Source organism: Pedococcus bigeumensis (assembly GCF_006438965.1).
GTDB lineage: Bacteria > Actinomycetota > Actinomycetes > Actinomycetales > Dermatophilaceae > Pedococcus > Pedococcus bigeumensis_A.
Genome location: NZ_RCZM01000004.1, coordinates 1 through 112,014 on the forward strand (window position 1 = coordinate 1; position 112,014 = coordinate 112,014).

The window sequence follows — 112,014 nt, forward strand, 5'->3', positions numbered from 1 at the left end:
CATCCCGGCCACCCCTTCGTCGCGGTACCTGGCCGCCCATTTCGCTGCCGTCTTCCAGGACACGTCATAGCGTTCGGCCGCTCGTGCCGGTGGCCAACCATGGTCAACGATCAAGCGGGCCAGCCGCAACCGGGCACGTGGAGTCAGAGCAGCGTTCGAGTGGGTAGCGTGGGACATGAAGACCTCCTGGGTGAAGCGGTTTCTTAGACAGCTCCACTTCACACCGGGAGGTCTTCACCCATCCACCACCTCAGACCGTGTCGTCACACAATCTCGACCAACGTGCCTGGACATCACAGCTAGCCGCCCGCGCAGGGAGCTGCCGAGGGAGGAGCCCACCAGCAGGCCGAGAGAGATGGCGATGACGACCCCGAGCACGCCCAGGGCGACGTCGGTGGCCGACTCGCGACCCGCCGCGAGTTCGGTCACACCCACGAGGCCTAGGCTTCCGGGCACGAGCAGCCAGAACGCCGGCAGGAAGAGCACAAGGCGTGCCAGCTGCGGTCGTCGGAGCTCTACCACGCTCGCCCCGAGGCTGGCCGCGATCGCCCCGAGGAAGCCGCCAAGGCCGATCGAGCCGAGCTGTTGCCCGGCGACCTGGGCGCCGAAGGCCAGGCTCAGCACGAGCAGGACCCAGCCCTGCATCCGCAGCGGCACGCCCTCCATCAGGCAGATGCTTAACCCGATGAGCAGCAGGCCGACAGGCGCACCGCTCCACCCGATCTCGTCGACCCGCAGGTTGGTCAGGGTCGCGGCTGGCACCCGCAGCAGGGCGGTAGCCATGAGCAGTCCCAGCGCGAACAACCCAAGCTGTACCAGGCCGTAGGTGAGCCTGGCCGACCCAGCCTGCATGTGTCCGGCGGCGAGCTCTGACATGCCGTTGACGACCAGCGCGCCGGGGAGCAGGACCGCCAGTGGCGGCAGGACGGTGCGCAAGGGACCCTCCAGCAGTCCTGCGTTGGCGGCGCCGAAGACGGCCAGGGAGACCACGAAGGCGGCAAGTGTCGGCAGCAGCGCCTTCACCAATTGGTACCGCTCCGCTAGCTGGACGAGCATGAACACGATGACTGCCCCCACCGCGGCCGCGGCGATGTTGGCCCAGCCGGGTTGCAGGATCAGTGCAATACCGACGGCGAGCACTGGCCAGGCCAGGGCGACCAACCACTGCGGGTGCCCGACACCGCGACGCGCAACCGCCGCGAGCTGCTCGCGGGCGGCGCCGGGCGCGAGCTCGCCCCGGATCAGTTGGTAGCGGATTCGGCGTACGCTCGCGGACTGGTGGAGGCGCATACCGGGTGGAGCCGACCGATACGTTGAGGGACCCCCTTCGGTGAGGGTGACGATTAGGCCCGTGGGACCGACTGCTGTCTGAATGTCGGGGTAGCCCAGTTGGAGGCCGACCTCGGCGAGCTCCTCTTCGATCTCCTGCGCCGGTTGTCCGGTCGCGATCATGGCGGTGCCGAGGTGGGCCAGCAGCGCGCGGGTCTCGGTTGCGTGGGCGTCGTCAGCGGTACTGGATGGGGGCATCACGGCTCAGCGCGCGCGGACAGGCGTGACTGGGACAGGCCTGCCGGTCCTGGTAATACCCGCGCGGTTCGATACCCGGAGTCGGCCGCTTCTGCATGTGCTTGCGTCTGCGCCTTTCCATGCGAGTCCTCATAGCTATCCGCTGCCAGGTGTCCCGTCATGCTCGTCATCATGTCAAGGCAGACGACCACCCAGCATCAACGCGGTGCAAGCGGCGAAAAGGGGTCACGCACCAATTCGCGCAGCCGGCATTCGAACATGCCCGGCGGCTGCTAAATCGAGATTCACAGAGGACGGCCATCTCCGGTATGTGAGCTGGGAGGCTCAGCCCCGCACGGCGGTGACCACGACGAAGCGGCCAGTGCTCATGAAGGCGTCTGGGGATTCGTTGCCGTCTTCGAGGATCTTCAGCATCCGGGCGCGGGCCAACTCGCCCTGGCCTAATCGATGAAGAACCCCGATCCCCATCACGGCCATGGGGTGCGTGCTGGCGCTCTCCATGTAGGCCTCTGGCGACGGCGCTGTGAACGCGAGCTCGTGCGGTTCGGTCGTGACGGTCATGTCGTGGGTCGCGAAGAGCGTCGCGAGCGCCGTGCTGTCGTGCCACGCGAAGGGCGGCGGCGGTGCCGGGGCGCCCAACGCCGCGCGGACCATCGCCCCCGCGGCCTGGTTCATCTGGCCGATCGCTCCGCCCGGCAGCCACGCAGTGAAGGTGATTCGCCCTTCTGGCGCCAGCACCCGGACCATCTCCTTGGCCGCGGCAACGGGATCGGGACAGAAGATCACACCGAAGTTCGACAGCACGGCGTTGACGGCACCTTCGGGTAACGGCAGCGACGCGGCCTCCCCGGAAAGGAACTCGATGTCCAGCCGCTCGTCCGCAGCTTGAGTGCGGGCGACCTGAAGGAGGCGGGCCGCCGGGTCCACCGCTAGCGTGACCGCGCCAGCGCGGGCCGCCATCAGCGCCACGGTTCCAGTCCCACAGCCTAGGTCGAGGACGCGCTCTCCCGGTACGAGATGGGCCGCTGCGACCAAGGCCTTCGCGGCCGGCACAAGCGCTGAGGCCGACCGCTCGTACTCGCCCAAGCCCCAGTCGATGGCACCGGGTGTGGACATGGGGCCGATGGTTCCCGCTGGGACGACGTCGGACATCTGTGCTCCCTAAGAGTTACCTCGCAACCTAACACTGGTGCGAGCCCTCAAACGGCCGGTAAAGGGAAGAGCCGCACGGCAGGCGGCGCAGCCAATCTGAGCCGAATCAGCGGCTCCGCGGACGCGCCCTTTCTGGGCGGTATGCAGCACCTTCGGCGTATCAGCCGTCACAAGTGTCAGCGACGGGTGAAGACTGATCACTTATCGACGGGGTGGGTTCTAGTCAACGTCGCAACATGGACTGGCCCTGGGAGGCTAGCAGCGGAGCGAAAAGGTCAGCCGGTGCGCAGTTGTTCAGGACGAGTCTGGGCCGATGGTTGAGCTCGTTCTCGACGGCCAGCAGATGGTTCGGGGAGTGCGTGCTCAGGTCGGTTCCCTTCGGGAAATAGTCGCGCAGCAGCCCGTTCGTGTTCTCGTTGGAGCCCCGCTGCCAGGGCGAGTGGCTGTCGCAGAAGTAGACCGGCGCACCGAGAGATTTGGCGATGGTGAGGTGACGGGCCATCTCCGTGCCCTGGTCCCAGGTGATCGACTGCAGTAGGTGAGCCGGCAGATCACCCATTCGGTGCTTCAACGCATCGTGGAGGCTGTCGCCGTCGCGCTGGGGCAGATGCAGCAACCGGACGAGGCGCGTCTTTCGCTCCACGAGCGTGCCGATCGCCGAGCGCTGGTCCTTGCCAATGATGAGGTCGCCCTCCCAGTGCCCGGCCTCGGAACGGTCCTCGGGCAGGAACGGGCGCTGATGGATCGTGAGCATTGGCTGCTCGAACCTCGGGCGACGCCGCTCGACCCGTTGATGCGCACGCCGGTGATCGCGGCCGGTGCGCAGGGGCGAACGGTGATGCGGGGCCAACCGTGATGGGCGGAACAGCACTGATCCGGGCTGGTAGACGGCCTGATAGATGCTCTCGTGGCACAACCGCATCGACGAGTCGTGTGGAAATCGGCCCCTCAGGTACCGGCTGATCTGCTGCGGGCTCCACCGCTGCGCCAGCAGGTGGGCCACGACATCTCGCAGCTCCTGGTTGAGTGGCGTCCGCGAGAGTGGTGTACGGATCCCGGTGGCGTGTCGCTGCGGAAGTAGGTGACGGTCATCGGGTGATCCTTCGAGTGATCTCTCACAACCGACTCGAAGAAGGACACCACGATGACCGTCCCGCCAAGTATCGACCCATCCCGGCTCCTCGAAGAGCAGCTCGCCCAGGCGTCGCCGGACCTGTTGCGTGAGCTGTTGACCACGTTCGTGAACACGCTGATGTCGGCCGAGGCCGACGCCGTGTGCGGCGCCGCGTACGGGCAGGTCAGCCCGGAGCGGACCAACCGGCGCAACGGGTACCGGGCTCGGGAGTTCGATACCCGGACCGGCACCCTGGACCTGGCCGTGCCGAAACTGCGGACCGGAACGTACTTCCCGGAGTGGCTGCTGGAGCGGCGCAAGCGTGCCGAACGGGCCCTGACATCGGTGGTGGCGACCTGCTACCTGCTCGGGGTCTCCACCCGGCGGATGGACAAGCTGGTCCAGTCGTTGGGAATCACGACGCTGTCCAAGTCGCAGGTGTCGGAGATGGCCAAGGACCTCGACGGCCACGTCGAGCAGTTCCGCACCCGTCGGCTGGAGGACGCCGGATCGTTCACCTTCCTGGCGGCCGACGCGTTGGTGCTCAAGGTCCGCGAAGGCGGCCGCGTCGTCGGGGTGCACGCCCTGGTGGCCACCGGCGTCAACGCCGACGGGCACCGCGAGATCCTGGGCCTGCACGTCACCACGGCCGAGGACGGAGCCGGCTGGCTGGGCTTCTTCCGCGACCTGGTCGCCCGCGGCCTGGGTGGGGTCAAGCTGGTCACCTCCGACGCCCACGCAGGGCTCGTCGCGGCGATCACGGCGACGCTGCCAGGAGCTGGGTGGCAACGGTGCAGGACTCACTACGCGGCGAACCTGATGTCGACCACCCCGAAGAGCTCCTGGGGATGGGTCAAGGCGCTGCTGCACTCGATCTACGACCAGCCCGACACCGACGCGGTGCACGCCCAGTTCGACCGCGTCGTCGACGCCCTGAGCGGCAAGCTTCCCGCGGTCGCCGAGCACCTCCAGGCGGCCCGCGCCGACATCCTGGCGTTCACCGCGTTTCCCAAGGAGATCTGGCGCCAGATCTGGTCCAACAACCCGAACGAGCGGCTCAATCGAGAGATTCGTCGCCGCACCGACGTCGTTGGCATCTTCCCCGACCGCAACGCGATCATCCGCCTGGTCGGCGCCGTCCTGGCCGAACAACACGACGAATGGGCCGAAGGCCGCCGCTACCTCGGACTCGACGTCCTCGCCCGGTCGCAAGCCGTCACCCACCCCAGCGAGCAGGAGGTGACCGACCAACTGACCCTGCAGGCCATCACGGCCTGAACAACAACGACGAGGGATCAAACCTCGTACACCACCTCAGCGGACTTGACCCCTGGTTGGTCTCCAGGCGGCGCCGGTGATGGCGGGCACGCCGGGCGGTCGCCCTACGGTGAGCCTCGAACGGCCGGTAACCACCGCGGCCGGTCGCGTTGCGGCGCAGCTCGCGCGAGATCGTCGAGGGCGCCCGACCGAGCCGGTGCGCGATCTGACGGATGCTCAGCCCTGCACGTCGCAGGTCGGCGATCTCGATCCGCTCATCCTCGGACAAGAAACGCGCACTGACCTCGCGAACAGCGAGCCGGTCCAGCGCGGGCACGAACCCAACGAGAACACCGTTGCGGTACGTCTTGTAGCCACGCGCCCAGTTGTTGCCCGCAGTGCGCGAAGCGCCAACCTCCCGAGCCGCCGCCCGGATGCTCCACCCGCGCGCCCGGAGTTCCATGAACGGCTGCCGCTTGGCCGACTGTGGGCGCCGCCCCGGCCCCTTCTTCACACGACGCATAGATGTCAACACGACCTCCAAGAATGTCGGAAGTGTTGCGACCGTCGCTGGAAACCACCCCGTCGCGAAAGGGTCCGATTTCAGCCGTCGTTGACAACAAGTGAGTCGAGCCGGGTTGTGCCTTTCAAGACAGGTCGGGGCGGAGGAACGCTCTGCCCTCAATCTGCCCTCACCAGCACCGGAATCAACCGGGATCGTCCACAGTGGACTCGAGGCCGATCGGCACTGTTTGTGCAGGTCAGAGCCCATGTACGCCGAAGGACCGCAATGCTTCGAAGAGCGCGTCAACGTTCCGCTTCAACGTCTGACACACGCCTAGCGGCGAAGCCACCGCTTCTTGGTGGGCGGGGCATCGGTCGTGACGGGAGGTGGGGTCTCGTAGTCTGCGGCACTGTTCTCGAAATCTTCGGCGCTGCCTTCAGTCGCGACCAAGTGCAGGCTGATGAAGTAGCCGGACGACTGGTCTCCGGTGACGGACTCGAGCTCGACGTGACCGTCCTCGGCGAGGAAGTTGAACACATCCAGACCGGGGAGACGCAGCTCCGAGATCCACACCGCCTCGAGGAAGCTGGACACCTGACGCTCGGGGGTGCCGGGACGGTAGCGGACCAAGGCGATCAGCAGCCGCTCGGGGTCCTCCGTGACCTCCACCTCGACCTGGGCGAACATGACGCTCGACACCAGTCGTTGACGGAGCCTGGACGCAGCAGCGTCGATGAGTGCGCCGGACGCCGGCGGCAGGTTGGTCGTCAGCCCGGCCCTGAGTCGCACGAATTCGGGGCGGTCCACGCAGGTGAGACTGCCCGACGAAGATCGAATCGGCAACCGGCCACGCCCAGCTTGTTGATCGGGGCGTGCCTGCCTCCGCCACGAGCGGCAGTCTCGCGCGTACGCTGATGGAACGACAGCCGGCCAGACTTGGCCGGCCGGCGTGAGACGAGCAGCTCGGGAGAGGGCGACGATGAAGGTTCTCGTTGTCGAGGACGATCTGGATATCCAAGAGCTTGTCGTCAGCCTCCTGAGTCGCGCCGGCTACGGCGTAGTGGCCGAGAACAACGGCGAGTCAGGACTGGCCGCCGCGCTGACACAGCAACCGGATCTGGTGGTCCTGGACTGGATGATGCCCGGGCTGACCGGCCTCGAGGTCTGCCGGGCCATGCGTGCGGACCCTCGGGGGAAGACCATCGCGGTGTTGATGCTCACGTCCAAAGCCCAGGAGGCCGACATCGACCAGGCATTCACGGTGGGCGCCGACGACTACATGGTCAAGCCGTTTCGGGGGCGCGAGCTGGTCAGTCGTGTCAATGCGCTGACAGCCAAGGCCAGGCGCTTCGAGACGCCGAGTGCTGAGGAGCACTGAACGTCGCGCGACCTCGTAGTGCGCCCCCTCGACCAGGGGGATGGGGAGGGGACGCACGTGGCACGAATCGTCCCACTACTTCTGGATGGCGTACATGCCTAGTAGTGGTCATTGCCGGCTGGTCGGGAGGGGGGCATCCTTGGCGGTGGGTAGAGGCGCCCCACGCCGGAGGGGATCGGGGGAAGGCGTGGGCGCCTCGCCGTAGGCAGGCACCTCAGACGTCCCCCGGTCGGCCGATGGGCGGCCATCATCGCTGGTCAGCAGCGTCGCGGGTCGACATCTCGCCCGGATGCTTTCGGTGTGGCAGCCGGTGCTCGGCGGGTTTGGGCAGTAGACCAAGCAGGTGAGCACACAGATCCACCGCAAGCAGCACCCCGGGGAGGTCCGTCTCCCGGCGGCGCTGGCAGTCCTCGTAGCCATCAGCCTCTACGCAGCTTTGCCTGCGGGACTGGTGCTCGGCCCACGCCTTGCCGTGCCCTTTCTCGAGGCGGTCCTGTTCATCCCTCTGGTGGCGGCCAACCCCCGCCGGATGACTCGGGACAACCGCTGGCTGCGGAGGGTGTCGATCTCGCTGGTGCTGCTGATCGCCGTGGCGAACGCAGCCTCCTTGGTCCTGCTCGTCCGAGCCCTGGTGAGCGGTGGCGCCGAGGACGGACCTGGCCTGCTGCTCGCCGCCGGCCAGGTGTGGCTGACCAACGTCCTGGTGTTCGCCCTCGCCTTCTGGGAGCTCGACCGCGGTGGTCCGGTCAAGCGCACGCAGACCGCACGCCCCGGCCTCCCGGTCGCCGACTTCCGCTTCCCCCAGGACGAGGATCACGACGCGATCTTCGAGGTGGCCGCCCGCTCAGCGGCCAAGTCGGGGTGGGTGCCGGGGTTCGTCGACTACCTCTACGTCTCGGTGACGAACTCGTCGGCCTTCAGCCCGACCGACACCATGCCACTCTCGCCGCGCGCCAAGATGCTGATGGCGCTCGAGTCCATCTCAGCGCTGATGCTGTCGGTCCTGGTCATCTCGCGCGGGGTCAGCCTGCTCAAGTAGCAGGCGCATCCGAGGCGCTCAACACGCCGGGAGAGCCGCCTGCGCGGGACGGGCGAGCCCGGGGTCGTCTGTTTGGGCGGGGTTGTCCGGTTCGGTGAACACCGAGCCGATGCCGCCCTAGCGTGGCCGCGTCGCCGAGTGAAAGTGCCTGTCCCGCCTCATGATCCGCTGTCCCGACCTCCACTGGCCCGCTGTCGCCGGGTCCTTGCTGGTGGTCATGACCGTGGCGGGCTGCGTCCCGGCGAACGCCGACCCTGTCGACCACGCGTCACCCACGACCTCCACCGCGACGTCCACCGCCGGCGCGAAAGCCCCGGAGTCCCCCTCGCACTCGGCAACCTCCGGCCCGTCGACCACTCTGGTGCCAAGCCCCGGCGCGACCGCCACCACGAGGCAACCGGCGCCCACGCCCAACCCCACCCCGCCGATCCGCCCCGGCACCGCAGTCACCACCTTGGCGACGCTCACCATCAAGGGTCGTGCGCCCAAGACGGGCTACGACCGCGCCCTCTTCGGCCAGGCCTGGGCCGACGTCGACCGCAACGGCTGCGACACCCGCAACGACATCCTGCGGCGCGACCTGACCCGCTACACCCTCAAGTCAGGCACGCACGGCTGCCTCGTCCTCAAGGGGACCCTCGACGACCCCTACACGGGCACCAGGATCAGCTTCGTCCGCGGGCCGGCCACGTCGAACGCCGTCCAGATCGACCACGTCGTGGCCCTCTCCGACGCGTGGCAGAAGGGCGCCCAGCGGATGTCGCAGACCCAGCGGACCGCGTTCGCCAACGACCCGCTCAACCTGCTGGCGGTCGACGGGCCCACCAACCTGCGCAAGGGCGACGGAGACGCAGCCACCTGGCTGCCGCCGCGCAAGGCGGGTCGCTGTGCCTACGTCGCCAGGCAGATCGCCGTGAAGCACCGCTACGGGCTGTCGGTCACTGCCGCCGAGCGGGACGCGATGGTGCGGGTGCTCACCGCATGCCCGGGTCAGGCACTTCCCAAAGCCGGCGTGATCGCCCTCGGTGGGGGTCGCGAGCAGGCCGCCACGACCCCCACCCAGCCAGCGCCCACGACCCCCAAGCCCTCCACCTCGAGCGGCACCGACCCCCGGTTCGGTACCTGCCGCGAGGCCAACGCCGCCGGCTACGGCCCCTACCGACGCGGCGCAGATCCCGAGTACGACTGGTACCAGGACCGCGACCACGACGGGCTCGCCTGCGAACGGTAGGCAGGAAAAGGCGGCCGGCCTCGCGGCGGGTTCTGGCAGATTGGGGCCATGACCGTCTCGGTGCCCCCGGGTTGTCGCGTGTGGGTCCTGCTCGAGGGAGCCAGCGACGTCGCGGCGCTGCGCGTGGTGGCTACCCGCGCCGGAGTCAGCCTGGCTGCGCAGGGAGTCCACCTGGTCGACATGCATGGCGCCACGAACATCCGCCGCCACCTGCTCGCGTCGGCCGAGGCCGATGCCAGCCCCCGCGTGCTGGGCATGTGCGACGCGCCTGAAGCGCCCTACTTCGTCCGCGCCCTGCGCCGAGTCGGGTGCGCCGTCGAGTCGGCCGACGAGCTGCGGTGGTGGGGCTTCCAGGTCTGCGAGCGCGACCTCGAGGACGAGCTGATGCGAGACCTGGGCGAGCAGGGGATCCGCGACGTGCTGGAGGGGCTCGGCCTGACCCAGCGGTTCTCGATGCTCACCCAGCAACCGGCCTGGGTGTCGGGGACCTTCCACGAACAGGTCCACCGGTTCGCCGGCGCCGCGTCGGGTCGCAAGGAGCTGATGGCGGCCGCGATGGCGCAGGCCCTCGACCTGGATGCCCTCCCGAAGCCGCTCGCGGGCCTGCTCGACGCCATCTCCCGACCCGGGCCCACCTTCGAGGAGCTCCGAAGAGGCACACCCGACCCCTGAGGTTCACGTCCACAGCATCCCCACAGCGGCGGCATGCCGACGGTTGAGCGCCCACCGCCACGGTGGAGTCATGACCACCACCGCCGCCGCCCTCCGCCCCTTGTCCGCCTCGTTCGCCGCTCCGGGCGCCCCGTCGCGAGGTCAGCGCGGCCACCGGCTCGCCGCCGCCGCCCTTGTCCTGGCCGCCCTGTCCATCCCCGTCACCGGTGCGGGCAGCGCCCTCGGCGCGACGCACGCGCCGGCCCAGGCCAAGGTCGCCGCGGTCGCCGATGCGGTCATCGGTGCGGTCGCGACGGGCAAGCACCACGTGTGACTGCCGAGGTATGCCGCGTGCTCACCCCGTGGTTGACGGCCGAACGTGCACCTCGGTCACCGCGTGGCGCGCGACGGCCGCGACCTCGATCGTCCAGCTGCCCACCTCCACGACGTCGCCGGGCCGCTCTGGCACCCGACCGAGCACCTTGAGCACCAGGCCCGCGACCGTCGAGTAGTCGGCGGAGGCGGACAGGCCTAGGTCGACGTCGAGGTCGGTGAGGTCGTGGACGGGGAAGGTGCCCGGAAGGGTCAGGGTGCCGTCGGCCGTCCGCTTCGCCGCGGCAAGGTCGGGGTCGGTCTCGTCCCAGATCTCGCCCACGATCTCCTCGAGTAGGTCCTCCAGCGTCACGATCCCGTCGACCGAGCCGTGCTCGTCGACGACGATGGCCATCTGTTGGCGCTCCTCACGGAACCGTCGCAAGGCCTCGGACAACCGCACCGTGTCGGGCAGCATGAGGGCGGGCTGGACCCGGGTGCCGACCAGCTCGTCGTCACCGTCGACCACCGTCCCCCAGTGCACGACCCCGAGGACGCGGTCGAGGTGGTGCCCCACGGTGACGGGCACCCGGGAGTGGCCGGCTGAGGCCATCGCCGCTCGCGCCTGCGCGACGGGCAGGTCGCTGGGCAGCGAGAACACCGACCCTCGTGGCACGAGGACGTGGCGTACCAGGCGCTCGTGCAGGTCGAGGGCACCGCTGATGATGTCCCGCTGCTCGGCGTCCAGACCGGGGTTGCTGGTGACGAGGTCGCGCAGCTCCTCGGCCGAGATGTCCTCCGGGGTCGTCTCGGACCGTCCGCCGAGCAGCCGCACGACCAGGTCGGTGGACGCGCTCAGCACCGCCACGGCCGGCCGGGAGAGGGTCGAGAGGAGGTCGAGAGGCCGCGCGACGGCCAGCGCCCAGGGCAGCGCCAGCTGCATCGCGAGCCGCTTTGGTGCGAGCTCACCGAGCACGAGGGTGAAGAAGGCCAGCACGAGGGTCACTGCGGCAACGACCACCGGCTCGGCTGCGGACCCGAGGAACGCCAGTCGTGGCACGAGAGGTTCGGCCAGCGACACGGCTGCGGTCGCGGACGCGAGGAACCCCGCAAGCGTGATGCCGATCTGGATCGTCGCGAGGAAGCGGTTGGGGTCGCGGGCGAGCCGCACCAGCCGCTGGCCGCGCGCGCCGCCGGCACGATCGAGCTGGCGCAGCTGCCCTTCGCGGAGGGAGACCAAGGCCATCTCGCTTCCCGCGAAGACGGCGTTGAGGAGCACGAGTGCTCCGACGAGGGCAATGTCGAGCCAATAGCCGGACATGGCTGGGTGGATCACCGGTCCTTGGGGAGGGGCATGAGTCGTGGCAACGTCCCGGCCACCACCCAAGTTCCGGTGCGGTCAGACCTGGGTGCCCACCAGCGCGCCGATGCCGTACGTCACCAGCATCGCCAGCACCCCGCCTGCCACGTTGCGAAGCACCGCGGGTCGCACCGGAGCCTTGCCGAGCCGAGCGCTGCCCCACCCCGTGAACGCCAAGGCCATGACCACGGACGCAGCAGTGACCCAGATGCGCGCGCTGGCCGGGGGCAGCAGGATCGCCAGCAGGGGCAGCAGCGCCCCGAGGGTGAAGGCCGACATCGAGGCCCACGCCGCGTGCCACGGGTTGGTCAGCTGGTCGGGGTCGATGCCCAGCTCGGCCTCGGCGTGCGCGCCCAGGGCGTCGTGGGCGGTGAGCTGGCGGGCCACCTCTGCGGCGAGGTCGGCGGTGAGTCCCTTGTCCTGGTAGATCTGGGTCAACTCGTCGAGCTCGGCCTCGGGCATGTCCCGCAGCTCGCCTCGCTCCTTGTCCAGCAGCGCCTGCTCGGTGTCGCGCTGCGTGCTGACCGAGACGTACTCACCCGCGGCCATGCTCATCGCGCCGGCGGCGAGACCGGCGATGCCTGCAGTGGCGATGGTGGAGCGTTCGACGGTCGCGGCCGCGACCCCGATGACGATCCCAGCCGTGGAGACGATGCCGTCGTTGGCTCCGAGGACACCGGCCCGCAGCCAGTTGAGCCTCGCGCCGATGCCTTGCCCATGGACCTCACCTTCGTGCGGCTCCACCTCGGCCGGGCGCACCTCAGCCACCGGTGGTCGCCCCGAACCGTGTCGAGGCCTGCGCCACCCGGTGGGCCAGCTCGACGTCCAGCTGGGTCAGCCCACCCTCGGAGTGGGTGGACAGCACGAACTTCACTGTCCGCCAACGGATGTCGATGTCCGGGTGGTGCCCCATGTCCTCGGCCTCGATGGCGACCTCGTCCACCAGCCGGATCGCGGTGGGGAAGTCGGGAGCCTCGTAGCTCGCCGAGATCTCGTCACCGTCGCGCGTCCACCCGGGCAGGTCGCCCAGCTGGCGCTCGATCTCCTCGTCGGTCAGCAGTCGGCTCATGCGTCCCACTCTGGCAAGGAAGTCCGGCGATGTCACCGAAGCCCAACCTCACCTCACCACCCACGACGCCACACAGGTATGCCGCGTGCGCAGCTGCGCACGCGGCATACCGAGTCCTTGTGGTGCAGCAGGCGTCAGAAGCCGCCGCCCGAGTTACCCTGCGTCGGGTGACTCATGGCCTCTGTCACGGTGGCCGGGCCCATGAAGTCGGTGTCGCCACCGCGGTCGCTCTGGCTGGTGAGCTGGGCCTTGACCGCGTGCATCTTCAGCTCGCCTGAGGCGATCTGCTCGGCGAAGTGGCAGGCCACCCGGTGGCTGGCCGGGACACCGTCGACGGTGAGGACCCGCAGCTCGGGGCGCTCGGTGTCGCACTTCGTCTCCTGCTTCCAGGGGCAGCGGGTGTGGAAGCGGCAGCCCTTGGGCGGGTTGGCGGGTGAGGGCAGGTCGCCGGTCAGCAGGATGCGTTCGCGGCGGTCCTCGATGATCGGGTCGGGCACCGGCACCGCCGACATCAGTGCGCGGGTGTAGGGGTGCAGCGGCTTGGTGTAGAGGTCCTCTGCGTCCGACTCCTCGACGAGGGCGCCGAGGTACATGACCCCGATCCGGTCGCTGATGTGCCGCACCACGGCGAGGTCGTGCGCCACCACGAGGTAGGTCAGCCCGAACTCGTTCTGCAGCTCCTCGAGCAGGTTGATGACCTGCGCCTGGACCGACACGTCGAGGGCCGAGACCGGTTCGTCGGCGACGATGAGCTTGGGGTTGACAGACAGGGCCCGGGCGATGCCGATGCGCTGTCGCTGGCCACCGGAGAACTCGTGCGGGTACTTCTTCAGCGCGGCCACCGGGAGTCCGACGGCCTTGAGCAGGTCGCGCAACCGGGTGGCCGCCTGCTTGGCGTCCTTCGTGAGCCCATGCGCCTTCATGCCCTCGAGCAGCAAGGACTCGACGGTCTGCCGGGGGTCCAGGCTGCCCATCGGGTCCTGGAACACCATCTGGATGTCCTGGCGCTTGTGCCGCAGCTCCTCGCCCTTGAGCGAGGCGATGTCGACCCCGTCGAACTCCACGGATCCTGCGGTGGGTGGCTCGAGGTTGAGGATCGCGCGACCCAGGGTGGACTTGCCGCAGCCGGACTCGCCGACCAGGCCGTAGGTCTCGCCCTTGCGGATCTGCATGTCGACGCCGTCGACGGCGTAGACGTGTCCGACGGTCTTGTCGAAGATCACGCCCTTGCGGATGGGGAAGTGGACCTTCACTCCCTTGACGTCCACCAGGATCTCGTCGCTGACGGTCATCGGGTCACCTCCACGGGGTTGTGGCAGCGGAGGGCACGTGAGCCGTCCTCCACGAACTCGGGCGTCCGGGTCACGCAGACGTCGATCGGTTGCGAGCACCGGGGGGCGAACGCACACGCGTTGGCCCACGGCAGGTTGTCGGACACCGAACCCGGGATGGGGGTGAGGCGCTCTCCCCGTGCCCCGTCCAGGCGGGGGATCGAGGCGAGCAGTCCGTGCGTGTACGGATGGCGGGGTTCGGCGAAGAGCGGGTGGCGGTCGCCGCGCTCGACGATGCGACCGGCATAGAGCACGTTGACCCGGTCCACGAGCCCGGCGACGACACCGAGGTCGTGGGTGATCATGACGAGCGCGGTGCCGGTGTCCTCGACGAGCTCCTTGAGCAGCGCCAGGATCTGCGCCTGGATCGTCACGTCGAGGGCGGTCGTCGGCTCGTCGGCGATGAGCAGGCGAGGTGCGCAAGCCAGCGCCATGGCGATCAGGGCACGCTGGCGCATGCCTCCGGACAGCTGGTGGGGGTAGTCCTTGAGGCGGCGGGTCGGGTCGGGGATGCCGACCTTCTCCAGCATCTCGCGAGCCAGTGGCGTGGCCGCCTTGCGCGACAACCCCTTGTGGCGCTCGAGGACCTCGGTCACCTGCAGGCCGATCGGCACGACTGGGTTCAGCGAGGACAGCGGGTCCTGGAAGATCATGCCCAGGTCGCGGCCACGCCGGTCCCGCATCTGCTCCTTGGTCTGGGTGAGCAGGTTGGCGCCGCCGTAGAGGACCTCGCCCTCGACGCGGACACCGCGATCGGGAAGCAGCCCCATGATGGCGAGCGAGGTCACCGACTTGCCGCAGCCGGACTCGCCGACCAGGCCCACGGTCTGGCCCGGACGGACGTCGAAGCTGACTCCGTCGACGGCCACGAACGGCTCCTCACCCTGTCGGGTGAAGGTGACCGTCAGGTCGCGCACGGACAGGAGGGGTTCCTCGCTGTGACCGCGGGTCTGGACGTTCTCGATGGTCTCGGTCATGTCGCCCTATCTCCTGCTCTTGGGGTCGAGGGCCTCGCGCAGCGACTCACCCATCAGGGTGAAGCCGAGCGCCACGGTGATGATGCACAGGGCCGGCCAGACCGCGAGAGCAGGGTTGTCGAAGATGTTGTTCTGCGCCTTGCCCAGCATCTGTCCCCACTCCGGCTTGCGGTCGTCGGGGTTGCCCAGGCCGAGGAAGGACAGCGCCGCTGCATCGATGATGGCGCCGGCGATGACCAGGGTGGCCTGCACGATGACCGGGCCGAGCGAGTTCGGCAGCATGTGCCGGAACACGATGGCTGACTTCTTGACGCCCAGGGCCCTGGCTGCCAGGACGTGGTCGCTGGACCGCTGCGCCAGCATGGAGCCGCGCAGCAACCGGGCGAAGATCGGCACCTGCACGGTGGCGATGGCGATGATGACGGTCCACTGGCTGGGCCGCGACGCCAGGGCGGCGATGGAGACGGCCAGCAGCAGCGACGGGATCGAGAGCATCACGTCGACGATGCGCATCACCAGGGAGTCCACCCAGCCGCTGAAGGCACCGGCGAGGATGCCGAGCGACAGCCCGCCGGCGAGGCCGAACAGGGTGGCGAAGACGCCGACGATGAGGGTCTGGCGGCTGCCCACGATGAGCCGGGACAGCACGTCCCGGCCGGAGGTGTCCGCTCCGAGGGGGTAGCCGGGCTGCGCTCCCGGAACCGGGTTGGACTGCGGACGCACCTGGTCGAGCAGCAGTCCCTTGCTGGGGTCGTGCGGGGCGATGAGCGGGGCGAAGATGGCCAGCAGGATGAACAGGAGCGTGATGCCGGCGCCGAGCAGGAAGACCGGGTTGCGCCGCAGCCGCCGCCAGGCGCTCGCGATGAGCGAGACACCGGTGCTCTCCTCGATGTGGCCGGCGTCATCGACGGTGAGCACAGCCGCGCCGCCACCTGCCTGGGCAGCCAGGTCGTCGATTCGCTGCTTCTTGGCGTTGGGGTTCAAGGGGTTGGGCACCGGGGTCACCTCGTCCGCACTCGGGGGTCGATCACGGCATACGCGATGTCGACGAGAAGGTTGACGATCACGAAGGTGATCGCCGCCATGAGGATGCACACCTGGAGCACCGCATAGTCACGGCGTGTGAACGCGACGGCCACGGCTTCGCCGATGCCGCCCCACGAGAACACCCGCTCGGTCAGCACGGCGCCGACGAGCAGGCCACCGGTCTGGAGGCCGATCGTCGTGACCACCGGGAGGAGGGCGTTGCGCAGGATGTGTCGGCCGCGGATCACCTTGTTGGTCAGGCCTTTGGACTCGGCCGTGCGCACGTAGTCCTCGTCCATCACGTCCAGGACCGAGGCCCTGGTGATGCGGAAGATCACCGCGAACGGGATCGTGGCCAGGGCCAGGCTCGGGAGCAGCAGGTGCTTGAGCGCATCCCAGGCCGCATCCCACTCGCGGGTCAGGATGCCGTCGAGCACGAAGAAGTCCGTGACGCGGGTGGCGTCGATGCTCGAGTCCTGGCGTCCGGACACCGGCAGCCAGTGCAGGTTGATGGCGAAGAAGTACTTGAGCAGGAAGGCCAGGAAGAAGACGGGCACGGCCACCCCGATGAGGGAGCCGACCACCGAGAGGTTGTCGAACCACGACGCGCGCCGCCGGGCGGCCATGTAGCCCAGCGGGATGCCGAGCGCGATCGCAAACAGGAGTGCGAAGAAGCTCAGCTCCAGCGTCGCGGGGAAGCGCTGGATGAAGACCTGCATGGCGTCGACGCCCGGCTGGACGCCGGTGCTCGAGCCGAACTGGCCTGTCGCCGCACGCTTGGCGAACTCCCAGTACTGCACGTAGAGGGGCTGGTCGAGGCCCAGCGCCTTCTCGAGGGCGGCTCGCCGCGCAGGGGTGGCCTTCTCGCCGAGGATGGCGGACACGGTGCCGCCGGGGAGTGACCGCAGCCACAGGAAGACAAGCAGCGACAGGACGAACACCACCCCCACCATCTGCAGCAGCCTTCGCAGGATGAATCTCAGCACGGGGGCTCAATCTCCTTCACTGGCGACTGTCGTCACTGACAGTCGATCATGCACGGCGGTCGTTCGGGTTCGACGGACCTTCATACACGACTGTGGCCGTCCCAGCGATTCTGCTGGGACGGCCACAGTCTTAGGAAGTGCTGTCCGAGGTCAGCCTCAGATCACTTGCTCACCGTCACCGAGGAGAACGTCTCGGCAGTCAGCGGGCTGGCCACGAGACCCTTGAGCTTCTTGCTCACGACCAGGGCCGGCGGGGAGTGGCTGATCGCCAGACCCGGCAGGTCCTGCTCCATGATCTCCTGGTTGAGCTTCTCGTACGCAGCCTTGCGCTGGCCCTCGTCCACGATCGCGTCAGCGGCCGCGAGGTCAGCTGAGAGCTTCGCACCGTACGACGTCGCACTGGTGTGGAAGTCGTTGGTCTTGAGGCCACCGAAGAAGGTGCCGATGAAGTTGTCGGGCGAGTTGTAGTCACCGGTCCAGCCGAGCAACCACGCGTCGAAACCACCGGTGTCGACGGTGTCGAGGTAGCCACCGTTCCACGGCTTGGTGACCACGTTGACCTTGATGCCGACCGCCTCGAGGTCACTGCGGAGCGCCTCGTAGATCTTCTGCGGGTCCGGCATGTACGGACGGGACACCTCGGACGGGTAGGCGAACGTCAGGGTCATGCCCGTGGCGCCGGCCTCCGCAAGCAGCGACTTGGCCTTGGCCGGGTCGTAGGCGTACGGCTTGAGGTCCTTGTTGTAGCCAGCGATGGTGTCCGGCACGAACTGGGTCGCGACCGTTGCGCCCTCGGGCAGCTGGGTCTTGACCAGCTGGTCCCGGTTGAGGGCGTAGTAGAGAGCCTGACGGACCTTGAGGTCCTTCAGCTTCGGGTTCTTGGCCGGGTTGAGGCCCATGTAGAGGATGTTGAACGCGGGACGCACGAGGACGTCGTTGCCCGAGTCCTTCAGGCCCTTCCAGTCGGCCGGGTTCGGGAGGTCGTAGCCGTCGATGCTGCCGGCCTCGAGCTCCTGGCGACGGGTGCTCTCGTCAGGGATGATCTTGAAGACGAGCTTGGCCGTCTTGGCCTTCTCGCCCCAGTAGGCGTCGTTGCGCACGAGCGTGACCGTCTTGTTGGCCTCGTCGTACTTCTCGAGCTTGTAGGGGCCGGTGCCGACCGGGTTCTTCGAGTAGGCCGGGTAACCGAAGCCCTCGCCCTGCTTGGTGACGTTGTTGGCGTCGCCAGCCTTGAGTGCCTTGGGCGACTGCATCGAGAACGAGTCCAGCGACAGAGCGGTCGGGAACTTCGACGTGGGGCGGCTGATCTTGATGACCGCGGTCATGTCGTCCTTGGCCGTGCAGCCCTGGTACAGCGCGTTGGCGGCGTCCGACTTGAACGACCCCATCACGTCTGCCCAGTAACCAGCGGGGCCACCAGCGGCGGTCTCGTTCTGGTCGAACATGCGCTCGAAGTTGTAGCAGACGGCTGCGGCGTTGAACGCCTCGCCGTCCCAGAACTTGACGCCGTCGCGGAGCTTGAAGGTCCACTCCTTGCCGTCGGCCGAGGCTTCCCAGCTGAGGGCCAGCTCCGGCTCGATGTCGGCCGTGCCGGCCTTGATGCCGACGAGGCCTTCCATCATCTGGCGGGTGACCCGGAAGGTCTCACCGTCAGTGGCGTAGAAGGGGTCGAAGAGCTCCGGTGCACCAGCGGCACCGAAGGTGATGGTGTCCTTCACGTCACCGCCGCCGCTTGACGGGTTGTCGGTGGATCGGTCGGACTGGGCACAGGCCGCCAGCGTGAGAGCCAGCGTCGTCGCCAAGGCGATCGGGGCCGCCTTCCGCGTGAGCTTCATGTATTACCTCGCTTGATGTGCGATCTTTGGTCGACCCGGTCGGGCGCCAAGGGTGGTGCTGGTGGTGCTGGTGGTGCAGGGTGGTGCAGTCGCAGAAAGCAGGCGTGCGCAAACCTTCGGCGGTTGTCGGCAGACCCTAGCGAGAACTGCGGTCGCTGCACCGGCACGCCGCGGAAATTAACAAAAGTGAGACACATGCCCGAAAGACCACACGATGTCCTGCGAGAGGTCGTCGGCGCCGCCCTGGTCGACGACCTGACGCACCCGACCGTCCTGCTCGCGGCCCGACGCACGGAACCACCGGCGCTCGCGGGTGGCTGGGAGTTCCCCGGCGGGAAGGTCGACCCGGGTGAGACTCACGAGCAGGCCCTGCACCGTGAGGTGCGTGAGGAGCTCGGTGTCGAGGTGGAGCTGGGGGAGAAGGTGCCTGGACCGCTACCTGGGGGGCGGTGGGCCCTCGGGGACACCTTCGCGATGACCGTCTGGCTGGCCAGGGTGACCGCCGGCGAGCCGGCGCCGATCGAGGACCACGACCAGCTGCGCTGGCTTCGCCGCGACGAGCTGCACGAGATCCCGTGGCTGCCCGCAGACCTGCCCATCGTCGACCTGATCGCGCCGATGCTGCGCTGAGCGGAGGTATGCCGCGTGGCCGGCCACGCGGCATACCTCACCTGGGCCCGCCCGTGTGGGGGTGCTCACGCGCGCAGGCTCGCATGGTCAGCGCGTGCTCAAAAGCCTGAGACAATGGTGCTCATGCCCATGAAGACCCGCGATGACATCCGCAATGTCGCCATCGTTGCCCACGTTGACCACGGAAAGACCACTCTGGTCGACAAGATGCTCTGGCAGGCCGGTGCGTTCGGCGAGCACCAGCACGTCGACGAGCGGGCGATGGACTCCGGTGACCTGGAGCGCGAGAAGGGCATCACGATCCTCGCGAAGAACACCGCGATCCACTACGCCGGCAAGGCGGCCGCCGAGGCGGGCCTGCCCGACGGCGCCACGATCAACATCATCGACACCCCCGGCCACGCCGACTTCGGTGGCGAGGTCGAGCGCGGCCTGAGCATGGTCGACGGCGTCGTCCTGCTCGTCGACGCGTCCGAGGGCCCGCTCCCGCAGACCCGGTTCGTGCTGCGCAAGGCGCTCGCCGCCAAGATGCCCGTCGTACTGTGCATCAACAAGGTGGACCGCCCCGACAGCCGCATCGCCGAGGTCGTCGACGAGGTCTACGAGCTGTTCATGGACCTCGACGCCGATGAGCACCAGATCGAGTTCCCCATCGTCTACGCCTCGGCCAAGAACGGCCGCGCCTCGATGAACCGCCCGGAGAACGGCGGCCTGCCGGACGCCGAGGACCTCGAGGCCCTCTTCGAGACGATCCTGTCCACCATCCCTGCGCCGGTCTACGACGACGAGGCGCCGCTGCAGGCCCACGTCACCAACCTGGACGCATCCAACTTCCTCGGCCGCCTCGCCCTGCTGCGCGTGCACAACGGCACCATCCGCAAGGGTCAGTTCGTCGCCTGGTGCAAGGTCGACGGAACCGTCGAGCGGGTCAAGATCACCGAGCTGCTGATGACCGAGGCGCTGGAGCGCAAGCCCGCCGAGTCGGCCGGCCCCGGCGACATCATCGCCATCGCGGGCATCCCCGAGATCATGATCGGCGAGACCCTCGCGGACGCCGAGAACCCGATCCCGCTGCCCGTCATCACGGTCGACGAGCCCGCCATCTCCATGACGATCGGCACCAACACCGGCCCGATGGTCGGCCGGGTCCGCGGCTCCAAGGTCACCGCCCGCATGGTCAAGGACCGCCTCGACAAGGAGCTCGTGGGCAACGTCTCGCTGCGCGTGCTCAACACCGAGCGCCCCGACACCTGGGAGGTCCAGGGCCGTGGAGAGCTCGCCCTGGCCATCCTCGTCGAGCAGATGCGCCGCGAGGGCTACGAGCTGACCGTCGGCAAGCCGCAGGTGGTCACCCGCGACGTCGACGGCAAGACCCACGAGCCGGTCGAGCGCCTCACGATCGACACCCCCGAGGAGTTCCTCGGCCCGATCACCCAGATCCTGGCCACCCGCAAGGGCCGCATGGAGCAGATGACCAACCACGGCACCGGCTGGGTCCGGATGGAGTTCCTGGTGCCGTCGCGTGGGCTGATCGGCTTCCGGACGCTGTTCCTGACCGAGACCCGCGGCACCGGCATCGCGCACCACGTGTTCGAGGACTACGAGCCGTGGTTCGGCCCGATCACGACGCGCACCAGTGGCTCGCTCGTCTCCGACCGCACTGGTGTCGTCACGGCCTACGCCATGGTCAACCTGCAGGAGCGCGGGACGTTGTTCGTCGACCCGACCACCGAGGTCTACGAGGGCATGATCATCGGCGAGAACTCCCGCGCAGACGACATGGACGTCAACATCACCAAGGAGAAGAAGCTCACCAACGTGCGCGCCTCCTCCTCGGACAACTTCGAGAAGATCGTGCCGCCGCGCAAGCTGAGCCTCGAGCAGTCGCTCGAGTTCTGCCGCGAGGACGAGTGCGTCGAGGTGACGCCCGAGGCCGTCCGCATCCGCAAGGTCGAGCTCGACCAGACCGTCCGCGCCCGCAGCGCCGCCCGGGCCCGCAACACCTGAGCGTGCCGGGAGCGATGCAGGCACGGCGACTCCCGAGGACCCGGTTCCTCGCCGCGAGCGCAGCAGCAGCTGCGCTCGCGGTGTCGGGCTGCACGGGCATCACCTCGGACGATCGGACCGGTGCCGCCGAGTCGGGCGAGCTGACGGTCCTGTCGCTCGGGCCGGTCGCCACCTGGGACCCGCAACGGCTGTCGACGGCGCAGGACATCGCGTTTGCCGGCCGCGTGTTCGCCCGCACGCTGACCGCGTTTCCGGCGGGTGCCTCCGGCGGCGCGCAGAACGTCGAGGGTGACCTCGCCACCACCGCCGGGACGGTGGACCGCACGCTCAAGACGTGGTCCTTCACGCTCCGCAGTGGCGTGGCCTGGCAGGACGGGTCACCGGTCACCTGCGAGGACGTCCGCTACGGCGTCTCCCGGTCGTTCGCGCAGCCGTTCGCCACAGAGGGCCTGACCTACCCCCTGGCCTACCTGGACATCCCGCGGAAGGCCGACGGGTCATCCACCTATCCCGGCCCCTACGCCAAGGACGCCAAGGGTCAGGCGGCCTTCGACAAGGCAGTGTCGTGCGAGGGCCAGACGGTGACCTTCCGACTGAGCACGCCGATGGCCGACTTCAACCAGGTCGTCGCGCTGCCCGTCTTCGCGCCGGTCAAGCAGGCGCAGGACAAGGCAGGGGACGGCACGTATGCCGTGTTCTCCAACGGCCCCTACCAGCTCAGGTCGGAGTGGGACCCGAGCGCCGGCGGCACCTTCGAGCGAAACCCCAACTGGGACAAGGGATCTGACCCGATCCGGCAGGCCAAGCCGGTGTCGATCCACTACATCGAGGGCACCGAGTCGCAGACGGCGGTGCAACAGGTCATCAACGACGACGAGGCGCACCAGCGGTCGGTGACCCTGGACTCGGCACCGCCGGCCATGCAGCAGCACATCCTCTCCGACAACGCCCTCAAGGCCAGGTCGGTCAACCCGTCGGCCCAGTTCGTCGACTACCTGGCCCCGAACGTGAGCAAGGGCGTGATGCGCAACCCGAAGGCGCGCGAGGCCTTTGCGCTCGCCACGAACCGCGAGGGCTACGTCACCGCGCTCGGCGGCGCGAGTGCCGCCAGCGCGGCATACACGCTCATCGGCCCGTCGCTCCCCGGCCACAACGACGCGGACCCGATCGGCTCTGGGCCGGCCGGCGACGCGGCCAGGGCACGAGCCGCGCTCCAGGAGTCGGGCCTGACCCTGCCGGTGAAGGTCCGGGTCGCCTACCGGTCCACGCCGACTGCCGACAAGGCGATGGCAGCCCTGTCCAACGGCTGGGAGGACGCAGGGTTCGCCGTCCAGCTCCAGCCGATCGCGAAGGACTACTTCGCCGAGGTGTCGGCCCCCGGCCGTGCAGACCAGACGGACGTGTTCTGGGCCAACTGGGCACCGGCGTGGCCGTCGGCGTCCACGGTGATCCCGCCCCTGTTCGACAGCCGGATCAACGTGACCAAGAGCGGCAACGGTCGCGACATCGGCGGGTTCACCGACGAGGCGGTCAACCGGGAGATCACCAGGATCGGGGCCCTCCCTGACCTCGCGAGCCAGGCCAGCGCATGGGGTGCGCTCGATGCATCGTTGGCCAAGCGCGCGATCTTCGTCGCGTTGGCGCAGCGCAAGGCGCTCTACGTCGCCGGGAGCTCGGTGACCGGCCTTCGCGCCAACGAGGCACTGGGCGGGTTCGTCGACCTCGCCACCGTGGGTGTGAAATAGCGCCGTGACCCACCACGCCGAGCCGCTGCTGTTCGTCCACGCCCACCCGGACGACGAGACGCTGACGGCTGGCCTGACGATGGCGCACTACGTGCAGGCCGGCCACCCGGTGCACGTCCTCACCTGCACGCTGGGCGAGGAGGGTGAGGTGATCCCGCCCGAGCTGGTGCACCTGGACGTGGCGCACGACGATGCCCTCGGCCCGCACCGCCTCGAGGAGCTGCGGGCCGCCATGGACACGCTCGGCGTCAGCCACGAGGTGCTGGGGGAGGACGCCCCCAGCGGGGTGCTGTCCCGCTACCGCGACTCCGGCATGGCCGGAACCCCCAGCGCCAGCAACCCCGCCGCCTTCGTCAACGCCGACGTCGAGGAGGCCGCGACGCTGCTGGCCGACGTCGTGCGACGGCTCCGCCCGGCCGTCGTCGTCACCTATGACGAGCAGGGCGGCTACGGCCACCCCGACCACGTCCAGACCCACCGGGTGACCTGCGCGGCCGTCCTCACCCTGCCCGAGGACGAGCGACCCCCGGTGTATGCCGTGCTGACGCCCGCGTCGTGGGCCCGGGAGGACCGCACGTGGCTGGGCGACCACCCGCCCGTCGGGACCGCCTGGTCGCTGCCCGACCCCGACGGTCAGTACCCGCCGTCGGTCGTCGCGGACGACCTGGTGACGCACGAGGTGGTCGACCCGAGCCTCGTGCCGGTGCAGGCCGCTGCCCTGCGCCAGCACGTCACCCAGGTCACGGTGGCGGACTCCGGCGACACCTACGCGTTGTCCAACGACATCGCCGCACGGATCCCCGGCCGCGAGGGTTTCGCCCTGCTCGACCCGGCGACAGGACGGCTCCTGCGGTCCGAGCCGTCATCCGGGCCGACATCCGAGCCGACATCCGGGGTGCCGGGCGGTGGCGTCGCGACGACGCGGCATACCGGGCTGCTGGGCGCGCCATGAGCACGCTGGAACCCGTCGGCTCCGGGGACACGACGCTCCCCGCGGGGCTCGAGGCAGCCGTGGACGCCGACCAGTTCCGTCTGGCGATGGGGCGGTTCGCCACGGGGGTCACCGTCCTGACGACCTTCAGCGGCGGCCACGACCACGCCATGACCGCGAACGCCATCACCTCCGTGTCGATGGAGCCGATGTTGGTCCTCGTGTGCGTCGAGGTGGACGCACGGTTCCATGACGCGATCCTGGACTCCGGCGTGTGGGGAGTCAGCGTGCTGGGAGCGGCACAGCGTCCCGTCGCCGAGTGGCTGTCCACCCAGGGCCGACCGCTGCACGGCCAGCTGGACCGGATCGCGCACCGCCGCGGGCCTGCGACCGGGGTGGCGCTGCTCGACGACGCCCTGGCCACGATGGAGCTGCGGACCACTGCCGTGCACCCGGCCGGCGACCACAGCATCGTCATCGGCGAAGTAGTCTCGCTGTCGAGCAACGAGCACCCCGCAGACGCGCTGGTGTACTACCGCAGTCGCTACCAAGCGCTGAAGTGATGGGAGCCCACGCGTGAAGGACAGCGGTTCGTCTGCGCTGCGGTTGACGATCGCGGTGGCGGTCCTGGCGGCCGCCTACCTGGGCATGGCCTGGTTCCTCGGCAGGCACATCCCTGCCAACTCCACCGTTGCCGGTGTGCCCGTGGGGGGCATGTCTCCTGCCTCGGCCGAGAGCACCCTGCGCCGGGCGCTCGCCGCCAAGGAGGGCGCGAAGGTGACCCTCAAGGCCGGGGACAAGACCTTCGAGATCGACCCCAAGAGCGCCGGGCTGGCCATCGACTACGACGGCACCATCGCGGACCTGTCCGGCTTCAGCGCCAACCCGGCCGACCTCTGGGACAAGCTCACAGGTGGCTCCGACGAACAGCTCGCGACCACCATCGACCGGGCGCGGCTCGAGGCTGCGGTGAAGGCGGCCGAGGCGACCCTGGACACCCCGGTGGTGCAGGGCGGCGTGACGTTCCCGGGTGGCAAGGTCGCCGTCGTCAAGCCCCGGGCGGGGGCCATGCTCTCGGTCGCCAAGACCTCCGACGAGGTGGCAGACCGGTGGCCCACCACGGCGACCATCGCGCCACGCCTGGACACCGTTGCTCCCGCGGTGTCCGCGGAGGAGGTCGACCGGGCCGTGGCCGAGTTCGCCACCCCGGCCGTGTCTGGCCCCGTCACGGTCAAGGTCGGTGCCAAGTCCTTCGCTGTCGCTCCTGCTGCGTTCGCGCCGAGCCTGTCGGTGAAGCCTGACGCCGAGGGCAAGCTGGCGCCCGTCGTCGACAACGCGAAACTTGTTGCAGCAGTTCGCAAGGCGGCCTCTGACGCCGGTCTTGAAGCCAAGCCCAGGGACGCGAAGATCACCTTCAAGGGCAGCACGGTAGTGGTGGTCCCGGCTGCCGCTGGCGCGACTCTCGACGAGAAGTCGGTGGTCGCGGCCTTCGTCCCAGCCCTGACCGACCCGGCCCGGACTGCCACGGTCACCACTGCTGTCGTGCAGCCCAAGCTCACGACGGCGGAAGCGGAGAAGATCAAGCCCAAGGAGGTCGTCTCGACGTTCACGACGAACTTCCCGTACAACCCTCCGCGCACCAACAACATCACCATCGCGGCGCGCACCCTCAACGGCACCTACGTCGGGCCTGGTGAGCAGTTCAGCCTGAACCGCACCCTCGGCCAACGCACTGCTGCCAAGGGGTATGCCTCCGCGCCGGTCATCGAGGACGGCCGGCTCAAGAAGGACTACGGCGGCGGCGTCTCGCAGGTCTCCACCACGACGTTCAACGCCGCCTTCTTCTCCGGCGTGCGCATCGACCAGTACCTGCCGCACAGCTTCTACATCTCGCGCTACCCCGAGGGCCGTGAGGCCACGGTCTCCTGGCCCGACGTCGACCAGAAGTGGACCAACGACACCGGCTACGGGATCCTCATCCAGGCCTCGGTGACCTCCAGCTCGATCACGGTGACGTTCCACGGGACCAAGGTCTGGGACATCGACTCCGTCAAGGGCCCGCGTCGCAACGTCGTCCAGCCCAAGACGATCGTCGACAACCGGCCGGGGTGCGTCACGCAGTCCCCGAGCACCGGCTTCGACGTGACCGTCACCCGCGTCTTCAAGAAGGCCAGCAAGACCGTGCGGACGTCGAACTTCAGCACGCACTACATCCCCGAGGACAAGGTGACCTGCACCCACCCCAGCGCCGGCTGAGCTGCGTGGCGCCGCGCGGTCGGCGCCCGGTCGGCTCAGGTCGGCTCAGGTCGGCTCAGGTCGGCTCAGTTCACGAGGTGGGCATACGGGTCCGGACGCTCGGCCTCGCTCCGGAGCACGCAGAACTCGTTCCCCTCCGGGTCCTGGAGAGTTGCCCACCCCGTGCCCGGCCCGTGCTCGTCGCGCAGGTCGTTGAAGATCGTGGCACCCGCCGCGAGGAGCCGGTCGACCTCCTCGTTCATGGTGCGGTCGGTCGGCCAGAGGTCGAAGTGGATCCGGTTCTTGACCGTCCTGCCCTCGGGCACCTCGATGAAGAGCAGCCGCTGCCGGCCGTCCGGCGAGAAGATCATGCACTCCTCGTGCCCGGGCAGGTTCGGGTCGCGCGGGTCCTCGGCGTAGCCCAGGACCTGGGCCCACCAGACGGACTGGTCGTGGGCGTTGCGGGAATCAATGGTGGTGTGCGAGATGCGTGACGTCATGTGGGCAGCCTGTCGGTGCCCGGCGGGTCGGCGCTACCGGGTTTCGGTGCGGGTGTCCGGTGAGGTGAGGTAGGCGTACGACGAGTGGACGTCGAATCCGAGTCGCCGGTAGAGCCTGGTCGCGGTGTCGTTGTCGTGCTCCACCTGGAGGTGGATGAGGGAGATCCCTTCCTCGCGCAGCAGCGCAGCGAGTCCTGCGGTCAGGTGCGCGGCCAGTCCGCGTCCCCGGTATGCCGGGTCGGTCCAGACCGCGCCCAACCCGGCCCATCCGGCGCCGATGCCGATGCGGGCCAGGGCGATCGGCGTGATGCCGGCTGCACCGGCGGTGCGCAGTCCGAGCTGCTGGGAGAGCCCGCCGCCCGGTGCGATGCTCGCAAAGATGACCCGCGGGCTGTCCAGCAGGACGGTCTCGGTGGCGCCGGGCACGGTCGTGCGGGTGCGACGGTAGACCTCCAGCCACTGCGGCGTCAGGTCGCGGCTGACGGTCAGGCTGGGTCCGCCCGGGTCGGCCGCGACAATCTTCTCCCGGGCGGCCGTCATGTTCAGGGTGAGGCTGCCGATCGTGTAGCCCCGGTCCAGCAGCAGAGCCCCCAACGGGTCACCGGCCGGGTCGAAACCCTGCGGACCGGCGAGGGCGAACTTCGCTGGGAGTCCGCGCGCGGCATACCAGTCCTCGACATCGGCGATGGCGTCCGCGAGTGGCTTGCCGGGGCTGCCGACGGGCACCACCGAGTTGCCGCGCTGGGTGTAGCCGGCGGAGGCGCGCAGCGCCCAGTCGCCGAGGGTCGCGCGCTCGACGGCTCCCCAGGCAGGTGTCATCACGCGCTGGAGGTCCTCGATCGACAGGGCCAGGTGGGAGGCGCCCCGGCGGGACGGCTTGGGTGGCACCTCTTTGGCGGCCGTGATCCGCGACGTCGGGATGGTCACCGGCCCGCGGGACGTCTCGACCGTCACGGTCTCGCCGTCGCGCGAGAGGAGCGTCCCGACGGCGTCGGTGAGGGTCGCACCGGTGGCCGGGTCGGGGGCTTCCAGCCGCCACCTGACCACGACTCGGGACCCGAGGGGGAGGTTGCTGACGTCGGTCGACATGCGCCGCATAGTATGTGCGACATGACGTACGTGATCGCCCAGCCTTGTGTGGACCTCAAGGACAAGGCCTGCATCGAGGAATGTCCGGTCGACTGCATCTACGAAGGGGAGCGGTCGCTCTACATCCACCCCGACGAGTGCGTCGACTGCGGTGCGTGCGAGCCGGTCTGCCCCGTGGAGGCGATCTACTACGAGGACGACACCCCTGAGCAGTGGGCCGAGTACTACAAGGCCAACGTCGAGTTCTTCGACGACCTGGGCAGCCCCGGCGGCGCGGCCAAGCTGGGCATGATCCCCAAGGACCACCCGATCATCGCCGACCTGCCTCCGCAGGTCCACGACGAGTGAGCCACGAGTGAGCGACGTGACTGCGTGAGCCTGCGCGCTCTGCCTGACTTTCCCTGGGACTCGCTCGCTCCGTACAAGGAGCGGGCGAGTTCTCTTGCTGGCGGACTGGTCGACCTCTCGGTGGGCACGCCAGTCGACCCGACTCCCGACGTCGTGCAGGACGCCCTGCGCGATGCCGCGGACGCCCCCGGCTACCCGCAGACCTACGGCACACCTGCACTCCGCGAGGCCGTGGCGGGCTGGTTCGAGCGCCGCCGAGGAGTGCCGGGCCTCGACCCGGACGGCGTCATGCCGACCATCGGGTCCAAGGAGCTGGTGGCCTGGCTGCCGACGCTGCTCGGTCTCGGTGCGGGCGACATCGTGGGGTTCCCGGGCGTGGCCTACCCCACGTACGACGTCGGCGCCCGGCTCGCTGGGGCTCGGCCGCAGGTCGTCGACGGGCTTGCCGCGCTGGGCCCGCTGACCCCTGCCACGACGCCAAAGCTGTTGTGGCTCAACAGTCCCAGCAACCCGACTGGGCGCGTGCTCGGTGTGCCGCACCTCGCCAAGGTGGTCGCTTGGGCTCGCCAGCACGGCGTGGTCGTGGCCAGCGACGAGTGCTACGCAGAGCTCGACTGGTCCGACTCGGAGCGGGACGTCGAGATCCCCACGACGCCGAGCATCCTCGACCCACGGGTCTGCGGGGGCAGCCACGAGGGTCTGCTGGCCGTCTACTCACTGAGCAAGCAGTCCAACCTCGCTGGCTATCGCGCGGCCTTCGTGGCCGGCGACGTGGCGCTCGTCCGGCAGCTGCTCGAGGTCCGCAAGCACGCCGGCATGATCGTGCCGTGGCCCGTGCAGCAGGCGCTCACCGCAGCCCTCGGCGACGACGCCCACGTCGCCGCACAGAAGGCTCGGTATGCCGCGCGGCGTGACCTGCTGCGTTCTGCCGTCGAGGGTTTCGGCATGCGGGTCGACCACTCCGACGCCGGGCTCTACCTCTGGGCGACCAGGGGAGAGGACGCCTGGGCGACCATCGACGCACTGGCCGCGCGCGGCATACTCGCGGCGCCTGGCAGCTTCTATGGCGAGGCCGGCCGTGAGCACGTGCGGATCGCCCTGACCGCCACCGATGAGCGCATCGCCACCGCCGTGGAGCGTCTCGCGGGGTAGTCGGCCCGATTCCCTGAGGCCGCCGGTGTTGGGGTAGCGTCGCAGTGCGCGAGAAGCGCCCAGCACGCACAGATCTGGGCGCCCGCAGGACGTGGAGGATGGATTTCGGATGACTGACGCAACCGCTGGGGCCACCCTGACGGCCGGGGACAAGACCCTCGACCTCCCGCTGGTCAAGGCAGCAGAGGGCAACGACGGCTACGACGTCTCCAAGCTGATGAAGGTGACCGGCAACGTCACCCTCGACTCCGGGTTCGTCAACACCGCGTCGTGCAGCAGCGCCATCACCTACATCGACGGTGACGAGGGGATCCTGCGCTACCGCGGTTACCCGATCGAGCAGCTCGCCGAGAAGTCGAGCTTCCTCGAGGTGTCCTATCTGCTCATCTACGGCGAGCTCCCCAGCCAGACCCAGATCGACGACTTCGACCAGAAGATCCGCCGCCACACCCTGCTGCACGAGGACCTCAAGGCGTTCTTCGGTGGCTTCCCGCGCGACGCCCACCCGATGCCGGTGCTGTCGTCCGCCGTGTCTGCGCTGTCGACCTTCTACCAGGACAGCCTCGACCCGTTCGACAAGGAGCAGGTCGAGATCTCCACGGTCCGCCTGCTGGCCAAGCTGCCGACCATCGCGGCCTACGCCTACAAGAAGTCGGTCGGCCAGCCGTTCCTCTACCCCGACAACTCGCTGTCGCTGCCGGAGAACTTCCTGCGCATGACGTTCGGGTTCCCTGCCGAGCCCTACGACATGGACGAGGACATGGTCAAGGCGCTCGACCTGCTGCTGATCCTGCACGCCGACCACGAGCAGAACTGCTCCACCTCGACGGTGCGCCTCGTGGGTTCGTCGAACGCCAACCTGTTCGCCTCGGTCTCGGCCGGCATCAACGCCCTGTTCGGCCCGCTGCACGGCGGCGCCAACCAGGCGGTCCTGGAGATGCTCAACACGATCCACCAGGACGGCGGCGACGTCGACACCTTCGTCAAGAAGGTCAAGAACAAGGAGGACGGGGTCAAGCTGATGGGCTTCGGCCACCGGGTCTACAAGAACTACGACCCGCGCGCCGCCATCATCAAGAAGACGGCCGACAAGATCCTCACCAAGGACGGCGTCTCCGACCCCCTGCTCGACATCGCGCTGCAGCTCGAGCAGCGGGCGCTGGAGGACGACTACTTCGTGGAGCGCAAGCTCTACCCGAACGTCGACTTCTACACCGGCCTGATCTACAAGTCGATGGGCTTCCCCGAGCGGATGTTCACGGTGCTGTTCGCGCTCGGTCGGCTCCCGGGCTGGATCGCCCAGTGGCGCGAGATGATCGAGGACCCGCAGACCAAGATCGGCCGTCCGCGCCAGATCTACACCGGTGCCACCGAGCGTGACTACGTCGCCATGGGCGGCCGCTGACCGCACGCGTTCGACGTCTGCCGCGGGGCCGGGTTCCGATGCGGACCGGGCCTCGCGGCATACCTCGTCGGGGACACCCATCGGGACGTGACTCATCGGGCAAAGCGGGCGAAACGGTCGTAGCGTCGAGGCATGCACCTGAACCGACTGCTCATCGCCCCGCTCGGCACCGTGCTGCTCGCCGCAGCAGGACTCGCACCCTCCGCGGGCGCGAGCGCCACCGATGCCCACCGGCCCCCGGCGCTCGACCTCGGGCCCACCGGGCTCGTCGAGACCCGCACCACCGAGGCGGTGCAGCCGGGCGTCACCCTCACCCGGATCACCCGCGGGGCGGCCGACACGGCGGTCCGCTGGGTCGTCGAGGTGAGCATCCCGGGGGGAGCGGGCAGTCCGGACCCCGACGCGCCACCGCGCGCCGTCCAGGACGAGGCAAGTGCTCGAGCACACGCGACCAGGCTCACCGCGGCGGGTTTCCCGGCGCAGGCCGAGCGGGTCGACCAACCTGCCGTCGCCGACGTCCCCGCCGGGGTGCTCGGCTGGCGAGTGCGGCTGACCCAGACGTTCGCCACGCAGGCCGGGGCGAGCACCGAGGCCGCGCGGCTCGTGGCAGCCGGGTTCGCCGGGCGTGCCTGGTATGCCGGGTGGGACGGCACGTCGACGGCCAAGGGACCGTGGACGGTGAACGTCGTGACGGTCGACCCTCGGCGGTTCAAGGGCTCGGTCGGTGGCAGCTACGGCCCGACCTTGGAGAAGCGCGAGACGACGTCGTGGCTGGCGGGCTACGAGAAGGCCTCGGTCGCGATCAACGCTGGGTTCTTCGTCTTCGATCCGGCCGCCGGGGCCGAGGGTGATCCCGCGGGAGCGGCTGTCTACGGAGGCCGCCTCGAGTCGGAGCCGGTCGGATCGCGACCGGTCCTGGTCCTGGACCCGCAGGCGCGGCACACCGAGGTGGTCCGGCCGAACTGGCGTGCCGAGGCGACGCTCCCTCGCGGTGGCCGGCAGGTGCTCGACGGCCTGAACCGGGTGCCCGGCCTGATCCGCAACTGTGGCGGAACGGCGGACGACCTGCCGACGTCCCTACCGCTGCACGATGTCACGTGTACGGACGCCGACGAGCTCGTCCTGTTCACGACTGCCTTCGGTCAGACAACACCAGCTGGACCCGGCGCCGAGGCCGTGGTGGACCGACAGGACCGCGTGGTCCGGGTCGCGGCGCAGCGGGGCACATCGCTGGCCACCGGACAGCGCTCGCTCCAGGGGACCGGTGCCCGCGCCGCCCTGGTGACCGCGCTGCACCCCGGCGACCGGGTGCAGACGCAGACCAGCCTGCGCGAAGGGCGCCAGCCGCTCGACCGCCCCGGGACCAGTGTCCTCAACGGCGGCCCCGAGCTGGTCCGTGACGGTCGCGTCCACGTCACCCAGCAGCAGGACGGCATGGTCCACCCGGGCGAGCCCAGCTTCGCGTACGGGTGGGTGCTGCAGCGCAACCCGCGCACCTTCGCGGGCGTCGATGCGCAGGGCAGGACGTTGCTCGTGACCGTCGACGGCCGCCAGCTCGGCGAGCTCGGGCTGTCCATCCCTGAGACGGCCGCAGTGGCCCGGTCACTGGGCATGGTCGACGCCATCAACCTCGACGGCGGTGGCTCCACGGCCATGGTCGTCGACGGCACGCTCATCTCGCACCCCTCGGATGCGACAGGAGAGCGCGCTGTAGGTGACGCAGTGGTCGTCCGCTGACCGAGGCTCCCCGACGAGATCCCAGCTCTCGCGCCATGGCGGGGTGGTTCGGCCCGAGAGCTGGGATCTCGGACGGGTGAACGGCGGGGTCAGCCGGCGAAGGTGACGGTGACGGTGCCGGCCTTGCCCGCGGTCTTGGCGTCGTGCCACGTCCAGCCGGAGGAGTTGCGGGTCCGGGTCCACTCGCGCGACCCGACGCGCACCGACGTGGCACCGTGGAGCGAGGCCTTCGCCACGGCATACGCTCCGGCACTCCAGGCGGCGCGCTCGGATCCGGCGGACACAATGAGGGTCCGCCCGCTGACGGTGGAGTTCATGCCGAGCTCGGTCTTCAGGGCGGCCTTGAACGCCGCCGGGTCACCGGTCGTGGCGTCCTCGAGCCGGCAGCCCAGGCCTTCGGGGGAGTGCCCGCTGAGGGTGGAGGCGAGCAGCCGCCCTTCCTGCTCGTGGTCGGCGTAGGCCTCGGGGTAGGCGCTGCGCTGCACCTTCTGGGCGATCTCGGCAATCCGCATGCCCTCGTAGCCCTTGACCTTCACCAGGGCGTCGTAGAACTTGTTGCTCGAGTAGACCGGGTCGAGGATCTGGTCGACGGTGCCCCAGCCCTGGCTCGGCCGCTGCTGGAACAGGCCCACGGAGTCGCGGTCGCCGTACTTGAGGTTGCGCAGCTTGGACTCCTGGATCGCTGTCGCGATCGCGATGGTGGCGGCTCGCGCGGGCAGGCCGCGCTTCTCGGCGACCGCCTCGATCGTGGCCGCGTATGCCGTCTGGCTGGGGTCGAAGTCGACGCTGGTCCCAGCCGCGGTCGCCTGGCAGCGGGCTGGCCCGAAGTTGCTCAGCACGCCACGGACGCCGTAGATCCCGGCCCCCACGACACCGCAGGCCAGCAGCAGGATGACGACCCGCGTGACGAGCCGCCGCATCCGCGAGGGGCGTCGCTGTTCGGCGAGGACGACCCCGCGCTTAGTCGTTGGCATGCAGGGCGGAGTTCAGGACGATGCCGTGACCGTCGCGGGCGCGGGACTCGACGGTGCCGGTCACGGAGTTGCGGATGAACAGCAGGTTGGACTGACCGGACAGCTCACGGGCCTTGACGACCCGGCCATCGGTCAGCGTCACCTTGGTGCCGGCCGTGAGGTAGAGCCCGGCTTCGATGACGCAGTCGTCACCCAGGGCGATGCCCAGGCCGGACTCGGCACCGAGCAGGCAGCGCTCGCCGATGCTCACGCGGTCGGTGCCGCCGCCGGACAGGGTGCCCATGGTCGATGCGCCGCCACCGATGTCGGAGCCGTCACCCACGACGACGCCCTGGCTGATCCGGCCCTCGACCATCGAGTGTCCGAGCGTGCCGGCGTTGAAGTTGACGAAGCCCTCGTGCATGACGGTGGTGCCGCTCGCGAGGTGGGCCCCTAGGCGGACCCGGTCCGCGTCGCCGATCCGGACCCCGGCGGGCACGACGTAGTCGGTCATCCGCGGGAACTTGTCGACGCCCAGGACCTGCACCGGTCCGCGGGCTCGCATGCCCGCGCGGGTCAGCTCGAAGCCGTCGACGGCGCACGGTCCCTGGGTCGTCCAGACCACGTTGACCAGCACGCCGAACAGCCCGTCGAGGTTGATCGTGTTGGGCCGCACCAGCGTGTGGGAGAGCAGGTGAAGGCGCAGGTAGGCGTCGGCCGAGTCTGCGGGGGCGGCGTCGAGGTCGATCTCGGTGGTGACCACCTCACGACGGATCTTTCGCACGTCGTCCTTGCCGACCAGCGCCTCGAGCTCGGCCGGGGCGTGGGCGTCACCGGCGCGCGCGCCGAGGGCCGGCTGCGGGTACCAGGTGTCGAGGACCGCACCATCGTCGTGGATCGTGGCCAGGCCGAAACCCCATGCGGTGCGCTCGCTGCTCATGGGGCAAGCCTACGAGAGCCGCGGTCGCCGCTGTGAATCGTGACCCGGATAGGGTTTCCGCATGCCGAACTCACCTGTCGACACCGTCGCGCTGGACCTTTCCGCGGACGTCGTGACCCTCACCGCGGCCCTGTGCGACATCGAGTCCGTCTCGCTGGACGAGGCCGCGATCTGTGACGCCATCGAGGCGGCCCTCGCCCCGCTGACCCACCTCACGGTGACCCGGATCGGCAACACCCTCGTGGCTCGCACCGACCTCGGCCGCGACGAGCGGGTGGTCCTTGCCGGCCACATCGACACGGTCCCGCTGACCCAGGACCCCGCCAACCTGCCGACCCACCGGCAGGGTGACGACCTCTGGGGCCGCGGCACGGTCGACATGAAGGGCGGCGTCGCCGTCCAGCTCAAGGCAGCTCTGGTGGCCGAACCGAGCCGCGACCTCACCTTCGTCTTCTACGAGGGAGAGGAGATCGACAGCGAGTTCAACGGTCTCCTGCACATCCACGATCAGCGTCCCGACCTGATCGAGGACGCCGACTTCGCGGTGCTGCTCGAGCCGACCGGGTCGATCGTCGAGGGCGGTTGCAAGGGCACGCTGCGTGCCGAGGTCACCACCAAGGGGGTCGCCGCCCACTCCGCGCGGCCCTGGAACGGCCACAACGCCATCCACGACGCCGGCGAGGTGCTGACCCGGCTCGCGGCCTACCAGCCCGAAACCGTGATGGTCGACGGCCTGGAGTACCGCGAGGCCATGAACGCGGTCGGCATCACGGGAGGCATCGCCGGCAACGTGATCCCCGACCGGTGCGTCGTGACCGTCAACTACCGCTACGCCCCCGACAAGTCGCCCGAGGACGCGCTCGGCGTGGTCCACCAGCTGTTCAGCGGCTACGTCGTGGAGGTCAAGGACAACGCCCCGGGTGCCCGCCCCGGCCTGCACCTCCCGGCCGCGAAGGCCTTCGTCGAGGCACTGGGAGTCGACGTCGTGGCCAAGCAGGGCTGGACCGACGTCGCCCGGTTCTCCGCCATGGGCGTGCCTGCGGTCAACTTCGGCCCCGGGGACCCCAACCTCGCCCACCACGACGAGGAACGCTGCCCGGTCAGCCAGCTCGAGTCCGCCGAGGCCGCCCTGCTCCGCTGGCTCGCCTGACGCCGGAGGGTCCTCGGGGTCAGGTCTCCAGCGACTCGCCGAACCCCAGTGGCGCCCGGGTGACGAGGTAGGTCGCCCAGTTCATCTTGACCACCGCGCCGTCCGCGTCGCGGGTGACGCGCAGCTGCTCACCGCGCTCGCGACCCGAGACGGTGCGGAAGGTGCTGTCGTCCAGCCGCTCGAAGACCGACGGCGCCCGGTCGGCGGGCGCCGAGTCGGCCCGTGCCTCGAGCCGCCCCTCGCGCACCGAGAAGGTGAACCCGGAGCCCTCGGAGAACCACCGACCCAGCAGTGGCGCCAGGTCGTCCGGCACGGACGTGCCCGGACGCCACGGCTCCTCCTCCGCCGGGTCGTTGTCGAGGACGTGGTCGCCCAGGGCGATGGCAAACGCCGCTGGGTCGGGGGACGACGAGCTGTTCATCAGGACGATGCCGCCGGTGCCGCTCTCGCGGTGGGTGAAGACACCGGACACCTGACCCGGCATCCCGCCCGTGTGCCCGACCCAGGTGCGCTTGGTGGCCGAGCGCATGAGGAAGAAGCCCAGACCCATCGCGCCGCCCCAGCCCTCGGGGTCGACGAGCAGCTGCGGCTGGCACATCTCTTCCAGGGTGTCGGGCGACAGGATCGCCGAGTCGGGCGCAGCCACGAAACCGGACCACTTCGCCAGGTCGGTGACGGTGCTGGCCAGCGCGCCGCACGGCCCCATCGCCCTCAGGTCGAGCACCGGCTCGATGCGGGGCACGTCGTGGAACGGCTGCACGTGGTAGCCGGTCGCCCTCGGTCCGTCGTCGAACCCGACGCTGGTCCGGGTCATCCCCAGCGGGTCGAGGATCCGGGCCCGCAGCACCTCCTCCCACGGGCGGCCCTCGAGCCGCTCCACGAGCTGGCCCAGCACGGCATACACGATGTTGGAGTAGTGCCAGTGATCATGGGGGCGGCCAACCCGTTCGATCCCGTTGAAGTCGCTCATCAGGGTCTCGGCGTCGGGCTGCTCCAAGGTCTCCCAGATGTCGCCGAGCGGCTCGCGGGCCAGCCCGGTCGCGTGCGACAGTGCCTGCCGCACGGTCGCCCGCTGGGTCACCCAGGGCAGGTGCTGGTCGAGGGTGTCGTCGAGGTCGAGCCGTCCCTCGTCCCGCAGCGCCATGACCAGCACGGCCGTGAAGCTCTTGGTGTTCGAGGCGATGAGGAACTGGTCGTCGGGGCCGGGCACGCGCGGCGACGCCACGTCGGCGGTGCCGATGCCGTCGGTCCAGACCAGTTCGCCGCGACGCACAACGGCAGCGGCGAGGCCGGGCACCCGACCGGTCCGCTGGCGGTCCAGGGCCAGGTCTCGCAGGCTTCGGCGGGTGCTGTCCTGAAGGGTCGTGTCCACCGCTCGACCCTACCGAGGGTCGTGTTGCCGCAGGGTGGGGAGCGTGGCTCGCGTAGGTTGGGCGCGTGAGCGAGCAGCCATCCGAGCAGACGCCCGAAGACGGGGCCCAGACGAGCGGCGCCACCGAGCACGACCACGACTACCCCGGATTCGACTACCACACGGGGCCGGTGACGCTGCGGGGTTCGCGGGTGCCCGGGACGACCACCGACCAGCGGCTGCTCGACAGCGGCGGCTCGAGCGAGTGGCTGCACACCGACCCGTGGCGGGTGATGCGGATCCAGAGCGAGTTTGTCGAAGGCTTCGGCGCCCTCGCCGAGCTCGGCCCGGCCGTGAGCGTGTTCGGGTCGGCCCGCACCAAGCCCGGCACCCCGTTCTACGAGATGGGCACCCAGGTGGGTCGTCGCCTCGTCGAGCAGGGGTATGCCGTGATCACCGGTGGCGGGCCCGGCGCCATGGAGGCAGCCAACAAGGGCGCCCGCGACGCCGGCGGCGCCTCGGTCGGCCTCGGCATCGAGCTGCCGTTCGAGCAGGGGCTCAACGAGTACGTCAACCTGGGCGTGAACTTCCGCTACTTCTTCGCCCGCAAGACCATGTTCGTCAAGTACGCACAGGGGTTCATCGTGCTGCCGGGAGGCTTCGGCACCCTCGACGAGCTGTTCGAGGCGGTCACCCTGGTGCAGACCCAGAAGGTCACCTCGTTCCCCATCGTGCTGATGGGCACCGAGTACTGGGGTGGGCTGTTCGACTGGCTGCGTGGCACTGTCCTGGACGCCGGCACGGTCAGTCGCAAGGACGTCGACCTGCTGCACCTGACCGACGACGTGGACGAAGCCGTCCGCATGGTCACCGAGTCCGACGAGCAGGTCGCGCCCAAGCGACCCGAGTAGGACCCTGCCAACGGGGGATGGACGTGAGGGGCGGCGCCCCTGATGATGGGGAGGTGACCATCTCGCCCCTTCCGCGACATGGTGACGTCATCGTCGGCCGGGACGTCACCGGTCGCACCCTGCGCATCTCCGGCCACCCGGAGTCCGGGCGGGTGGTGCTGTCGATCTGGCAGGACAACGTCTGCCGCGCCACCCTGCGCCTGTCACCCGAGGACGTGCCGCAGTTCGTCGAGATGCTCACACGCAGCGCGATCGCCCGGTCGGACGACGCGGATGGCGGATTCCGTGACCTCGGCACGGCGGGCTGAGTAGGTCGTCCTCAGGACTTCGTGCGACGATCGCCCGGTGATCTGGGTCTTCTTCATCGCCGTCGGCGTGCTCGTCATCGGGGCGTTTGCCGCGCTGATCGTGGGACGCGTGGGCTACGACCCCCTCGCCGAGCCCACGACGACCCAGGCCGACCCGATCCTCTCCGCGGAGTTCGGCTCCGGAGAGATCTCGGCCGTCCGCTTCGACACCGCCCTGCGCGGCTATCGCATGGACCAGGTGGATGCCGTGCTCGACCGGCTGCAGACCAGGATCGCGGAGCTCGAGGCCGGCAGCGACCACCGCTGACCATGGCCGACTTCCTCCTCACCCGGCACTGTGCCGCGCCACCCACGACGGTGTGGGACGTCGTCACCGACTTCGCGGCATACGGGGACTGGATGCCGTTGACCCGCATGCAGGTTGACGCGGGCGGTCCGCGACCGGGCTGGGGGTTCGCAGGCGTCAGTGGAGTTGGCCGGTTCGGGTTCTCGGACTCGATGCTCGTGACAGCCTGGGAGCCCCCGGATGCCGAGGGCGTGGGCCGGTTCCGGGTGGTCAAGACGGGCCGGCTGCTGGGCGGCTGGGCAGAGATCCGCGTTGAACCCGACGGTGCCGGCACGCGTCTGGACTGGCATGAGGACGTGGTCGTGCGGCCGCTGCCGTTCAAGCGCGTCTTCGCGCCGGTCCTCGGCCGCGCCAGTGTCTGGCTCTACGGCCGCGCCCTCGACGCCATGATCGCCCGGGCAGACGGACGGCACCGATGAGCGGCCTGACGGTCGGTGCGGACGGCCTCGCCCGGTGCGCGTGGGCCGGCTCCACGCCCGACTACCTCGAGTATCACGACACCGAGTGGGGCGTCCCCGTCCACAGCGAGCAGGCCCTCTACGAACGACTCACGCTCGAGGCCTTCCAGTCCGGCCTCGCGTGGATCACGATCCTGCGCAAGCGCGAGGGTTTCCGGTCCGCGTTTGCCGACTTCGACCCCGAGGTGGTCGCGACCTTCGGCGAGGAGGACCGGGCCCGGCTGATGGCCGACACCGGGATCGTCCGCAACCGCCTCAAGGTCAACGCCGCCATCCACAACGCTGGTGCCGTCCTCGCGCTGCGCGACCGCGGTGGCCTCGACGACTTCATCTGGTCGCACGCCCCCGCCGACCACACGCCGCCGGCGACCACGGCCGACCTGCGCGCCACCTCAACCGAGTCGGTGGCCCTCGCGAAGGCGCTCAAGAAGAACGGTTTCGTCTTCGTCGGCCCCACCACGATGTATGCCGCGATGCAGGCCTGCGGGCTCGTGGACGACCACCTCGTCGGCTGCCACCGGGCGGGCGGACGTCGATGATGCGCACCCTCACGGCGAGGGTGACGTTGGTCTACCTCGCGCTGCGAGCCGTGTCGGCGGTGCTGCTCGTCCTCGCCAGCCGCGACCAGGTCGTCATGCCGGACTGGACCGGTCCGACCGTCGAGCCGATCGACATGACCGTGCTCTGGGACGGGAGCTGGTACCGCTTCATCGCGGAGCACGGCTACCCGCACGTACTGCCGGTCGACGCGGCCAGCGGCCACGTCGTCCAGAACGCGTGGGCCTTCTACCCGGTGTTCCCCCTGCTGGCCCGGACGCTCATGTCCGCCACTGGGCTCGGGTTCCCCGTCGTCGCCTCCTCGCTCTCGCTGGTGTGCGGACTGGGCGCTGCCGTGATCATGGCCCGGCTGCTGGCCGAGCGGCTCGGCGACCGTGCCGCGCTCGCGACCGTCGCGGTCTGGGGCGCCTTCCCCGCAGCCGTCGCCCTGCAGATCGCCTACACCGAGGCGATCGCGATGCTCGTCCTGTGTGCCCTGCTGTGGGCGCTGATCCGCCGCAACTGGCTCGCGGCCGGTGTCCTCGCGCTGGTGCTCGGGGTGACCAGGCCGATCGCGGTGCCGGTCGCCATCGTGGTGGCGGTGCTGCTCTGGTTGCGTTGGCGCCGTCGCGCGTCCGACCCCATCGACGTCGGTGAGTACGCGGCCGGTGCCTTCGCGCTGGTGGCCTCCGGCATCGGCGCGGTGGCCTGGCCGCTGATCGCCTGGCGGGTCACGGGGTCCCGCTCGGCGTACACAGACACCATGGCTGCCTGGCGAGTCGGTGCTGAGATCACGCCGTTCAAGCCGTGGCTGGGCATGTCCCAGTGGGCTTTTCGCGACTTCGACGGCGGCAACGTCTACGGGCCGGTCGCCCTCGCAGCAGTGGCCACCACCATCGTCGTGCTGACCTGCGGACCCTGGGCCACCCGGCTGGGACCCGAGCTGCGCCTCTGGTGCCTGGCCTACCCGGCATACCTCGCGGTCGTGCTCGATCCCTTCACCAGCATCTTCCGCTATGCCCTCCCACTGTTCCCCCTCACGGCCCTCGTCGTGGCAGGACGCTGGGGCGCGCCCGGCTGGGTGGAGACCCGGGCGCGGTGGCTGTGGGCCCGTGCCGGGGTCCTGGTCGCCATCGGCATCGGCGGGCAGGTCCTGTGGATCTGGCAGCTGCTCGTCTTCGTCCCGCCGTCGGACTACCCGCCGTGACCGTGACCGGCCTGCGGGCCGTCGTGACGTCCCAGGGCCGCAGCGCCGTGGGGCAGTGGGCGCTGCGCCGCCCGGTTGTCTTCCTGCTCGTCGTGTATGCAGTGACCCGGGTCCTCGCGTTCGTCGCCATGTGGGTGGCCGCGACCTGGTTCCAGACGCCGGCCGGCGTCGGTCACCTGGACCCGTCCGTCGGCGACATCCTCGGCGGCTGGGACAGCATCTGGTACAAACGGGTCGCCACCCAGGGCTACCCCGTGCCGTTGCCGGCGGACCCCAACTCCGGACTGCTCACCTACAGCGCGTGGGCGTTCTATCCCGCCTTCCCGATGATGGTGCGCGCGCTGATGCTGCTCGGCCTGCCGTTCGAGGTGGCCGGGGTCGGGCTCAACCTGGTGCTGGGCGCAGTCTGCACGCTCCTGGTGTGGCGCTGCTTCAACTTCGCCCTGCACGCGTCCCCGCAGCCGGCCCGCGAGCGGATCGCCCTGATGACTGGTGCCCTCTGGTGCCTCTACCCGGCGACGGGGATCCTCGTGATGCCATACACCGAGGCCCTGGCCGGCGTCCTCATCGCCGGGTCGCTCCTGCTGCTCATGCAACGCCGGTACGCGTGGGTGGCGGTGCTGACCCTCGCCCTGGGGTTCACCCGCGCGGCCGCTCCGGCGATCGCCTGCGCGGCGATCGCGCACCTGTTTCTGCGCTGGCGCGAGGACCGCGCCGCCGGGGTGGTGCCGCTGGGCGGCCAGCGCGTCACGGCTGCCCTGATGCTGGTGGCGACAGGTGTCTCCTCCCTCGCCTGGCCGGTCGTGGTGGGTATCATCAGCGGCCTGCCGATGGCGTTCTTCGACGTGCAGGCGGCGTGGGGACAGAAACCGGAGTCCGGGCCGTTCGTGCTGTGGCTCTCGTGGGCCTGGGAGGGGCACGGGATCGTCGGGGTGACCATCCTGATCGCCCTCGTCGCGACCTACATCGCGCTCATCATGGGTCGCCACGGCCGGTGGCTGGCTGTCGAGCTGCGGGTGTGGGCGCTGGCCTATCCGCTCTACCTGCTCGCCGTCGTGCGGCCCATCACCAGCATGTGGCGCTTCCTCCTGCTGGACTTCCCGATCGCGGCGGTGGTCGCCTCCGTCGCCATGCGCACGTCCACCGGCGCCAAGGTGGTGGCGCACTGGCGCCGACGGGTGGGGGTCGTCGCACTGATCCTGCTGGTCGGCCTCTTCTGGTTCACCTGCGCCCTGCTGACCTACACGCCATGGGCGTCCACGCCTCCGTGAGCACGCGGCACTCGGTGAGCACGCGGCACTCGGTGAGCACGCGGCACTCCGTGCGCACGCGGCATACCGACGCCCATCGGTGCGCCTGGCGGCTCACTCGCCGGTGAAGACCGGCTTCTCCTTGGCGAGGAAGGCGGCGACGGCGGCGTGGTGGTCCGCGGTGCCACCGGTCAGGGTCATGTAGTCGCCCTCCTGGGCCAGCGACTCACTCAGCCCCTGCCCGGCGCTGAAGGCGACCGCCCGACGGATCGAGCCGTAGGCGAGCGTCGGTCCGGCCGCGAGGGTCGTCGCAAGCTCGCCGACCGTTGCCTCGAACTGCTCTGCCGACACGACCTTGGTGACCAGTCCAAGGGCCAGGCACTCGTCGGCGGGCACCGTCCGGGGGAGCAGCAGGAGCTCCTTGGCCCTGGCCGGGCCGACGATCCGCTGCAGCGACCACGACGTGCCGGAGTCGCAGGACAGCGCGATCCCGGCGAAGGCGAGGTTGAAGCCGGCGGTGTCCACCAGCACCCGGAAGTCCGCCGCAAGCGCGAACCCCGCACCCGCGCCGGCGGCTACGCCGTTCACGGCAGCGATGACCGGCTTGTTCATTGTCGCGAGGAGCTCCACGATCGGGTTGTAGTGCTTGGCGACCGTGTCCCACAACGAGGGGTCGTCATTCTGCAGGAAGGTGACGTGCTCGCGCAGGTCCTGACCCACGCAGAACGCCCGACCGCTGCCGGTCAGCACCACGCACCGCACCGTCGGGTCCTCGGCGACCTCGCTCAGGGCCGTGACCAGCGCGTCCTTGGTCGCGATGTCCAGCGAGTTCATGGCGTCCGGTCGGTTGAGCCGGACCGTGGCCACCGCCCCGTCCCGCTCGACGAGCACGGGGGACTGCGGCGTGGGGGTCGGGTCGGCGCTGGTGTCGGTCATGCGCGCCATCCTGCCCGACCCTCGTCCGCCCCGGATTTCGCCTGTGAGGTGGTTCACGGGATAATGGAGCAAATCTGGCGCGCGCGGGGATGATCACAAGCACTGGCGTGGATCCGCGTGGCCAGCAGCAGACCACGCCAAACGGAAGGACACTCATGGCGGCAATGAAGCCGAGGACCGGCGACGGCCCGCTCGAGGTGACCAAGGAAGGTCGCGGCATCGTGTTGCGCATGCCCCTCGAGGGTGGCGGTCGCCTCGTGGTCGAGATGACCCCCGATGAGGTCCGCGCCCTCGGCGACGCGATCACCAACTGCGAGGGTCTCAAGTAGCCTCCACCGCACGTTTCGAGGACCCCCATCGGCAGCCGCCGACGGGGGTCCTCGCGCGTGCGGGGGTATGCCGGGTGCCCGCCACGGGCGGGCGGGTCCAGGTCCGCACGGGTGGGTAGGGTCGGGTCCGTGCGTGCACCCGAACTGCTCGACCCTGCCTCCAGCGCTTGGACCATCTCCGCGGAACCCGTGGCCGACGTCCTCGCCGACCTGGACCCCACCGACCTGTTGCTGGCCCTGCCGGTGCCCAGTGGGGGACTGCCCCTCACCGGAGCGGTTGTGGCCGCCCTGGCCCTGGTCGGCCTCGACGTCGCCGACGTGCAGGCCGCCCACGAGCCGAAGAGCGACGCCGGGTCGCTCACCAGGATCCCCCTGGTGCCGGGGGAGCGTTCGGCCCGAACCGTGCTGCTGGTGGGTGTCGGCGATGCGAGTGCGCCGGACCTGCGGAAGGCTGGCGCCGCACTCGGACGTGCGGCCAAGGGCCACGCCGCCCTGGTCACCACCGTCGGCAGCGGTGCCGGACGTGCTGCCCAGTCCGCGTTCGCCGAGGGGCTTGCCCTGGGTGGCTACTCCAGCCCGCGCTGGATCGGTGACGACGCCAAGCCGGCGACCGCGCCGGCCGCCGAGATCGCCCTCGTGGGCTCCTACGACGAGCCGTCCGTGCGCCACTCGGTCGTGCGCGCCCGCGCCACGATGCTGGCCCGCAACCTCGCCGTCGTGCCGTCCAACATCAAGAACCCGGCCTGGGTCGCCGCCCAGGCCCGGACCCTCGCAGGCAGGGCCGGGCTCGAGGTGAAGGTGTGGTCCGAGCGCGAGCTCCGGGCCGAGGGGTTCGGCGGCCTGCTGGCCGTGGGTGCCGCCTCCGCGTCGCCGCCCCGGCTGGTGCAGCTCGACTACGCGCCGGATGGCGCGACTGCGAAGACACCGCGAGTCGTCTTGGTGGGCAAGGGAATCACCTTCGACACCGGCGGCCTCGACATCAAGCCCGGTGAGGGCATGCTGGCAATGAAGACCGACATGAGCGGTTCGGCCGTCGTCCTGTCCGTGTTGGCGGCCTGCCGTGAGCTGGCCGTACCGGTCAAGGTGACCGGTCTGCTGGCGCTCGCGGAGAACGCGGTCGGCGGCGCGGCATACCGGCCCTCGGACGTCATCACGCAGTACGGCGGACGGACCGTCGAGATCGGCAACACCGACGCCGAAGGCCGCATCGTGATGGCCGACGCGCTGGCCTACGCCGACCTGCGCCTCGACCCGACGGTGCTGCTCGACATCGCGACGCTGACCGGGGCCGCCCGGGTGGCGCTGGGGCGCTCGATGGCGCCGGTCTACGCCAGCGACGACGCCCTCACGCGCGCCCTCGTCGGGGCCGGCGAGTCCACCGGGGAGCGCCTCTGGCCGATGCCCCTGGTCGAGGACTACCGGCCCAACCTGGACAGCGCCGTGGCCGACATCAACCACATCGCGGGCATCGGAGGCGGCGGAGGCTCGATCTCGGCAGCATTGTTCCTGCGCGAGTTCGTGGGTACGCGACGCTGGGCACATCTCGACATCGCCGGGGTGGGCCGTTCGGACGTCGACCGCGGACTGTTCACCAAGGGTGGGACGGGCTTCGGTGCCCGCCTGCTGCTCACCTGGCTTGAGGAGATGTCATGAACGCCGGATACGGCCTGAGTGTGCGGTGGTCCCTGGAGACCGCACCCGACGGCGTCGCCCAGGAGCTGCGCGACTACGTCGTGGGCACCTCGATGGCGAAGTTCATGTTCCTCGACGGGCTCGCCTTCAAGACCTGGCGGATGGTCGAGGGGCACTGGTTCGAAGGGACCTACGTCTTCGACGAGAAGGTCTACCGCGATGACTTCCAGCGCGAGTTCACTGCGACGGCGGCCGAGTCGGCTGGCAGTGGCATCATCGGGTCGTCCCCGACCCTGATCGAGCCGTTCGAGGTCGTGGCGATCGCCGAAGGCCCCGGCAAGTTCCGCCGCGGTCCCGGTCCCGGCAGCACCTGACGGTCAGCGCTTGACGGCGGCGAGCACGCCGTCGCCCACCGGCAGCAGCGCCGGGATCAGCCGCTCGTCGTCGCGCAGCGCCTTGCCGAGGTCGCGCAGCACCGAAGTCTGCGCGTCACGCGCAGCCGGGTCGGCGACCTTGTCGTGCCAGAGCATGTTGTCGAGCACGAGCACACCGCCGGAGCGCAGCAGCCGGATCCCGTGGCTGACGTACTCGGGGTACTCCACCTTGTCGCCGTCGATGACCACCATGTCGTAGGCGCCGTCGGTCATCCGGGGCAGCACGTCGAGGGCCCGACCGGTGATCACCCGGGTGCGCTGGTGCGCGATGCCGGCCTCGGCGTACGCCTTCTTGGCCACGCCCTGGTGCTCGGCCTCCACGTCGATCGTCGTGAGGATGCCGTCCTCGGGCATGCCCTGCAGCATCCACAGCCCTGACGTCCCGGCGCCGGTGCCGACCTCGACGACCGACTTCGCCTTCACGGCGGCCGCCAGCAGCCGCAGCAGCACGCCGGCACCGTTGCCGACCGGAGTCGCGCCCAGCTCTTCGCCCCGGCGCCGCGCCGACTCGATCACCTCGTTCTCGGTGACGAATTCCTCGGCGTAGGCCCAGCTGGCCGGCTTCTGTGCGCTCATGCGCCAAACCCTACTGCCGCAAGCACGACGTATCGGGCACGCGGCATACAGGAAACGCTCAGGTTGTTGGGGAACGATGCAAGCCGTTCGGTCGTCTGGACCGAATGCAGGGTGTGTGCGCCGCCAGGCGCCCGACGGAGGTGAGGGACGTGACCGCGACCGACACGATCGGTTCGGCCCGAGAGGATGCCCAAGGGGGCGTTCCGGAGGTTCCCGCATGGGTGCCCCCGACGTGGGAGGAGATCGTCGAGCAGCACTCCGCCCGGGTCTACCGGCTGGCCTACCGCCTCACCGGCAACCCGCACGACGCCGAGGACCTGACCCACGACGTGTTCATCCGCGTCTTCCGGTCACTGCACAGCTACCAGCCCGGCACCTTCGAGGGCTGGCTGCACCGCATCACGACCAACGTCTTCCTCGACAAGATGCGTCGCAAGCAGCGGATCCGGTTCGACGCCCTGTCGGACGAGTCCGCGGCCCGGCTGCCCACCAAGGAGGCCGGCCCGGAGGCCGCCTTCGACGCGACCCACTTCGACGACGACGTGCAGCGCGCCCTGGACGCTCTTTCCCCGGACTTCCGCGCGGCCGTGGTGCTGTGCGACATCGAGGGGCTGTCCTACGAGGAGATCGCCACGACGCTCGGCGTCAAGCTCGGCACCGTGCGCTCACGCATCCACCGTGGCCGCGCCCAGCTCCGCGAGGCGCTCGCCCATCGTGACCCCACCCTCGCCCGCCCCGCTCTGGACGCCGACCGCGCGCCCGTCGCCAAGCGCCGCCTGCCGGTTCTCGGCCGGGCGGTGCACGGATCGCGGTGAGCCGCCCGATGTGGGCAGGTATGCCGGGTGCGGGCCTCGTCGGAGGCCGTGGCCGGTGCCTCGGCGACCAGCTCACGGCCTACGCCGACCGCGCGATGGACGACGCGACCCTGCTGCGGTGGGACCGTCACGTCGTCGCCTGCCAGTGCTGCCGCGGTGCCGTGGACGAGGAACGTCGGGTGCTGACCGCCCTGCGTTCGTCGGCCGGCTCGGCCCTTCCGGGTGACCTGCGCGGCATGCTGCTCGCGCTGGCCACCCAGTCCCCGGGTCGCACGTCCGACGGCTTCGCCATCGCTCCCGGTCCGCTGCTGCCGCCCATCCCGATGGCCCCGGTGCGGGTCGTCGACCGCGGCGCACCCGCGCAGCACCGCTCGGCCGGTCGCGCGACGGTCTACGCCGGCCTGGCGGCCGGAGCCACCGCTGCGGCTGCCCTGAGCCTGGTGGTGAGCGGTGGCCTCACGTCGACCTCCCCGGTCTCACCCCCGGCGGTGCAGCGGGCGCGGCCCGTGACCCCCGGTTTCGCCACGGCCGCGTTCACCGTTCCCCGGCCCGGCGGCACCCCGTCCGCGACCACGGTGGCACCCGCCGTGGGCACGAGTCGCGGTCGTTCGGCACAATCGACTCCATGAGCGACGAGCGAGACCCGGCAGGCACCGAGCAGCCGGCGTCCGCCGACCCCAGCCAGCCCGCGGCCCAGCCGCCGGTGTCGTCCGTCGACCCGTTGGCGGAACAGGTGCCGACCGAACCCGTCTGGGACCCGTGGGCACCGCCCGGGCGTGCCACCGGTGACTACACCCAGCCGGTCGACCTGTCGCACACCCAGGAGATCCCGGGGGCTGCCCCCCAGCCCGCCCCGTCCGTGACCGACCCGGTGTGGGCTGCCGAGCCCACCGGCTGGCCGGGCGACGCCGCTGGACACGAGCAGCCCGGCGTCGACGCGACGCACGCCGCGGCAGGCGAGCAGCCGACCGGGTTCCCTCCAGTCCCCGCCGGCCACACGGCATACCCCTTCAGCCAGCCTGCTCCGCAGGCCCCGACCTCGGGCGAGGGCTGGAACCCGATCACCAGCCCCACCGCCGATGCCGGGTATGCCGGCCAGCCGGCGCCGTGGGTCGGCCACCACCTCCCGGAGGCGACCGCACCCCAGCAGAAGGGTCCGGGCTGGGGTGCCCTCGTGGCCGTCGCCGCCGTCGCGGCGCTGATCGCTGCCGGACTCGGCGGCTTGTTCGGTGGTTGGCTCGGTGCGACCGGGCGGGTGGACTTCGGCTCGCTGGACCGCACGCCGTCCTCGATCCCTCGCGCGGGAGCCGGCTCGACCTCCCGCCCGGAAGGGTCCATCGCCAACATCGCGGCGAAGGCGCTGCCCAGCGTCGTGACCATCAAGGTTGACGGGGCCGACGGCGGCGGCACCGGTTCGGGCTTCGTGCTCGACCACGACGGCCACATCATCACCAACAACCACGTGGTGGCCAGCGCGGCCAGCGGCGGCACCATCAAGGTCGAGCTGTCCGACGGCACCGAGATCGACGCGACCATCGCCGGGCGGGACGGGTCCTACGACCTCGCCGTGCTCAAGACCGGCCGGACCGACCTCGTTCCCCTGGTGATGGGAGCGTCCAAGGACGTCGTCGTGGGCGACCAGGTCATCGCCGTGGGTGCGCCCCTCGGCCTCGAGTCCAGCGTGACGAGCGGCATCGTCAGCGCCCTCAACCGTCCGGTGAGCCCGGGCGGGGACGGCAACCAGCAGTCCTTCATCAACGCCATCCAGACCGATGCGGCGATCAACCCCGGCAACAGCGGCGGTCCGCTGCTCAACATGGCCGGCCAGGTGATCGGCGTGAACTCCGCCATCGCGCGCGTCCCCGGAAGCACCGACACCCAGTCCGGCAACATCGGCGTCGGCTTCTCGATCCCCAGCGACCAGGTCCTCAAGACGGCTGAACAGCTCATCAAGACCGGCTCGGCCCAGCACCCCGTGATCGGCGTGGTGCTCGACCGCGACTTCACCGGCAACGGCGTGCGCATCCTGCCGAAGGCCAGCAGCGACAGCGGCCCGCCGGTCGACCCCAAGGGTCCGGCGGCCAAGGCCGGCATCAAGGCGGGTGACGTCATCATCGAGTTCGACGGCCGGCGGGTGACCGACCCCGACGACCTCGTCGTGGCGATCCGGGCCAAGAGCGTCGGCGACGCCGTCTCGATGAAGGTCCGCCGCGGAAGTGAGACGATCAGCGTCACACTCACGTTGTCCGGCTCGGGCAAGTAGCGGCAGGGGCTGGCATGTTCGACATCGGCGGTTGGGAGTTCATCGCACTGATCGTGCTGGCCGTGGTGATCCTCGGGCCGGAACGACTGCCCGACTACGCGTCGAAGCTGGCCCAGTTCGTCAAGCAGGCTCGCAGCATGGCCGAGGGCGCCAAGGGCCAGCTGCGCGAGCAGATGGGGCCGGAGTTCGACGACATCGACTGGCGCCAGTACGACCCCCGGCAGTACGACCCGCGCCGGATCGTGCGCGAGGCGCTGCTCGACCCGACGCCCGTGCAGCCCGATGGCGACGGCTCGGCCTTCCCGGCGAGTGGCGGCGGGTTCGACGCTGCCAAGCCGACGCCGTACGACGACGACGCCACCTAGGAGTCGGGACCTAGCGGCCGACGGGGGACAAGCCGAGGGAACGCCCGGCGAGTCCACGTGACCGGGTGCCGAGGCCACGGGCGATGGCTCGCAGCGACACGGCGGCGGGGGACTCGGGATTGCGGAGGACGACGGGGGTTCCCTGGTCGGCGCACTCGCGCAGGTTGGTGTCGAGCGGGATCTGGCCCAGCAACGGCACGTCGGCGCCGACTGCCCGCGTGAGCGACTCGGCGACGATCTTGCCACCGCCGGAGCCGAAGATCTCCTGACGTGAGCCGTCGGGCAGCTCCAGCCACGACATGTTCTCGATGACGCCGACGATCCGCTGATGTGTCTGCAGCGCAATGGAACCCGCGCGTTCGGCGACCTCTGCGGCGGCCTGCTGCGGTGTGGTCACGACGAGGATCTCGGCGTTCGGGATGAGCTGGGCCACCGAGATGGCGATGTCGCCAGTGCCCGGGGGCAGGTCGAGGAGCAGCACGTCGAGGTCACCCCAGAAGACGTCACCCAGGAACTGCTGGAGCGCCCGGTGCAGCATCGGTCCACGCCACACGACGGGCTGGTTGCCGGGCACGAACATGCCGATCGAGATGACCTTCACCTCGTGGGCGATGGGCGGCAGGATCATGTCGTCGACCTGGGTGGGCCGGTGTTCGACGCCGAGCATGCGCGGGACGGAGAAGCCGTAGACGTCGGCGTCGACGACCCCCACCCGCAGTCCGCTCTGGGCGAGCGACGCGGCGAGGTTGACGGTGATCGAGGACTTGCCGACGCCGCCCTTGCCGGACGCCACGGCATACACGCGGGTCAGCGAACCGGGCTTGGCGAAGGGGATCTCACGCTCGGCGTTGCCGCCACGCAGCTGCGTGCGCAGCGCGACACGCTGCTCGTCGCTCATCACCCCGAGCGTGACGTCCACGGAGGTGACGCCCGGCACCTTGGCGAGGGCCGCGGTGGTGTCCTTGGTCAGGGTGTCCTTCATGGGGCAGCCCGAGACGGTGAGCAGGATCGTCACGGCGACCCGGCCGGCCTCGTCGACCGTCACGCTCTCGACCATGCCGAGCTCGGTGACGGGCTTGCGGATCTCGGGGTCGATGACCGTGGTCAGTGCCTGGTGCAGGGCGTCGTCGGTCACCTGGTCGGTCGGGCTGGGGGACATGCCCCCATGCTAGGTCGGGCGCTGGTCCCGCGAAGAACCGGTGGGCCTGCTGGGGCTGTCATCTGCCTCACGTCGCCGGACCTCGAGCCCGCGGTCCTCGAGCTCGTCGAGCAGGCCGCGCAGCTCGGACCGGAGGAAGTCGCGGGTCGCCGCGTCACCCATCGCGTGCCGCAGCGACGCGACCTCGCGGGTGAGGTACTCGGTGTCCGCGAGGTTGCGCTCGTCGCGGGCGCGGTCCTGCTCCAGGGCCACCCGGTCGCGGTCAGCCTGCCGGTTCTGGGCGAGCAGGATCAGCGGCGCGGCATACGACGCCTGGAGGCTGAGCATGAGCGTGAGGAAGATGAACGGGTAGTTGTCGAAGCGCCAGTCCTTGGGCGAGACGAGGTTCCACGTCAGCCAGAAGGCCACGAACACCGTCATCGCGATGAGGAACTGGGCGGTCCCCATGAACCGGGCGAACTGCTCGCTCCACCGGCCGAACGTCTCCTGGTTCATGCTGGGGCGCGGCAGCAGCGCCCTGCGGGTCTCGCGGGGCTGGTCCAGGCGGCCGGAGGGTGCCCGCCGGTCTCGCTCAGCCATGGGTCACCTCGTGCCGCTCCTCGCGCCAGTCGTCCGGGAGGATGTGGTCGAGCACGTCGTCGACCGTGACCGCGCCGATCAGCCGTCCGTCGGCATCGACCACCGGGACGCCGACCAGGTTGTAGGTCGCGAGCATCCGGGTGACCTTGCCCAGGGGTGCGTCGGCATGGAGCGGTTCGATCTCCTTGTCGAGGATGCTGCCGACCGCACCGTGCGGGGGTTCGCGCAGCAGCCGCTGGATGTGCACCATGCCCAGGTACTTGCCCGTGGGGGTCTCGTGGGGCGTGCGGCAGACGTAGACGGTCGAGGCCAGCGCGGGGGACAGCTCCACCCGACGCACCACCGCCAGGGCCTCGGCGATCGAGGCCTCCGGACCGAGGATGACCGGCTCGGTCGTCATCATGCCGCCCGCCGACTCCTCGTCGTAGGTCAGCAGCCGGCGCAGGTCGGCCGCCTCGTCGGGCTCCATGAGCTGGAGCAGCTCCTCCTGCTTCTCAGCGGTGAGGTTGTGCAGCAGGTCGGTGGCGTCGTCGGGCTCCATCGCCTCGAGGACGTCGGCGGCCCGGCCGACGGGCAGCGTCTCGAGGATCTCGACCTGGTCGTCCTCCGGCAGCTCCTCGAGGACGTCCGCGAGCTTGTCGTCGGCCATCGCCTCGGCGACCTCGGCGCGCCGCTTGGGTGACAGGTCGTGGATGCGGTCCGCGAGGTCGGCGGACTTCAGGTCGTCATAGGTCTCGAGCAGCATCGCGGCCGACTGCCCGGCCGTGGACTGGTGGATGCCGGTGACGTCCTCCACGGGGACCAGCACCGTGGCGCCACGGCGCCTCCGGAACGGGCCGAGCGAGCTGCGCCCGGTGCCTTGGCGGACGAAGACCTTCGACATCGCCCAGTCGCGGCTGCGCTCGCGCTCGATCGCGACGTCCTCGACGGTGGCCTCGTAGTCGCCCTCGGGGTCGTGGACGGTGACGGGGCGCTCGAGGATCTCGGCCATCACGAGCACCTCGTTGGTGCGCTGCTCGAACCGGCGCATGTTGACCAGGCCGGTGGTGATGACCTGGCCGCCGTCGACGGAGGTCACCCGCGTCATCGGCACGAAGACGCGGCGCCGACCGGGCACCTCGACCACCAGCCCGATGATGCGAGGGCGGCGCCGGGACGCCCCGAACGTCACGACGACGTCGCGGACCCGACCGACCTGGTCACCGAGCGGGTCGAACACGCTCAGGCTGGTCAGGCGGCCGACGAAGACGCGCGACGGGGTGCTCACGCCGCAAGGTTATCCGGCTGGTCAGCCGTCGTCGGGGAGGCGGTTGCCGCGCCGTCGTCGAGGTCGTCCGCGCCAGTGCCAGGGTCGCCACGTCGCGGTGGTGGCATCGCTCGGCGGGACCGGTGCAGCACCGGATGTCGTGGGGTACGAGCCGGGCGCCTCCAGCGGGGTGCCGAAGGGCCGGAACGCCCGCACCGTGCACTCGCGGGCCCACCGGTCGAGGGCATCGTCGGCGGCGTTGAGCCGAGCGGCCTTGAGGGCCTCGGTGGCCGGACCCCAGGTCTCGTCGGCGGGGTCGATCTCGTGGACCGTGGCGTGCACGGTCAGCAGCCGACCGCCGGTGTCCTTGCTGCGCAGGATCAGCCGGACCTCGGCAGGCAGCCACGGCAGGGTCTGCTCGCCGGGGCCGGACACGGCATACACGGTCTTGTCGGCCCAGGCGTGCCAGAACGGCCACGCGCGCTCGTCCGGAGGCTGCACCCACATCAACCCGGACTTGTTCGCTGCCTCGGCAAACAGCGCAGTGACATTGAGCGGGACCGACGCAGTGTCTTCGGCAGCCTCGCGAGCGGTCTCGGTCACACGTGAACTGTGTCATAACCGCCGTGTGGCTGTCGCTGCTAGCGTCGCCGCGTGCGCAGCCCCAAGGACTTCTTCGCCCCGCTGGCGGTGGGTGCTCCGGCCCCCCTGACCCAGGTGCCCTCCCGACCTTCGCGGGTGATCCACTTCTTCGACCCGAGCAACGCGAAGATGGCCGCCAAGGTCCCCGCCATGGTGGGCACCGTCGACGTGCTCCTCGGCAACCTCGAGGACGCCGTGAAGGCGGACAAGAAGGAGGCGGCCCGCGTCGGTCTCGTGGCCATTGCCAAGGCAACCGACTTCGGTGACTCGACCCAGCTCTGGACGCGGGTCAACTCCCTCGACAGCCCCTGGGTGCTCGACGACCTGACCACCCTGGTGTCCGAGATCGGCGACAAGCTCGACGTCATCATGGTGCCCAAGGTGCAGGGGCCCGAGGACATCCACTACGTCGACCGGCTGCTCGCCCAGCTCGAGGCCAAGGCCGGGCTGACCCGCCCGATCCTCGTCCACGCGATCCTCGAGACGGCCCGCGGCGTCGCGAACGTCGAGGCCATCGCAGGCGCCAGCCCTCGGATGCAGGGTCTCTCGCTCGGCCCGGCCGACCTGGCGGCAGACCGCCGGATGAAGACCACCCGCGTGGGCGGCGGCCACCCCGGGTACCTCGTCCGCCAGGACCCTCCTGCGGGGGTCGAGGACGCGGTCAACGCGCCGCGCGCCACCTACCAGCAGGACCTCTGGCACTACACGATCGCGCGCATGGTCGATGCCTGCGCGATGCACGGGATCTTCGCCTACTACGGCCCGTTCGGGGACATCGCGGACGTCGTCGCCTGCGAGGACCAGTTCCGCAACGCGTTCCTGCTCGGGTGCGTCGGCACGTGGTCCCTGCACCCGGTCCAGATCGAGATCGCCAAGCGCGTCTTCAGCCCGTCCGCCGAGGACGTGGCGCACGCCCGCCGCGTCGTCGAGGCGATGGGCGACGGCACCGGCGCCGTCATGCTCGACGGCAAGATGGAGGACGACGCGTCGCTCAAGCAGTGCCAGGTGATGCTCGAGCTCGCCGACCGCCTCGCGGCGTCCGACCCCGCGTTGGCTGAGCTGTATGCCGTGCAGCCGGCTTCCAGCGACGGCTCCGGTGGCTCCGGTGGCGACGAAGGCGCAGGCGCCGGATGGGTGCGATGACGGCGCAAGCCGGCAGCGCGGCATACCGACCTCGTCGTTCGGTTCTCTACATGCCCTCGTCCAACGAACGGGCCCTGGCGAAGGCCAAGACCCTCGCGGTGGACGCCCTCATCCTCGACCTCGAGGATGCGGTCGCGCCCGATGCCAAGGTGCAGGCGCGCGAGAACGCGTGCGCTGCAGTGCGGTCCGGCGAGTACGGCCGGCGCGAGCTGACGATCCGGGTCAACGCGATCGGCACCCAGTGGCACGACGACGACCTTCGCGCTGCCTGCGCGGCCGGACCGGACGGGATCGTGGTGCCCAAGGTCGGCTCGGCTGACGAGGTCCGCAGCCTCGTCGCCGCCATGGAAGCCGCGGGGGCGCCCGAGCACACCATGCTCTGGGCGATGCTCGAGACGCCGCGGGCGATGTTCCACTGCGAGGAGATCGCCGCCGCGTCAGACCGGCTCACCGTCCTCGTCATGGGCACCAACGACCTGGCCAAGGAGCTGCACGCCGAGCACGTGCCCGGGCGGGCGCCGCTACTCACCGGGCTGTCCCTGTGCCTGCTGGCCGCTCGAGCGACCGGCACGGTGATCCTCGACGGGGTCTACAACGACGTGCAGGACGGCGAGGGCTTCGCAGCCGAGTGCGTGCAGGGCCGACAGCTGGGGTTCGACGGCAAGACCCTCATCCACCCCAGCCAGGTCGACGCCTGCAACGAGGCCTTCGCGCCCAGTGCCGCCGCGGTCGAGGACGCGTGCGGGGTGCTGGCGGCCTGGAAGGCAGGCGCGGGGGCGGGTGTCGTCACGCACAACGGGCGGCTGGTCGAGAGCCTCCACGTGGAGACGGCCGAGCGGGTGCTGGCGATCGACCAGGCCATTGCGGCACTCGCCGAGGACTGACCCGGCCTCGGCCGTACCCGCACTTCTGGCCAGCTGTGCCGGGTGTCGGCGCAGTCTTTGACCCTACGTGCCGTACCGGTGGCCAAAAGTGCCTGCTGTTGAGAAATCAACCGGACAAAGGGGGCAACCTTTCCGTCGTCGGCTGCGTCTTGGTGAGTGCGGTCGCCTTCGGGGGAGGGCGACCGCGCCATGTCGGGGGACGTGGCGACCGGCCCGGGGGCGGAGCGCGTGGGGAGCGCCCGCCCCGGGCCGGGCAGCTCGCGACGGTCACGATTCGGCGCGGGGGACAACCAGTTGGCCCCCGGATGCGTCACCATGTCTGACAAGGCGTTGCCTGCGGACAGCGGTCTGCCGGCCAGGGAAGGGGACTTGATGGATCGCAGCAACACGGGAGCGCGTGCGGCTCTGGCCGCGTCGGTGCTCGCTGCCGCGCTCGTGCTGACGGCCTGTGGCGGCATCTCCTTCGGGACGGGCGCCTCCTTCACTCCCTTGGCGGCACAGGGCACCACGGCGGTCTCGGACCCCTCCTCGGTGCCGGTGGAGCCGGCGCCCGCGGACACGACCACCACGGTCCCGGCACCGTCGACGACGACCCCCTCTCCCACCACCACCCCGGCGACGCCCAAGCCGACTGCCAAACCCACCCCCAAGCCGAAGCCCACCCCCAAGGAGGGCGACACCCTCAAGCCGGGGGACTCCGGCGCCTACGTCAAGCAGGTCCAGCAGCGGCTCACGGCTCTCGGCTACTGGAACGGCTCGGCCGACGGGTCCTACGGCGGTCTCACCTCCCAGGCGGTGATGGCGCTGCAGAAGGCTGCCGGCCTCGGGCGTGACGGTGTCTACGGTCCCTCCACCAGGCGCGCACTCCAGAACGGCGTTCGCCCGCAGTCCCGCACCGGCGGCACCGGAATCGAGATCGACAAGGCCCGTCAGCTCCTGCTGGTCGTGCGTGGCGGCAGGGTCACCATGATCCTCAACACGAGCACCGGCAGCGGCGAGCGCTACACCAGCGAAGGCTCGACCCGGGTCGCGACCACCCCAGCGGGGAGCTTCAGCACGTTCCGCACGGTCGACCACCTCGACAAGGGGCCGCTCGGTGCCCTCTGGCGGCCGCGGTACTTCAACGGTGGCATCGCGGTGCACGGGGCGGGCCTCGTGCCCGGCTACCCGGCCTCGCACGGCTGCGCCCGCGTGAGCAACCCTGCGATGGACATGATCTGGGCCAACAACATCATGCCGATCGGCGGACGCGTCACCGTCTACTGACGGTCGGGCCTGGTGCTGCGCTGGCCGACCAGGTGCGAGTCTTTGAAGGATCCGCCACGTCCTGGCGTGGCAGATCCTTCAAAGACTCGAGGTTGGGCGCGCTGCTACTGACGGTCGAACTGCTCGCGGATCCAGCGCAGCTGGGGCCCGCCATGGCTCTTCCAGTAGTCCGCGGTGTGGCCACCCTCGTCGAGCGTGAGCTTGGCTGAGGGCAGCACCTTGGCGAAGGCCTTGTTGCCGGCCACGAACGGGTCGGAGCGGCCGCAGTCCAGCCGCACCGGGATCTTCGCGAGCACCCCGGTCCGCGAGCCGTCGAACACGTCGTGTGCCTCGAAGTCCTCCCGGTCGTCGAACGCGCCGGGAGCGCTCGACCCTGGCTCGGTCCACAGCGCGGCGCTCTCCGCGACGACGGCGAAGACCTTCCCGGGACCGAGCTGGCTGGCCAACAGCAGCGACCCGTAGCCGCCCATGGACCAGCCGAGGAAGGCGACCTTCCCGGCATACCCCGTCTCGCGCTGCACCAGGGGCAGGAAGTCCTCGACCACCATCGCGCCGGTGTCCACGCCTGCCCTCCGCGCGTGCCAGTAGTAGTCGCCACCGTCCACCGAGGCGAGCGTGAGCCGCGCGGCGTTCGCGTGGTCCTGGAGGTTGAGGATCCGGAACGCGTGACTGGCGTCGCCACCCTTGCCGTGCAGGACCACGACGACCGGTCGCGGGTCGGCGTCACCCTCGGTCTGCTGGGCGATCCGCCAGGTGACCTTGCGCCCCGGCCAGTGCTTGCTGGTCAGCGATCCGGCCCGGACCTCGACGCCTGGGCTCCGGTCGCACCCGGCGAGGCCAAGGGCCGCGGCGCCGGCCACCCCACCGATGAGGGTGCGTCGGGTGAGGGTCGTCATGCCTTCACCCTAAGCGCCGGTATGCCGCCCGGCCGGCTACCAGCGCGACGTCGCCTCGGCGATGAGGTCGCCGAGCAGCTCGCCCTCGTCGATCGGTAGTCCCTTGCTCACGAACCACCGGCACATGTTGGCTACGTCACGCTCGAGGAACTCGAATCCTTTCGGATTCCCAATGATGTCAACGATCTGCGGCCAGTCGATGATGATCAGGCGCTCGTTGTGGAGCAGCACGTTGTACGGCGAGAGGTCGCCGTGCGCCCACCCCCGCTGGGCCAGGACGAGCATCGAGGCCCGAAGCTGCTCGAACAGCTCCGCGAGCAGGTCGGGCGCGGGGCGGGTCTGGACCAGGCGAGGGGCGGCTTCGCCGTCGGCGCCGATGAACTCCATCAGCATCTCGCGGTCGTTCAGCTGCACCGGGTAGGGAACGGGCAGCCCCAGGTCCCACAGCGCGCCGAGCGCCTCGAACTCCGCCATCGCCCACTGACCCGAGAGCAGCTCCTTGCCGAACTCGGTGCGGCTGGCCATCGCCCGCATCTCGCGGCTGCGCCGGACCCGGCGGCCCTCCTGGTAGCCGGCGTCGCGGTGGAACATCCGGTGCTCGCCGGTGCGGTACCGCTTGGCAGCGAGGAACGAGTCGATGGCAGGTGTGGTGGTGCCGTCGGGAATCCAGCGGCGCAGGATGTGGACGTCGGCTTCCTTGCCGGTCTTGAGGACGCCGAGGTCGGACTCGACGGCGCCGAGTGCGGTGATGACCCAGTCGGGTCGGGGTTTCGGACCGTGGGTCGAACCGTCCCACGAGGACCAACGCTCACCCTCTGGGGGCGCGTCGGGAAGGCTGTCAAACGAGAAGGAGAAGTGCTCTGGTGTGGGCACGAACTGCATGGGTGGACTCCAGGGAAAGAAGGAATTGGGCACGGGAAGCGCCCAGGACAGTCGTGGACATCTCGTGCCTCCTTGGAGTCGGGCGCGCGACGGTGTGTCGCGCGGCATGCGAGGACAGCGTGACAGACCCGCAGCCGTGGACGCCAGCGAATTTTCAGGACGCGGCCGACATCCGCCGGGAACCCACGGGTGGGGAGGCTCACACGGCCTGAACCTGTGCTGGGACTGGGGCACTCGGCATACTCGCGGGAGGTCCACATCCCTCCCTGGCCGCGACGAGACGGTCACGAAATCGCAAGGTGGCGAACCAGAATGTCCCGACTCCAGCAGACCGATGGCCTGACCGAGGAGCAGACGGAGCTCGTCAAGCTCGTGCGCGAGTTCGTCAACGAGCAGATCATCCCGGTCGCCCAGGAGCTCGAGCACAAGGACGAGTACCCGACCGAGATCGTCGAAGGCATGAAGGAGATGGGGATCTTCGGGCTGATGATCCCCGAGGAGTACGGCGGCCTGGGGGAGTCGCTGCTGACCTACGCGCTCGTCGTCGAGGAGATCGCCCGCGGCTGGATGTCGGTGAGTGGCATCGTCAACACCCACTTCATCGTGGCCTACATGCTGCTGCAGCACGGCACCGAAGAGCAGAAGCAGCGCTACCTGCCGAAGATGGCGACCGGCGAGATCCGCGGCGCCTTCTCGATGAGCGAGCCCGGGCTGGGTTCGGACGTGTCTGCCATCAAGACCAAGGCCGTGCGTGACGGTGACACCGACAACTGGTCGATCACCGGCCAGAAGATGTGGCTCACCAACGGCGGCAGCGCGAATCTCGTTGCGGTGCTTGTGAAGACGGACCTGGGTGCCGACTCGGTCTACAAGAACATGACGACGTTCCTCATCGACAAGACGGCCGGCTTCGGCGAGACCGCCCAGGGCGTCACGATCCCGGGGAAGATCGAGAAGATGGGCTACAAGGGTGTCGACACGACCGAGATGGTCCTCGACGCCCACCAGACCACGAGCGCGCAGATCCTCGGTGGCGAGCCGGGCAAGGGCTTCTACCAGATGATGGACGGCGTCGAGGTGGGCCGCGTCAATGTCGCCGCGCGCGCCTGTGGCGTCTCGATGCGTGCCTTCGAGCTCGGCATCTCCTACGCCCAGCAGCGCGAGACGTTCGGCAAGAAGATCGCCGAGCACCAGGGCATCCTGTTCCGCCTCGCCGACATGGCGACCAGGGTCGAGGCCAGCCACCAGATGATGGTCAAGGCGGCACGGCTCAAAGACGCCGGGGCGCGCAACGACCTCGAAGCCGGCATGGCCAAGTACCTCGCGGCCGAGAACTGCGCCAACGTGGTCGAGCAGTCGTTCCGCATCCACGGCGGCTACGGCTACTCCAAGGAGTACGAGATCGAGCGGCTCTACCGCGAAGCGCCCATGCTGCTCATCGGTGAGGGCACCGCCGAGATCCAGAAGATGATCATCGGTCGGCGCCTCCTCGAGGACTTCGCTCTCAAGAAGTGAGGGCGCTCAAGAGGTGAGGGCGCTCAAGAAGTGAGGCGAGGTATGCCGCGTCGCTGGGCCACGCGGCATACCTCAGGTGGCGGTCGGGTGCCGATCAGCGAACTCCCAGCGGGCTTTGACACACTGGTGCCATGAGCACGCAGCCGAATGCCATGGCCAGGTCCCGCGCGGTGCTGGCGCTGGAGTACCCGATGTCCCTGGGCCGTTACGACACCTACGCCAAGGCGCAGAAGGCGGTCGACTACCTGTCCGACCACGAGTTCCCGGTGCAGAACGTCCTCATCGTCGGCACCGACCTCAAGCAGCTCGAGCGGGTGACCGGTCGGTTGACCCGGCAGCGGGTTGCCATCGGTGGCCTGGTGTCCGGCGCATGGCTGGGCCTGTTCGTCGGGCTGATCTTCTCGCTGTTCGACTCCGGCAGCGGGGCCGGCATCGTGGGTGTGGTGCTGACGGTCGCCTTCGGTGCGATCTTCGGGCTCGTGTGGGCGCTGATCGGCTATGCGCTCACCGGCGGGAACCGCGACTTCACCTCCGTCATGCAGGTGGTGGCGACCCAGTACGAGGTGCTGGTCGAGCACAAGTTCGCCGCCCAGGCGCGCGAGCTGCTGACGAAGATGGACCCGATGGCGGCGGCCCAGGCCCAGGTCGACGCCGCGCGCGAGACCGAGCGCCAGCGCGCCGCGGCCGAGCAGCAGACCCAGACGCCGCAGCCACCCACCGCCTGAGACTGCCCCTCGCGGCCCGGACGCAGGCTCCGACGGACGCAGGCTCCGAGGAACGCAGGCTCCGACGAACGCTGTACGCGGTCGGGGTCACGCGGCATACCCTCGAACCCATGACTGAGCCGGACAAGCCCACCCTCGCCGACTTCGGCGACGACTTCACCTCCGTCCTGTGCGTCGTCGCGCACCCGGACGACATCGAGTACGGGACCGCGGCCGCCGTCGCCAAGTGGACCGCGGCCGGCAAGACGGTGACCTACTTCCTGCTCACCCGCGGCGAGGCCGGGATCGACACGATGCATCCGGACCAGGCTGCCGGTGTCCGCGAGCAGGAGGAACGCGACGGGGCGGCGCTGGTTGGCGTGACCGAGGTCGACTTCGGCAACCACCGCGACGGCAATGTGGAGTACAGCCTGGACCTGCGCCGCGACATCGCCCGTGAGATCCGTCGTCGCAAGCCCGACGTGGTCGTGACCGGGCACTACGGCGACCGGTTCGTGCAGGGCATGCTCAACCAGGCCGACCACCGTGCCGTTGGGCTCGCCTGCGTCGACGCGGTCGCCGACGCAGGCAACCGCTGGATCTTCCGTGAGCTGATCGAGGAGGGCTTCGAGCCGTGGAACGTCAAGCGGCTCTGCTTCGGCGGCTCACCGACCCCCACGCACTTCGTCGAGGTCGGCGACCACTTCGAGCGGTCGGTGGCGTCCTTGGAGGCGCACCGGGCCTACAACGACGCCCTGCCGGACACGTTCCCCAAGCCGGCCGAGCTGATCGGCATGATCCTCGGCTGGGGTGGTCAGGCGGCAGGGGTGGACAAGGCCCTCACGCTGGACGTGGTCGACCGCCGCTGACGGGAGTCTGTGCACAGAGGTGAGTCCGACTGCGCAGAGACCAGATCTCTGCGCAGCGGGACCAGGGTCTGTGCACAGACTGCGGTGCGGCTGGCCGACCCTCAGCGGGACTGGACCTCGCGGATCCACGCCTCCACGTCGGCCGAGCTGCGCGGCATGCCCGCCGAGAGGTTCTCGCAGCCGTCCGCCGTCACCACCACGTCGTCCTCGATCCGGACCCCGATGCCGCGGAACCGCTCCGGCGCCTTGAGGTCGTCGGCCTTGAAGTAGAGGCCCGGCTCGACGGTCAGGACCATGCCGGGCTCCAGCTCGGCGTCCATGTACTCCTCGCGGGTCGCGAGTGCGCAGTCGTGCACGTCGAGGCCGAGGTGGTGGCTCGTGCCGTGCACCATCCAGCGACGGTGGTACTGCCCGTGCTCCTTGTCGAGCGTCCCCTCGACGTCGACGCCCTCGGGCAGCAGCCCCCACTGGTGCAGGTGCTCGGCGATCACGCGGATCGCGGCGGCGTGGACATCGGAGAACTTGTTGCCCGGCTTGACCGCGGCGAGCCCGGCCTCCTGCGCGGCATACACGGCGTCGTAGATCTCGCGCTGCGCGTCCGTGAAGGTGCCGTTCGCGGGGAGGGTGCGAGTGATGTCGGCGGTGAACAGCGACTCCACCTCGACCCCGGCGTCGAGCAGGATGAGGTCGCCGTCGTGCAGCTCGCCGGTGTTCTTGATCCAGTGCAGCGTGGTGGCGTGGTCGCCGGCGGCGCAGATCGAGTCGTAGCCGACGCCGTTGCCCTCGTGCCGGGCGGTGAGACCGAAGACGCCCTCGACCCAGCGCTCGCCGCGGCCGTTGGCCAGGGCCTCGGGCAGGTCGGCGATGACGGCCTCGAAGCCGTGGTGGGTCGCCTCGACGGCCTTGCGCATCTCCTCGACCTCCCACTCGTCCTTGGTGAGGCGCAGGTGGGACAGGAAGTGGGCGAGCTCGTCGTCGGCCTCGGTGAGCTCCTCCACGTCGGTCGTCTCGGACGACCGCGCGGCGTCCAGCTCGCGGGTCAGGTCGCGGTCCCCGTCGCGCACCATCCGCACCGTCACCTCGCCGGCGTCCTTGACCACGGCGTCGGAGAACTCGTCGATGTGGCGACCGGTCACCCCGAGCTCGGTCTCGATGTCCTCGATGGTCGGTCGCGCGCCGACCCAGAACTCGCCATAGCGGGCGTCGGCGAAGAACTCGTCGGTGTCGCGACCTGCGAGCGGGCGGAAGTACAGGACCGCCTCGTGGGTGCCGTCGTCGCGGGGCTCGAGCACCAGCACGGCGTCGGGCTCGCGGTCACCGCCGAGCCCGGTCAGGTGGGCGAACGCGGTGTGCGGCCGGAACACGTAGTCGGTGTCATTGCTGCGGACCTTGAGACCACCGGCGGGGATGACCAGCCGTTCGCCCTCGAAGGCGTTGCTGACCGCGTCACGCCGCGCCGCGGCATACCTCGCTGCTTCGCTGAGCTCGACGGCGGCGGGGTTGCGCGGAGCCCAGTCCTCGGCGACGAACGCACGGAACTCGTCGGTCGTGGGGCGGGCACGGTTCTCGGGCTTCTTCTGCTCTTCGCTCACCTCGCCATCGTGCCACGCGGGTATGCCGCCTCGCAGCCTGCCCGGGCACGGCACCTTGCCCTCGGATCGCCAGGGGCGCAGGCGGACGGCCGCCCGGCCGGGCACCGGGGCGGGCGCGTCAGGCGTCGGCGAGCAGCGCCAGCAAGGCCTTCTCGGCGGCCGCGCGGCGACGTTCGGGGCTGCGGTACTTCTTGAGGTCCACCGTGATGGTGCTGCCCGACTCGTACTGGTCGATGACGCGGGGGTCGATGTAGGAGTTCTTGGCGATCGTCGGCGTGTTGCCGAGGTAGCCCGACACCTCGGTGACGGCCGCCTTGATCGCCCGCTGCCGGGAGGCCTTCGTGTCGCCCGGCTCGTCGGTCTCGGCCAATGCGGACGCCGCCAGCACGGTCGCGTGCCAGGTGCGGAAGTCCTTCGCGGTGAAGTCGCCACCGAGCAGGTCGGCGAGGTAGGTGTTGACGTCCGCGGCGGTGAGGTCGGTCCAGCGGCGGCCGTCGCGGTGGGCGAGCAGCCGGTCGCTGTCGGTCCGCCGCTTGCGCATCGCGTCGAGGGCCGCGATCGCCTGGCTGTCGTCGATCTCGATGGTGTGCTCGATGCCGGACTTGCCGACGAAGTCGAAGACCAGCCGGCCGGACCTGGCCCGCACGTGGTGTCGTTCGAGGGTAGTGAGGCCGAACGAGCCGTTGTCCTCGGCGTAGGTGTCGCCGCCGATCCGGAAGTAGCCGAGGTCGAGCAGCCGGACGGCCGTCGCGGCTGCCCGGGCCGTGGGCATGCCGTCGGTCTCCAGGTCCCGGCTCACCTGGCGCCTCGCGACCGGCAGGTGGTGGGCCACCTCGGTGATCCGCTCGAACTTCGCCTGGTCGCGCTTGAGCCGCCAGTCAGGGTGGTAGAGGTACTGGCGGCGTCCGGCGACGTCGGTGCCCAGGGCCTGGATGTGGCCCTGGGGGAGCGGGCAGATCCACACGTCCGCCCACGCGGGCGGGATCGCGAGCGACCGGATCCGCTCGGTGTCGGCCGCACTGAGGCGGGCGCCGGACTCGTCGAGGTAGACGAAACCCTTGCCGGCACGCCGACGTGTCCACCCCTTCGACTGGGGCGAGACCTTGCGGAGTCTGGGCATCGCCTACAGCCTGTCCAGCGCGGTCTTCAGCGTGCGGGCGGTGTCGTTGCCGAGCTTGTTGAGCAGCGGCATGGCCACGGGCCACAGGAACCGGCCCAGGCCGGTGAAGGAGAACTCCGCCCGGTAGTCGACCGACGAGCCGGAGCCGTCGGGCACGACCGTGATCGTGTCGCGGCTGGTCGTGGTCTCGTTGCGGCCGACGATGACGAAGCTCGTCTGGGAGACCCTCTCGAGCGTGTAGTCGAGGTCGACCTTGCGACCCGCGAACTTCGACACGTTGTGCCACACGGTGCCCGGCGAACCGTCGCCGGAGAGGAGCTCGCAGCTGACCGTGCCGGAGTCCCACTCGACGGCGTTCTCGAAGTCGAGGAGGTAGAGCAGCGCCCGGGTCGGCGGGGCAGAGGTGGCGATGGTGCGCTGGACGGTGGGCATCAGGAGCTCCTGGGGTTTCGACGTGCGATGGCTGTGGTCAGGGCGGTTGCGAAGGCGCACCATCCCGCATACGCGAGCAGTCCGGTGGACTTGCCGCGCCCGGCAGGGGCGACGCGGCGGGCGAGATCGACACTGCTCGCGGTGAGCGCCGCGCACTCGGCGGCGGCCAGCCAGGGACGGTGTCCGCGGAAGAACAGGCCGGTCCACCCGGCGTTGAGGACCATGTTGACCGCTAGCGCGCGCTCGAGGTCGCGGGCGTCGTCAGGGTGGTCGCGCTCGGCGAGCACCGACGATGCGGCGGCGGTGAGCAGTGCGACCTCGGCGTACAGAGCGGTCCACACCACGGGGAACGCCGCCGGTGGCGGCTGCCACTTCGGCTTGTCCAAAGAGGCGTACCAGCGCGACTTCGGGTCGGTGAGCAGCGAGCCGACGACAGCGGCCGTGCCGACCATCCCCACCGTGCGCTGCACGGTGTGCCGCCATCGCAGCGGGTCGACGGTGCGGAGAGCCGCGCGCACGGCAGCGTCGAACCGGGTCGGGCCACCCGGCGGGGGGCCGATCAGCGTGAGCGCGTCGCTCTCGTGGCAGACCGCCTCGTGGACGAGGCTGCCCACGAGGGGCCGGGCGATGCCGGCCGAGATCGGTGTGACGAGCCCGACCCAGAGCCCGGCCAGCCTGGGCGTGAGCACCGGGACGGAGACGATGAGGCGGCGCCCGATGCCGGCGGTCTCGGCGTAGCGCTGCATCATCTCGGCGTAGGTCAGGACCTCGGGACCGCCGATGTCGAGGGTGCGGTTGATGTCGGATGGCAGGTCGGCCGCGCCCACCAGGTAGTGGACGACGTCGTCCACGGCGATCGGCTGGATCTGGTTGTCGACCCACTTGGGAGCCACCATGGCCGGCAGCCGCTCGGTGAGGTGCCGCAGCATGTCGAAGGAGGCGGAGCCGTCGCCGAGCACGACGCCGGCCTGCAGCACCGCGGCCGGGACTGGCGCGTGGAGGAAGATCTCCCCGACCTCCACCCGGGACGCCAGGTGCTCGGACAGGTCGCCGCGAGGGTGCAGTCCGCTGAGGTAGACGATCCGGTCGGTGCCCGCGTCAGCCGCAGCCGCCGCGAAACCCTGGGCCATCGTGCGGTCGCGCTGGACGAAGTCGCCCTGACCGTCCATCGAGTGCAGCAGGTAGTAAGCCACCTCGACGCCCTCGAGCGCCCGACCCAGGTCGTCGGGGGATGTGGCGTCACCCTCGACGGCGTCCACGTCGTCAGCCCATGGACGCCCCTCGAGGCCGGCGCGGCTGCGGGTGAGCACCCGGACGGACCAGCCCGCGTCGAGCAGGGCCGGGACGAGGGCCCCGCCGATGTAGCCGGTGGCGCCGGTGACGAGGGCGGTACGTGGTGCCGTGGTGGTCATGGGAGTCAGCTTCCGGTGGACAGGACGACGGGCAGGAGGAAGAGCATCCCGAGGGACCACGTCAGGTGCGTGATCACCGGGCCGAGGATGCCGCCGGTGACGCGGCGCTGCAGTGCGGTGAGGAGCCCGAGCAGCCCGGCGGCAAGGACGAGCAGCGGTATGCCGGCCCCGGCCGTCGTGAGGGCGTAGACGGCCGTGGTGATCGCCACCGCGTGACGGCGCCCGACGGCGGAGTACAGGGCGCCGCGGAAGTAGAGCTCCTCGGCGACGGCGTTCACGGCAGTCAGCACGGCGACGAGGGCGAGGGAGCCGAGACGCGCGTGGTCGAGCAGGTGCTCCACCGGGTCGCGCAGAACGGGAAGCTGCGCGACGACGAGTGCTCCGGCGAGGAACAGCGCGAGCAGGAGCGCACCGAGCGCGAGGGACTGGACGATGGGCCGGGCGTCGTCGCCTCCGGCGCGGGTGTGCGCCCGGCCGAGGTGGAGCGGCCCCGATGCCAGTGCGCCGAGGGCCCAGACGCCGGCGAGGCCGAGGGTGGCGACGTAGAACATCGGGTCGCCCGGCTTGATCCGCAAGGCGAATCCGAGCACGACGGCCCCGACGAGGAGGGTGACCAGCGCGACCAGGCGGCGTCGATGGAAGGCGGCGTCGCTCTCGGAGTGGTCGCGGGCGACAGGTTCGACCAGGGCGGCCCGGATGAAGTCGCGGACCTCCCGCACCGGGTTCAGGCGGGCGCTCATCCGCGGGCCGCCTCGTAGCGCCGCAACGCCTCGCGGCGCTCCTCGGCGTGGTCGACGACACGCTGTGGGTAGCCATGGAGGTAGCCGTCCGGGCGCTTCCACGGCTCGTGGGCAGCCTTGCCCTCGAGGTGGGCGAGCTCGGGCACGTAGCGCCGTACGTAGTCACCGTGCGGGTCGAATCGCAGGCCTTGGGTCACCGGGTTGAACACGCGGAAGTACGGCGACGCGTCGGTACCGGTGCCGGCCACCCACTGCCAGCCATGGTTGTTGGACGCGATGTCGCCGTCGATCAGGTGGCGCAGGAAGTGCCGGGCTCCGAGCGGCCACCAGACGTGCAGGTCCTTGGTGAGGAAGCTGGCCGTCACCATCCGCATCCGGTTGTGCATCCAGCCCTCATGGAGGAGCTGCCGCATCGCCGCATCCACCACGGGGTAACCGGTCCGACCCTGGCGCCAGGCCTCGACTGCGCCCCCTGCGTCGTCGTAGTCCATCCCGGTCAGGGGAGTCCGCAGGTCCTGCCAGGCCGAACGCGGGTGGTGCCACAGGACATCGGCGTAGAACTCGCGCCAGGCCAGCTCGGTCGCAAACCGCTCGGCCCCGTCGCCGGGGCCGCGGCGTCCGTCCGCCAGGTCGGCGAGGAGCGTGCGTGGGTGGACCGCCCCGATCTTGAGATAGGGCGAGAGTCGCGACACGCCGTCGAGGTCCGCGCGGTCGCGGTCGGTGCCGTAGTCGGCCAGGGCGCGGTCCCGGAAGTCCGCCCACCGGCGCAGCGCCGCCTCTTCGCCGGCCTCGGGCAGGCTCGGGAGGTCCGGAGCCTCGCGTGCCTGCTTCAACGTGGTGAGGGCCGACTGGTCGGAACGCACCTGCGCGAGACGCAAGCCGGCCGGCTCGGTGGCCGGCGACGGCCAGCCGTAGTCGCGCCAGGCGCGGGAGAACGGCGTGAAGACCTTGTAGGGCGTGCCCTCGCCGTTGACGACCGAACCCGGCCCCACGGCATACGGGGAACCGGTCTCGACCCACTGCACACCCGTCCGGGCCAGTGCCGCGGCGACCTTGCCGTCGCGTCGCCGGCCGGCCGGAGTGGTCTCGCGCGAGACGTGCACCGAACCGGCGCCGAGCTCTGCCGCCAGCTGGGGGAGCACCGTCACCGGGTCTCCCTCCCGGACGCACAGGCGTCCGTCGTATGCCGCGTCGGCAGCCTTGATGCTCTCGGCCAGCCAGGCGCGGCGGGCGTCCCCCGCACCTCGCCACAGGGTCGGGTCGAGCACGAACACGACGGCGACCTCGCCCTGCCCGTCCGTCGTGTCAGCTGCGTCAGCCGAACCGTCGGCGGCGTCGTGCGCGGCACCCAGCGCGGGAAGGTCACCGCGGCGAAGGTCGCGACGCAGCCACAGGATGCTGGACGGCACGCGGACACTCCTTCGCAGGGTGGTTGAGAGGCTCGGTCGGGCAGTGGGGGGCTCGGACGCGCTCACGGTAACCCGCTGACCTGCAATGTTCAATGTGTGTCCAAGGTCACCGGGCTGGTGAGCCCTCGCCTGCCGAGCCACGGCCCTCGAGCTCAGAGCGTGCCGTCGGGCCCGCTGCGACGAGCCGCGTCCGCCGAGGCGTCGTCCGGCATGGTCTGGCTGACCCGCTCGGCCTCGACCCGACCGAGGTAGATGTCGACCTCTTCCTTGGTGCGGGCCTCGTCCCAGCCCAGGATCGGTGCGACGAGGGCCGCGGCGGCCGGGGCGGCGGACACCCCACGGTCCCACGCCTCGATCGAGATGCGCGTTCGGCGAGTGAGGATGTCGGTCAGGTGCAGGGCGCCCTCGTGGGAGGCGGCGTAGACGACCTCTGCCTTGAGGTGGTCCTCGGCACCGTCGAGGGGTTCCTTGAGGTCGGGGTGCTCGGCGACGAGGTCGAGGATCTCCTGGGTGAGCGAGCCGTAGCGACGCAGCAGGTGCTCGACCCGGGCGACGTGCAGGCCCGAGGTGCGGGCGAGGGTCTGACGCTGGTTCCACGCCGCCTGGTAGCCGACGCCGCCGAGCAGCGGGATCGTGTCGGTCGTCGAGTCGGCGATCCGTCCGGGGATGGCCTGGGCGGCCTCGTCCACGGCGTCCTTGGCCATCACGCGGTAGGTCGTGTACTTGCCGCCGGCGACGACGACCAGCCCCGGCGCGCTGTGGGCGACGACGTGTTCGCGGGAGAGCTTGCTCGTGGACTCGGACTCGCCCGCGAGCAGGGGACGCAGCCCGGCGTAGACGCCCTCGACGTCCTCGTGGGTGAGCGGCGTCGCCAGGACGCGGTTGACGTGGTCGAGGATGTAGTCGATGTCGGCGCGGGTGGCAGCCGGGTGGGCCTTGTCGAGGGCCCAGTCCGTGTCGGTGGTGCCGAGGATCCAGTGCCGGCCCCACGGGATGACGAAGAGCACCGACTTCTCGGTGCGCAGGATGAGCCCGGTGGAGGAGTGGATGCGGTCGCGGGGCACGACGAGGTGGATGCCCTTGGAGGCCCGGACGTGGAACTGCCCGCGCTCGCCGACCATCGCCTGGGTGTCGTCGGTCCACACCCCGGTCGCGTTGACGATCTGCTTGGCGTTGATCTCGAACTCGCGGTCAGTGAGCTTGTCGATCGCACGCACGCCCGTAACGCGCTCGCCCTGACGCAGGAACCCAATGGCAGCAACGCGGTTCGCGACGTGCGCGCCGTAGCTGGCGGCGGTGCGGGCGAGCTCCATCGTGTGTCGGGCGTCGTCGACCTGGGCGTCGTAGTACTGCACGGCACCGGTGAGGGCGCTGCTCTTGAGGCTCGGCATCAGGCGCAGCGCCTGGCGCCTTGTCAGGTGGCGGTGGTGGGGCAGGCCCGCGCCGGTGCCGGAGCTCATCGCCATGGCGTCGTAGAGCGCGATGCCCGATCCGACGTACGCGCGTTCCCAGACGTGGTGGGTCAGCGGGTAGAGGAACGGGACGGGCCGCACGAGGTGGGGTGCGAGACGGGTGAGCAGCAGGCCGCGCTCGTGGAGGGCCTCTCGGACGAGGGTGAAGTCGAGCATCTCGAGGTAGCGCAGGCCACCGTGGATCAGCTTGCTGCTGCGCGAGGAGGTCCCACTGGCGAAGTCGCGCTGTTCGATCAGGCCGGTGGCCAGGCCGCGGGTGACCGAGTCGAGGGCGGTGCCGCTCCCGACCACCCCGCCGCCAATGACGAGGAGGTCGAGCTCGTCGCCGCTGCTGAGCACGTCGATCGCGCGCTCTCGGCCCTGCGGTGAGAGCGCGTTGTCCGTGCCTGCGAAGCCCATGTCCTACTCCTCGTCGACGTCCACCCAGTCCAGGGTGCGTTCCACGGCCTTGCGCCACCCGACATACCCGTCGGTGCGTTGCTGGTCCGTCCAGGTGGGCGACCACCGCTGGGACTCCTGCCAGTTGGCGCGGAGCTCGTCGGTGCCCGACCAGAAGCCCGTGGCCAGACCAGCAGCGTATGCCGCGCCCAGGGCCGTCGTTTCGGCGACCACTGGCCGGGACACGGGGACGCCGAGGATGTCGGACTGCAGCTGCATGCAGAGGTTGTTGGCGGTGACCCCGCCGTCGACCTTGAGCACCTCGAGCTCGACCCCGCTGTCCTTGGTCATCGCGTCGGAGACGTCCCGGGTCTGGTAGCAGATGGCTTCGAGGGTGGCCCGGGCCAGGTGGGCGTTGGTGTTGAACCGGCTCATGCCGACGATGGCACCGCGGGCGTCGGGGCGCCAGTAGGGGGCGAACAACCCGGAGAACGCCGGCACGAAGTACATGCCGCCGGTGTCGTCCACCTGCTTGGCGAGCCGCTCGATGTCGGCCGCGCCGGAGATGATCCCGAGCTGGTCGCGCAGCCACTGGACAGCCGACCCGGTGACGGCGATGGAGCCCTCGAGGGCGTAGACCGGCTTGTCGTTGCCGAACTGGTAGCACAGCGTGGTCAGCAGCCCCGAGGGTGAACGGACGATCTCGGTGCCGGTGTTGAGCAGCATGAAGTTGCCGGTGCCGTAGGTGTTCTTGCCCTCGCCGGGGGCGAAGCAGACCTGCCCGACGGTCGCGGCCTGCTGGTCGCCGAGGTCACCGGCGAGCGGGACCTCGCCGCCGAGCGGGCCGTGCGCGAGGGTCTGGCCGTAGAAGTCCGGGTCCGAGCTGGGCCGGATGGTGGGGAGCATCGAGCGCGGGATGCCGAAGAAGCCGAGCAGCTCGTCGTCCCAGTCGAGGGTCCGCAGATCCATCAGCATCGTGCGGCTGGCGTTGGTCACGTCGGTGACGTGCACGCCCCCCTCGGCGCCGCCAGTGAGGTTCCACAGCAACCAGGTGTCGATGGTGCCGAAGATCGCGTCGCCGCTCTCGGCGGCCGCGCGGGCTCCGTCGACGTTGTCGAGGATCCACTGGACCTTGCCTGCAGAGAAGTAGGCAGCCGGCGGGATCCCGGCGCGCTCGCGGATCACGTCGCCCTTGCCGGACTGGTCGAGGGCGCGGGCGATCCTGTCGGTGCGGGTGTCCTGCCAGACGATCGCGTTGTGCAGGGGGCGGCCGGTGCGCTTGTTCCACACGATGGTGGTCTCGCGCTGGTTGGTGATGCCGAGGGCGGACAGGTCGCTGGCCTGCAGGTTGAGGTGCGACAGCGTCGAGCCGATCACCGTCTGGGTGCGTTCCCAGATCTCGAGGGGGTTGTGCTCGACCCAGCCCGCCTGCGGCATGACCTGCTCGTGCTCGAGCTGGTGGCGCCCAACCTCCGCGCCGTCGTGGTCGAACACCATGAAGCGGGTGCTCGTCGTCCCTTGGTCAACAGCACCAACGAAATCGGCCATGCGAAGACCCTAGTGGGGCTGGTAGGCGGGCACCCGGCATACCGACGGGCCGGTTCGGCTCCGCGCGCGGTCGTCCGATCAGCAATTCGTGGCTTCGGCGCCACGGATGGGCGCCGTCCTGGCCCACCGACGACAATCTGTCGCTCCGGAGCCACGGACGGTACCGGCGGGCGCGGGCGCTACTCCTTGGGTGCGGGTTCCTGGAGCTCGGGGCGGCCGGGCTGCTCGCCGCCGCGCGCCTCGAGGTAGGAGTCCTTGGGCACCATCACCTTCCGGCGGAAGATGCAGACGAGGGTGCCGTCCTGGTTGTAGCCCTTGGTCTCGACATAGACGACGCCGCGGTCGTCCTTGGACTTGGACTCCCACTTGTCGAGCACCTCGGTCTGCCCGTAGATCGTGTCGCCGTGGAAGGTCGGCGCGACATGGCGCAGCGACTCGACCTCCAGGTTGGCGATCGCCTTGCCGGAGACGTCGGGCACGGACATGCCCAGCAGCAGCGAGTAGATGTAGTTGCCCACCACCACGTTCTTCTTGAACTGCGTGGTGTTCTCGGCGTAGTTCGCGTCCAGGTGGAGCGGGTGGTGGTTCATCGTGAGCAGGCAGAACAGGTGGTCGTCGTACTCGGTCACCGTCTTGCCGGGCCAGTGCTTGTAGACGGCACCGACCTCGAACTCCTCATAGCTGCGTCCGAATTGCATGGGCCCCATCCTGCCGACGGCGACAACACAAAGACACCGGTATGCCGCGTGCGTTCCCTCACAGCGTGGCGGGTGGCGCCCCGCCAGGGCTCCACGCCAGCGTCACCGCAGGTCGAGGGACTCCTGGTTCTGGCCGCCGTCGTCGGCGGAGGTCCCGGTCACCCGGGCCTTGAGCATCTTGAGGAGCTGACCTGTCTGGCCACCCGGGCTGTCCCACACCTCGCCCGTCTCGCAGGCGACCTCGAGCAGGACGATGTCGGGGTTCGTCCGTCCGTCGGGGAACCACGCCTCGACCCAGTCGTTCCAGAGCTCGTCCTTCTTGCCCTGGTCCGTCGAGACCGACCCCTCACCGCGCAGCGACAACCAGCTGCTCTTGGCGGCGTAGGTCAGCCCGACCTCCGGGTTGCGCCCACCTCGGTCACCACTGGTGACCCGGAGCGGACGAAGAACCAGGCGCTTCCGTCGAACGGTTCCTGGGTGGCCATCGGCCGGGACATCAGCCGACCGGCCCCGCCCACGGTGGTCAGCATGGCCACCCGGACGTCCTTGATGACGTCGGCCGCGGTGGTGGTGTCCTCGTGGGTCATGTCTCCCCTTTTCGTCGCTGGAGCCTTCACCGTATGTCGGGTGCTCACGTTGCGCACGGTGGAAAAGGCCCCTGACCTGCGGTTTTGCCGTGACAGAGCGTCAGTGGCGCGTCGGCGAGGGTCCAAAGCTGCGATGTTGACGAAATACTTCACACCGAAACGTCGAGACCACCGCGGGCCGCCCGTCAGGGAAGTGACAGGGCCCACCGGGCCGCCCACCCCAATAGGGAGCAGCACCATGAAGTACGTCATCCTCATCCACTCCAACCCGCAGCCGTGGGGCCACCCGACGAGCGACTTCCTCGCGGAGCACCAGGCCCTGCCTGAGCAGGAGCGCAAGGCCCTGGAGGCCGACTTCGAGACGGTCCTGAAGGACCTGTCGGAACGTGGCGAGCTCGTGGGCGGCCAGGCGTTGGGGGATCCGGCCGACGCACGGCTCATCCACTACGAGGGTGGCCGCCGCAAGGTCACCGACGGGCCGTACGCCGAGACCGTCGAGCACTTCGCAGGGTTCTTCCTCATCGACGTGGCGAGCCAGGACCGCGCCGAAGAGGTGGCGCTCAAGTTCGCCGGTCCCGGCGAGACCGTGGAGCTGCGGCCCGTCGCCGAGTGAGTCCGGGCCGGCCCCGGCCCGGACGCAGTCACGGGGTTTCGACGTAGTCCTTTGCCGCCCGACGGAGCGCGGGTCGCCTCGCTCGGCGCCCTGCGAGGGAGCACCCGCTGGGGGCCCTACCCTTGGCACGTGCCGATCGACCTCCACACCCACTCCACCGCGAGCGACGGCACCCAACCGCCCGACGAGGTCATCGCCTCCGCCGCCGCCGCGGGACTCGACGTGGTGGCCCTCACCGATCACGACACGTATGCCGGGTGGCCGGCTGCCGTGGTGGCCGCCCACGAGGTGGGCGTCGACCTGGTCCGCGGCGTGGAGGTCTCCTGCTCACGCCGCGGCGTCAGCGTGCACCTCCTCGGCTACCTCGTGGACCCGGAGTCGCCCGGTCTGCTGCGTGAGCTGGAACGGGCGCGCGAGTCCAGGGTGACCCGCATCGACCGGATGGTCGCGCTGATGGCCGCCGACGGCATACCGGTGACGATCGAGGAGGTCCGGGCGAAGGCAGGCGTCGGCACCACGATGGGGCGACCGCACATCGCCGACGCGCTGGTGGCGAGCGGCTTCGTGCGCACCCGCGACGAGGCGTTCACCGACGTCCTGCGCAACGGCAGCCGCTACTACGTCTCGCACTACGCACCGGATCCGGTCCTGGCCGTGCAGCTGGTGCGCGAGGCGGGCGGCGTGCCCGTGATGGCGCACCCGTTCGCCAACGGCCGCGGCTGGACGGTCGACGAAGCGGTCATCGAGGAGATGGCGGATGCCGGGCTCGCGGGGCTCGAGGCGCACCACCGCGACCACCGGCCGGCTGAAGTGCTCCAGGCCGAGGAGCTCGCTGCGAGACTGGGGCTCTTCGTCACCGGCTCGAGCGACTACCACGGCGCGGGCAAGGAGAACCAGCTCGGCGAGAACACCACTGCCCCAACGGTTCTCGCCCAGATCGAGGAACAGGCAACCAGCAACACCGACGTGGTCAGGGTTAGGCGAGCGTGAACGACATCATCAACCTCCAGACGTTCGGGTCGGTCTTCGTGACCCTGCTCGTCATCATGGATCCGCCCGGCGCGCTGCCGATCTTCCTGGCGCTCACCGGTTCGCTGACCCAGAAGCAGAAGGTCGCTGCGGCCCGACGCGCCTCCCTCGTGGCGCTCGGCGTGATCGTGATGTTCGCCGTGTTCGGCCAGCAGATCCTCACCTACCTGCACATCTCGCTGCCGGCCCTGCAGGGTGCGGGCGGCCTGCTCCTGCTGCTCGTCGCGCTCCAGCTGCTCACCGGTTCGGACCAGGAGCAGCACGCCGATGCGGGCGTGAACGTCGCGCTCGTGCCGCTCGGCACGCCACTGCTGGCCGGCCCCGGTGCCATCGTCGCGACGATGCTCCAGGTCAAGGGTGCCGACGGGGCGAGTGACTACATCGCGGTCGCCGCCGGTCTGGTCGCCACCATGTTCGTCGTGTGGCTCTTCTTCCGGTTCGCCAGCCAGGTCCACCGGGTGCTCAAGGACAGCGGCACCGTGCTCGTCACCCGGATCGCCGGCCTGCTGCTGTCCGCGATCGCCGTGCAGATGGTGGCGGACAGCATCCGTGCCTTTGTCAGTGCACCCGTCTAGCGTGGGTGTGGTGAGCGCGGGGGAGGTCGGCGGCAGGGGTTCCGAGGGAACGTTCGTCCAGGAGCAGTTCGGGGGTATGCCGCGGCGCCTGTTCCGGGCCAGCCCGAGCAAGCTGCTGGCCTGGGTCGACTGCCCGCGGCGCTACCGCATGCAGTACCTCGACCGGCCGGCGCCGGCGTCGCGCCCCCAGCGCGCGCACACCTCGTTCGGCGTGGCGGTGCACAACGCCCTGCGCGACTGGTGGGACCTGCCGGCCGAGCAGCGCACCCCGGCCGCCGGGGCCGAGCTCGTGCGGTCGTCCTGGATCGAACTCGGGTTCCGCGACGCCGACCAGTCGCGCGAGTGGCGCGAGCTCGCCCAGCGGCAGGTGACGACCTACCTCGACGAGGTAGACCCCGCCCACCAACCGCTCGGCATCGAGCGGACCGTCTCGCTCAAGACCGACGTGTTCACCCTGCAAGGCCGGATCGACCGGCTCGACGACCGCGGCGCGGAGCTGGCGGTCGTCGACTACAAGACCAGTCGCTGGGAGCCGACCGACGACGACGCCCGCACGTCGTTGCCGCTCGCGCTCTATGCCGCCGCGGCGTGGAAGATGTTCCGCCGCAAGTGCGTCCGCGTCGAGCTCCACCACCTGCCCAGCGGGGCCGTCGCCGCCCACGAGCACACCGGCGACTCGCTCAAGCGCAAGATCGTCGAGGCCGAGTCGATCGCCCAGGACGCTCGCAAGGCCGAGGAGGACTACGCCGAGTTCGGTGTCGACTCCGGCCGCTTCCCGGCGAACGTCGGTCCGCTGTGCCAGTCGTGCGACTTCCGGGCGCACTGCCCTGCGGGCCAGGCGTTCGGCCCGGAGAAGTCGGACTGGGCGGCCCTGGAGCAGCCCGCGAAGGCTTCGCTCGCCGGGCCGACGGCGGCGTCGGCGCAGCGGTTCACCTGAGCGGTGCGCCCGTGGGGTTCGCCTGAGCGGGTTCTGGGCGACTGACCGCTGCCGGGAGGGCTTTGACGGCCGGACGGTCACGGACCGTCAGGTCACCAGATCCAGCGGATCCCGACCACTCCGGGCCCGACGCGGTGCAGGACGTGCTGCACGCTGGTCGCACCGGTCAGCCGGATCGGGCTCGAGGCCTTCGTCCCGGCCAGGTCGCTGTACGACTCCACCCGTGCCGGCAGCCGCTCCGGGGAGAAGCGAACCCAGATCACCAGCTCGGTGACCTCCCGCAGCAGGTAGTACTCGATGCACTGGTTGGAGCCGAGGTCCCGAGGCAGCATCACCCGGTGCTCGGCGGCGGCCGTCTCCCCGAGCCGCAGGGGGCGGTCGAGCACGAGCTCCGCGGCGAAGACACCGATGGTTGGCCGGGACACCTCGCGTCCTACGCTGCAGCCGCTGACCGCCTGGAACTGGGCACTCTCGCCGCTCGGGACGTCGAGGGTCAGCAGCGCGGGCAGTCGCTGGGCCCCTGCCTTGGCAGCGCGCACGACATTGCGGATCGTTCTGACCCGTGCCACTCCCTCGTGGTCGACGTCAAGGGTGTCGTGGATCGTGACGTCGACGACGTCGTGCAGCGACCCGAACCCGAGCTCGGCGAGGGCGCGTTCCGCCTCCGGGTGGTCGATCGGAAGCCGGGTGGCGGTGAGCTCGTCGTGGGGCAGGAAGGGCTTGCGACGCGGGCCGATCCGGTCCAGCAGGTGTCCGTGGGGGACCTGGAGCAGCTCCTCGAGGTGCAGGATCGCCCGCAACGAAGCGCTGCGCTGGGGATGGCTGCGGCCGGACTGCCAGTAGCTGAGGGTGGCGATGCTCACCGGGGTCCCGCGCTCCTCCAGCCGTCGCCGCAGTGACTCCAGGCTCCGACCGCTCGCGGTGATGGCCGCCCGCAGCGCGTCCGGGAAACTCTCGTGCTCACGGGCAGCCACGCCGGCAGGGCGATCCATCCGCCGATGGGCAGGCGCAGCGTCGTCGGTGGCGTCGCCTGCTGTCATGCTGCTACCCCTGCGCTGGGCGCTGTGCGGCCCCTGATGTCCGGTTCGGCACCCCATGTTGTGCTCATGCCGAATTCTTGAATGCTCAACGGACGATACAGCGATGGGGGACGATCCGGACCCGAGTCAGAATTCTGTGGACGAAGGGACCAACACCGGCACCTGGCGGCACCTGACAGACTTGTGCCACCCGGCATACGCAACTCTCGAGGAAGGGCCACTGGTGGCCAGAACGCCCACGAAACCGGCCACGATCGTCTCGGTGGCCAACCAGAAGGGCGGCGTCGCGAAGACGACGTCGGTCGCTTCGCTCGGCGCGGCCTTTGCCGAGCAGGGCAAGCGGGTGCTGCTCGTCGACCTGGACGCCCAGGCCTGCCTGACCTTCAGCCTCGGCGTCGATCCGGACGAGGTCGGCAGCTCGATCAACGAGGTGCTGCTCGGGCGGGCCAGCATCGCCGACGTGCGGGTCGCCTGCGACGACGGGGTGGACCTCGTGCCGAGTGTCATCGACCTCGCGGGCGCCGAGGCGCAGCTCCTGCCCCGTCCCGGTCGGGAGTACATCCTGCGGACCGTGCTGGAGGAGGTGCGCGGCGAGTACGACGTGATCCTGCTCGACTGCTCGCCCAGCCTGGGCGTGCTGACCCTCAATGCCCTGACGGCCAGCCAGGCGCTGATCATCCCCATGCCGTGCGAGATGCTCAGCCACCGCGGCGTCGGCCAGCTGCTCGACACGGTCACCGACGTGCAGAAGATCCTCAACAAGGACCTGGTCGTGTGGGGGATCCTGCCCACCCTGTTCGACGGGCGCAGCAACCACGCGCGCGAGGTGCTCGCTGACGTGGGCGAACGCTACGACCTGCCGGTGCTCGACCCGCCGATCCCCAAGACGGTGCGCTTCGCCGAGGCGCCGGCGGTCGGGCGCTCGATCCTGGCCACCTCCCGCAACTCCAAGGGCGCCAAGGCCTACCGCGACGTCGCCACGGCGCTGGCCAAGAAGCTCTGACCCGGCGACGGCTCGACTGCGGTTGCGGAATACCTCGAGTGGGAGGTGACTTGTCACCAGACGTGCCTTGTCCTGATCGGGCGCGTCCCCCAACCAAGGAGTGACATGACCACCACAACCCCCGCCCTGGCCATGCCGTCCGCCGACGGCCGGTTCGAGACCACGACGGTGGAGCGGCGTGACCTGCGGGCCGACGACGTCCGCATCGACGTCAAGTTCGCCGGCATCTGCCACAGCGACATCCACACCGTGCGCGGCGAGTGGGGCGACATCGAGTACCCGCTCACCCCCGGCCACGAGATCGCCGGAGTCGTGACCGAGGTCGGTCCCGACGTGTCGACGTACAAGGTCGGCGACCGGGTCGGCGTCGGCTGCATGGTCGACTCCTGCGGCGACTGCGGCCAGTGCGCCGCAGGGCACGAGAACTTCTGCGAGAAGAAGACCGTCTTCACCTACGGCGACACGGACGTCGACGGCACGACCACCCAGGGTGGCTACAGCCGGGAGGTCGTGGTGACCGAGCGGTTCGTCGTCCGGATCCCCGACGGGCTCGGGCTCGACCAGGCCGCCCCTCTGTTGTGTGCGGGCATCACCCTCTACACGCCGCTGAAGCGCTGGCTCGACCACGCCGGGCCGGATGCCAAGGTCGCCATCGTCGGCATGGGCGGGCTCGGCCACATGGGTGTCAAGATCGCCGCAGCCATGGGAGCCGACGTGACGGTGCTCAGCCAGGGTCTGTCCAAGGAGAAGGATGGTCGCGCCTTCGGTGCCTCCGACTACCGCGCGACGAGCGACGCAGGCACCTTCCAGGACCTCGCGGGCGCGTTCGACGTGATCATCTCGACGATCAGCGCCGACCTCGACCTCCCGCAGTACCTGTCGTTGCTGAAGCCGTTCGGCGCGTTCGTCACCGTCGGCCTGCCGCCCCGGCCGCAGCAGCTCCCGTTCGGTGCGCTGATCCAGGGTGACAAGACGATCGCCGGGTCCAACATCGGTGGCATCGCGCTGACCCAGGAGATGCTCGACTTCTGCGCCGAGCACGACATCGCCGCGGAGATCGAGACCATCGGGGCCGACCGGGTCGACGAAGCCTACGACCGGGTCGTGAAGTCCGACGTCCGCTACCGCTTCGTCATCGACACCGCCACCATCGGCGCCTGACCGGTCACGACGGTGGGTGAGGGGCAGCCACCTGGCCGGCCACCGATGAGCGGGTATGCCCGGGAGTTCCGGCGCGTGACGCGCGCCGACTTCCCGCTGCTCGCCCGGTGGCTGGCCACCCCGCCGGTCGCGCGGTGGTGGAACCACGAGTGGACGGCTGAGGCGGTCGAGCGTGACTTCGGGCCGTCCGTCGACGGGGTCGAGCCCAACGAGGACTGGCTGGCGCTGCTCGACGACCACCCTGTCGGCCTGCTCCAGCGGTCCCGGGTCGTCGACTACGACGAGAACCTGCGGGACTTCGCCTCGCTGGTGGAGGTGCCGGATGGCGCCCTCACGATCGACTACCTGCTCGGTGACCCCTCGGCCTACGGCCAGGGGTTGGGCTCGTCGATTATGAGCGCATTCGCCAGTCGGTCGTTCATCGAGCTCCCTGACGCCCCAGCGATTCTCGTCTCGGTTGTCGCGGCGAACGTCGCGTCGTGGCGAGCCCTCGAGAAGGCTGGCTTTCGGCGCGTCGCCGAAGGCGACCTCGAACCCGACAACCCGGTCGACGACCCGTTGCACTACATCCTGCGCCTCGACCGCCCCGCCTGAGGGCGCTCGAAGGCATCCCCCCGACAGACAGGGATGCCGCGCGGCCCTGGCCACGCGGCATACCTGGTCTGTCTGTGGGTGGGGCGTCAGGCCTGAGTAGTGGCCTCGCCCGCGTCCGCGCCACCACGGGTGCGGCGACGGTTGCGGTTGCGACGCGGCTTGGACGCGGCCTCGCCACCGTCGGCGGGTGCGCTGTCGGCGCGACGCTCGCCGCCACGGCCAGCATCGCGGCTGCTGTCGCGGCCACCACGACCGCCGCCGTCACGACCGCGGCCGCCATCACGACCGCCACCATCGCGGCCGGGACCGCCTGCGCCTGGACGACGCCCGCTGGACTTGCCGGTCTCACCGAGGTCCTCGAGCACCTCGGCGCCCAGCCCGGCCAGCTTCTGCGCGGCCTTGGGCAGTCGGCCCTTGGCGGTGCGCGGGATGTCGAGCTGGTCGTAGAAGTGCTCGGAAGAGGAGTAGGTCTCCTCGGGCTCGGGGATGCCGAGGTCGAGGGTCTTGTTGATCATGCCCCAGCGCGGCAGGTCGTCCCAGTCGACGAAGGTGACCGCGATGCCGGTGTTGCCGGCGCGGGCGGTGCGACCGATGCGGTGGAGGTAGGTCTTCTCGTCCTCGGGGCACTGGTAGTTGATGACGTGGGTGACGTTGTCGACGTCGATGCCGCGGGCCGCGACGTCGGTGGCGACGAGGATGTCGACCTTGCCGTTGCGGAACGCACGCAGGGCCTGCTCGCGGGCACCCTGGCCGAGGTCACCGTGGATCGGGGCCGCGGCGAAACCGCGGTCGATCAGGTCGTCGGCCACCTTTGCAGCGGTGCGCTTGGTGCGGCTGAAGATGATGGTCAGGCCACGGCCCTCGGCCTGGAGCATGCGGGCCAGCATCTCGACCTTGTCCATCGCGTGGGCGCGGTAGACGAACTGCTCGACGGCCTTGACGGTGTGGGCGTTCTCCTGGTCGTCTCCCATCGCGCGGATGTGCGTGGGCTGGCTCATGTAGCGGCGGGCCAGCGCGACGACGGCGCCCGGCATGGTGGCCGAGAAGAGCATCGTCTGGCGGGCCGGCGAGGTCATCGCGAGCAGCTTCTCCACGTCGGGGAGGAACCCGAGGTCGAGCATCTCGTCTGCCTCGTCGAGGACGACCGACTTGCAGTGCGTCAGGTCGAGGTGACCCTGCTTGGCCAGGTCGATGAGGCGCCCCGGAGTGCCGACGACGATCTCGACGCCGTTGCGCAGCGCCTCGATCTGCGGTTCGTAGGCGCGGCCACCGTAGACGGTGAGGACGCGGATCCCACGACGCTTGCCGGCCCGCTCGAGGTCGCTGGCGACCTGGACCGCGAGCTCGCGCGTCGGGGCGACGGCGAGGGCCTGCGGCTTACCCGCGTGGGGGAAGGTGTCCCAGCCGTCATCGCCGCGGGCGACCGTGCGGTTGAGCATCGGGACGCCGAAGCCGAGCGTCTTGCCGGTGCCCGTCTTGGCCTGGCCGATGATGTCGTGTCCGCCGAGGGCGACCGGGAGGGTCATCGCCTGGATGGGGAACGGGGTGATGATGCCGGCGTCGCTCAGTGAGGCGACGATGTCGGGGTGGACGTTGAAGTCGGCGAAGGTCAGCTCCGCCGGCGCAGCGGCGGTGTCGGGCGTGGTGGCATCGGACGCGTTGGCGTCGGGCGCACTGGGGCCCGTGGTGGTTTCAGTCATGAAGTTCTCTCGATCGGGGGCGCTCCCAGAAACAGGGGTGGCGCTCGCACAGCGGGCCGATCGGAGGTCTTCGTCATGCGGGGCGCGGACCGTGTCCGCGGCTGATTCGTGCCGACCGGGCACCTTTGACGACTGCGAGTCTAGCGGTGCGCGCCTGACATCCCCGCATCCGCGGCGGTCGCCGGGGGCCTCGCCATTAGGGTGACGGGCATGACCAAGGACGACTGGCTGGCCGATCCGCAGTACCGCGACGCCGTCGCGGACCTCCTGGGAGTACTGGCCTACGGCGAGCTGACGGCGTTCACCCGGCTCGCCGGCGACAGTGAGCTGTCGCCCACCCAGCCGCTCAAGGCGGCCGTCGCAGGGCTGGCCGTGGCCGAGTTCCGGCACTACGAGATCCTCGTGGCGCGGCTGCACGAGATGGGCATCGACCCCGAGGCCGCCATGGCCCCGTTCATCACGCCGATCGACGCGTTCCACGAGCGCACTCGGCCGAGCAGCTGGCACGAGGGCCTGGTCAAGGCCTATGTCGGTGACGGGATCGCCACGGACTTCTACCGCGAGATCGCCGCCTACGTGGACCCCTCGACCCAGGCCTTGGTGCACTCGGCCATGGAGGACGTCGGTCAGGCCGAGTTCGTCGTCAAGGTGGTCCGCGAGGCGATCAAGGCGGATCCCAAGATCGCTGGTCGCCTCGCCCTGTGGGGCCGCCGCCTCGTGGGGGAGGCGCTCTCGCAGGCCCAGCAGGTGGCCGTCGAGCGTGACGCGCTGGCCTCGCTGATGGTCGGTGGCATCGGTGGACCGGACCGGCCCAGCGCCGACCTGGCCGAGCTCGGCCGGATGTTCGCCCGGCTCACCGACGAGCACACCCGCCGGATGGGACGCCTCGGCCTCGCCGCCTGACCCTCGCGGCTGACGGGCACGCCACTTGTTGCTCTGGGGTGGTCACGGGACCGGTTCTGGGCCCCCTGGTGACGATCTGTCGGCAACAAGTCGGGGGTGGCTGGGACTTGTTGCTCTGGGGTGGTCACGGGACCGGTTCTGGGCGCCCTGGTGACGATCTGTCGACAACAAGTGCGTGAGGCAGCAACGCGGAAGGGCCCCGTCCTGGTGGACGGGGCCCTTCGCTGCGTAGCTCAGGCAAGGGTCAGACCCTCTTCTTGCCGGTGATCGAACCGTAGACGGTGACCAGGACGGCCGCGACGATGATGCTGATGATCCAGCGGATCCAGTCGACGCCGCTGGTGTCGCCCTTGTTGGAGATGGCGCCCCAGATGTAGTAGCCCGCAAGGGCTCCGAGGATGCCGAGGATGACGGTGACGAGCGCGCTGATGTTCTGCTTGCCCGGAAGGACCAGCCGCGCCAGGATTCCGATGACGGCACCGAAGATGATCAGGCCGAGAATATCGAGGATCATTCCAGCTCCTTCTGCGCGGAGTTGACCGCACTGCAACGTGGGCCTGGGGTCAGGCCCGGACAACGCCAACTGGACCACGAATCGACCCGAAACGCACGTTTGGGACCCGCGCGCCGGATTACGGACTGGACACAAGCTTCCGGCGTTTGTACAGGTCAGCGCGGTGCCGGCGGCCGTGCCCCATCAGGAACGCCGTCAGGAGCGCGCTGCGGAGGGGTCAGACGCCGAAGCCGACGCCGCGCTTGTCGGACTCGCCGATCTGCACATAGCCGAGCACTGCGGCGGGGACGAGCAGCTGGCGGCCCTTGTCGTCGAGCAACGTCAGGACGGTGCCCTTCTCGAGCGACGCGCTCACGGCAGCGGCAATCTCGGCCGCGCCCTCGGTGGACTCGAAGACGACCTCGCGCGAGACGTTCTGGACGCCGATGCGGACCTCCACGGTGGTTCCCTTCTGATCTGGGTATGTGCTGATGGCCGCTCGCTCACGGGTGGTCACTGTGCACGGTGGGCACGCGGCATACGAGCGCGTGCGGAACTGTCGACAAGGCTAACGAGCGGTGCGTCAGGAACCTTCCCCGCCCACCTTCGGGAACGACCCGAGGCCACTCCACGCCAGCGCACCCATGAGGAGGGCGGCCTCGTCCTTGGGGACGTCGGAGCCCTGGGCGAGCCAGTGGCGGGCGCCGACCTGGGCCAGGCCGGTGAGGGCCATGCCGAGCAGCGACGCGTCCTCGTCGGTGAGTCCGGTGTCCTCGGCGATGACCTCGGCCACGGCTTCGGCGCAGACCAGGCCGACGGCGTCGAGGCGGTTGCGGACCGCCGACTCGTTGGTGAGGTCGGACTCGAAGATCAGCCGGAACGCGGCACCGTCACGCGACACGAAGTCGAAGTAGGCCGCGATCGTCGCGTAGACGCGTTCCTTGTTGTCGTGGGTCGAGGCGAGGGCTTCGCGGACGAGCTGCTCGAGGGCCTCGCTGTGCTTGTCGAGCAGGGCGAGGTAGAGCTCGAGCTTGCCGGGGAAGTGCTGGTAGAGCACCGGCTTGGAGACGCCTGCGCGGTCGGCGATGTCGTCCATCGCGGCGGCGTGGTAGCCGGACTCGACGAAGGCGGCCTGCGCGGCTTCGAGCAGCTGGGCGCGGCGGGCGGACCGGGGGAGGCGCTGGCCGCGCACGTTGTCGGTGCCTGGAACTGCTCGGATCGACATGGTGGCCTTCTGTTCGATGGTGCGGCGTTCGGCGGTGGTGCAGCCTGACTGCGGTGTCGGTGACATCGTACGCACGGGTAACCTGCATCACATGGCCATCCCACCGCTGGTTGCGCCCGGACCCGAGCTGACGACCGAGCAGAAGGCCCGCTACGCCCGCCACATCCTGCTGCCCGAGATCGGCATCGACGGACAGCGACGGCTGGCGAACGCGCGCGTCCTCGTGGTCGGTGCCGGGGGCCTCGGGTCGCCCGCGCTGATGTACCTCGCGGCCGCCGGGGTGGGCACGATCGGCGTCGTCGACGACGACGTGGTCGACGCGTCGAACCTGCAGCGCCAGGTCGTGCACGGGATCGCAGACGTGGGTCGGCCCAAGACCGAGTCGGCCGCCGAGACCGTCGCCGCGATCAACCCGCTGGTCACCGTCGTCCGCCACGACCTGCGCCTCACCTCCGAGAACGCGCTCGAGATCCTCGCCGACTACGACGTGGTCCTCGACGGTGCCGACAACTTCCCCACGCGCTACCTCGTCAACGACGCCTGCGTCTTCCTCGGGCTGCCGCACGTGTGGGGCTCGATCTACCGCTTCGACGGCCAGGTGTCGGTGTGGTTCTCCGGCCACGGCCCCTGCTACCGCTGCGTCTTCCCCGACCCGCCGCCGCCCGACGCGGTGCCGTCGTGCGCGACCGGTGGCGTGCTCGGGGTGCTCTGCGCGGCGGTCGGTTCCGTCCAGGTCGCAGAAGCCGTGAAACTCATTGTGGGACAAGGCGAACCGCTCGTCGGTCGTCTCCTCGTCCACGATGCCCTGCGCCAGACGTGGGACTCCCTCACCGTCCGCGCCGACCCCGAGTGTCCGGTGTGCGGCGAGTCGCCGACCGTCACCTCTCTGGTCGACTACGAGCAGTTCTGCGGTATGCCGGGTGCCTCCTTGGGTGAGTCCGTCCAGGAGGGTGCGGATCCCGATGGCGCTAGCGCGCCCGCGTTCGCGGAGGTGTCTGCGACCGAGCTGGCCACCATGCTGGCGGCGCGGGAGAGTGGCGACCGGGAGTTCGAGCTGGTCGACGTGCGCGAGCCGGGGGAGCGGGCCGTCGTGTCGATCCCCGGCGCCCGGGCGCTGCACCTGGACCGGTTCCGCGACGGGACGGCCGCGGAGGAGCTGCCACGCGGCATACCCCTCGTGTTGATGTGCAAGTCGGGCGTCCGGTCTGCGGAAGCCGCCGGGCTGCTCGCGGCGACCGGGCGCGGCGACGTCGCGAACCTCACCGGTGGCGTGCTGGCCTGGGTCAAGGACGTCGACCCGAGCCTGCCGGTCTACTGAGGGGCAGGGAATGGTCACGCAGTCCGGACGGGTCACCGGTGCCCCGAGCGAGTTCGCCGACGACGTGCTCGAGGTGGTCGACACCATCCCCGAGGGCAAGGTGATGACGTACGGCGACATCGCCGAGCTGCTCGGGCGTGGTGGGGCGCGAGGCGTCGGGAACGTGATGGCGAGATACGGCTCCGACGTGCCCTGGTGGCGGGTGATCCGGTCGGGTGGCAACTTCCCACGGGGCCTCGAGGCGGAAGCGCTTGCGCACTACCGCGAGGAAGGCACCCCGCTGGTCCGCGGTCAGGTCGACGGGCGACGCGTCGACCTGACGCGGGCGCGGTGGCTGGAGGCGAAACCACCTGTTCTGCCGCCGTCCTGAGTGCCGGTGTCATTCCGCCGCGCCCTCGCCGCGGCGTCGCGGCGATCGGTGCGTCGGCACTGGAGTGGCGCGGCTGCCCCTGTCGGTCGCGGATGGTGGGATGAGCGGATGCTGACGTTGCGCCGCGCCCCCAGCGTGGTGGCCGAGGCGCCGCCGCTCGACGAGGTCCAACTGGCAGCGCTCGCCCACCGCGGTGGAGTGCTGCGCGTCCTGGGCGGTCCGGGCACCGGCAAGACCGCCACGGCGATCGAGGCCGTGGTGGCGCGCGTCGAGTCGGGGGAGACGACACCGGACCAGTGCCTCATCCTCACCTCCTCACGTGTCTCTGCCGGGAGCCTGCGCGAACGCGTGACGGCCCGGCTCGGTGGCACCTCGACCGAACCGCTCGCAAGGACGCACCAGGCGCTCGGGTTCGGCATCCTGCGGCAGGCGGCGGCGCTCCGGGGCGACCCCACCCCGCGGCTGCTGAGCGGGCCCGAGCAGGACGTCATCCTGCGCGAGCTGCTGGCCGGGCACGCCGAGGAGGGCACCGGTCCTGACTGGCCCGAGCGGGTCCACCTCGCGCTGGGCACGCGCGGGTTCCGGGGCGAGCTGCGTGACCTGTTGATGCGCGCGGTGGAGCACGACCTCGAGCCGGCCGACCTCATCCGGCTGGGCCACGAGCAGGACCGGCCCGAGTGGGTGGCGGCCGCCGACCTGCTCGCAGAGTACGACGAGGTCACCGCGCTCTCCGCGCCCGGCGCCTACGACCCCGCGTGGATCCTCGGCGCGGCCGCCGACCTCCTCGAGGAGGACCCGGCGGCACTCGGTCGGTTGGTCGACGGCCTGCGGCTCGTGGTGGTCGACGACGCCCAGGAGCTCACCTCCGCGGCAGCTCGGCTGCTGCGCACGATGGCCACTCCCGGCCTCGACCTGATCCTGCTCGGCGACCCTGACAGCGCCGTCCAGACCTTCCGCGGCGCCGACCCGCGCCACCTCAGCGACGGCTGGACCCAGCTGGTCACCAGCGGTGAGCCGCGGACGCTGGTGCTGCCCACGGCATACCGGCTGCCGCAGGCGGTCGTCGCCGCGGCCGGGAGGGTCGCACCGAAGATCGGCGCCCTCGGTGGTGGTCTCCAGCGGGGGGCCGCGGCCGGACGCGCTGGCGGCCAGGTCGACGTGCGGCTGCTGCGTGCCGTGAGCCAGGAGGCGAGCCACGTCGCGGCCGAGCTGCGCGAGTCGCACCTGCGGTTCGGCATTCCCTGGTCGGAGATGGCGGTCATCGTGCGCGGGCAGGGCCGCACCGCGACGTTGCGACGGGTGCTGATGGCCGCGGGTGTGCCCGTGGCCGGGACCGCCACTGACCTGCCGGTCCGGGACGAGGTGGCGGTGCGCCCGTTGTTGGCGCTGCTCGAGGTGGTCCTCGACCTGGCGCGCGGCGCCGACGATGCCCTCGACGCCGAGGTGGCTGTCGACACGCTGCTGTCCCCGATCGGCGGTGCCGACGCGGTCGGGTTGCGCCGACTGCGCCGCGCGCTGCGCCGGATCGAGCTCGAGAACGGCGGGGGCCGCACGAGCGACGAGCTGCTCGCCGAGGCGCTGGTCGCGCCCGGGGGCTTGATCGAGCTTGGGCCCGAGGCCCACCCCGCGCGTCGGGTCGCGGCCACCATCGCTGCCGGGGTCAAGGCCGCGCAGGGCGCCATGGACGACTCGGGAACGAGCCCGGCGTGGCGCTGGGAGCCCGGGGTCAGCGCGGAGTCCGTGCTCTGGGCGATGTGGGCGGCGACGGGGCTGGGCGCGGAGTGGCAGGCGACCGCGCTCGGCGGTGGTTCCGGGGCGGCACGGGCCGACCGCGACCTCGACGCCGTGGTCGGGCTGTTCGACGCCGCGGCCAAGTTCGTCGACCGGCTCCCCCAGGCCGGACCGGAAGAGTTCCTCACGCACATCGGCAGCCAGGACATCCCCGGTGACACGCTCGTCGCCCGGTCGCCGGTGGGTGAGTCGGTCACCGTCACGACCCCTCAGGCCGCCGCCGGTCGACAGTGGCACCTGGTCGTCGTTGCGGGAGTTCAGGAGGGCGTCTGGCCGGACCTGCGACTGCGGGGTTCGCTGCTGGGTTCGGAGCACCTCGTCGACGTGGTGTCGGGGCGGGCCTCGACGTTCCGGGCCGCCCAGGCCGCGGTCCGTTACGACGAGACGCGGTCCTTCCTGGTCGCGCTGACTCGGGCGAGCGACCGCGTCATCGTGACGGCAGTGCGGTCCGACGACGAGCAGCCATCGGTCTACCTCGACGTCGTCGACCCGGAAACCATTGCCACGCAAGTGGATCGGCCCTTCGCCGAGGTGGCTCGCACCATGACGCTGCCGACCCTGGTCGGCGAGCTACGACGACAGCTCGTCTCGGACGACTCCGCCGTGCGCGCCACTGCGGTGGCGGCGCTCGCCCGCCTCACCCACGAGGGAGTGCCGGGCGCAGACCCTGGCCAGTGGTGGGTGCTGCGCGAGGTTTCCGACGACCGACCGTTGCGCGCTGACGACCAGGAGGTGCGGGTCTCGCCGAGCAAGGTCGAGTCGTTCGGAAACTGCGGGCTGCGCTGGCTGCTCGGCTCCGTGGGCGGCGACGGGCCGTCCGTGGGTGCGGCCGACATCGGCACGCTCGTCCACGACATCGCCGCCGAGCTCGGTGACGTCGACGCCGACACGCTCGTCGCTGAGGTGGACGCCCGCTGGGGACGCCTCGGTATGCCGTCCGGCTGGGTGTCCGACCGCAAGCGCCACGAGGCGCACCGCATGGTCCGCCGGCTGGCGACCTACTTCGACGAGGCCCGGGTGGGTGGCTGGGTGCGGCTCGGGGCCGAGCTCGACATGAAGGTGGTGCTGGGACGGGCCGTCCTGAGCGGCAAGGTCGACCGGATCGAGGGCACGCCCGACGGCACTGCCCTGCGGGTCGTCGACTACAAGACCGGCAGCAACAAGCCTCGGGGCGAGGAGCTCGACCGTCACCCGCAGCTCGGGGCCTACCAGCTCGGTGTCGAGAGCGGCGCGTTCGGCGAGCTGGGCGACCGGTCGGCTGGGGCGGCGCTGCTCCAGGTCGGCAAGGCCGCACTCGTCAAGACGACGCTGCAGACCCAGCCGCCGCTTCGGGACGACGCGGACCCGCACTGGGCCGCCGACCTCGTGACCGCCACCGCCGAGGGGATGGCTGGCTCGACGTTCCAGGCGACCGTCGGCGACTGGTGCAAGATGTGCCAGGTCAGGGCCTCCTGCCCTGCGCAGCCCGAGGGGCGGGTGCTCTGATGGCACGAGATCTATTGTCCGCCAAGGAGATTGCCGCAGCCCTCGGTCAGCCGGAGCCCACCGCCCAGCAGGTCCGGGTCATCGAGGCGCCGATGTCACCCTTGCTCGTCGTGGCCGGAGCCGGGTCTGGCAAGACCGAGACGATGACCAGCCGGGTGGTGTGGCTCGTCGCCAACGGCTTCGTGGAACCCGACCAGGTGCTCGGCCTGACCTTCACCCGCAAGGCGGCGACCGAGCTGTCCGAGCGGATCGGCGCCCGACTTCGTCTGCTCCAGCAACGCGACGTGTGGCACCCCCGCCTCGACGACGCCGAGACCGGCGCCGAGGTCCTGGGCGGCACACCCACCGTGTCGACCTACCACTCGTATGCCGGGCGGCTGGTGCGCGAGCACGCCCTGCGGTTGGGCTACGAGTCCGAGTCCCGACTGCTGTCGGAGGCGGCGGCGTGGCAGTACGCGTCCGAGGTGGTCGCGGCCTACGACGGGCCGATGGACGACGTGCAGTTCGCCGAGTCGACCGTGACAGCCGCAGTCGTGGACCTGGCCGGCGAGATGGCCGAGCACCTCGTCGGCGTCGGTGACGTCGCGGCATACCTCGACCGCGTCCTCGACGCGCTGGCAGCCGTGCCCCCGCACGCCGGGTCGCGGGGCAAGGACCTGCCCGGCGAGGTCAAGAAGATGCGCGAGCAGCTGCGCGCCCGGGCGGGGGTGCTCCCGATGGTCGAGCGCTACATCGCGCTCAAGCGCAGCCGCGACGCGATGGACTTCGCCGACCAGATGGCCCTGGCCGCGCGGCTGGCCATGACGTTCGACGACATCGGGGCCATCGAGCGGCAGCGGTTCGGCGCCGTGCTGCTCGACGAGTTCCAGGACACCTCGGCGGCCCAGCTCGAGCTGCTGCGCTCGCTCTTCGTCGCGCCGGGGGAACCGTCGCCGGTGACGGCGGTGGGCGACCCGCACCAGTCGATCTACGGGTGGCGGGGGGCGAGTGCCACGACGCTGAGCGAGTTCCGCCGGGCGTTCAGCACGGGTGCCGACCTGGCCCCCGTGCTGCCCCTCGCGACGAGCTGGCGCAACGACACGGCGGTGCTCGAGGTGGCCAACGCCGTGGCGGGGCCGCTGCGAGCGGGGTCCAAGGTTCCGGTCGACCAGCTCGTGGCCCGGTTCGGCGCCGGACCGGGTCGGGTACAGGCGGCGCGGGTCGAGACCGCCGGTGACGAGGCGGCCCTGGTCGCCAGTTGGCTCGCGGAGCGACGTGCGGCCGGGGCGAAGTCGGCTGCCGTGCTCTGTCGCAAGCGCTCCCAGTTCGCGGCGCTGATCGACGCACTCGACTCCCGGGGGATTCCCCACGAGGTCGTCGGTCTCGGCGGACTGCTGCTCACGCCCGAGGTCGAGGACATCACCGCACTGCTCCACGTCGTCAACGACCCCAGCCGTGGCGACCAGCTGATGCGCCTGCTCACCGGCCCGCTGTGCCGGTTGGGGGCGGCCGACCTCGACGGCCTGATGGCCTGGGCGCGACACCAGCAGGACCTCCGACTGGGTGTCGACGACCGCACCGCACCGCAGGACGACGACGATGCCGAGGGGATCGCGACGGTCGGCACCACCGCCGCGCCTGATGGGTTGCCTGCGCCGACCCGACCGACCCGGGACCAGGCTCCCGACAGCTCCGACCGAGTCAGCATCGTCGAAGCCGTCGACGACCCCCCGCGCCCCGGCTGGACCAGCTGGGACGGCAAGGGTCTGAGTGACGTCGGACTCTCCCGGCTGCGTGGCTTGCAGCAGGCCATCCGCCGGCTCCGGTCCCTGTCGGCGCTGCCGTTGGCCGACCTCGTCGGAGAGGCCGAGCGCGCCCTCGGGCTCGACATCGAGGTGCTCGCCCGCGAGGGCTACACACCCGCAGCGGCCCGGGCGCACCTCGACGCTTTCGCGGACGTCGCGGCGACCTTCACGGTGAGCGCCGACCGACCCAACCTGGGTGGCTTCCTGGCCTGGCTGGCGGCAGCCCTGAAGGAGGAGCGCGGGCTCGACAAGGGCTACATCGAGGCCTCCTCCGATGCAGTCCAGGTCCTGACCGTGCACGCCGCCAAGGGCCTCGAGTGGGATGCCGTCGCCGTGCCCGGACTGGTGGAGGGTTCCTTCCCCGCGCTGTCGTCCGCGGCGAGCCGTTCCGACGGTGAGCAGTGGCGGATGTCGCCGCCCAAGCAACGCGGCTGGATCGGCGGGCTCTCCGACGGGGGCATCCCGTATGCCTTGCGGGGCGACGGTGACGGGCTACCGCTGCTCGACTGGGAGGAGGCGTCGGACTGGAAGGACATCGAGACCCGTGTCGAGGACTTCCTGCGCGCCGGGGGCGACCACGGTGTCGAGGAGGAACGGCGGCTGGCCTACGTCGCCCTCACCCGGGCTCGGTCGGACATGCTGCTGACGGCTCCGGTCTGGACGGACGGCAAGACCCCCAAGGTCACCTCGCGGTTCCTCGCCGAGATCGTGGACGCCGAGTCGGCCTTCCCGGTGGACCGCCTGGAGTGGGTCGAGATGCCGGATCCCGCCGTGCCCGACGAGGCAGTCAACCCGACGGCTGCAGAGGCCGTCTCGGTGCAGTGGCCGGCGGACCCGCTGGCCACCCGCCGTGCGGCTCTGGTAGATGGCGCCGCGGCCGTCCGCTCGGCGGTCGACGCCCACGCCCGGGCCGCGGACGGTACGGGTCTGCACGCACCATCGGAACAAGGTCTGCTGCCGATGCCCGGCACCGCGCTCCCGGTCCTCGAGGAGCTCGACCTGTTGCTGGAGGAGCGCCGCCGGCTGGCCCACCGCGGCGACGTCACCGTGCTGATGCCGCGCCACCTCTCGGCCTCAGCCGTGGTGTCGCTGGCCCAGGACCCGGGCCGGTTCGCCTCCTCCCTCCGGCGCCCGATGCCCGAGCCGCCGGCCCTGGCGGCTCGCCGAGGAACCGCCTTCCACGCCTGGGTGGAGCAGCACTTCGCCCAGGCCGCCATGGTCGACATCCTCGATCTGCCCGGCAGCGCCGACGACGACCCCGGCGACGATGCCGACCTGCCCCTCATGAAGGAGCGGTTCCTCGCCAGCGACTGGGCGCACCGCACCCCGGCCGAGATCGAGATCGCGGTGGAGACCGTCATCGACGGGATCGCCGTCCGTGGTCGCCTCGACGCGGTGTTCCCCCGCCCGCAGGGTGGCTTCACGATCGTCGACTGGAAGACCGGCGCCAAATCGACCGGGGACTCGGGGTTGACACGCGCGTTGCAGCTCGCGGCCTACCGGGTGGCCTTCGCGCGACTGCGCGGGCTGGACCTCGACGACGTCGATGCGGCCTTCTACTACGCAGGCACGGGCGAGACCGTCTGGCCGGACCTGCCCGACGACGCCGCCCTGGCGAAGCTGCTGGGGGGCGTGCCGGACTAGGTGCGGAGCGGGCTGAGGGGCTCGCGCGACCGGTGTCCGGCGTCAGGCCCGCGGGCGGTAACCCGGCTCGAACTCCGGCCCCGGGTCGTCGCCCTCGATGGACTGGGGCGCTCGCAGCTGGCTGAGGTCGATCTCGGCGGTGACGTCGTGGTCGACCCGGGCGAACTGCGCCTCTCCGTCGTCCTCGAGCTCCTCCGCCTGGTCTTCGTCGCCTGCGAGATCCTCGAGCTCATCCGCGTCGTCCTCGAAGGCCGGTTCGTCGTCCCCGTCGCGGGCCTTGTCCTCATCGCGGGCTTCGTCCCTGTCGGCGGGTTCGTGGTCGGTGGCTTCGTGCTCGGCGCCGGAGTCGCGGCCGGGTGCTTCGTGGTCGTCCGCAGTCGGGGCGAACATCACCTCCACGTCGTCCTCGTCGTCGTCCTCGTCCTCGACGACCACGGGTGGCACGAGCACGGGGCTCTTGCGCCGCGCGGGGGTCATGCCTGCGCGGCGGTAGTCGTTGGCTGCCTCCTCCTCGGCATGCACCCGCTCGTCCAGCCGGCGAAGCGCCAGGGCATGCCGTTCGACCTGGAGTCGGTCGCCCCCGGACACGGCCGACATCAGCTGGGACAGCGTGCGCATCTCGGCAGACAGTTGAGCCCGGGTCAGCAGGTGCACGTCGGGCCGTTCGGCGCGGGCGTGTGCGTAGGCCTCCATCAGGGTCTCCAGCGCCCGGGGAGACGTCTGGGTCACGAGCGCGAAGAAGTCGTCAGCGGGGTCGGCGACCTTCGCGTCCTCCCAGCCGGTGAGCGCCTTGACGCGCCCGGTCGCGGCGTCATCGTCGTCGTCGAAGACCGCAAGCACCTGGTCGCCGGTGAGGTCGCCGTGCGTGGGGGTGGGCGCGAACCGCCACAGCGTGACGTCCTCGAGCAGCTTCTCCCAGCGTGCGAGGAGCCCGGTCGGCACGTGGCCGGTGGCCGCAGCGCGGTCCAGCTCGCTGAGCCGGCGGGTGCGGTAGGTGTCGGCGTCGTAGGCCGGCAGCCCTGCCTCGTCGAACAACCCGTGGTCGGCGTTGTGCAGGGCGGCGATGGCGCGTCCCAGCTCCGCGGCGAGTCCCGCACCAGCCGGCAGCTGGGCAAAGTCGACGTTCTGTCCAGGCAGGTAGGGGTAGATGGCCGCGCGCCCACCCTCCTTCAATGCGGCGAAACCCTTGGGCGTCGGCACGCTGAACGGAAGCCGGCGCGCGAGCAGGGCCAGCAGCCCGAAGGTCGACTCCATCTGGGCAGCGGCGACCTGGCTGCGCGGCACCCGCACGACCCAGCGCCGGTGCTGGGTGTCCTGCACGAAGGCGACGTCGTAGTGGTGGTCGGGCGCGCCGGGGAGGGCCTCGACGCTGGCGGGATCCAGGCCCGGGACGGCGGCACTCGCAAGTGCGGCGAGGAAGAGGGGGCTGCGGTCCACACGGTCACCGTATGCCGTGCAGGCGCGCCTAGGGTGGAGGCGTGGGCCTCCTGACCGAAACTCTCCCGAATCTCTCGCTCGCCCGCCCCGGGCTGGACCGTCACGCTGAGCGACGCGGTGAGCCGGACCTCGTCGCACGGCTGCTCGCCGATGCAGATACCCGGGTGCTGGTGGTGCGCGGCGACAAGGTCGCGGTTGCCATCCCGGGGGAGGGCGGCTCGCACGACCCGGCCCTGGCCCTGCGACCACCTGAGGAGTCGGACTCGGCCGCGCTGGTGCTGTTCCTGGGGCAGGACGGTGATGGCACGGCATACCTCGCGGTGGCCGAACCGGCGGCGCCGGACGGCGATGCGGACGGTGGCCCGACGGACGGCGTCGACCAGTGGCGTTCGCTGCGCCAGATCGGGGCCGACCTGTCGGACCGCGATGCCACGATCTTCGCGACTGCGCTGGCGCTCTCGAACTGGCACGCCACCCACACCCACTGCCCCCGGTGCGGCGCCGCGACCGAACCCGTGCAGGGTGGCTGGCTGCGCCGCTGCCCCCAGGATGCCAGCGAGCACTACCCGCGGACCGACGTCGCCGTGATCATGTCGGTGATCGACGACGAGGACCGGATCCTGCTTGCACGGGGTGCCGGCTGGGGGACCGGCCGCTTCTCGGTGCTGGCGGGCTTCCTCGAGCCCGGCGAGAGCCTGGCGGCCGCGGTCGCGCGAGAGGTCCACGAGGAGGTCGGACTGGTGGTCCGCGACGTGGAGTACCTTGGCGACCAGCCGTGGCCGTTCCCGAACTCGATCATGGTCGGGTTCACGACGCGGGCGAGCAGCAGCGAACTGCGTCTCCAGGAGTCCGAGATCGCGGAGGCGCGCTGGTTCACCCGGGACGAGTACCGAGAGATCCTCGCCGCGGGACAGGTCAGCGCCTCGACGCGGTTGTCGATCGCGCGGCGGATCATCGAGCGCTGGCTGGGACACGACCTCGACGAGGTCACACCGGCCTGAGCGTGGCCAGCCACTCCAGAACGGGGTGGTCCCGACTGAGCGGGACCCTCACCCGATCAGGCGGCGAGCCGCTTCTTGACCTCGCCGATCGAGGGGTTGGTGGCCGACGAGCCGTCCGGGAAGAGCAGCGTGGGGACGGTCTGGTTGCCGTCGTTGGCGTCCATCACGAACTTCACGGCCTCCGGCACCTCTTCGATGTTCACCTCGGTGAACGCAATCCCCTCACGACCCATCTGGGCCTTGAGGCGGTTGCAGTACCCACACCATGACGTGCTGAACATGGTCACGGAGCCGGGGGCGGGGGTCTTGAGTGCGTTGGCGCTCATGCGTCTCTTTCGCTGGTTCGGGGGTCACAGGCGACTAAGGGGTCAAATCAATCAACACCACGTCGTCGGCGGATCTTCCGTGCAGGCGTGTGATCTCTGTGACCATGATGACCCATGACCGAGACCGCTGACTTCGATCCCGCCCTGCTTGCCCTCGCCGCCGGCCGCAACCTCGGTGCCCTCGCCGCCCTCAAGCGGAACGGCCGGCCGCAGCTCTCGATGGTCAACTTCGCCCTCGACCGCAGCGACCCGGCAGCCCCCATCGTGCGGGTGTCGGTCGTCGACGGGCGCGCCAAGGTGGCGAACCTGCTGCGTGACCCGCGGGGCTCGCTCATGGTCACCTCCGCCAACGGCTGGTCGTATGCCGTCCTCGAGGGTGACGTCGAGTTCTCACCGGTGGCGACCACACGGGACGACGAGACGGTCAACGAGCTGGTCGAGCTGTTCACGACCATCCGCGGGGAGGAGCACTCCGACTGGGACGACTACCGGCGGGCGATGCTGGAGGACGGCCGCCGGATCCTGCGGCTGCGCGTCACCCGCGTCTACGGCCTCATCCAGTGAGCTGACCTCCGGTCCGGTGGGGACGGGCGTCGGTCGCGCATGACAGGATCGCGCCGATGCCTACCCGCCCTCACGGCATACCCGTGCACGCCTCCGCCGACGACATCCTCGACGCCCTCGACCCCGAGCAGCGTGAGGTCGCCGCGCACCCCCTCGGACCCATGGTGGTCCTGGCTGGTGCCGGCACCGGCAAGACGCGGGCGATCACCCACCGGATCGCCTACGGCGTGCACTCCGGCGCCTACCAGGGCCAGCGCGTGCTGGCGGTCACCTTCACGGCGCGGGCGGCCGGCGAGATGCGCACCCGGCTGCGCACGCTCGGGGTGGGTGGGGTGCAGGCGCGCACCTTCCACGCTGCGGCCCTGCGGCAGCTGCACTACTTCTGGCCACAGGCGATCGGCGGCGCGGCCCCCGAGGTGATGAGCCAGAAGGCTGCCGCCGTCGCCCAGGCGGCAGCCTCGCTGCGGCTCGACCTCGCGCGCGACCGCACGGCGATCCGCGACCTGGCCGCCGAGGTGGAGTGGGCCAAGGTCTCGATGCTCACCCCGGAAACGTATGCCGCGGGGGCCCGTGCCGCTCGTCGCGAACCTCCCGGTCTGGATGCGACGGCGATGGCGCGGGTGCTCGAGGCCTACGAGCAGGTCAAGACCCAGCGCGGGGTGATCGACTTCGAGGACGTGCTGCTGCTGACCGTCGGGATCCTCGCCGAGCGCGACGACATCGCCCGGGCGGTGCGCTCGCAGTACCGCCACTTCGTCGTCGACGAGTACCAGGACGTCAACGCCCTGCAGCAGCGGCTGCTCGACCTGTGGGTGGGACAGCGCGACGACCTGTGCGTCGTGGGTGACCCGGCCCAGACCATCTACTCGTTCACCGGGGCGAGCCCCGCACACCTGCTGGAGTTCCAGACGCGGCACCCCAAGGCCCAGGTGGTCCGGCTGGTGCGCAACTACCGCTCGACCCCGCAGATCGTGGGCCTGGCCAACCTCGTCGTGCGTGGGCCGTCGGGCTCGATGCGCAGCAACGCGGTGCAGCTGCAGGCCCAGGGTGCCGACGGACCGGTCCCCGCGCTGACCTCCCACCCGGACGACCCGGCCGAGGCCGCGGCGGTGGCCGCTGAGATCGCCGAGCGGGTGGCCGACGGGGTCTCGCCGGCGGAGATCGCCGTCCTCTTCCGCACCAACGGGCAGTCGGAGGCGTTCGAGTCGGCGCTGGCCGACCAGGACATCCCCTACCTCGTCCGCGGCGGAGAGCGGTTCTTCTCCCGACGGGAGGTCCGCGACGCGATCCTGCTGTTGCGTGGCGCGGCCCGCTCCGATGACGCGTCCAAGCCGCTGCCCGAGCTGGTCCGCGACGTTCTCCTCGGCGCCGGCTGGACCCGCGAGGCACCCGGCTCCGGTGGGGCCGGTCGCGAACGGTGGGAGTCGCTGAGCGCGTTGGCCGCCCTGTCCGACGACCTCGTGGTGGCGACCCCCGAGGCGCGGCTGCCGGACTTCATCCGCGAGCTCGACGAGCGTGCCTCGGCCCAGCACGCCCCGGCCGTGCAGGGCGTCACGCTGGCCTCGCTGCATGCCGCCAAGGGGCTGGAGTGGGACGTCGTGTTCCTCGCCGGCGTCTCGGACGGCTACCTGCCGATCATGATGGCCGAGACGCCCGAGGCGATCGAGGAGGAGCGGCGGCTCACCTACGTCGGCGTCACCCGGGCCAGGCGCGAGCTCCGGCTGTCGTGGTCGGGCGCACGGACACCGGGCGCCCGGAGCAGTCGGCGCCCGAGCCGGTTCCTCGACGGGGCGGCGAGCATCCTCGGCGAGGGTGCCCGGTCCCAACCCAAGGGCGCCGGCAAGGTCGGGTCTGGCAAGGGTCGCGGCGGCAAGCCGCTCAAGCCCGCCCTCCCCATGCACTGCCGCACCTGCGGCACCGAGCTCACGACGGCCGGGCAGCGCAAGACGGGTCGCTGTGACACCTGTCCGCCGACCTACTCCGAGGCGACGTTCGAGCGGCTGCGCGCCTGGCGACTGGCCGTCGCGCGCGAGGCCAGCCTGCCGGCCTACGTCGTCTTCACCGACGCGACACTGACCGCGATCGCCGAGCGCGAGCCCACCACCGAAGGTGAGCTGGCCCAGATCTCGGGCGTCGGCGCGCGCAAGCTCGGGCTCTACGGCGAGCAGGTGCTGGCGCTCATCGGTGGTTCCGACGTCGAGTCAGTCCTCGAAAGTCGTTCTGCTACAACGGAATCCGACGGTTAGGCAAACGTTCACCGATCCGTGACGGAAAATGTCATTAAATCCGTTGCCCCGTCCGCAGGGCGTCCCCTACTCTGGATCAACACACCAACCCAGGGTGTCGCGCGCGATGCGCTGGGGTCACACGAGCAGCCGAAGGAGGTAGGTCCCAATGGAGAACTTCACGATGACGATCGACGCGACTCACATGTCCCGCGTCCGTTCCGTGTGCCCCGAGGTCGGCCTCGTCCTCCTCGCAGGCAGCCGTGGATGGGTCCAGGGGACCACTGTGCCCGCGCCCATCGCCGTCCGTGTGATCACCGATGCCCCGGTTCCGACGTCCTACGTCGGCGGCTTCGGCGCCACCACCAAGGATCTTGCGTTCCGTCCCTTCGGAGAACCACCTGTCTAGGCCACCAGCCAGCAGGCCCTCTCCAAGGCCGCGGAACCCGATATCCGGGATCCGCGGCCTTTCTGTTTGTCCAGAGCGCCTCTGTTCGCAGCGGACTGGACGACAGCCCAGATTTCTTCCGCACCACCGCCAGCAGGAAGAAGCACCACCAGAGATGAAGTCCGACACCGAAGAGAACAGGCCGGCCCCCGACCGGGGACCCACCGGCCAGACGGAACCAGGAGAACCAGCCACCACCGTGGCCGGACGACGAGAGGGAGGTGACACCCGATGCACCTGAGCGCACTCCACGACCTGAACGAGCAGGCCGCGACCGTAGGCGCCGGCATCCCGTGTCGAGAGAACGACGCCGAGATGTGGTTCGCCGAGAGCCCGGCCGACGTCGAGTTCGCAAAGTCGCTGTGCCACACGTGCCCGGCCCTGGCCGCCTGCCTCGCAGGCGCGCTGGAGCGGTCGGAGCCGTGGGGCGTGTGGGGCGGTGAGCTCTTCGTCCAGGGGGCTGTCGTCGCACGCAAGCGGCCGCGTGGCCGGCCGCGGAAGAACCCGGTCGCCGCCTGATGTCGTCCGTGACGCACGTCGTGACCGCTGGCGGGGGCGCCGGAGAGGTGATCGCGGGGCCAGCCACAGGAGCTGGCCCCGCGGGACCGACCGTCGATCCCGCTCACCACACCGATTTCCACTTTTCACACACCAGGCGTTTCACCATGTTCCAGGCCTTGTACGCCGACCTGGCGCGCGCTCATCGAAAGCGCCGTCAACGGGAGTACCAGCGCCGGCTCGAGGTGCAGGCGCAGCACGAGATGCTGCTCGCCATGCCTCGCATGCTGGCCCGGTGACCCCCGTGCCCGAACCCGCCGGGACCTTCCGCTCTGGAGCTCGTCCCGGCGGGTTCTTCCATGTCCGGGACCGGTCCGGCCCGACGGCCGGATATCGTCCGGGGATGTCTCGTGACGCCGTGGTTGCAGCCCTGACCACCCCCGACCTGGCCGCCGTGGTCGATCTGGTGGTCTGGGCGGAGGATGGCGTCGCGCACGCCGCGAACCACCTGGGGACGGTGCGGCTGCACCTCGACGGCAGCCACGAGGTCGTGGCCGGTGTCGATCCCGTGGCGAGCGAGGACCCGATGGCGTTCCTGCCCTACGAGGCCGAGATCGCCGCAGCCGGTCCGCGGGTGTCCACCGACAACGCCTACCCGTATGCCGCGCAACGGATCCTTTCGCTCTTCGGCGATGCCGATCGCAGTCCCGACGTGGCCGTGGTGCACACCCCGCGGCACTACTTTCCCCACGAGGGTGGACACGGGGGCGAGCACGGGTCGCTCGACGTCATCCAGTCCCGCGCACCGCTGGTCATGTCCGGGGCCGGCGTGTCACCACTCGGCTTCGTCGACGACCACGCGCGGCTGGTCGATGTCGCCCCGACCCTGGCCGTGCTGTCAGGTGTGCCGGAGTCAGACCTGCTCGATGGCGATGGGGAGTTGCTCGACGGCCGGGCGCTCACGGCATACCTCGAACCACTGCCCGCAGGGCAGCGGCGCCGGGTGGTGGGGATCCTCTGGGACGGTGCGCACTGCGGTGACCTGCTTCACCTCGCGGAGACCGGCGAGCTGCCGGGTGTGGCCCGGCTGGTGTCGCGCGGGCTGGCGCTGAGGGGAGGTGCGGTGGCGGAGTTCCCGAGCGTGACGCTGACCAACCACACCTCGATCCTCACCGGTGTCGGGCCTGGGCGGCACGGGGTGCTGGGCAACGTGTACTACGACCGCGCGGCCAACGAGCAGGTCGTGCCCAACAATGCCGAGACGTGGCATCGCAGTGCGGAGTGGCTCCGCCCGGGTGTGCGGACCGTCTTCGAGATGGTGAATGACCATGTGTCACAGGGTGATTCGCCACGGACTGCCAGTGTCGATGAAGCGATCGACAGGGGCGCCGACTACGGGACGATGGCGTTGCTGCGGGCTGCCGGTGGGTTCGAGGCCGCGACGAACGGGATGGGGGACCTCCTGCCCGACCCCGCTGGGTCGCCGTTTGTACAGAGGCAGGAGCACCTCGAGGACCCGTACTTCCGGTGGGGCGTCCAGGTCGACGACATGGGGCTGCAGCAGATGTTCCAGCTCTGGGAGAACGCCGAGGATGCGCCGACGCTGACCTGGTGGGCGCACGTCGTCACCGACGCCGGGCACCACGGTGGTGGACCGAGGTCGGAGATGGCGCGGGACTCGCTGCGGCAGAGCGATGCGCGGCTGGTGGCCTTCCTCGACCACCTGGAGGGCCTGGGGGTGGTGGACGAGGTGACGTTCCTGCTGACGGCCGACCACGGCTTCGAGGGGGCCGACCCGAGCGTGACCGGCTCGTGGAAGCCCGCCCTCGAGGCGCTTGGGATTCCCTACCGCGACGAGGGCCCGGGCTTCATCTACCTCCTCTGAGCCGGTCGAAATCTGCGGCTAGGCTTGGTCGCATGGCTACGCAGATCCGAATCGCCCAGGACGAGGCTGCCGACGAGGTGCTGAGCAACGACCCGTTCGCGCTGCTGGTGGGGATGCTGCTGGACCAGCAGTACCCGATGGAGCATGCGTTCCGTGGGCCGTGGAAGATCCTCGACCGGTTCGGCACCCTGGCGCCGGACGCGATCGCCACGGCCGAGGCCGACGCGTTCGCCGACCTGTGTGCGACGCCGCCGGCGATCCACCGTTACGGCCGGTCGATGGCCGGCCGGGTGCAGCAGCTGGCCACGGTGGTGCGCGACCAGTACGACGGCCGGGCCGAGACGATCTGGACCGATGCGAAGGATGCCCGCGACCTGCTGGACCGGCTCAAGGCGCTTCCCGGGTTCGGTGACCAGAAGGCCCGCATCTTCGCGGCCCTGGTGGGCAAGCAGCTCGACGTGCGACCGGCGGGCTGGCAGGAGGCGATCGGCCCCTATGCCGAGGACGGTTCCTACCGCTCGGTGGCCGACGTCGTCGACCCCGTGTCACTGACCAAGGTGCGCGAGTTCAAGCAGGCCGCCAAGGCCGCCGCGAAGGCCAAGGCCGCCACCGTCACGAAGAAGTAGCGATGGGCGAGTCGGAGCAGCCACCGGTCTGTGCCACCTGCGGCACGACAGCGCCCGACGTCGCCCAGGCCGCGATCACCTGGACGCGAGGCATCGAGAACGGCCGCGACACCTGGACCTGCGACCGCTGCAGCCGCGAACACCTGCGCAGCATCGAGGGCAAGCTCGACTCCACCTGGTGGTGAAGCACACCCGACTTGTTGCCGCCTGGTGGTCACCAGGCGCCTAAACCGGTGGTCGGTGACGATCTGTGCGCAACAAGTCGTTCGGGCCCCCGACTTGTTGCCGCCTGGTGGTCACCAGGCGCCTAAATCGGTGGTCGGTGACGATCTGTGCGCAACAAGTCGTTCGGGCCCCCGACTTGTTGCCGCTTGGTGGTCACCAGGCGCCTAAATCGGTGGTCGGTGACGATCTGTGCGCAACAAGTCGTTTGGGGAGGCCGTGCGTCAGGCGACCGGCGGGGGGAGGTGCCGCAGCTGCATACCGGGCATGTGGTCGACCACGATCTGGCGGGCCGGCACGGTCCCGCCGAGCTGGCACAGCACCCCGATCCCGCCCAGCCACACCCGGTGGATCAGCAGGTAGGACGGCGGCAGGTTGAGCTTCATCCCCACGAGGAACTCGGGCCGTCGGATGTCGTTGACGTGCGCAGCGACCCCACGCAGCCACGGCCGGCTGAAGGTGAACTCCGCGTGCGTCAGGGGCTCGATGAACGGCTCGAGGTAGACGAGCAACGCCTCGGCGTCCAGTGACATCGACGGCTTGATGAAGCCCTCGGACCGCAGCCCCTTCTCCAGCTCGGGCGCCTCGGACCGCAGGGCCGCGCCCACCAGCGAACCCATCGCCGGTGGCAGACCCTGCGGCAGCCGGTTGACCGCGCCGTAGTCGATGACCCCGAGCCGCCCGTCGTCCAGCAGCCGGAAGTTCCCCGGGTGCGGGTCGGCGTGCAGCAGCCCCGCACGAGCCGGACCGACGAGCAGGAACTGCATGTATCGCTCGGAGGCCGCGTTGCGCTGTTCGGGTGTCCCCGACGCCACGATCTGGGACAGCGGCGTGCCGTCCATCCACTCCGACACGATCACGTGCTCGCTGTTGACCAGCACGTCCGGCACGGCGAAGTGTGGGTCACCGCGGAACGCCTTGGCGAAGGTCCGCTGGTTGGCCGCCTCGAGGTTGTAGTCGAGCTCCTCGCTCATCCGCGACTTGAGCTCGTCGGTGATCGGCTTGATGTCCATGCCAGGGATCCAGCCGCCGGCCAGACGAGCGACGCGCGCGAGCTGGTTGAGGTCGGACAGCAGGGCCTTGCCGGCACCGGGGTACTGGATCTTGACTGCGACCTCGCGTCCGTCGCGCCACACGGCCTTGTGCACCTGCCCGATCGAGGCGGCAGCGGCGGGCGTGTCGTTGAACGACTGGAACTTGGCCGTCCGCCAGCGCGGCCCGAGCTCTTCGGCCAGCACCTTGTGCACCGTGGCCGCGGGGAGCGGAGGTGCGGCCTCCTGCAGCTTGGTCAGCGTCGCACGGTAGGGCCCGGCCATCTCCTCGGGCAGTGCGGCCTCCATGACCGACATGGCCTGGCCGAACTTCATCGCCCCGCCCTTGAGCTCGCCGAGCACCTTGAACAGCTGCTCTGCGGTGCGCGCCTGCAGCTCGGCAGCCACGGCCTCGGCCGGCTTGCCGCCGACCCGCTTGCCGAACCCCATGGCGGTGCGCCCGGCGAAGCCGAGGGGTAGGCTGGCCAGTCGGGCCGTGCGGGAGACAGCACGGCGGGGGAGCTCGTTCACCCGGCCATTCTCGCCTGTGCGCGGGTGGGCACGTCGGCGGGTTGCCCAGACGTGTCGGATCCGGCCCCGCACCCGCACCGCGGATGGACCTCCCACTGCCGCTGTCGCACCCGCGGCCAGGGCAGTGAGACCTCCAGCGAACGCCCCACCGGAAGCACCTGACCATCGAGCACCGCGAGCGCCACCATCGCGGTCATCGACGTCGCCAGCCCCACGAGGGTGGTCTCGCCGCTGACGTCAGGTCCAGCCCCCACCCTGGCCGGCACCAGCTGTCCGAGCAGCGCCGGCCAGCCGGGATCGAGGTCCGCACGAGCAAGGTCCAGGCACCGCAGGCACGGTCCGTGCGGCAGGACAACCGGGCCAACCACCGCTTCCAGTCCGTGCAGCACCACCGGCAGGACCGGTATGCCGCGGGCTCGCCACGGGCTCGCGGCTGCCGCATCGAGGGCGTAGCTGCCGACCAGGACGACGAGCGCCGGCGTCGAGGCGGACGGCCCGCCCGCTTCCGTACGGCCCTGCTCCCAGTCGTCGGCCACCTCGACACCCTGGCTCACGGTGCCCACCCCAGCGTGGCGCAGCTGCGCGGCCAGGCCGGCCGGCAGCTCCCCACGCCCGACGACGAACAGGTGAGCAGCGCGCCGGCGGACCAGCGCGGCATACCCCTGTCGTGGTGGTGAGGCAGTGCGCAGCAACGCCTGGGCATCGTGCGCCAGCAGGGCCCGCACCTGGGGCGGGAGGGTGACGGGGTCGCCGGTATCGACGACGAGCCCGTGGCCTAGCAGAAGGTCCAGCAGGTCCTGCCCGGCCGGGGAGCGCAGCACGGCGGGCACCTCGCGAGTCCCGTCCAGCGACTCGAGCGCGGCCACCTCGTGCACGTCGAGGCCCTCGAGGACGACTGCGTGGTCCGGGTCGGTGCCGAACTGCACGCAACCCCCGCCGCGTCGAAGCACGGGCCACAGGGTCTTGAGGAGGGGGCGACCGGTCACCCGGCCCAATCTCGCACAGCCCCCGAGGGCGGCCGGCGGTCATCCACAGGGGCCGCCGCGGAGTGGTACGCCGCGAGGGGCGGACCCGACCGAAGTCGGACCCGCCCCTCGCGATGGAAGGCCTGGTTGAAGCTTGGTGTCAGGCCTTGCCGAGAATGCGGTTGAGGTTGGTGCCACACACGGGGCACACACCCTTGGCCATGCGGCGACCGTTCGTCTCCACGACACGGCCCTCGGCCTCGCGCTTCTCCTTACACTTCACGCAGTAGAAATCGCCCTTGTAGGTCTCTTCAGCCATCGCCATGTCTCCTTTGTTCACGGCACACGGTGCGCCGTCGGACTTCGGCCAAACTTAGACCATGCTGAGCACAAAATCGCGCAAGGGGGGCCTGTGCGTCGTGCTCACCGTCCCCCTCTAGTCTTCGCCCCATGAGCACGCAGCCGTGGTGGGAGACCGAGTTCGAGGACCTGCGGGCCGAGCTGCGGGAGGCCTCGGGCCGCCGAATTGCGGTGGTGTGGCTCGACCTTCCCGACCGTCGCAACTCGATGAGCACGGCCATGACGGCGTCCTGGGTGAGGCTGATGGGGCTACTGCGCACGGATGCGGCGCTCGCGGCCGTGGTGGTGACCGGCGCGGCACCGGCGTTCAGCGCGGGCGGCGACCTGTCCTGGATCGTCAAGGACCCCGATGCCTCGGTCAGCGACCTGCGGAGCCGGATGCTCACCTTCTACCGCTCCTGGCTCGCGATCCGCGACCTCGAGGTGCCCACGATCGCTGCGCTGAACGGCGCTGCGATCGGCGCCGGGTTCGCTGTGGCGCTGGCCTGCGACATCCGGTATGCCGCCGCTGACGCCAAGCTCGGCGTGCCGTTCACCTCCCTGGGGTTGCACCCCGGGATGGCCACGACCTGGTCGCTGCCCAACATCGCCGGTCACGCGGTGGCACGCGACCTGCTCCTGACGGGTCGCATCGTCACCGGCGCCGAAGCGGTGGGGCTCGGCCTCGTGTCCCAGTCGCTGCCGACCGACGAGGTGCTGCCCGCCGCGATCGCGGCGGCCGAGCGGATCGCAGCCACTGCGCCGGTCGCCACCCGGCTGACCCTGCAGGCCCTGCGAGACGGCGGCCACGCGAGCTTCGACGACGCCTTGCAGTGGGAGGCCCTGGCGCAGGCCGTCACGCTGGCCACCGAGGACCTGCACGAGGGCATCGCGGCAGCAGCAACCAAGCGGCCGCCGACCTTCCACGGCCGATAGGCACTTCTGGCCAGGCAAGGCGCATCGCGGGGCTGCTTTGGGCGTCACATGAGCCACCCGTGGCCAGAAGTCGCGGCGGGGTGTCCCTTCTGACCCGGCATACCGCGCCCTAGGGTCAAGGACATGGACTTCTCCCTCTCACCGCGTGCCACCGACCTGCGCGACCGCGTCCGGGCGTTCGTCGACACCGAGGTCGAACCCGTCGAGGCCGACCTCCACGCCGAGATCCTCGCCCGTCGCGAGAGCGGCGGCGACCCGTGGACGCCGTCGCCGGTGGTCAAGGACCTGCAGGCCAAGGCCCGCGCCCAGGGGCTGTGGAACCTGTTCCTGCCCAAGGAGCACGCCGGCAGGTATGCCGCGGACTTCGGGACCGACGGCGGCGAGGGGCTGTCCAACGTCGACTACGCACCCGTGGCCGAGGTGATGGGCCGCTCGGCCCTCGCCCCGCTCGTGTTCAACAGCAACGCGCCCGACACCGGCAACATGGAGGTGCTGCTGCGCTACGGCTCCCCGGAGCAGCAGCGCGAGTGGTTGGAGCCGATGCTCGACGCGCGGATCCGCAGCGCGTTCTGCATGACCGAGCCGGAGGTCGCCTCCTCGGACGCGACCAACATGGCTGCCACCGCCGTCATCGAGGGTGACGAGGTAGTCGTCAACGGGCGCAAGTGGTTCTCCACGGGGATCGGCAACCCCGAGTGCAAGATCATCGTCTTTATGGGGCTGTCCGACCCCGACGCGGATCGACACTCGCGGCACACCATGGTGCTGGTCCCGCGCGACGCCCCCGGTGTCACCGTCGAGCGGATGCTCTCGACGATGGGCTACTACGACGAGCCCCTCGGCCACGGTGAGGTCTCCTTCACCGACGTCCGGGTCCCGGTAACCAACATCCTGCTCGGGCCCGGCCGCGCCTACGAGATCGCCCAGGGCCGCCTCGGACCGGGCCGGGTCCACCACTGCATGCGGGCCATCGGCCTGGCCGAGCGCTCGCTCCAGCTGGCCTGCGAGCGGGCCCTTTCGCGCACCGCCTTCGGCAAGCCGATCGCCAAGCTCGGGGGCAACCTCGAACGCATCGCCGACGCCCGCATCGCCATCAACCGCTCACGCCTGCTCGTGATGCACGCCGCCTGGCTGCTCGACCAGGGCCTGTCCCGCGAGGCACTGTCGGCGGTGAGCGAGATCAAGGTCGAGGTCCCCAACATGGCGCTCGACGTCATCGACCTGGCCATCCAGCTGCACGGCGGCGGCGGCATGACCCACGACTTCCCGCTCGCCGCTGCGTGGGTGGGTGCGCGCTCGCTGCGCCTCGCCGACGGGCCTGACGAGGTGCACCGCAGCGTGGTCGGCCGGATCGAGCTGGGCAAGCACCAGTGAGCGTCGTGACCGGCGCCAAGCCGGTGCGTGCGGAGGACGCCTTCGATGTCGAGGCCGCAGTCGCGTGGCTGCGCAGCAACACGGACCCGAGGTATGCCGTGGGGCTGGCCGGGGTGCCGGAGGTTCTCCAGTTCTCGGGAGGCGCATCCAACCTGACCTACCTCCTGCGGTTCGCCGACCTCGACCTCGTGCTGCGCCGAGGACCGAGCGGCACCAAGGCCAAGGGTGCCCACGACATGGGGCGGGAGCACCGCATCCAGGCCGCGCTGGCGCCCGTTTTCCCGTACGTCGCAACGATGGTCGCGTTCTGCGACGACCCGGCCGTGCTGGGTGGGGACTTCTACGTCATGGAGCGACTCGTCGGCACGGTGCCCCGACGCGAGATGCCGGTGGAGCTGTCGCCGAGCCAGGCAAGCAGCCTGTGCGAGACCATGCTCGACGTCCTCGTCGAGCTGCACACCGTCGACCCGGGGGCCTGCGGACTGGACACGTTGGGCAAGGGCGAGGGCTACGTCCGCCGACAGGTCGAGGGCTGGTCGGCCCGCTACCGCCGGGCGCACACGAGCGGCCAGCCAGACCTCGAGCACGCGATGTCCTGGCTCGACGAGCACCAGCCGGCCGACGTGCGCAGCGGGGTGATCCACAACGACTACAAGCTCGACAACCTCGTGCTCGCCGAGGACGACCCGACCCGCATCGTCGGGATCTTCGACTGGGAGATGGCCACCATCGGAGACCCGTTGATGGACCTCGGCGCGGCGCTGGCCTACTGGATCCAGGCCGACGACGACGAGGACTTCCAGGCCTTCCGTCGGGTGCCCACCCACCTGCCCGGGATGCTGACCCGGGACCAGATGATCGAGGGCTACTGCCAGCGGATGGGGGCCGACCTCACCCCGCGACAGACGCTCTTCTACCAGGCCTACGGGGTGTTCCGGCTCGCGGTCATCGCCCAGCAGATCTACTACCGCTACGCCAACGGCCAGACCACCAACGAGGCGTATGCCGTGTTCGGGCCGGCCGTCCAGATCCTCGACCGACGGCTGCGCAAGCTGCTCGCCTAGAGCTGCCCTCGAGGGCGCGGCGCACCGGGCGACGATGCAGATCACGGGAGTTGTCGGGGTGCTCGCCTATCGTGGTGAGTATGGGGAGTACCGACGTCGAGGTCCGGCGCAGCCGCAAGCGCCGCCGCACCGTCAGCGCCTACCGCGAGGACGGCCGCACGATCGTGCTCATCCCTGCCCGGTTCTCCAAGGCCGAGGAGCAGCAGTGGGTCGCCACGATGCTCGACAAGCTCGCCAAGGGTGACAAGCGCCGCCGCCCCAGCGACGCTCAGCTGCGCACCCGCTCCGCCGAGCTCTCGCAGCGCTACCTCGGCGGCCAGGCGCGTCCGACCAGCATCCGGTGGGTGACCAACCAGAACTCCCGCTGGGGTTCCTGCACCCCGGCCGACGGCACGATCCGGATCTCCACGCGGGTCAAGGGCATGCCGGGGTTCGTCCTCGACTACGTGATCCTGCACGAGCTGGCCCACCTGCTGTCGCCCGGCCACGGGTCGGACTTCTGGGCGCTGCTCGAGGGCTACCCGAGGCTGGAACGCGCCCGCGGCTACCTCGAGGGCGTCGCCGCGACTGCAGGACTCGACCTGTCGGACGGTGAGACCGACAGCGGCGAGCTCGGTCAGGCCGCGCTGGACTTCGGTCCCAGCGACTGACCAAGAGCTAGGCGCCCAGCACCCGTCGCGCGGCGTCGGCCAGCGGACCGATCTCGTCGGCGCTGGCGTGCGGCAACCCGTCCACCGGCCACCAGGCGACGTCGAGCGACTCCTCGCTCACGGCATACGCCTGCTCGTCATGGGCGACGCCGGCGTAGCGCAGGTCGAGGTGCTCGCTGCAGCGCCCGAACCCTGCCGCCAGCAACGCGTGCCGGTCGAGGTGGACCAGCTCCGGATGCAGCTCCAGCTCCGCGATCCCGGACTCCTCACGCGCCTCCCGGGTCGCCGCCGCCAGCACGGATGCGTCGCCGGGCTCGAAGTGGCCCCCGAACTGCAGCCACATCCCGGCCTTCGCATGCAGGGTGAGCAGCACCTTGTCGAGCGAGCTGTTGAACACCAGGGCGCTCGCCGTGAGGTGCGCCGGCGGCCCTTGCTTCCACATCGCGTCCGGGTGCTGGGCGCAGTGCGCCAGCAGCTCACCGCGCAGTCGCTCCTGTTGGGCGTCGGGGGCGTGCCACGCCTGCAGGACGCGCTCGGCGTCAGACCGGAGCGCGAGGTATGCCGCGGGCACGTCCGTCGACGACGCCGTCACCGTCCGCCCTCGTCGGACGAACCACGCCCACCGTCTGACTCACCCTCGGTGAGGAGCTGGTCGAGGGCGGCGTCGAGGTCGGCGCTGTCGGACCGGCCGATCCGCTCGACGTAGCCCAGCGGGTCGTCGAGGTCGGCACCCGTCGGCGCGACGTCGGGATGGCCCCAAGCGCCGTCGCGTCCCTCGGCACCGTGCTTGGCTTCCAGGGCAGCCCACAGGTTTGCGGCGTCCCGCAGCCGGCGCGGGCGCAGCTCCAGTCCGACGAGTCCGGCGAACGCCTTCTCGGCGGGGCCACCGGTGGCTCGGCGGCGGCGGACCGCCTCGCCGAGGGCAGCCGACTGCGGCAGGTGCTCGCGGGTGGCGCGGTCGGCCACCACGTCGACCCAGCCCTCGACGAGGGCGAGGTAGGTCTCGAGCCGGTCCAGCGCTGCGCGTTGTGCCGGACTGGGGTCCGGGCGGAACAGCTGGTCCTGGAGGGCCGACTGCAGGGCGTTCGCGTCGCTGGTGTCGACCGACTGCAGGGCCGTCTCGATCCGGTCGGTGTCGATGCTGATGTCGCGGGCGTAGTCGCGCACTGCCGCGACCAGCTGGGGACCGATCCACGGCACCTCGGAGAACAGCCGCACCCGGGCTGCCTCGCGGACGGCGAGGTAGATCCGGACCTGGTCGAGGTCGACACCCAGCCCTTCGGCGAACGCCTCGACGTTGGCGGGGAGCAGGGCAACGGACCGGTCGGGCACCAAGGGCAGCCCGACCTCAGTGCCGCTGACAGTCTCCGTCGCGAGCGTGCCCACGGCCTGACCGACCTGCAGCCCGAACATCGCGCCGCTCATCTTTGCCAGCACCGGTTCCATCTGCCCGAGCATCGCCGCTGGATCCATCCCGGCGGGGAGGATGCCCTCTGGCAGGCCGCCCTCGCCGAGCTCTTGGAGCTGGGCGCGCATGGCGTCCCCGACGGCACGCCCCACGCCCTCGGCGACGGGCTCGACGAGGGTGCGCCACATGGGCATCGTCGCCTCGACCCACTCGGCCCGGCTCCACGCGTGCGTCGTGATGCCCGGCGCCTCGAAGGCAGTCACTTCGTCGAGCCAGAGCTCGGCGACCTGGACCGCTTGGTCGAGCTGACGCCGGGCTGGTTCGCTGACGATCGCATCGCCCGCCTCGGACACCGTCTTGCGGGCCGTGTCGGTCGCCAGCGAGACGTTGAACGTGTCGGTGTCGGTGCTGGCGAACATCGACTGCATCTGGCCGACCATCATCTGGAGCATGGCCGGGTCGACCTGGTCGATGCCCATGTCCTTGAGCGCCTTGGCCATGTCAGGGTCGACCATGCCGCCGGTCAGCCGGGCCAGCACCGCCTCGATCTCGGGGGACAGCCCGTACTCGTCCGACAGCCCGTCGGCCGAGTCGTCTGCGCCGTCCGCGCGGTCGTTCGGAAGGTCGTCAGGGAACGCCCCCTCGAGGGAGTCCGGGACAAGGTCCCCGAGGGAGTCGTCTCTGGCGTCGAAGGAGGAGTCGGCGGACTCGGCGGTGGAGTCGTCCGACTCGTCGCGCGGGTCGTCGGGGTCACGGGGAAGGTCGGGCACAACTGCTCCTCAGCGGTCCTGAGAGGATGGTCTTTCACTAGACAACCACGCGGAGGCCACAGTGAGTTCCCCCGAGCGGGCTGGACGGGGCACCGTTCGCTCGCGGCGTAGCGCCATCGACGTCGCTGTGATCGGTACAGCCGACCCCGCGAGTCGTGCGCTGCTGCGCGCCCTGGTGTCCGCCGCTGCCCGGGGGGCCACGACCGCCAAGCCCGGCGGGGAGGTCGGCGAGGCCCGGATCGGCGCCGTCCTGGCCATCGACACCGAGCCACCCGCGATCGGTGGCGTGCAGTTCCGCTACGCGGACCCCGGCGATCCCGCCCTGGTGGAGGCGCTCGCGGGAGTCCACGCCGCGGCATACGTGGCGGTGAGCACGGACCTCGGACGCGACCTGGCGACGGGCGCCCGGACGCGCCGCGAACGCAGCCTGCGGGTGGCCCAGACCGTCATCACGGCCGCCGCCGCCGCGGGTGTCCGACACCTGGTCGTCGTCACGTCGGCGCAGACCTTCGGAGCGCACGCCGACAACCCCGTGCCGCTGGAGGACGACGCCGCCCTGCGCGCGTCCTCGGACGAGGGCCAGGTCGGCGACCTGATGGACGTCGAGCAGCTCATCGCCGTGGCCCGGGACGTCCACCCGGGTCTGACCATCACGGCCGTGCGGCCGGCTGCGCTCGTCGGAGACGGGGTCGACACGGTCCTCACCCGCCACTTCGAGGCGCCACGGCTGCTCACGCTGAGGGGCGCCGAGCCAGCCTGGCAGTTCTGCCACGTCGACGACCTGGGGTCGGCCGTGGCCGTCGTGGTGGCGCAGGGCATCGCTGGTGCGGTGTCGGTCGGCGCGGAAGGTCACCTGACCCAGCGCGACCTCGAACGACTCACCGGGATGCGCCGGGTCGAGCTCAGCATGGCGGCCGCGATGGGAACTGCGGACCGCCTCCACCGCGTTGGGGTGTTGCCGGCACCCGCCAGCGACCTGGCCTTCGTGGCCTTTCCCTGGGCAGTCTCTGCTCGCACGCTGCTTGGTCGCGGCTGGGTGCCGGTCCACGACAACGAGACCTGCGTCGGGGTGCTCCTGGACGCGATCCGGGGCTCGCACGCAGTGGCGGCCCGCAGACTGGACCGCAAGGATGCCGCTCTCGGGGCGGCCAGCGCGGCGGTGGCCCTCGTGGGCACGGCAGCAATCATGCGGCGACGCCGCAGGAAAGGTTCAACGGCATGACCGACCCGGTCACAGAGCTCGACAGCGAGCCCACGGTGGTGCTCAGCGACGTCCGCGACACACCGCTGAGTGTCGACGAGGTGCTCGCCCTGGTGCAGCACCCCCAGTGCGGTGGCATCGCGCTGTTCGTAGGTGTCGTGCGTGACCACGACCACGGGGCGGCCGTGGCGGCGCTCGACTACTCGGCCCACCCCAGCGTGGTCGAGACCCTCGAGCGGGTATGCCGCGAGGTTGCCGGCCGCCACGACGTCGCCCGCCTCGCGGCGGTGCACCGCGTGGGGCACCTGGAGATCGGCGACCGCGCCGTCGTGGCGGCGGTCTCGGCCCCGCACCGCAGCGAGGCGTTCGAGGCGTGCCGGGACCT

At 70.4% G+C, this 112,014-nt stretch carries 110 protein-coding genes and 3 pseudogenes (1 of these 113 only partly in view); 64 read left to right on the forward strand and 49 right to left on the reverse strand.

The features are described 5' to 3' along the window. The 4 genes and pseudogenes from EAH86_RS11535 to EAH86_RS11550 all read right to left on the reverse strand — a co-directional run. On the reverse strand, positions 1-177 hold a 177-nt coding region (locus EAH86_RS11535; RefSeq protein WP_170212766.1), incomplete at its 3' end, for a helix-turn-helix domain-containing protein. 57 nt (positions 178-234) lie between these two features. After that, positions 235-1,527, reverse strand: coding sequence for a threonine/serine ThrE exporter family protein (locus tag EAH86_RS11540; protein WP_140740851.1), 1,293 nt, complete (start codon positions 1,525-1,527; stop codon positions 235-237). A gap of 324 nt (positions 1,528-1,851) precedes the next feature. After that, a complete protein-coding gene (locus tag EAH86_RS11545; RefSeq protein ID WP_140740853.1) occupies positions 1,852-2,679 on the reverse strand; it encodes a class I SAM-dependent methyltransferase in 828 nt (275 codons plus the stop codon). A gap of 223 nt (positions 2,680-2,902) precedes the next feature. Beyond that, positions 2,903-3,694: pseudogene (locus EAH86_RS11550) on the reverse strand (IS30 family transposase); the annotation flags it as partial. 129 nt (positions 3,695-3,823) lie between these two features. Between EAH86_RS11550 and EAH86_RS11555 the strand changes: the two are divergent. Beyond that, the gene (locus EAH86_RS11555) at positions 3,824-5,071 is read left to right on the forward strand and encodes an IS256 family transposase (protein WP_140740855.1); all 1,248 of its coding nucleotides are present in this window, start codon (positions 3,824-3,826) and stop codon (positions 5,069-5,071) included. A gap of 55 nt (positions 5,072-5,126) precedes the next feature. Here EAH86_RS11555 and EAH86_RS21030 read toward each other — a convergent pair. Then, positions 5,127-5,573, reverse strand: a pseudogene (locus EAH86_RS21030) (helix-turn-helix domain-containing protein); the annotation flags it as partial. Positions 5,574-5,888: 315 nt separating this feature from the next. Next, positions 5,889-6,362 (reverse strand): hypothetical protein, encoded by a 474-nt coding sequence (locus EAH86_RS11565; RefSeq protein WP_140740858.1) that lies wholly within the window; start codon positions 6,360-6,362, stop codon positions 5,889-5,891. A 172-nt stretch (positions 6,363-6,534) separates the two neighbouring features. Between EAH86_RS11565 and EAH86_RS11570 the strand changes: the two genes are divergently transcribed. From EAH86_RS11570 to EAH86_RS11590, 5 genes are all read left to right on the forward strand, one after another. Continuing rightward, positions 6,535-6,933, forward strand: a complete 399-nt coding sequence (locus tag EAH86_RS11570) for a response regulator transcription factor (RefSeq protein WP_140740860.1) — start codon at positions 6,535-6,537, stop codon at positions 6,931-6,933. 343 nt (positions 6,934-7,276) lie between these two features. Further along, the gene (locus tag EAH86_RS11575; RefSeq protein ID WP_140740862.1) at positions 7,277-7,972 is read left to right on the forward strand and encodes a hypothetical protein; all 696 of its coding nucleotides are present in this window, start codon (positions 7,277-7,279) and stop codon (positions 7,970-7,972) included. 160 nt (positions 7,973-8,132) lie between these two features. Then, positions 8,133-9,203 carry a GmrSD restriction endonuclease domain-containing protein gene (locus EAH86_RS11580; RefSeq protein WP_140740864.1) on the forward strand — a complete coding sequence of 357 codons (1,071 nt, stop codon included), beginning with the start codon at positions 8,133-8,135 and terminating at the stop codon, positions 9,201-9,203. A gap of 48 nt (positions 9,204-9,251) precedes the next feature. Further along, positions 9,252-9,875, forward strand: a complete 624-nt coding sequence (locus EAH86_RS11585) for a TOPRIM nucleotidyl transferase/hydrolase domain-containing protein (protein ID WP_140740866.1) — start codon at positions 9,252-9,254, stop codon at positions 9,873-9,875. A 70-nt stretch (positions 9,876-9,945) separates the two neighbouring features. Then, complete coding sequence (locus EAH86_RS11590; protein ID WP_140740868.1) at positions 9,946-10,188, forward strand: hypothetical protein; 243 nt, start codon at positions 9,946-9,948, stop codon at positions 10,186-10,188. A gap of 21 nt (positions 10,189-10,209) precedes the next feature. Here EAH86_RS11590 and EAH86_RS11595 read toward each other — a convergent pair whose 3' ends face one another. From EAH86_RS11595 to EAH86_RS11630, 8 genes are all read right to left on the reverse strand, one after another. Next, positions 10,210-11,487 (reverse strand): hemolysin family protein, encoded by a 1,278-nt coding sequence (locus tag EAH86_RS11595; RefSeq protein WP_140740871.1) that lies wholly within the window; start codon positions 11,485-11,487, stop codon positions 10,210-10,212. A gap of 78 nt (positions 11,488-11,565) precedes the next feature. After that, a complete protein-coding gene (locus EAH86_RS11600) occupies positions 11,566-12,294 on the reverse strand; it encodes a VIT1/CCC1 transporter family protein (protein WP_206665820.1) in 729 nt (242 codons plus the stop codon). Then, positions 12,287-12,595: a 4a-hydroxytetrahydrobiopterin dehydratase gene (locus EAH86_RS11605; RefSeq protein WP_140740873.1), complete on the reverse strand. Its 309-nt coding sequence runs from the start codon at positions 12,593-12,595 to the stop codon at positions 12,287-12,289. The genes EAH86_RS11600 and EAH86_RS11605 overlap by 8 nt, the downstream gene beginning before the upstream one ends. A gap of 134 nt (positions 12,596-12,729) precedes the next feature. Further along, entirely contained in the window at positions 12,730-13,887 is a 1,158-nt protein-coding gene (locus EAH86_RS11610; protein WP_140740875.1) for an ABC transporter ATP-binding protein, read from the reverse strand. Beyond that, entirely contained in the window at positions 13,884-14,903 is a 1,020-nt protein-coding gene (locus EAH86_RS11615; RefSeq protein WP_140740877.1) for an ABC transporter ATP-binding protein, read from the reverse strand. The genes EAH86_RS11610 and EAH86_RS11615 overlap by 4 nt, the downstream gene beginning before the upstream one ends. 6 nt (positions 14,904-14,909) lie before the next feature. Continuing rightward, positions 14,910-15,908 (reverse strand): ABC transporter permease, encoded by a 999-nt coding sequence (locus EAH86_RS11620; protein WP_140740879.1) that lies wholly within the window; start codon positions 15,906-15,908, stop codon positions 14,910-14,912. Beyond that, a complete protein-coding gene (locus EAH86_RS11625) occupies positions 15,905-16,915 on the reverse strand; it encodes an ABC transporter permease (protein WP_140740881.1) in 1,011 nt (336 codons plus the stop codon). The genes EAH86_RS11620 and EAH86_RS11625 overlap by 4 nt, the downstream gene beginning before the upstream one ends. 161 nt (positions 16,916-17,076) lie before the next feature. Beyond that, a complete protein-coding gene (locus tag EAH86_RS11630; protein WP_140740883.1) occupies positions 17,077-18,750 on the reverse strand; it encodes an ABC transporter substrate-binding protein in 1,674 nt (557 codons plus the stop codon). Positions 18,751-18,945: 195 nt separating this feature from the next. On the opposite strand from EAH86_RS11630, the gene EAH86_RS11635 reads away from it, so the two are divergent. The 6 genes from EAH86_RS11635 (at position 18,946) to EAH86_RS11660 (ending at position 26,319) form a co-directional block, all read left to right on the forward strand. Next, positions 18,946-19,380, forward strand: coding sequence for a (deoxy)nucleoside triphosphate pyrophosphohydrolase (locus tag EAH86_RS11635; protein ID WP_140740885.1), 435 nt, complete (start codon positions 18,946-18,948; stop codon positions 19,378-19,380). Positions 19,381-19,503: 123 nt separating this feature from the next. Next, the gene (gene typA, locus EAH86_RS11640; RefSeq protein ID WP_140740888.1) at positions 19,504-21,387 is read left to right on the forward strand and encodes a translational GTPase TypA; all 1,884 of its coding nucleotides are present in this window, start codon (positions 19,504-19,506) and stop codon (positions 21,385-21,387) included. Between the two features lie 14 nt (positions 21,388-21,401). Further along, positions 21,402-23,132, forward strand: coding sequence for an ABC transporter substrate-binding protein (locus EAH86_RS11645; RefSeq protein WP_140740890.1), 1,731 nt, complete (start codon positions 21,402-21,404; stop codon positions 23,130-23,132). 4 nt (positions 23,133-23,136) lie between these two features. Continuing rightward, on the forward strand, positions 23,137-24,084 hold the full coding sequence (gene mshB, locus EAH86_RS11650; protein WP_140740892.1) for an N-acetyl-1-D-myo-inositol-2-amino-2-deoxy-alpha-D-glucopyranoside deacetylase: 948 nt from the start codon (positions 23,137-23,139) through the stop codon (positions 24,082-24,084). Next, positions 24,081-24,626, forward strand: a complete 546-nt coding sequence (locus EAH86_RS11655) for a flavin reductase family protein (protein WP_338325243.1) — start codon at positions 24,081-24,083, stop codon at positions 24,624-24,626. Before mshB ends, EAH86_RS11655 begins: the two co-directional genes overlap by 4 nt. A 13-nt stretch (positions 24,627-24,639) precedes the next feature. Further along, complete coding sequence (locus EAH86_RS11660) at positions 24,640-26,319, forward strand: VanW family protein (protein WP_140740894.1); 1,680 nt, start codon at positions 24,640-24,642, stop codon at positions 26,317-26,319. A 65-nt stretch (positions 26,320-26,384) separates the two neighbouring features. On the opposite strand, the gene EAH86_RS11665 is transcribed toward EAH86_RS11660, so the two are convergent. Then, positions 26,385-26,798 carry a VOC family protein gene (locus tag EAH86_RS11665; protein ID WP_140740896.1) on the reverse strand — a complete coding sequence of 138 codons (414 nt, stop codon included), beginning with the start codon at positions 26,796-26,798 and terminating at the stop codon, positions 26,385-26,387. A gap of 33 nt (positions 26,799-26,831) precedes the next feature. After that, positions 26,832-27,887 (reverse strand): GNAT family N-acetyltransferase, encoded by a 1,056-nt coding sequence (locus EAH86_RS11670; RefSeq protein ID WP_161988640.1) that lies wholly within the window; start codon positions 27,885-27,887, stop codon positions 26,832-26,834. 21 nt (positions 27,888-27,908) lie between these two features. On the opposite strand from EAH86_RS11670, the gene fdxA reads away from it, so the two are divergent. The 4 genes from fdxA to EAH86_RS11690 all read left to right on the forward strand — a co-directional run bounded on the left by fdxA (position 27,909) and on the right by EAH86_RS11690 (position 32,529). Continuing rightward, positions 27,909-28,235, forward strand: coding sequence for a ferredoxin (gene fdxA / locus EAH86_RS11675; protein WP_140740900.1), 327 nt, complete (start codon positions 27,909-27,911; stop codon positions 28,233-28,235). Between the two features lie 24 nt (positions 28,236-28,259). Continuing rightward, positions 28,260-29,387 (forward strand): succinyldiaminopimelate transaminase, encoded by a 1,128-nt coding sequence (gene dapC, locus EAH86_RS11680; protein WP_277752332.1) that lies wholly within the window; start codon positions 28,260-28,262, stop codon positions 29,385-29,387. A gap of 109 nt (positions 29,388-29,496) precedes the next feature. Beyond that, positions 29,497-30,792, forward strand: coding sequence for a citrate synthase (locus EAH86_RS11685; RefSeq protein WP_140740902.1), 1,296 nt, complete (start codon positions 29,497-29,499; stop codon positions 30,790-30,792). A gap of 132 nt (positions 30,793-30,924) precedes the next feature. Next, on the forward strand, positions 30,925-32,529 hold the full coding sequence (locus EAH86_RS11690; RefSeq protein ID WP_140740904.1) for a phosphodiester glycosidase family protein: 1,605 nt from the start codon (positions 30,925-30,927) through the stop codon (positions 32,527-32,529). Positions 32,530-32,618: 89 nt separating this feature from the next. Here the strand turns inward: EAH86_RS11690 and EAH86_RS11695 are convergent, their stop codons facing one another. Both EAH86_RS11695 and dapD read right to left on the reverse strand, forming a co-directional pair. Continuing rightward, positions 32,619-33,503: a hypothetical protein gene (locus EAH86_RS11695; protein WP_241668337.1), complete on the reverse strand. Its 885-nt coding sequence runs from the start codon at positions 33,501-33,503 to the stop codon at positions 32,619-32,621. After that, positions 33,490-34,422 (reverse strand): 2,3,4,5-tetrahydropyridine-2,6-dicarboxylate N-succinyltransferase, encoded by a 933-nt coding sequence (dapD, locus tag EAH86_RS11700; RefSeq protein WP_140740906.1) that lies wholly within the window; start codon positions 34,420-34,422, stop codon positions 33,490-33,492. Before dapD ends, EAH86_RS11695 begins: the two co-directional genes overlap by 14 nt. A gap of 61 nt (positions 34,423-34,483) precedes the next feature. Here dapD and dapE point away from each other — a divergent pair, with 61 nt between their 5' ends. Beyond that, entirely contained in the window at positions 34,484-35,572 is a 1,089-nt protein-coding gene (gene dapE, locus EAH86_RS11705) for a succinyl-diaminopimelate desuccinylase (protein ID WP_140740908.1), read from the forward strand. A gap of 19 nt (positions 35,573-35,591) precedes the next feature. Here the strand turns inward: dapE and EAH86_RS11710 are convergent, their stop codons facing one another. Continuing rightward, positions 35,592-36,944 carry a serine hydrolase domain-containing protein gene (locus tag EAH86_RS11710; RefSeq protein ID WP_140740910.1) on the reverse strand — a complete coding sequence of 451 codons (1,353 nt, stop codon included), beginning with the start codon at positions 36,942-36,944 and terminating at the stop codon, positions 35,592-35,594. Positions 36,945-37,114: 170 nt separating this feature from the next. On the opposite strand from EAH86_RS11710, the gene EAH86_RS11715 reads away from it, so the two are divergent. From EAH86_RS11715 to EAH86_RS11745, 7 genes are read left to right on the forward strand one after another with little or no spacing between them, the layout of a single operon-like run. Further along, entirely contained in the window at positions 37,115-37,834 is a 720-nt protein-coding gene (locus EAH86_RS11715) for a TIGR00730 family Rossman fold protein (protein WP_241668370.1), read from the forward strand. Positions 37,835-37,887: 53 nt separating this feature from the next. Continuing rightward, complete coding sequence (locus EAH86_RS11720; RefSeq protein ID WP_140740913.1) at positions 37,888-38,142, forward strand: hypothetical protein; 255 nt, start codon at positions 37,888-37,890, stop codon at positions 38,140-38,142. Between the two features lie 37 nt (positions 38,143-38,179). Then, positions 38,180-38,449: a DivIVA domain-containing protein gene (locus EAH86_RS11725; protein WP_140740915.1), complete on the forward strand. Its 270-nt coding sequence runs from the start codon at positions 38,180-38,182 to the stop codon at positions 38,447-38,449. Between the two features lie 2 nt (positions 38,450-38,451). Next, positions 38,452-38,907 carry an SRPBCC family protein gene (locus EAH86_RS11730; RefSeq protein WP_140740918.1) on the forward strand — a complete coding sequence of 152 codons (456 nt, stop codon included), beginning with the start codon at positions 38,452-38,454 and terminating at the stop codon, positions 38,905-38,907. Next, the gene (locus EAH86_RS11735; RefSeq protein ID WP_140740920.1) at positions 38,904-39,485 is read left to right on the forward strand and encodes a DNA-3-methyladenine glycosylase I; all 582 of its coding nucleotides are present in this window, start codon (positions 38,904-38,906) and stop codon (positions 39,483-39,485) included. Before EAH86_RS11730 ends, EAH86_RS11735 begins: the two co-directional genes overlap by 4 nt. Next, the gene (locus EAH86_RS11740) at positions 39,482-40,690 is read left to right on the forward strand and encodes a hypothetical protein (protein ID WP_140740922.1); all 1,209 of its coding nucleotides are present in this window, start codon (positions 39,482-39,484) and stop codon (positions 40,688-40,690) included. The genes EAH86_RS11735 and EAH86_RS11740 overlap by 4 nt, the downstream gene beginning before the upstream one ends. Further along, complete coding sequence (locus EAH86_RS11745; protein ID WP_140740924.1) at positions 40,687-41,961, forward strand: hypothetical protein; 1,275 nt, start codon at positions 40,687-40,689, stop codon at positions 41,959-41,961. Before EAH86_RS11740 ends, EAH86_RS11745 begins: the two co-directional genes overlap by 4 nt. A 93-nt stretch (positions 41,962-42,054) precedes the next feature. Here the strand turns inward: EAH86_RS11745 and EAH86_RS11750 are convergent, their stop codons facing one another. Continuing rightward, positions 42,055-42,876, reverse strand: a complete 822-nt coding sequence (locus tag EAH86_RS11750; RefSeq protein ID WP_140740926.1) for an enoyl-CoA hydratase/isomerase family protein — start codon at positions 42,874-42,876, stop codon at positions 42,055-42,057. Positions 42,877-43,031: 155 nt separating this feature from the next. Between EAH86_RS11750 and EAH86_RS11755 the strand changes: the two genes are divergently transcribed. From EAH86_RS11755 to EAH86_RS11765, 3 genes are all read left to right on the forward strand, one after another. After that, on the forward strand, positions 43,032-43,205 hold the full coding sequence (locus EAH86_RS11755; protein WP_082592686.1) for a DUF3117 domain-containing protein: 174 nt from the start codon (positions 43,032-43,034) through the stop codon (positions 43,203-43,205). A 129-nt stretch (positions 43,206-43,334) separates the two neighbouring features. Further along, on the forward strand, positions 43,335-44,858 hold the full coding sequence (locus tag EAH86_RS11760; RefSeq protein WP_140740929.1) for a leucyl aminopeptidase family protein: 1,524 nt from the start codon (positions 43,335-43,337) through the stop codon (positions 44,856-44,858). Further along, entirely contained in the window at positions 44,855-45,211 is a 357-nt protein-coding gene (locus EAH86_RS11765; RefSeq protein ID WP_140740931.1) for a hypothetical protein, read from the forward strand. Before EAH86_RS11760 ends, EAH86_RS11765 begins: the two co-directional genes overlap by 4 nt. Before the next feature lie 3 nt (positions 45,212-45,214). Here EAH86_RS11765 and EAH86_RS11770 read toward each other — a convergent pair whose 3' ends face one another. Further along, positions 45,215-45,847, reverse strand: a complete 633-nt coding sequence (locus EAH86_RS11770; protein ID WP_140740933.1) for an O-methyltransferase — start codon at positions 45,845-45,847, stop codon at positions 45,215-45,217. A 104-nt stretch (positions 45,848-45,951) separates the two neighbouring features. Here EAH86_RS11770 and sigE point away from each other — a divergent pair, with 104 nt between their 5' ends. Genes sigE through EAH86_RS11790 form a run of 4 tightly spaced genes read left to right on the forward strand, consistent with a single transcriptional unit; the run spans position 45,952 to position 49,290 of the window. Continuing rightward, on the forward strand, positions 45,952-46,662 hold the full coding sequence (sigE, locus tag EAH86_RS11775; protein ID WP_140740935.1) for an RNA polymerase sigma factor SigE: 711 nt from the start codon (positions 45,952-45,954) through the stop codon (positions 46,660-46,662). Further along, on the forward strand, positions 46,659-47,291 hold the full coding sequence (locus EAH86_RS11780) for a hypothetical protein (protein ID WP_140740937.1): 633 nt from the start codon (positions 46,659-46,661) through the stop codon (positions 47,289-47,291). The genes sigE and EAH86_RS11780 overlap by 4 nt, the downstream gene beginning before the upstream one ends. Next, a complete protein-coding gene (locus tag EAH86_RS11785) occupies positions 47,288-48,925 on the forward strand; it encodes a S1C family serine protease (RefSeq protein ID WP_140740939.1) in 1,638 nt (545 codons plus the stop codon). Before EAH86_RS11780 ends, EAH86_RS11785 begins: the two co-directional genes overlap by 4 nt. 14 nt (positions 48,926-48,939) lie before the next feature. Then, positions 48,940-49,290: a preprotein translocase subunit TatA gene (locus EAH86_RS11790; RefSeq protein ID WP_140740942.1), complete on the forward strand. Its 351-nt coding sequence runs from the start codon at positions 48,940-48,942 to the stop codon at positions 49,288-49,290. Between the two features lie 10 nt (positions 49,291-49,300). Here EAH86_RS11790 and EAH86_RS11795 read toward each other — a convergent pair whose 3' ends face one another. From EAH86_RS11795 to EAH86_RS11810, 4 genes are read right to left on the reverse strand one after another with little or no spacing between them, the layout of a single operon-like run. After that, positions 49,301-50,449 carry an Mrp/NBP35 family ATP-binding protein gene (locus EAH86_RS11795; RefSeq protein WP_140740944.1) on the reverse strand — a complete coding sequence of 383 codons (1,149 nt, stop codon included), beginning with the start codon at positions 50,447-50,449 and terminating at the stop codon, positions 49,301-49,303. A 9-nt stretch (positions 50,450-50,458) separates the two neighbouring features. Next, positions 50,459-51,028: a DUF1003 domain-containing protein gene (locus EAH86_RS11800; RefSeq protein WP_140740946.1), complete on the reverse strand. Its 570-nt coding sequence runs from the start codon at positions 51,026-51,028 to the stop codon at positions 50,459-50,461. Further along, on the reverse strand, positions 51,021-52,295 hold the full coding sequence (locus tag EAH86_RS11805; RefSeq protein WP_140740948.1) for a magnesium transporter MgtE N-terminal domain-containing protein: 1,275 nt from the start codon (positions 52,293-52,295) through the stop codon (positions 51,021-51,023). Before EAH86_RS11805 ends, EAH86_RS11800 begins: the two co-directional genes overlap by 8 nt. 21 nt (positions 52,296-52,316) lie before the next feature. After that, positions 52,317-52,877, reverse strand: coding sequence for a hypothetical protein (locus EAH86_RS11810; protein WP_241668338.1), 561 nt, complete (start codon positions 52,875-52,877; stop codon positions 52,317-52,319). Positions 52,878-52,928: 51 nt separating this feature from the next. Between EAH86_RS11810 and EAH86_RS11815 the strand changes: the two genes are divergently transcribed. From EAH86_RS11815 to EAH86_RS11825, 3 genes are all read left to right on the forward strand, one after another. Then, a complete protein-coding gene (locus EAH86_RS11815; RefSeq protein WP_140740950.1) occupies positions 52,929-54,059 on the forward strand; it encodes an HpcH/HpaI aldolase/citrate lyase family protein in 1,131 nt (376 codons plus the stop codon). After that, the gene (locus EAH86_RS11820; protein WP_140740952.1) at positions 54,056-54,943 is read left to right on the forward strand and encodes an HpcH/HpaI aldolase/citrate lyase family protein; all 888 of its coding nucleotides are present in this window, start codon (positions 54,056-54,058) and stop codon (positions 54,941-54,943) included. Before EAH86_RS11815 ends, EAH86_RS11820 begins: the two co-directional genes overlap by 4 nt. A 372-nt stretch (positions 54,944-55,315) precedes the next feature. Beyond that, positions 55,316-56,209, forward strand: a complete 894-nt coding sequence (locus tag EAH86_RS11825; RefSeq protein WP_140740955.1) for a L,D-transpeptidase family protein — start codon at positions 55,316-55,318, stop codon at positions 56,207-56,209. Between the two features lie 104 nt (positions 56,210-56,313). On the opposite strand, the gene EAH86_RS11830 is transcribed toward EAH86_RS11825, so the two are convergent. Then, a complete protein-coding gene (locus EAH86_RS11830) occupies positions 56,314-57,105 on the reverse strand; it encodes an alpha/beta hydrolase (protein WP_140740957.1) in 792 nt (263 codons plus the stop codon). A 36-nt stretch (positions 57,106-57,141) separates the two neighbouring features. Beyond that, positions 57,142-57,987: a serine protein kinase RIO gene (locus tag EAH86_RS11835; RefSeq protein ID WP_140740959.1), complete on the reverse strand. Its 846-nt coding sequence runs from the start codon at positions 57,985-57,987 to the stop codon at positions 57,142-57,144. 312 nt (positions 57,988-58,299) lie between these two features. Between EAH86_RS11835 and EAH86_RS11840 the strand changes: the two genes are divergently transcribed. The 3 genes from EAH86_RS11840 to EAH86_RS11850 all read left to right on the forward strand — a co-directional run bounded on the left by EAH86_RS11840 (position 58,300) and on the right by EAH86_RS11850 (position 61,075). After that, the gene (locus EAH86_RS11840) at positions 58,300-59,502 is read left to right on the forward strand and encodes an acyl-CoA dehydrogenase family protein (RefSeq protein ID WP_140740961.1); all 1,203 of its coding nucleotides are present in this window, start codon (positions 58,300-58,302) and stop codon (positions 59,500-59,502) included. 131 nt (positions 59,503-59,633) lie between these two features. Beyond that, positions 59,634-60,227 carry a general stress protein gene (locus EAH86_RS11845; protein WP_140740963.1) on the forward strand — a complete coding sequence of 198 codons (594 nt, stop codon included), beginning with the start codon at positions 59,634-59,636 and terminating at the stop codon, positions 60,225-60,227. A gap of 110 nt (positions 60,228-60,337) precedes the next feature. Beyond that, positions 60,338-61,075: a PIG-L deacetylase family protein gene (locus EAH86_RS11850; protein WP_140740966.1), complete on the forward strand. Its 738-nt coding sequence runs from the start codon at positions 60,338-60,340 to the stop codon at positions 61,073-61,075. A gap of 101 nt (positions 61,076-61,176) precedes the next feature. Here the strand turns inward: EAH86_RS11850 and EAH86_RS11855 are convergent, their stop codons facing one another. The 10 genes and pseudogenes from EAH86_RS11855 to EAH86_RS21035 all read right to left on the reverse strand — a co-directional run bounded on the left by EAH86_RS11855 (position 61,177) and on the right by EAH86_RS21035 (position 72,721). After that, positions 61,177-62,667, reverse strand: a complete 1,491-nt coding sequence (locus EAH86_RS11855; RefSeq protein ID WP_140740968.1) for an aminopeptidase P family protein — start codon at positions 62,665-62,667, stop codon at positions 61,177-61,179. A gap of 118 nt (positions 62,668-62,785) precedes the next feature. Beyond that, on the reverse strand, positions 62,786-63,787 hold the full coding sequence (locus EAH86_RS11860; protein ID WP_140740970.1) for a DNA topoisomerase IB: 1,002 nt from the start codon (positions 63,785-63,787) through the stop codon (positions 62,786-62,788). Positions 63,788-63,790: 3 nt separating this feature from the next. Next, a complete protein-coding gene (locus EAH86_RS11865; RefSeq protein WP_161988641.1) occupies positions 63,791-64,219 on the reverse strand; it encodes an SRPBCC family protein in 429 nt (142 codons plus the stop codon). Continuing rightward, positions 64,219-65,631 (reverse strand): tryptophan-rich sensory protein, encoded by a 1,413-nt coding sequence (locus EAH86_RS11870; RefSeq protein WP_140740974.1) that lies wholly within the window; start codon positions 65,629-65,631, stop codon positions 64,219-64,221. Before EAH86_RS11870 ends, EAH86_RS11865 begins: the two co-directional genes overlap by 1 nt. A 5-nt stretch (positions 65,632-65,636) precedes the next feature. Continuing rightward, positions 65,637-66,371 carry a CPBP family intramembrane glutamic endopeptidase gene (locus EAH86_RS11875; protein WP_140740976.1) on the reverse strand — a complete coding sequence of 245 codons (735 nt, stop codon included), beginning with the start codon at positions 66,369-66,371 and terminating at the stop codon, positions 65,637-65,639. Next, entirely contained in the window at positions 66,368-67,780 is a 1,413-nt protein-coding gene (locus EAH86_RS11880; RefSeq protein WP_140740978.1) for a cryptochrome/photolyase family protein, read from the reverse strand. Before EAH86_RS11880 ends, EAH86_RS11875 begins: the two co-directional genes overlap by 4 nt. Positions 67,781-67,932: 152 nt before the next feature. Continuing rightward, on the reverse strand, positions 67,933-69,651 hold the full coding sequence (locus tag EAH86_RS11885) for a glycerol-3-phosphate dehydrogenase/oxidase (RefSeq protein ID WP_140740980.1): 1,719 nt from the start codon (positions 69,649-69,651) through the stop codon (positions 67,933-67,935). Between the two features lie 3 nt (positions 69,652-69,654). Continuing rightward, positions 69,655-71,178, reverse strand: coding sequence for a glycerol kinase GlpK (gene glpK, locus EAH86_RS11890; protein ID WP_140740982.1), 1,524 nt, complete (start codon positions 71,176-71,178; stop codon positions 69,655-69,657). 179 nt (positions 71,179-71,357) lie between these two features. Beyond that, positions 71,358-71,876, reverse strand: a complete 519-nt coding sequence (locus EAH86_RS11895) for a MaoC family dehydratase (protein ID WP_140740985.1) — start codon at positions 71,874-71,876, stop codon at positions 71,358-71,360. 102 nt (positions 71,877-71,978) lie between these two features. After that, positions 71,979-72,721 (reverse strand): annotated as a pseudogene (locus tag EAH86_RS21035) (pyridoxamine 5'-phosphate oxidase family protein). On the opposite strand from EAH86_RS21035, the gene EAH86_RS11910 reads away from it, so the two are divergent. The 4 genes from EAH86_RS11910 to EAH86_RS11925 all read left to right on the forward strand — a co-directional run bounded on the left by EAH86_RS11910 (position 72,702) and on the right by EAH86_RS11925 (position 75,617). After that, positions 72,702-73,076 (forward strand): YciI family protein, encoded by a 375-nt coding sequence (locus EAH86_RS11910; RefSeq protein WP_140740992.1) that lies wholly within the window; start codon positions 72,702-72,704, stop codon positions 73,074-73,076. The pseudogene EAH86_RS21035 and the gene EAH86_RS11910 overlap by 20 nt on opposite strands. Positions 73,077-73,205: 129 nt before the next feature. Next, a complete protein-coding gene (locus EAH86_RS11915; protein ID WP_140740994.1) occupies positions 73,206-74,066 on the forward strand; it encodes a PHP domain-containing protein in 861 nt (286 codons plus the stop codon). After that, entirely contained in the window at positions 74,063-74,680 is a 618-nt protein-coding gene (locus EAH86_RS11920; protein WP_140740996.1) for a MarC family protein, read from the forward strand. The genes EAH86_RS11915 and EAH86_RS11920 overlap by 4 nt, the downstream gene beginning before the upstream one ends. 10 nt (positions 74,681-74,690) lie before the next feature. Then, positions 74,691-75,617, forward strand: a complete 927-nt coding sequence (locus EAH86_RS11925) for a RecB family exonuclease (RefSeq protein ID WP_241668340.1) — start codon at positions 74,691-74,693, stop codon at positions 75,615-75,617. 92 nt (positions 75,618-75,709) lie between these two features. Here EAH86_RS11925 and EAH86_RS11930 read toward each other — a convergent pair whose 3' ends face one another. Next, positions 75,710-76,657: a hypothetical protein gene (locus tag EAH86_RS11930; protein ID WP_140740998.1), complete on the reverse strand. Its 948-nt coding sequence runs from the start codon at positions 76,655-76,657 to the stop codon at positions 75,710-75,712. A gap of 223 nt (positions 76,658-76,880) precedes the next feature. Here EAH86_RS11930 and EAH86_RS11935 point away from each other — a divergent pair, with 223 nt between their 5' ends. The 3 genes from EAH86_RS11935 to EAH86_RS11945 all read left to right on the forward strand — a co-directional run bounded on the left by EAH86_RS11935 (position 76,881) and on the right by EAH86_RS11945 (position 79,415). Further along, positions 76,881-77,660, forward strand: coding sequence for a ParA family protein (locus EAH86_RS11935; RefSeq protein ID WP_241668341.1), 780 nt, complete (start codon positions 76,881-76,883; stop codon positions 77,658-77,660). Positions 77,661-77,765: 105 nt separating this feature from the next. Beyond that, a complete protein-coding gene (locus tag EAH86_RS11940; protein WP_140741003.1) occupies positions 77,766-78,821 on the forward strand; it encodes an NAD(P)-dependent alcohol dehydrogenase in 1,056 nt (351 codons plus the stop codon). Between the two features lie 45 nt (positions 78,822-78,866). After that, positions 78,867-79,415: a GNAT family N-acetyltransferase gene (locus EAH86_RS11945; RefSeq protein ID WP_140741005.1), complete on the forward strand. Its 549-nt coding sequence runs from the start codon at positions 78,867-78,869 to the stop codon at positions 79,413-79,415. A gap of 86 nt (positions 79,416-79,501) precedes the next feature. On the opposite strand, the gene EAH86_RS11950 is transcribed toward EAH86_RS11945, so the two are convergent. Then, the gene (locus tag EAH86_RS11950; protein WP_140741007.1) at positions 79,502-81,115 is read right to left on the reverse strand and encodes a DEAD/DEAH box helicase; all 1,614 of its coding nucleotides are present in this window, start codon (positions 81,113-81,115) and stop codon (positions 79,502-79,504) included. Between the two features lie 210 nt (positions 81,116-81,325). Here EAH86_RS11950 and EAH86_RS11955 point away from each other — a divergent pair, with 210 nt between their 5' ends. Beyond that, on the forward strand, positions 81,326-82,018 hold the full coding sequence (locus EAH86_RS11955; protein ID WP_140741009.1) for a ferritin-like fold-containing protein: 693 nt from the start codon (positions 81,326-81,328) through the stop codon (positions 82,016-82,018). A 244-nt stretch (positions 82,019-82,262) separates the two neighbouring features. Here EAH86_RS11955 and EAH86_RS11960 read toward each other — a convergent pair whose 3' ends face one another. From EAH86_RS11960 to EAH86_RS11970, 3 genes are all read right to left on the reverse strand, one after another. Further along, complete coding sequence (locus EAH86_RS11960; protein ID WP_206665821.1) at positions 82,263-82,532, reverse strand: GlsB/YeaQ/YmgE family stress response membrane protein; 270 nt, start codon at positions 82,530-82,532, stop codon at positions 82,263-82,265. A gap of 217 nt (positions 82,533-82,749) precedes the next feature. Continuing rightward, the gene (locus tag EAH86_RS11965; RefSeq protein WP_140741011.1) at positions 82,750-82,971 is read right to left on the reverse strand and encodes a DUF3107 domain-containing protein; all 222 of its coding nucleotides are present in this window, start codon (positions 82,969-82,971) and stop codon (positions 82,750-82,752) included. A gap of 123 nt (positions 82,972-83,094) precedes the next feature. Next, positions 83,095-83,736 carry a TetR/AcrR family transcriptional regulator gene (locus EAH86_RS11970; protein WP_140741014.1) on the reverse strand — a complete coding sequence of 214 codons (642 nt, stop codon included), beginning with the start codon at positions 83,734-83,736 and terminating at the stop codon, positions 83,095-83,097. Between the two features lie 91 nt (positions 83,737-83,827). On the opposite strand from EAH86_RS11970, the gene moeB reads away from it, so the two are divergent. The 4 genes from moeB (at position 83,828) to EAH86_RS11990 (ending at position 92,128) form a co-directional block, all read left to right on the forward strand. Next, a complete protein-coding gene (gene moeB / locus EAH86_RS11975; protein WP_140741016.1) occupies positions 83,828-85,054 on the forward strand; it encodes a molybdopterin-synthase adenylyltransferase MoeB in 1,227 nt (408 codons plus the stop codon). Between the two features lie 10 nt (positions 85,055-85,064). Continuing rightward, positions 85,065-85,424 (forward strand): MGMT family protein, encoded by a 360-nt coding sequence (locus EAH86_RS11980; RefSeq protein WP_140741018.1) that lies wholly within the window; start codon positions 85,065-85,067, stop codon positions 85,422-85,424. A 108-nt stretch (positions 85,425-85,532) separates the two neighbouring features. Continuing rightward, positions 85,533-88,700 carry an ATP-dependent helicase gene (locus EAH86_RS11985; protein ID WP_140741019.1) on the forward strand — a complete coding sequence of 1,056 codons (3,168 nt, stop codon included), beginning with the start codon at positions 85,533-85,535 and terminating at the stop codon, positions 88,698-88,700. Then, positions 88,700-92,128, forward strand: a complete 3,429-nt coding sequence (locus EAH86_RS11990; protein WP_140741020.1) for an ATP-dependent helicase — start codon at positions 88,700-88,702, stop codon at positions 92,126-92,128. The genes EAH86_RS11985 and EAH86_RS11990 overlap by 1 nt, the downstream gene beginning before the upstream one ends. A 42-nt stretch (positions 92,129-92,170) precedes the next feature. Here the strand turns inward: EAH86_RS11990 and EAH86_RS11995 are convergent, their stop codons facing one another. Then, positions 92,171-93,565 (reverse strand): phosphotransferase, encoded by a 1,395-nt coding sequence (locus EAH86_RS11995; RefSeq protein WP_140741021.1) that lies wholly within the window; start codon positions 93,563-93,565, stop codon positions 92,171-92,173. A gap of 41 nt (positions 93,566-93,606) precedes the next feature. Between EAH86_RS11995 and nudC the strand changes: the two genes are divergently transcribed. Then, complete coding sequence (nudC, locus tag EAH86_RS12000) at positions 93,607-94,566, forward strand: NAD(+) diphosphatase (protein ID WP_140741022.1); 960 nt, start codon at positions 93,607-93,609, stop codon at positions 94,564-94,566. A gap of 56 nt (positions 94,567-94,622) precedes the next feature. Here the strand turns inward: nudC and EAH86_RS12005 are convergent, their stop codons facing one another. Continuing rightward, a complete protein-coding gene (locus EAH86_RS12005; protein WP_140741023.1) occupies positions 94,623-94,892 on the reverse strand; it encodes a glutaredoxin domain-containing protein in 270 nt (89 codons plus the stop codon). A gap of 114 nt (positions 94,893-95,006) precedes the next feature. Here EAH86_RS12005 and EAH86_RS12010 point away from each other — a divergent pair, with 114 nt between their 5' ends. From EAH86_RS12010 to EAH86_RS12040, 8 genes are all read left to right on the forward strand, one after another. Then, positions 95,007-95,456: a PPOX class F420-dependent oxidoreductase gene (locus EAH86_RS12010; protein WP_140741024.1), complete on the forward strand. Its 450-nt coding sequence runs from the start codon at positions 95,007-95,009 to the stop codon at positions 95,454-95,456. A 56-nt stretch (positions 95,457-95,512) separates the two neighbouring features. After that, the gene (locus tag EAH86_RS12015) at positions 95,513-97,702 is read left to right on the forward strand and encodes an ATP-dependent DNA helicase UvrD2 (RefSeq protein WP_140741025.1); all 2,190 of its coding nucleotides are present in this window, start codon (positions 95,513-95,515) and stop codon (positions 97,700-97,702) included. A gap of 148 nt (positions 97,703-97,850) precedes the next feature. Beyond that, a complete protein-coding gene (locus tag EAH86_RS12020; RefSeq protein ID WP_140741026.1) occupies positions 97,851-98,090 on the forward strand; it encodes a hypothetical protein in 240 nt (79 codons plus the stop codon). A 270-nt stretch (positions 98,091-98,360) separates the two neighbouring features. Beyond that, positions 98,361-98,648, forward strand: coding sequence for a WhiB family transcriptional regulator (locus tag EAH86_RS12025; RefSeq protein ID WP_140741027.1), 288 nt, complete (start codon positions 98,361-98,363; stop codon positions 98,646-98,648). A 146-nt stretch (positions 98,649-98,794) separates the two neighbouring features. Continuing rightward, the gene (locus EAH86_RS20930; protein WP_277752333.1) at positions 98,795-98,926 is read left to right on the forward strand and encodes a hypothetical protein; all 132 of its coding nucleotides are present in this window, start codon (positions 98,795-98,797) and stop codon (positions 98,924-98,926) included. 104 nt (positions 98,927-99,030) lie between these two features. After that, the gene (locus EAH86_RS12030) at positions 99,031-100,512 is read left to right on the forward strand and encodes an alkaline phosphatase family protein (RefSeq protein WP_140741028.1); all 1,482 of its coding nucleotides are present in this window, start codon (positions 99,031-99,033) and stop codon (positions 100,510-100,512) included. 32 nt (positions 100,513-100,544) lie between these two features. Further along, complete coding sequence (locus EAH86_RS12035) at positions 100,545-101,138, forward strand: HhH-GPD-type base excision DNA repair protein (protein ID WP_140741029.1); 594 nt, start codon at positions 100,545-100,547, stop codon at positions 101,136-101,138. 2 nt (positions 101,139-101,140) lie between these two features. Continuing rightward, positions 101,141-101,323 carry a hypothetical protein gene (locus tag EAH86_RS12040; RefSeq protein WP_140741030.1) on the forward strand — a complete coding sequence of 61 codons (183 nt, stop codon included), beginning with the start codon at positions 101,141-101,143 and terminating at the stop codon, positions 101,321-101,323. A gap of 261 nt (positions 101,324-101,584) precedes the next feature. On the opposite strand, the gene EAH86_RS12045 is transcribed toward EAH86_RS12040, so the two are convergent. From EAH86_RS12045 to EAH86_RS20455, 3 genes are all read right to left on the reverse strand, one after another. Continuing rightward, positions 101,585-102,922: an ABC1 kinase family protein gene (locus EAH86_RS12045; RefSeq protein ID WP_140741031.1), complete on the reverse strand. Its 1,338-nt coding sequence runs from the start codon at positions 102,920-102,922 to the stop codon at positions 101,585-101,587. Continuing rightward, positions 102,919-103,908: a hypothetical protein gene (locus EAH86_RS12050; protein WP_140741032.1), complete on the reverse strand. Its 990-nt coding sequence runs from the start codon at positions 103,906-103,908 to the stop codon at positions 102,919-102,921. Before EAH86_RS12050 ends, EAH86_RS12045 begins: the two co-directional genes overlap by 4 nt. A gap of 139 nt (positions 103,909-104,047) precedes the next feature. Beyond that, positions 104,048-104,206 carry a DUF5679 domain-containing protein gene (locus tag EAH86_RS20455; RefSeq protein ID WP_140741035.1) on the reverse strand — a complete coding sequence of 53 codons (159 nt, stop codon included), beginning with the start codon at positions 104,204-104,206 and terminating at the stop codon, positions 104,048-104,050. 131 nt (positions 104,207-104,337) lie between these two features. Between EAH86_RS20455 and EAH86_RS12060 the strand changes: the two genes are divergently transcribed. The 4 genes from EAH86_RS12060 to EAH86_RS12075 all read left to right on the forward strand — a co-directional run bounded on the left by EAH86_RS12060 (position 104,338) and on the right by EAH86_RS12075 (position 108,250). Next, positions 104,338-105,162, forward strand: coding sequence for an enoyl-CoA hydratase/isomerase family protein (locus tag EAH86_RS12060; RefSeq protein ID WP_140741037.1), 825 nt, complete (start codon positions 104,338-104,340; stop codon positions 105,160-105,162). A gap of 123 nt (positions 105,163-105,285) precedes the next feature. After that, positions 105,286-106,536 (forward strand): acyl-CoA dehydrogenase family protein, encoded by a 1,251-nt coding sequence (locus EAH86_RS12065; protein ID WP_140741039.1) that lies wholly within the window; start codon positions 105,286-105,288, stop codon positions 106,534-106,536. After that, positions 106,533-107,600: a phosphotransferase family protein gene (locus EAH86_RS12070; protein WP_140741041.1), complete on the forward strand. Its 1,068-nt coding sequence runs from the start codon at positions 106,533-106,535 to the stop codon at positions 107,598-107,600. The genes EAH86_RS12065 and EAH86_RS12070 overlap by 4 nt, the downstream gene beginning before the upstream one ends. A gap of 80 nt (positions 107,601-107,680) precedes the next feature. Then, positions 107,681-108,250 carry a M48 family metallopeptidase gene (locus EAH86_RS12075; protein WP_140741043.1) on the forward strand — a complete coding sequence of 190 codons (570 nt, stop codon included), beginning with the start codon at positions 107,681-107,683 and terminating at the stop codon, positions 108,248-108,250. A 7-nt stretch (positions 108,251-108,257) separates the two neighbouring features. Here the strand turns inward: EAH86_RS12075 and EAH86_RS12080 are convergent, their stop codons facing one another. Continuing rightward, a complete protein-coding gene (locus tag EAH86_RS12080; RefSeq protein ID WP_241668342.1) occupies positions 108,258-108,842 on the reverse strand; it encodes an NUDIX hydrolase in 585 nt (194 codons plus the stop codon). Beyond that, the gene (locus EAH86_RS12085) at positions 108,839-110,428 is read right to left on the reverse strand and encodes a zinc-dependent metalloprotease (RefSeq protein ID WP_241668343.1); all 1,590 of its coding nucleotides are present in this window, start codon (positions 110,426-110,428) and stop codon (positions 108,839-108,841) included. The genes EAH86_RS12080 and EAH86_RS12085 overlap by 4 nt, the downstream gene beginning before the upstream one ends. Before the next feature lie 127 nt (positions 110,429-110,555). Between EAH86_RS12085 and EAH86_RS12090 the strand changes: the two genes are divergently transcribed. Both EAH86_RS12090 and EAH86_RS12095 read left to right on the forward strand, forming a co-directional pair. After that, positions 110,556-111,650: an NAD-dependent epimerase/dehydratase family protein gene (locus tag EAH86_RS12090; protein WP_206665822.1), complete on the forward strand. Its 1,095-nt coding sequence runs from the start codon at positions 110,556-110,558 to the stop codon at positions 111,648-111,650. Further along, on the forward strand, positions 111,647-112,014 hold the 5' portion of the coding sequence (locus EAH86_RS12095) for a molybdenum cofactor biosynthesis protein MoaE (RefSeq protein WP_140741047.1). 85 nt of this gene lie beyond the right edge of the window; the window shows 368 of its 453 coding nt (coding positions 1-368); its start codon is at positions 111,647-111,649; the stop codon falls past the right edge of the window. The genes EAH86_RS12090 and EAH86_RS12095 overlap by 4 nt, the downstream gene beginning before the upstream one ends.

Excerpts from the sequence above, each read along its gene's own strand:
- EAH86_RS11540 (WP_140740851.1), bottom strand. The coding sequence starts at position 1,527 with ATGCCCCCATCCAGTACCGCTGACGACGCCCACGCAACCGAGACCCGC.
- EAH86_RS11545 (WP_140740853.1), bottom strand. The coding sequence starts at position 2,679 with ATGTCCGACGTCGTCCCAGCGGGAACCATCGGCCCCATGTCCACACCC.
- EAH86_RS11555 (WP_140740855.1), top strand. The coding sequence starts at position 3,824 with ATGACCGTCCCGCCAAGTATCGACCCATCCCGGCTCCTCGAAGAGCAG.
- EAH86_RS11570 (WP_140740860.1), top strand. The coding sequence starts at position 6,535 with ATGAAGGTTCTCGTTGTCGAGGACGATCTGGATATCCAAGAGCTTGTC.
- EAH86_RS11580 (WP_140740864.1), top strand. The coding sequence starts at position 8,133 with ATGATCCGCTGTCCCGACCTCCACTGGCCCGCTGTCGCCGGGTCCTTG.
- EAH86_RS11585 (WP_140740866.1), top strand. The coding sequence starts at position 9,252 with ATGACCGTCTCGGTGCCCCCGGGTTGTCGCGTGTGGGTCCTGCTCGAG.
- EAH86_RS11590 (WP_140740868.1), top strand. The coding sequence starts at position 9,946 with ATGACCACCACCGCCGCCGCCCTCCGCCCCTTGTCCGCCTCGTTCGCC.
- EAH86_RS11595 (WP_140740871.1), bottom strand. The coding sequence starts at position 11,487 with ATGTCCGGCTATTGGCTCGACATTGCCCTCGTCGGAGCACTCGTGCTC.
- EAH86_RS11605 (WP_140740873.1), bottom strand. The coding sequence starts at position 12,595 with ATGAGCCGACTGCTGACCGACGAGGAGATCGAGCGCCAGCTGGGCGAC.
- EAH86_RS11610 (WP_140740875.1), bottom strand. The coding sequence starts at position 13,887 with ATGACCGTCAGCGACGAGATCCTGGTGGACGTCAAGGGAGTGAAGGTC.
- EAH86_RS11615 (WP_140740877.1), bottom strand. The coding sequence starts at position 14,903 with ATGACCGAGACCATCGAGAACGTCCAGACCCGCGGTCACAGCGAGGAA.
- EAH86_RS11630 (WP_140740883.1), bottom strand. The coding sequence starts at position 18,750 with ATGAAGCTCACGCGGAAGGCGGCCCCGATCGCCTTGGCGACGACGCTG.
- EAH86_RS11635 (WP_140740885.1), top strand. The coding sequence starts at position 18,946 with ATGCCCGAAAGACCACACGATGTCCTGCGAGAGGTCGTCGGCGCCGCC.
- typA (WP_140740888.1), top strand. The coding sequence starts at position 19,504 with ATGCCCATGAAGACCCGCGATGACATCCGCAATGTCGCCATCGTTGCC.
- EAH86_RS11645 (WP_140740890.1), top strand. The coding sequence starts at position 21,402 with ATGCAGGCACGGCGACTCCCGAGGACCCGGTTCCTCGCCGCGAGCGCA.
- EAH86_RS11655 (WP_338325243.1), top strand. The coding sequence starts at position 24,081 with ATGAGCACGCTGGAACCCGTCGGCTCCGGGGACACGACGCTCCCCGCG.
- EAH86_RS11665 (WP_140740896.1), bottom strand. The coding sequence starts at position 26,798 with ATGACGTCACGCATCTCGCACACCACCATTGATTCCCGCAACGCCCAC.
- EAH86_RS11670 (WP_161988640.1), bottom strand. The coding sequence starts at position 27,887 with ATGTCGACCGACGTCAGCAACCTCCCCCTCGGGTCCCGAGTCGTGGTC.
- fdxA (WP_140740900.1), top strand. The coding sequence starts at position 27,909 with ATGACGTACGTGATCGCCCAGCCTTGTGTGGACCTCAAGGACAAGGCC.
- EAH86_RS11685 (WP_140740902.1), top strand. The coding sequence starts at position 29,497 with ATGACTGACGCAACCGCTGGGGCCACCCTGACGGCCGGGGACAAGACC.
- EAH86_RS11690 (WP_140740904.1), top strand. The coding sequence starts at position 30,925 with ATGCACCTGAACCGACTGCTCATCGCCCCGCTCGGCACCGTGCTGCTC.
- EAH86_RS11695 (WP_241668337.1), bottom strand. The coding sequence starts at position 33,503 with ATGCCAACGACTAAGCGCGGGGTCGTCCTCGCCGAACAGCGACGCCCC.
- dapD (WP_140740906.1), bottom strand. The coding sequence starts at position 34,422 with ATGAGCAGCGAGCGCACCGCATGGGGTTTCGGCCTGGCCACGATCCAC.
- dapE (WP_140740908.1), top strand. The coding sequence starts at position 34,484 with ATGCCGAACTCACCTGTCGACACCGTCGCGCTGGACCTTTCCGCGGAC.
- EAH86_RS11730 (WP_140740918.1), top strand. The coding sequence starts at position 38,452 with ATGGCCGACTTCCTCCTCACCCGGCACTGTGCCGCGCCACCCACGACG.
- EAH86_RS11735 (WP_140740920.1), top strand. The coding sequence starts at position 38,904 with ATGAGCGGCCTGACGGTCGGTGCGGACGGCCTCGCCCGGTGCGCGTGG.
- EAH86_RS11740 (WP_140740922.1), top strand. The coding sequence starts at position 39,482 with ATGATGCGCACCCTCACGGCGAGGGTGACGTTGGTCTACCTCGCGCTG.
- EAH86_RS11750 (WP_140740926.1), bottom strand. The coding sequence starts at position 42,876 with ATGACCGACACCAGCGCCGACCCGACCCCCACGCCGCAGTCCCCCGTG.
- EAH86_RS11755 (WP_082592686.1), top strand. The coding sequence starts at position 43,032 with ATGGCGGCAATGAAGCCGAGGACCGGCGACGGCCCGCTCGAGGTGACC.
- EAH86_RS11765 (WP_140740931.1), top strand. The coding sequence starts at position 44,855 with ATGAACGCCGGATACGGCCTGAGTGTGCGGTGGTCCCTGGAGACCGCA.
- EAH86_RS11770 (WP_140740933.1), bottom strand. The coding sequence starts at position 45,847 with ATGAGCGCACAGAAGCCGGCCAGCTGGGCCTACGCCGAGGAATTCGTC.
- sigE (WP_140740935.1), top strand. The coding sequence starts at position 45,952 with ATGCAGGGTGTGTGCGCCGCCAGGCGCCCGACGGAGGTGAGGGACGTG.
- EAH86_RS11785 (WP_140740939.1), top strand. The coding sequence starts at position 47,288 with ATGAGCGACGAGCGAGACCCGGCAGGCACCGAGCAGCCGGCGTCCGCC.
- EAH86_RS11790 (WP_140740942.1), top strand. The coding sequence starts at position 48,940 with ATGTTCGACATCGGCGGTTGGGAGTTCATCGCACTGATCGTGCTGGCC.
- EAH86_RS11795 (WP_140740944.1), bottom strand. The coding sequence starts at position 50,449 with ATGTCCCCCAGCCCGACCGACCAGGTGACCGACGACGCCCTGCACCAG.
- EAH86_RS11800 (WP_140740946.1), bottom strand. The coding sequence starts at position 51,028 with ATGGCTGAGCGAGACCGGCGGGCACCCTCCGGCCGCCTGGACCAGCCC.
- EAH86_RS11820 (WP_140740952.1), top strand. The coding sequence starts at position 54,056 with ATGACGGCGCAAGCCGGCAGCGCGGCATACCGACCTCGTCGTTCGGTT.
- EAH86_RS11825 (WP_140740955.1), top strand. The coding sequence starts at position 55,316 with ATGGATCGCAGCAACACGGGAGCGCGTGCGGCTCTGGCCGCGTCGGTG.
- EAH86_RS11830 (WP_140740957.1), bottom strand. The coding sequence starts at position 57,105 with ATGACGACCCTCACCCGACGCACCCTCATCGGTGGGGTGGCCGGCGCC.
- EAH86_RS11835 (WP_140740959.1), bottom strand. The coding sequence starts at position 57,987 with ATGCAGTTCGTGCCCACACCAGAGCACTTCTCCTTCTCGTTTGACAGC.
- EAH86_RS11840 (WP_140740961.1), top strand. The coding sequence starts at position 58,300 with ATGTCCCGACTCCAGCAGACCGATGGCCTGACCGAGGAGCAGACGGAG.
- EAH86_RS11845 (WP_140740963.1), top strand. The coding sequence starts at position 59,634 with ATGAGCACGCAGCCGAATGCCATGGCCAGGTCCCGCGCGGTGCTGGCG.
- EAH86_RS11850 (WP_140740966.1), top strand. The coding sequence starts at position 60,338 with ATGACTGAGCCGGACAAGCCCACCCTCGCCGACTTCGGCGACGACTTC.
- EAH86_RS11860 (WP_140740970.1), bottom strand. The coding sequence starts at position 63,787 with ATGCCCAGACTCCGCAAGGTCTCGCCCCAGTCGAAGGGGTGGACACGT.
- EAH86_RS11865 (WP_161988641.1), bottom strand. The coding sequence starts at position 64,219 with ATGCCCACCGTCCAGCGCACCATCGCCACCTCTGCCCCGCCGACCCGG.
- EAH86_RS11870 (WP_140740974.1), bottom strand. The coding sequence starts at position 65,631 with ATGACCACCACGGCACCACGTACCGCCCTCGTCACCGGCGCCACCGGC.
- EAH86_RS11875 (WP_140740976.1), bottom strand. The coding sequence starts at position 66,371 with ATGAGCGCCCGCCTGAACCCGGTGCGGGAGGTCCGCGACTTCATCCGG.
- EAH86_RS11885 (WP_140740980.1), bottom strand. The coding sequence starts at position 69,651 with ATGGGCTTCGCAGGCACGGACAACGCGCTCTCACCGCAGGGCCGAGAG.
- glpK (WP_140740982.1), bottom strand. The coding sequence starts at position 71,178 with ATGGCCGATTTCGTTGGTGCTGTTGACCAAGGGACGACGAGCACCCGC.
- EAH86_RS11895 (WP_140740985.1), bottom strand. The coding sequence starts at position 71,876 with ATGCAATTCGGACGCAGCTATGAGGAGTTCGAGGTCGGTGCCGTCTAC.
- EAH86_RS11910 (WP_140740992.1), top strand. The coding sequence starts at position 72,702 with ATGAAGTACGTCATCCTCATCCACTCCAACCCGCAGCCGTGGGGCCAC.
- EAH86_RS11930 (WP_140740998.1), bottom strand. The coding sequence starts at position 76,657 with ATGACAGCAGGCGACGCCACCGACGACGCTGCGCCTGCCCATCGGCGG.
- EAH86_RS11940 (WP_140741003.1), top strand. The coding sequence starts at position 77,766 with ATGACCACCACAACCCCCGCCCTGGCCATGCCGTCCGCCGACGGCCGG.
- EAH86_RS11945 (WP_140741005.1), top strand. The coding sequence starts at position 78,867 with ATGAGCGGGTATGCCCGGGAGTTCCGGCGCGTGACGCGCGCCGACTTC.
- EAH86_RS11950 (WP_140741007.1), bottom strand. The coding sequence starts at position 81,115 with ATGACTGAAACCACCACGGGCCCCAGTGCGCCCGACGCCAACGCGTCC.
- EAH86_RS11955 (WP_140741009.1), top strand. The coding sequence starts at position 81,326 with ATGACCAAGGACGACTGGCTGGCCGATCCGCAGTACCGCGACGCCGTC.
- EAH86_RS11960 (WP_206665821.1), bottom strand. The coding sequence starts at position 82,532 with ATGATCCTCGATATTCTCGGCCTGATCATCTTCGGTGCCGTCATCGGA.
- EAH86_RS11970 (WP_140741014.1), bottom strand. The coding sequence starts at position 83,736 with ATGTCGATCCGAGCAGTTCCAGGCACCGACAACGTGCGCGGCCAGCGC.
- moeB (WP_140741016.1), top strand. The coding sequence starts at position 83,828 with ATGGCCATCCCACCGCTGGTTGCGCCCGGACCCGAGCTGACGACCGAG.
- EAH86_RS11980 (WP_140741018.1), top strand. The coding sequence starts at position 85,065 with ATGGTCACGCAGTCCGGACGGGTCACCGGTGCCCCGAGCGAGTTCGCC.
- EAH86_RS11985 (WP_140741019.1), top strand. The coding sequence starts at position 85,533 with ATGCTGACGTTGCGCCGCGCCCCCAGCGTGGTGGCCGAGGCGCCGCCG.
- EAH86_RS11990 (WP_140741020.1), top strand. The coding sequence starts at position 88,700 with ATGGCACGAGATCTATTGTCCGCCAAGGAGATTGCCGCAGCCCTCGGT.
- EAH86_RS12005 (WP_140741023.1), bottom strand. The coding sequence starts at position 94,892 with ATGAGCGCCAACGCACTCAAGACCCCCGCCCCCGGCTCCGTGACCATG.
- EAH86_RS12010 (WP_140741024.1), top strand. The coding sequence starts at position 95,007 with ATGACCGAGACCGCTGACTTCGATCCCGCCCTGCTTGCCCTCGCCGCC.
- EAH86_RS12015 (WP_140741025.1), top strand. The coding sequence starts at position 95,513 with ATGCCTACCCGCCCTCACGGCATACCCGTGCACGCCTCCGCCGACGAC.
- EAH86_RS12020 (WP_140741026.1), top strand. The coding sequence starts at position 97,851 with ATGGAGAACTTCACGATGACGATCGACGCGACTCACATGTCCCGCGTC.
- EAH86_RS12025 (WP_140741027.1), top strand. The coding sequence starts at position 98,361 with ATGCACCTGAGCGCACTCCACGACCTGAACGAGCAGGCCGCGACCGTA.
- EAH86_RS20930 (WP_277752333.1), top strand. The coding sequence starts at position 98,795 with ATGTTCCAGGCCTTGTACGCCGACCTGGCGCGCGCTCATCGAAAGCGC.
- EAH86_RS12030 (WP_140741028.1), top strand. The coding sequence starts at position 99,031 with ATGTCTCGTGACGCCGTGGTTGCAGCCCTGACCACCCCCGACCTGGCC.
- EAH86_RS12035 (WP_140741029.1), top strand. The coding sequence starts at position 100,545 with ATGGCTACGCAGATCCGAATCGCCCAGGACGAGGCTGCCGACGAGGTG.
- EAH86_RS12040 (WP_140741030.1), top strand. The coding sequence starts at position 101,141 with ATGGGCGAGTCGGAGCAGCCACCGGTCTGTGCCACCTGCGGCACGACA.
- EAH86_RS20455 (WP_140741035.1), bottom strand. The coding sequence starts at position 104,206 with ATGGCTGAAGAGACCTACAAGGGCGATTTCTACTGCGTGAAGTGTAAG.
- EAH86_RS12060 (WP_140741037.1), top strand. The coding sequence starts at position 104,338 with ATGAGCACGCAGCCGTGGTGGGAGACCGAGTTCGAGGACCTGCGGGCC.
- EAH86_RS12065 (WP_140741039.1), top strand. The coding sequence starts at position 105,286 with ATGGACTTCTCCCTCTCACCGCGTGCCACCGACCTGCGCGACCGCGTC.
- EAH86_RS12075 (WP_140741043.1), top strand. The coding sequence starts at position 107,681 with ATGGGGAGTACCGACGTCGAGGTCCGGCGCAGCCGCAAGCGCCGCCGC.